Genomic DNA, 113359 nt, shown 5'->3' with positions numbered 1-113359 from the left:
TCTTCGGCGCGTCGCTGTTCTTCGGCGATGGCGTGATCACCCCGGCCATTTCCGTGCTGGGTGCGGTGGAAGGCCTGGAGGTGGCCGCGCCGGGGCTGCATGCCTTCATCGTGCCGATCACCGTGGTGGTGCTGCTGGCGGTGTTCGCCGCGCAGCGCTTCGGTACCGAGAAGATCGGCAAGCTGTTCGGCCCGATCACCTCGATCTGGTTCATCTCGCTGGCGGCGATCGGCATCTACAACATCGTCGACGCGCCGGAAGTGCTGAAGGCGTTCAACCCGTGGTGGGCGATCCGCTTCTTCATGGAGCACGGCTGGCACGGCATCTTCATCCTGGGCGCGGTGGTGCTGGCGGTGACCGGCGGCGAGGCGCTGTACGCCGACATGGGCCATTTCGGCGCCAAGCCGATCCGCCATGCCTGGTACTTCTTCGTGCTGCCGTGCCTGGTGCTGAACTACCTGGGGCAGGGCGCGCTGGTGCTCAACCACCCCGAGGCGCTGAAGAATCCGTTCTTCGAAGCGGTGCCGTCATGGGCGCTGTACCCGATGATCATCCTGGCCACGATGGCGGCGGTGATCGCCTCGCAGTCGGTCATCACCGGAGCGTTCTCGGTCTCGCGCCAGGCCATGCAGCTGGGCTACATCCCGCGCATGCGCATCAAGCACACCTCGCACGACACCATCGGCCAGATCTACATCCCGGGTATCAACTGGGGCATCGCGGTGATGGTGATCGGCCTGGTGCTGGCCTTCCGCAGTTCGTCCAACCTGGCCGTGGCCTACGGCATCTCGGTGTCGGCCACCATGCTGATCGATACCCTGCTGCTGGCCCTGGTGGCGCGCTCGCTGTGGCCCAAGGCCCGCAACTGGATCCTGCCGCTGTGCGTGGTGTTCTTCATCATCGACCTGGGCTTTGTCATCGCCAACGGCGCCAAGCTGCTGCAGGGCGCCTGGTTCCCGGTGGTGCTGGGCATCTTCCTGTTCACCATGATGCGTACCTGGCGGCGTGGGCGTGAGCTGCTGCGCGACGAGATCCGCAAGGACGGCATCCGCATCGACACCTTCCTGCCGGGCCTGATGCTGGCCCCGCCGGTGCGCGTGCCAGGCACCGCGGTGTTCCTCACTGCCGACCCGACCGTGGCCCCGCATGCGCTGATGCACAACCTCAAGCACAACAAGGTGCTGCACGAGCGCAACGTCTTCCTGCATGTGGAGACCCTGCCGATCCCGTATGCGATGGAAGGCCAGCGGTTGAAGATCGAATCGGTGGGCGACGAGTTCTACCGGGTCTACGTGCGCTTCGGCTTCATGGAGACCCCGGACGTGCCGCTGGCGCTGATGCGCTCGTGCGACCACGGTGGCATCTACTTCGACCCGATGGACACCACCTTCTTCGCCAGCCGCGAGACCATCGTCGCCACCGCCAACCGTGGCATGCCGATCTGGCGCGACAAGCTGTTCGCGCTGATGCACAGGAATGCGGCCCCGGCCACCGGCTTCTTCCGGATTCCGGGCAACCGCCTGGTGGAACTGGGCGCTCAAGTGGAGATCTGACGCGTCAGATCTCCCCTTGAGCTTCGTCCCACGGTTTGCGGTACAAACCGCGGGCCCCGCGCGCATTCCACCTTGTCCCCCCGCCTGTCGGCGCGCCCCCTTGAATAACAAGGGGGCTCAACTTGCGGAGACTACCCGACTCCTCAGGCACCCGCCATCAGCAGCAGGTTCCAACAGATCGCGGCCAACCGTCGAAGGCGGGGTGGGTCCGGCGGCGGGGGCGTGAGCCGCATGGATGCGGCGACCGAGCTTACATGGACGTACTTGCAGCGTCCCCCGCTGCCGGACCCACCCCGCCATTCCTCAGTAGCCGGCCTTTGACGTTGCTTCGGCCTCTGCGGGTGCCGGGCGCAGCCCGGCCGAAGCCCGCACTTTTGCCGCATAATCAGCACATGACCGACGACCGCATCATCGGCGCCGGCGCCACCCGCGAGGATGACGCCGCCGACGCCAGCATCCGCCCCAAGCGTCTTGCCGACTACCTCGGCCAGGTGCCGGTGCGCGAGCAGATGGAGATCTACATCCAGGCGGCCAAGGGTCGGGGTGACGCGCTGGACCACGTGCTGATCTTCGGGCCGCCGGGCCTGGGCAAGACCACCCTGAGCCACGTGATCGCCAACGAACTGGGCGTGGCGCTGCGCGTCACCTCCGGTCCGGTGATCGAGAAGGCCGGAGACCTGGCCGCGCTGCTCACCAACCTGCAGCCGCACGATGTGCTGTTCATCGATGAGATCCATCGCCTGTCACCGGTGGTGGAGGAAGTGCTGTACCCGGCGATGGAGGACTTCCAGATCGACATCATGATCGGCGAGGGCCCCGCCGCGCGCTCGATCAAGATCGACCTGCCGCCGTTCACCCTGATCGGTGCCACCACCCGGGCCGGCCTGCTGACCGCGCCGCTGCGCGACCGCTTCGGCATCGTCCAGCGCCTGGAGTTCTACAGTGTCGAAGAGCTGACCCGCATCGTGCGCCGCTCGGCCTCGATCCTGGCCATCGACTGCACCGCCGACGGGGCAGGGGAGATCGCGCGCCGCGCGCGCGGCACCCCGCGTATCGCCAACCGCCTGCTGCGCCGCGTGCGCGATTACGCCCAGGTCAAGGCCGGCGGCCATATCGACGAAGCCGTCGCCCAGGCCGCGATGCAGATGCTCAAGGTGGACCCGGAAGGCTTCGATGAGCTTGACCGGCGGCTGCTCCGGACCCTGGTCGACTACTTCGATGGCGGTCCGGTGGGTATCGAATCGTTGGCCGCGGCCCTGTCCGAAGAGCGCGGCACGCTGGAAGACGTGGTCGAGCCCTATCTGATCCAGCAGGGCTTCCTGGTGCGCACCGCGCGCGGCCGCATGGCCACCCACAAGGCTTACCGGCACATGGGCCTGAAGCCGAAGAACCCGCCGCAGGACCTGTTCGCCGAGGTTCCCGATGTCGGTTGAGCCCCGATTCAGTTGGCCGACACGCATTTACTGGGAAGATACGGACGCTGGCGGGGTGGTCTACCACGCCCGCTACGTGGCCTTCATGGAACGGGCCCGGACCGAATGGATGCGCGCGCTCGGCTACGGCCAGGAGCGCATGCGCAGCGAGCACGGCATGGTGTTCGCGGTGCGTTCCATGCAGATGGACTTCATCAGGCCGGCCCGGCTGGATGATGCCCTGCAGGTGAGCGCCACCCTGGTCCAGCTGAAGAAGGCCAGCATGGTCTTCGACCAGCGGGTCGAGCGCGACGGCGAACTGCTGCTGTCGGCCCAGGTCCGCATCGCCGCACTGGATGCGGCCAGTTTCCGCCCGCGTGGCATGGACGACCTCGTCCTGGCCGCGCTGCAACCCCACCTCCACCCCGAATCCGAACACTGAGGAACAACGGATGATCGCAACGCTCCTGGCCCTGCAGGCCACGGTCACCGAGGCACTGCCGGCCGATGTCAGCAACGCCGCGACCCAGACCCTTGCCCAGGCCACCACCGGCGGCGGCATCAACTACCTCGAACTGATGGCCAAGGCCAGCCTGCCGGTGAAGATCATCGTGCTGCTGCTGCTGATCGGCTCGTTCGTCAGCTGGGTGATCATTTTCCGCAAGGCCCGCGTGTTCAAGCAGGCCACCCGCGAGGCCGACGAGTTCGAGAACCGCTTCTGGTCCGGCGCCGACCTGGGCAAGCTGTACAGCTCGGCCACCGACCGCAGCCGCAATGTCGGCGGCCTGGAGGCGATCTTCGAAGCCGGTTTCCGCGAATACACCCGCCTGCGCGACAAGCGCCGGCTGGATGGCCGCGCGCAGCTGGAAGGTGCCCAGCGCGCGATGCGCACCACCTATACCCGCGAGGTCGACCAGCTCGAGCGCAATCTGGAACTGCTGGCCAACATCGGTTCGACCGCCCCGTACGTGGGTCTGGTCGGCACCGTGTTCGGCATCATGGTGACCATGCACGACATGATCAGCAGCGGTGCCCAGGCAGGTATCGCGGCCGTGGCGCCGGGCATCTCCGAAGCGCTGTTCGCCACCGCCATCGGCCTGTTCGTGGCAATCCCGGCGGTGTGGGCCTACAACCGCTTCACCACCCGCGTGGAGCGCATGTCGGTCCGTTTCGAGACCTTCGCCGAAGAGTTCAGCTCCATCCTGCAGCGCCAGAGCGCTGGCGACGAGTAAGCGCCTGACCCGGGAGTCCAAGCCATGTCCGCTGCCATCGGTCGCCGCAAGCGCCGCAAGCTGAAATCGGAAATCAACGTCGTTCCCTATATCGACGTCATGCTGGTGCTGTTGATCATCTTCATGGTCACCGCGCCGCTGCTTACCCTGAGTTTCGACGTCGATCTGCCGCAGTCCAACGCCAAGGCGCTGGAGAGCAAGCAGGACCCGGTGATCGTCTCGGTGCGCCAGGACGGACAGCTGAGCCTGAAGCTGCCCGACGCCAAGGAACCGACCGCCGTGTCGGCCGAGGAACTGGAAGGCCGCCTGGCCGGCATCGCCGCCCAGGACAAGGGCGTGCGCGTGATCGTTGCCGCCGACCGTGCCGTGGCCTACGAAAAGGTCATCGCCGCGATGGATGTGATCAAGCGCGCCAAGGTAGACAAGGTAGGCCTGGCCACCGATGCACGCTGACGCCCTGCCACCTTCGCAGCAGCGCGAGCCGGGCTGGGGCCTGCCCCTGGCGCTGGCGTTGCTGGTGCACCTGCTGGTCGCGCTGGTCTTCATCGTGGCCTGGTTCTGGTCGCCCGAGCGCAACACCGATGCCGCCGCCGGCGACCCGTCGGTCGAGGCCAGCCTGGCGCTGTCCGCGTCCGAGGCGTCCGCCGCGCGCCAGGCCCTGCGCCAGTCGGAAAAACTGGAAGACCTGCCGCCGCCGGTCGCCGAGCCGATTCCGGTGCCCGAAGACACCATCCCGCCGCCGCAGCCGATTCTCGAGCCGCGCCCGCAGGACGCCCCCACGCCGCAGCAGCAACAGGCGCAGGAGCGTGTCGCGCAGCCGGACAGCAAGGACCAGGAAGCGGTGAGCGCGCTGGCCATCTCGCAGGAGAAGGCCAAGCAGGAACAGGAAGCCAAGCGCCGCCAGGAGCAGATCGACCTGACCGAACGCAAACGCCAGGAAGAAGCCGAGCAGAAGCTGCGCCTGGCCAAGCAGCAGGAAGCGGACGCAAAGAAGAAGCAGGCCGAGCAGGAGCGCGTGGCCGCCGACAAGGCCGAGGCCGAGAAGCAGAAGAAGATCGCCGAGATCCGGGCCCGCCGCGAGCAGGCGGAGAAGGAAGCCAAGCTGGCCGAACAGAAGCTGCGCCAGGTCGCCGCCGCGCGCAATGCCGCCGGCAGTGCGGCCGCCGGCGCCAGCGGTGCGTCGCAGCCGGCGGCCGGAGGTGGGGGCAACAGCGATGATCTTTCGGCCAAGTACGCCGCTGCGATCCAGGCCAAGGTGCTGTCGCAATGGGTGCGCCCGGATACGGTGCCGCTGGGCCAGCGCTGCCAGATCACCATCACCCAGATCCCGGGTGGCACGGTGATGCAGGCCAAGGTCAGCCCGAACTGCCCGTACGACGAGGCCGGCAGGCGGTCGATCGAGGCCGCCGTGCTCAACGCGCAGCCGCTGCCGTACCGCGGGTTCGAATCGGTGTTCGCGCGCACGCTCAACTTCACCTTCACCGCCCAGGATCGCTGAGGCGGGACAGGGCGGGGCAGGTGGACCGTGCTGGTCCACCTGCGCCTGCAGATGACGCACTTGCCTCTGGCAGGCCCGGTTTCGGCCGGGCAGGCTGTCGGCAGCTGCCCAACACCGCCCTGCGGGGCGGCGTGACCCCGGGCAGGCGGATGCGAAGTTGGCCACGACGTTAACGATGCGTGAGAGGACGGGCTGGCACTGACCCGGAATTCACGTACCCTTGGTTCATGATTGCGAAGCGGTTCACTCCCGTTTTGTTATCCCTCGTTCCGGTTCCCCCTATTGAGCGCTCCATGAAGAAGATGCCTCGCTGGCTTGCCGTATTTGCGGCCCTCCTGTTGCCTTTCGCTGCCGCCGCGCAGCAGAAGGGACTGGATATCGACATCATCGGCGGCAATGCCTCCGCCCTGCCGATCACCATCGTGCCGATGCCCTACCAGGGCGCGGCTGGCGCCCCGCAGACCGACGTGGCCAGCGTGGTCCGCGCCGACCTTGAGCGCTCGGGCCAGTTCCGCACGCTGCCAGAAGCGCAGATCGTGGAGAAGCCGACCCGCGGCGGCGACATCCAGTTCGCTACCTGGCGGGCGCTGAAGCAGAACTACATCGTCGTCGGGCGGGTGATGGACGCCGGCGCCGGGGCCTACCGCGTCGAGTACGAACTGTTCGACGTGCCCAAGGGCGAGCGCCTGCTCGGCCTGGCGATGACCGCCCGTGGCAATGCCATGCGCGATGTCGCCCACCAGATGGCCGATGCCATCTACGAAAAGATCACCGGCGTGCGCGGCGCGTTCTGGACCCGCATCGCCTACGTCACCGCCAGCGGCAAGGGCGACGCCATGCGCTATGCGCTGATGGTCGCCGATTCGGACGGCTTCAACCCGCAGACCATCGTGCGTTCGGCCGAGCCGCTGCTGTCGCCGTCGTGGAGCCCCGATGGCAGCAAGCTGGCCTACGTCAGCTTCGAGCGTGGCAATTCCGCCATCTACATCCAGAACATCGGCACCGGTGCCCGTGAACTGGTCACCAGCTTCCGCGGCATCAACAGCGCCCCGGCGTTCTCGCCGGACGGCCGCAAGCTGGCCCTGACCCTGTCGCGTTCGGGCAACCCGGAAATCTACGTGATGGACCTGGGCAGCAAGCAGCTGACCCAGCTGACCAACCACTTCGCCATCGATACCGAGCCGACCTGGGCCGCCGATGGCAGCGCGGTGTACTTCACCTCCGACCGCGGCGGCCGGCCGCAGGTCTACAAGGTCGGTGCCGGCGGCGGCAGCGCCGAGCGCGTCACCTTCCAGGGTAACTACAACGCCAAGCCCTCGGTGTCCTACGATGGCAAGAAGATCGCCGTTGCGCAGGGGTCGGGCAACAGCTACAAGATCGCGATGATGGACAGCTCGCTGGGCTCGCCGCGCTGGAGCACGCTGTCGCCGGGGTCGCTGGACGAGTCGCCGAGCTTCGCGCCCAACGCGAGCATGGTGTTGTATGCCGCCCGCGAGGGTGGTCGTGGTGTGCTGTATGCCGTCTCGGCCGACGCGCGCGTGCGCCAGCGCCTGGTCCTGGCAGACGGTGACGTGCGCGAGCCGGCATGGTCGCCCTACCGTACCCAGCGCTAAAAGAGTGTTAATATTTCCGCTGTTTTGAACCCCTCATCGGCTTAGGAGCCACAAAGGTATTGCCATGAACAAGTCCACCCGCGTTCTGCTTGTTTCCCTGCTGTCCGTGGCCGTCCTGGCCGGTTGCTCGAAGAAGGTCAAGGAAGAAGCCCCGGCTCCGGTCGATACCGGCACCTCGACCACCACCCCGACCGGCCCGTCCACCTCGGGTCTGTACGGCCCGGGCGATCTGGACACCGACGCCTGCCTGCGTCAGCGCGTTGTCTACTTCGACCTGGACAAGGAAGACGTGAAGCCGGAGTTCCAGGCCATCATGGCCTGCCACGCCAAGTACCTGCGTGACCGTCCGTCCTCGCGCATCACCCTGCAGGGTCACACCGACGAGCGCGGTTCGCGCGCGTACAACCAGGCCCTGGGCGAGCGTCGTGGCAACGGCGTCAACTCGGCCCTGCAGGCCAACGGTGGTTCGGCTTCGCAGCTGACCGTCGTGTCCTACGGTGAAGAGCGTCCGGTCTGCACCGAGTCGAACGAGTCCTGCTGGTCGCAGAACCGTCGCGTCGAAATCGTCTACACCGCGCAGTAATCCATGCGCATTGGCATCACACTGATGCTGGTCGTTGCGGCAGCCCTCGTGGCTGCCGCACCGGCGCATGCACAACGTCAGAGCCTGGCCGACCGTGTCGGTTCGCTCGAGCAGCAGATGTACAACAACAGTGCCAACCAGGACCTGTTGAACCAGATCAACCAGCTGCGGCAGCAGGTGACCAGCCTGCAGGCCTCGATCGAGCAGTTGCAGCACGACAACGCCCAGCTCAAGCAGTCCGCCCAGGACCAGTACCTGGATCTGGACAGCCGCCTGAACCGGTTGGAAGGGGGCAATGCCGCCCCGGCCCTGCCGCCCGTTCCGGCGAGCGCGCCGAAGGCCGCTCCGGCCCCGGCACTTCCCGCAGCGGCGGCCACTTCCGAGCGGCCGCCCTCTGTCCATGGTGACCCGGGCAGCCTTGCCGCCACCGGCGACGAGCGGACGACCTACAACGTTGCCTTCGATTCGCTGAAGGCCGGCAAGTACGATGATTCGGCGCAGCTGTTCCTGAGTTTCCTGGAGCTGTACCCGAATGGCGTCTACGCCCCCAATGCGCTGTACTGGCTGGGCGAGAGCTATTACGCCACCCGCAATTTCCCGATGGCCGAATCCCGGTTCCGTGAACTGATCTCGCGCTATCCCACCCACGACAAGGCCGCTGGCGGCCTGCTCAAGGTCGGCCTCTCGCAGTATGGCGAGGGCAAGATCGACCAGGCCCAGCAGACGCTGGAGACCGTCGTGGCGCAATACCCGGGCTCGGACGCCGCGCGTACCGCGCAGGACCGTCTGCAGTCGATCCGTCTCGGCCGGCAGATCCGCTGATCCGCTGACCCGGCGTACAATAGGTACCCCGTAGAGCCGAGCCCATGCTCGGCTGCTTTCGTTTCCGGATCCGGCTGGGACATACCCGCTCGGTTGCTGTTGTAGAGCCGAGCCCTGCCCGGCTGCTTCCGTTACCGGCCACGGTAGCCCACCCGCCACGTGCCCCCAAGAAGTACCCGTCATGACCGCCGTTTCCCCGTCCAGCGCCGCCGCCACCCCCAGTGAGATCGTGCAGTCGCCCCTGCCACGCCTGAAGATCACCGAGATCTTCACCTCGCTGCAGGGCGAAGCCGATACCGCCGGCTGGCCGACCGTGTTCGTACGCCTGACCGGCTGCCCGCTGCGCTGCCAGTACTGCGACACCGCCTACGCCTTCCACGGCGGCACCTGGTGGGACATCGACGATATCGTGGCCGAGGTGCTGGCCCAGGGCGTGCGCCACGTCTGCGTGACCGGTGGCGAGCCGCTGGCACAGAAGCGCTGCCTGGTCCTGCTGCAGAAGCTGTGCGATGCCGGCATGGACGTGTCTCTGGAAACCTCCGGCGCGCTGGACGTCAGCGCGGTGGATCCGCGCGTGTCGCGCGTGGTCGACATCAAGACCCCGGGTTCGGCCGAAGTGGCGCGCAACCGCTGGGAGAACCTGCCGTTGCTGACCGCGCGCGACCAGATCAAGTTCGTCATCTGCAGCCGCGAGGATTACGACTGGGCCAAGGCCCTGCTGGCCGAGCAGCAGCTGGTGAACCGCTGCACGGTGTTCTTCTCGCCCAGCAAGGGCGAGATCACCGCGCGCCAGCTGGCCGACTGGATCGTCGAAGACCGCCTGCCGGTGCGCTTCCAGATGCAGTTGCATAAAATCCTGTGGAACGACGAGCCGGGCCGATGAGCCGCTGCCGCGTTCCCTGATGTAGCTCCGGCGCGGGACAGCGTGCTGGCTTTCCCCTCCCAACCGGAAGATTTCCCATGAAGAAGGCAGTCGTGCTTCTCTCCGGCGGCATGGATTCAGCCGCCGTCATCGCCATGGCCCAGGAGCAGGGCTTCGCCGTGCACGCGCTGAGCGTGCGCTACGGCCAGCGCCACACCTCCGAACTGGATGCCGCCGCCCGGGTGGCCAAGGCCCAGGGCGTGGTCGCGCACAAGACCGTGGACGTGGACCTGCGCGCCATCGGCGGCTCGGCGCTGACCGACGACATCGACGTGCCCGACGCCGGCGGCGAGGGCATCCCGGTCACCTACGTGCCGGCGCGCAACACCATCATGCTGTCGCTGGCGCTGGGCTGGGCCGAAGTGCTCGGCGCCAACGACATCTTCTGCGGCGTCAATGCCGTGGACTACTCCGGCTACCCCGACTGCCGCCCCGAGTTCGTGGCTGCGTTCCAGGCGCTGGCCAACCTGGCTACCAAGTCGGGCGTGGAGGGCGCAGGCATCCAGGTGCACGCCCCGCTGCAGTTCCTCAGCAAGGGCCAGATCGTCAGCGAAGGCGTGCGCCTGGGCGTGGACTTCGGCCTGACCGTGTCCTGCTACAACGCCGATGCCAACGGCGCCGCCTGCGGCCACTGCGATGCCTGCCGACTGCGTGCGCAGGGCTTCGCCGACGCTGGCGTGGCCGACCCGACGCTGTACGCCTGATCGCGCCTGGTGGGTGCGAACCGTTGGTTCGCACTCTCTGTCCCGGCACTACCGCTGCTGCAACCACCCCGACGCCTCGATGAAGGCCCGCACCGCGTCCGGATCGTGGTAGTCCAGCTCGATCATCCGCGCGATGCCCGCCTGCGCATCCGCCTGCCGGCGCATGTACTCCTGGGCGATGCGGTAGCCGGCGTAGTAGCCCACATCACTCACCCCGAACGGATTGCGGGCACTGTTGTACAGCCAGTTGTCGAGGATGTCTCCGTCCATCTCGGCAACGAAGCGCCTGCGGATCTCGGCTTCGTGCGCGGGCCCGTAGGTATACAGCGGCAGCGCTGGGCGGCGGCCGCTGAGCCGTTCCGCCACGTACTCGGCCACGCCTTCGCGCACCGCGTACTGGGCCAAGCTGCCGGTGGTCTCGCGCTGCTGGGTATGTACGTACTCGTGCAGGTTGTTCTGTGCGTTGTTCGCGCCAGGATGGCTGTCGTAGAAGGTCCGCAGGCGGCTGCGCAGCGGTTCGGGCAGCTCGCTCACATCCACGCTCGCGTCGCCCAACGCCATCTCGGCGCCGATCAGCACCTGGTGGCCGAGCGTCGTGCCGCCGGTGCGCAGCACACCGACGGCATAAGTGATGCTGGCCGGGCGCAGCGCCGGGTAAAGCCTGCGGAAGGCAGCCAGGTCCTGCTCCAGCGTGGCACTGGCCTGCCGCGCGTTGGCGGTCAGCGGCCGCACCGACGTCCAGAAACGCGGCCAGGCCTGCATGGCCTCGGCGTACTCGCGGGCGGTGTAGTGGCGCACCTGCATCAGCGCATGCAGGCCGGGGCTGCCCGGATCGATATAGCGCTGCTGCACCAGCGCCACGCGGCGTTCGGCATCGGGCTCGGCGCGCACCGCATCGTAAGTGGTCCAGAAGCGGGCGATGTCTTCGGTCATGACCTGTGATGGGGTGGCCAGGGCGGTGCAGGGCAGCAGCAGGGCGGTGATCAGGCAGCAGAAGCGGCGCATCGATGGCTCCGGGTGGGAATCACCGATGGGATGCGACGGTGGTCAGGAAGGTTTAAGGCGGGCGGCAGCGCGTGCTCACGCGCCTGCACTGCACATGTCGAACACACACCGGGAGTTTCGCGTGGTCCGGCAAAGTAGGGTAGAATGCGGACCCCGCCGAAAGGCAGGTGTTGCATGGGCCGTTAGCTCAGTCGGTAGAGCAGAAGACTTTTAATCTTTTGGTCGAAGGTTCGAATCCTTCACGGCCCACCAATGCAATCAATGACTTAGGCGCCCGCTGGGCGCCTTTTTCATGCCGACGGGAGAATTGGCGGGAACGTTGCGTGGTTCCACGCTCACGTGCGTTGCGCTTCCGGGGTGGTTGAACCACGCGTACTTCCTGGTCATGGCGGCGCTGCATCGAGTCCGCCCTGTGTCCACCGGCGGCCTTGTTGTCGATGCCGCGATGCGTGAGGCCGTGCCGCGCGAATCGATCCTCCTCGGCGATGACACCTACGCGGATCGCTTCGGTGATGAAGTGCCGAGGGTGAGCGTGGTGTCCGGCTCGCTGCCTCGCTCCACCAGCAAGAATCTGTTGCTGGCCCGTGAGGCGCCGGGACTTCGCTATGGCCAAGGGCCGTCTGGGCTCTGCGCAATCGTGCCATCCGCCCGCACCACGAGCCGCCTGCGGGCGGCTTACCTGTGACGGGTCTCGCCGCGCGGTTAGTCGGAGATCGGCTGGCGGCTGGCTCGCCAGCGACGGGGCAGAGCCAGCAGAGGCCGCTCGAGGCGGACATGCACGATGTAGCCGACCAGGCAGCACGCGAGGGTTGTTCCCATCACGAAGGCCAGGTGCGCGGGCCACCCGGTCGATGGAACCAGCATCGCCCACAGGCGCCCAGCGGCAGATATCACGAAGATGTGGGTCAAGTAGAGGGAGTAGGACGAGTCACCAAGGCGCATCAGCCAGAGAGGCGCGCGCAGGCGATTCAACGCTTCCATTCGAACACTACCTGCCAGCAGCAGTACCGACGCACTACCGAACAGTGCCACGCGTGTATGCACGTTCATGCTTGCTGGCCCCTCTTCAGGGAGCAGCGCAGCAGCCGTCATCGCCCCTGCGATACCCGTGGAGAACAACGGCAGTGCAAACCATGAGGGGATGCGTCGCCAGTACAGGCCGAGCAGGGCCCCGGCGATGAATTCGTAGGTTAGCGGGTTTGTGACCAAGTGATGGGCTGGCATGGCCGGTCCATCCGGAGACCAGTGCGCCGCGCCAACCGCAGCGGCCCACGCCAGCAGGAAGGCCGGCACGAAGCGCTCGGGTACCAATGCAATCGCACTGGCGAACACGAGATAGAAGTAGGCTTCGTGCACCAGCGTCCACCCTACGGTAAGTACGGGCAGCTGTGCATGTGGAATCAGCAGGTAGGACGCCAGCACGCTCTGGTTCTCGTACGAGGTGTTCACCATGCCCGGCGCCAGCGCCATCAGCACGACAACCAGTGTGGTGAAGATCCAGTACATCGGCAGCACCCGCCATGCGCGCTTGGCCAGGAACTGTGAACTTGCCCCGTCCTTACCGTAACGTCCCACTGACACGGTGGTCATTACAAACCCGGACAGCACGAAGAACAGGTCAACGCCTGCATCTGCATACCTTGCAACAGCGTCCAGAATCGCGGGCCCTTGCAGGTACTTGATCTCCACGCCGCGCAGGTGGAAGAGAACGACCGCAAGCGCGGCAACGCCGCGCAGGCACTGTAGTGACTCCATTCGGTGCTGTGTGCCCATGCCCTTGCCTTCCATGTGGGGGCCGAATGCTAGCACCGCGCACCCTCACATGCATCGCCAGGGGGTTGAAAGCACACGACCGCGTCGTGGCGATGGACGCGCTGCAGGCGATACCTGGACTATCGCGCCATCGCAGAGTCAACGCTCCTCTGATCCGGCGCGCGCACTCGTCGCCCCACCACGCCTGCGCACTTCATGGCGTGCTCTTTCTGCATCCTCCGCGCCACCGGCCAAGACCGCCAGCTATGGCTGCACACGCCGTCCGTAGGGCGCCGGCCCATACACGCTGCAGCAACTACGAAGAAGGGCGGATCGGTGCCGAGACGCCAGCGCCCAGCCGCAGGTTCCCGCTGTCACCGCGCAGGCAAGGGCATTATTACCTTATGGGTAATTTTTCAGGCATAACGGGTAATGAATGCGTGGCCCCGGGCCGGCCGTTACCGACCGGCCCCGGCCGGTTTCAGCCGTAGTGGGCGCGCAGCAGCCCGGCGTCATGGAAGGAAATACCCTCGCGGATGCACTCTTCAGCGCGTTCCATGTCCTTGTGCAGCTGGATCAGCGCGTCGTCGGCGAGATGCTCGATGTCTACCACGCCGCAGCACGCCTGATCGATCACATGCTGCATGGGCTCACCCCAGCGCCGGCGCACGTTGCGGATCATGCGGCAGTGCCACTCGCGCATGATCGCGTCCATGCGCCTCTCCCCGCGGAGTGCCTGTGCGTCTCCCGCCACCACCCGCAATGCCGGGGCCGGGTTGCGCCCGCCGCGCAGTTCCTGGGTCCTAGCGGCCAACCGCTGTGCGAGCTCCTCGAGTCGCGTGTGAGTCATCCTTCGCCTCCCTGATCCGTTTTGCCAGAAGCTTTGTCAGGTCGAGCACGTTGTCCGGCGCCGAAGGCTGACCGAACTCGTCCACGACCAGGAATGCGGTCTCCAGCAGCACGGGATCGTAGATCCATTCCGGTGGATCGCCGACCAGCTCCAGGTAGTGCGAAAGCACCTTGACCGCAGCGCTCATCTTCTCGAAATCCAGTCCCGTAGATTGAGACTGAAGCGACATCTCACCGTCTTGATCGGCACGATCCAGCGTTCCGTGTGGGAGCTGCATCACTGTCTCGAGATCGCGTGCAAGCCGGTGTCCGATGCTCTTCGGATTGCTCTCCGAGATCCATTGGCTGACCTGCGGCTGTGCCCAGCGGGTGCCGCCGAACAGACGGGCCCATTCGGCCGGGCCGCCGGCCGCGGCCACGCGGAGGCGCATGTTGAGGGTGCGAGCGGTACTGGCGTCCATCTGTAGATGGTGCGCTGCATTACCAATCCAGCAAATGACCAAAACGGTATTGACTATCCATTACCTTGACGGTAATGTATGCCCCATGGACCTCATCGACTACGCCATCTCCCAAGGGGGCTACGGCACCCCCAGCTGCCCCGTGATGCGCCGCCTGGCCCACCAGACCGGTTGCGCGCTGCGGACCCTCTACATGATCGCCCGCGGACACAAGCTGCCCGGCGCACGCCTGTGCCGGCGGATCGAACTGGCGACGGCCGGTGCCGTCCGCCGTGAATCCCTGCGCCCGGACGTGTTCGGTCCAGGTCCCTCGTCCCGCCAAGGAGAAGCCCCCCATGCAGCTTGATACGTTCGGTGAGTACGTCCGCGGTCGCCTGGAACACTGGGGTGGCGAATTCGCCCTGCATCGCGACTGCGAATACCTCGGCTTCCAGTCGCGCAACCTGCTGGCGGTGCTGATCGAGCATCGGGGCGACATGCCCGGGCGCGCGCAGGGCTACAAGCCGCTGGAAACCGACCAGCTGGCGCAGCAGATCGAGGACATCGTCACTGCCGTCGCGCGCGACAACGTGGCGATGGCCTGCGCATTGCGCGGTTACTACTGCGGACGCGGCCGGCGCAAGGTCGAGCGCTTCGAGACCGCCAACCTGCTGCTGGCCAACTGCGGTCAGCGGCCGGTGTCCAACCGCCATTACCTCACCCTGGTCGAACTCGGCTTCCAGCGCATACGTGGCTGGATGGAGGGCATCGCCCAGGCCGCCTGAGCGGCGGACCGACTCTTTCGCCCGCCTCTCGACCGGATGAACCCTCGTGCCCCGCCGGCAACGAGGCGGGCCCCTCTCCTGTCCACCGTTGCAAGCGGTGGTCGCTATCCAATCCTGGACTTCCCATGAAAGAAGAACTCTTCAGCGCGGTGGGCGCAGCGGCGGCCAAATCGGCGCCGCCGGTCACCGTCGCCGGTGCGCTCGCCGCCGGCATTACCCTGGACCGCCTGGTGGTGGTCCTGACCATCATCTATCTGGCAGCGCAGATCGCCTATCTGGGCTGGCGCTGGCTGCGTGAGTGGCGGCGGAAGGGGCGCGAGTGAGCGCGCCTGCCCCGGCACTGCCGATACGACGCCTGGTGGCTGCGCTGGTGCTGAGCGCGGCAGGGCTGATCGCCATCGTTGACCACGAAGGCTACACCGAGACGGCGGTGGTGCCGACCCGCAACGATCGGCCGACCTATGGATTTGGCTCGACCCTGCGCGACGATGGCGCACCGGTGCGGTTGGGTGATCGCACCACGCCGGTGCGTGCATTGCACACGGTGCAGGCCCACCTGGCGCGGGAAGAGGCGCAGTTCCGCGCATCACTGCCCGCCGTTGCCTTGACCCAGGGGGAATACGACGTCTACGTCGATTTCCTCTATCAGTACGGCATCGGCAACTGGCAGGGATCGTCGATGCGCCGCCATCTGCTGCGTGGTGAATACCGCCAGGCCTGCGATGCGTTGCTGCTGTGGAAGCGGGCAGGGGGCTATGACTGTTCCACGCGGGTGGACGGTCGCCCCAACACCATCTGCTGGGGTGTATGGCAGCGGCAGCAGCAGCGGCACGCACGCTGCGTGGCGGAGCAGTAGCTCATGCCGCGCGTGATGGTTGCGATGGCGCTGCTGCTGGCGTGGTCGCTTGCGATGTTCGCAGCGGGCTGGTCCTGGCGCGGCGACCGCAGTGATTCGGTCATGGCGGGCGCGGCCTCGGTCCAGCACGCGCAGGCCCTGCAGGCAGAGCGTGGATTGCGCGGACAACTGGAAAATCAGACCGGGGCGATGGCCCTGGTGGGAGAAAAGCATGAACAGGATCGGGAACGTGCGGCCGAGGTTGATGCCGATGTGGTGGCTGCCCTGCGTGCTGGCAGTCTCCGCCTGCGCGACGACCTCGCCGCCTGCCATACCGGTCGCCTGTCCGCGGCCGCCGCCGGCGCCCTCGAACGTGATGCGGGCGCCCAACTACGAGCAGAGGTTGCGGCAGCGCTTGTTCGAATCGGACGCGATGCCGACGACCAGCTCCGCGCCTGCCAGGCAGTGATCGAACTGGATCGGCGTTGAGGCGATGCGGCTTGCGCGTGGCCGGACGCACGCTGATGGGGGTCGCCGATCCAGATCGAGCGCCCGGCAGCGGTGCCCGGGCATCCTGGCCGGGATGAAGCCTCCGGCACGGCCCGCGTGGCGCTATCCTCGGCCTCCTCTCCAGGATGGGTCCAACCATGCGCTTGATCGTGCTGTCGCTGCTTCTGTCTGCTGCATCCGCCGCGCCGCTGCTGGCGGCCGAACCGGTAGCGTCCGCGCAGGCTGCGCCGGCGGCCCCGCTGGTGATCGGTGAGAGCTTCACCGTGCAGTCGAAGGCACTTGGCGAAACCCGCCGCATCAACGTGTATCGCCCGCAGCCCTGGGGCCTGGACCCGAAGACGCCGCTGCCGGTGCTCTACATGCCCGACGGCGGTATCGGCGAAGATTTCCTGCACGTGGCCGGTCTGGTGCAGGTGCTGAGCGGCAACGGCCGTATGCGTCCGTTCCTGCTGGTCGGCATCGAAAACACCGAGCGCCGTCGCGACATGACCGGTCCCAGCAACGACCCGCAGGACCAGAAGATTGCGCCGCGTATTGGCGGATCGGCGGCCTACCGCAGCTTCCTGCGCGACGAACTGATGCCGCAGGTGCGCCAGCGCTACGCCACCACCGACGAACGCGCGCTGATCGGCGAGTCGCTGGCCGGGCTGTTCGTGGTCGAGACACTGCTGCAGGAACCGAACCTGTTCAACAGTTATATCGCCCTGGATCCCAGCCTGTGGTGGAACCAGGGTGCGCTGCTGGCGACCGCGCCGAAGCGCTTGCCGGCCGTCGCCAAGGCTGGGCCGCGCGTGTTCCTTGCCAGCAGTGGCCAGCCGGAACTGGCCGAGGCCAGCGCGAAGCTTGCGGCGCAGCTGCAGCAGGCCGCGCCGGCAACGCTGGTGAAGTACCAGCCGCTGCCGGAAGAAACCCACGCCACGATCTACCACCCCGCGGCGTTGCAGGCGCTGCGCACGCTGTTCCCGGCACCGCCGGAGGCGGCGCCGTGATCCCGCGTGGCGCGCAGCGGCGCGGCATGTGAGGATGCAGCAGCGGCGCCGCCCCGGTGCGCCGCCCGCAACAGGAGAGCGCGGATGCAGCGTGTGCGTGGATGGAGTGTGGCGGCCTGCCTGGCCGTGAGTGGCTGTGCGATGTCGGTGGCGCCACCGGCAACGCGGCATGAAGCGAAGCAAAGCGCGGCCACGGTCGTGACGGGCGTGGTGCTTCCGGATACCGAAACCCAGCGCGTGCACGATCCGGCGGGCCGCGACTATCCGATCTGGGTGGCGTTGCCGGCCGGCTATGCCGAACACCCGCAGAAGCGCTACCCGGTGCTGTACGTGACCGATGCGCTGTACAGCTTCCCGCTGGTGCGCAGCGTGCGCAACCTGGTGGGGCAGCAGGGGCAGAACATTGAAGACTTCATCCTGGTCGGGCTGCCGCCACAGGAAGGCCTGACATCCAAGCAGAGCCGCTCGCGCGACTACACCCCCAGCACCCCGGTTCGCACTGCCGATGACGACTACAGTGATGACGTCATCTACGGCGGTGCCGCGCACTACCGCGACCTGCTGGCCACGCAGGTGCTGCCGATGATCGATGCGCGCTACCGCACCGACCCGGCCCGGCGCGCTTTCGCGGGCCATTCCTATGGCGCATTGTTTGGCGCCTACGTGCTGACCACCCGGCCGGACATGTTCAGCACCTACATCCTGTCGAGTCCTTCGCTGTGGTTCGACCAGCTGCTGCTGCCGCGCATGCAGGACGACGCCGTCGTGCCGACCCGGCCCACCCGTGTGCTGCTGTCGGTGGGCAGCTATGAAACCGACAAGCCGGGGCCGCGCTATTCCACCGGCAACGACATGCTGCGGCAGACCGCTGACTTCACTGCACAGCTCGAGCGCAGCGGCCGCATGCTGCAGGTGGACAACGTGGTGATTGACGGCGAGGACCATCTCACGGTGTATCCACGGGTGATTACCCGTGCGCTGCTGGAGGTGCTGCCAGGCAAAGGGCCGTACACCGGCGGCTGACGGTGGGTGGGGCCTCAGGCGGCCTGTACATCCACCAGCACGCCTGCATCGGCATGGCGGAAGCACAGCCGGATGGCATCGAGCAGGTCGCTCATGTTGTACGGCTTGGGCAGGAAGTGGATGCCATCGCGCAGCTGCGGCAGCACCGTGTGCTGGTCCATGCCGGAGGTCACCAGGATCGGCAGGTTGGGATACAGGCCGCGTACCTGGTTGGCGGCGTCGATGCCACTGACCGCACCCAGGTTGACGTCGGTGAACAGCAGGTCGAAGCGTTCACCGGCCGCCAGCAGACCCAGCGCGGCTTCGGCCGAGCTCACGCCCACCACGTGGCAGGCCTGGCTTTCCAGCGCCAGGCGGCTCAACTCGCGGGTTTCCTCCGCGTCCTCGATCAGCAGGACGCGGGGTTCAACGTGGCGCTTGGACAGCAACATGACGCGACAACTCCGGACAGCAACGGTGAAAAGGCGCGCAAGTATGCGCAAGCCTTGGGTGATACCGGCGTGCAGGGGCAGCTAACGCGCCGTTACAGCGCGCCGGCGGCGCACCTGCCAGGCCAGTACGCCCACCGCCAGCACCGCCGTGCCGATGCGCAGGCTGGTGGCCTGCCAGCCCAGCGCGACGGCGTCATCGAGGCTGAACACGTTCCAGGCCAGGTTCATCGACACGTGCAGCGCCAGGCCGCACCACAGGGTGTCGCCGTCCAGGTGATCGAGCCAGGCGAAGATGAAACCGCCCAGCGCGATGACCGCGCCGACCCACAGGGCGACGCCGCCGCCGTCGAAGCCGCCGAAGCCCAGCCAGTGCACGCCACCGAACAACAGCGCCTGCGGCAGGGCCAGCAGGGGCCAGGGGCCGCGCACGATCTTCACCAGCAGCACGAAGCCCAGGCCGCGGAACAGCGCTTCCTCGGCCAGCGGGAACAGCACGGCGAGCATCGCCGCATCCAGTGCGGTCAGTGCGGCATTGGGCGTGCCGAGCAACGCCAGCCCCAGCCAGCACGGCAGGCTGGCCAGCAGCACCCACGCCGGCCCGCGGGCGCCGTTCCAGTGCAGGCCGAGGCTGTCCGTCACGCCCCGGCCACGGGGCCGCAGCAGGGCGGTGAGCAGTACGGCCACCAGCACGGCCAGGGCGTTGTCGAGCAGGCTGCCGCCATACGGGATGGGCAAGGCGGGTATCGGCAGGCCCGCTGCGGCGCTGATGTCGCGCAGGTTCAGGCCGAGGCCGACGCCAAGCAGCACCAGCAGCAGGCGAACGCCGGTGGACAGGCGGAAGGGGGTGGGCATGCGCGCGTTCCTTGCCGGATGAACCCGCAGTGTGTGCGGCCGCCAGCGTGCGGGCACGCGCCGTAAGTCTCTGTGCCATCGGTCATGTTGCCGAACAGTCATCGACGTACAGGTAGAGTCGAAGGCTGACCAACAGGAGCGACGCCCATGCAGTGCCCCGTGTGCACCACCCAGACCCTGCAGATGGCCGAACGCCACGGCATCGAGATCGACTACTGCCCCGGCTGCCGCGGTGTGTGGCTGGACCGTGGTGAACTGGACAAGATCATCGAACGCGCCGGTGCCGGTGCTGCAGTGCCGCCGCCCGCACCGGTACACGCGCAGCCGGCCGCTGCGCCACCGCCGGTGATGCACCGCGACACCCGCCACCTTGGCCAGCGCTATGAGGACAACCGCGGCCAGCAGTACGGCCACGGCTACAAGAAAAAGAAGAAGGAAAGCTTCCTCTCCGAGCTGTTCGATTTCTGAAGCCGGTCAGGGCCGGCGCAGGATGAACTCGCGGTCGCGGCTGTCGCCGACGATGAAATCGTACTCGCCGGCCTTGAGGCAGCCGTATCGCGCGTAGAAGCGCTGCGCGCCGAAGTTCTCTTCCCAGACGCCGACCCACAGGGTGCGGCGCACGGGCTGGTCCAGCCAGCGCAGGAACGCCTCCATCAGGCGCGCGCCATGGCCACCGTTCTGGTGCGCGGCCAGGATGTACAGCCGCTTCAGTTCGACGTCGCCCTGGCGTGCCTCGGCATGCGGCAAGGTGTTGGCGCCGGCGGCGAGGTAGCCGACCACGGTAGCGCCGTCCACCAGCAGCCAGATCGCACTGCGCGGATCGGACAGTTCCGCTCGCTGCGGCGCGATGCCGTAGTGGTCCTGCAGGAAGCGGTGCAGGTCCTGCGGCGGATAGGAATCGCCCCAGGTTTCGGTATAGGTCGCAATGGCGATCGCCGACAACGCGTCGACGTCGGCGAGGGTGGCGCGGCGGATCTGCAGCGACATGGGCGGGTCTGTCGTGGAACGTGCCGCAGTGTAGCCGGCCCCGGCGGTTGCCGGGGCTGGCCAGTGCTCAGGCTCCGTTGCTCAGAACCACATGCGCACGCCCGCCACCCAGCGCGTGTCGCGCGCGTGGCCACCGGCGTAGTCGGCGCTGTCGCCGAAACTGCGTTCGTGGCTGATGCCGATGTAGGGCGCGAAGCGGCGGCTGAACTCGTAGCGCAGGCGCAGCCCGGCTTCGACCTTGTTGAGGCCGCGGCCGATGCCGTACTCCGGTTCGTCCTTGGCTGCCACCGTGGCTTCCAGCAGCGGTTGCAGGATCAGCCGGTTGGTCAGCAGTACGTCGTACTCGACTTCGGCGGTGGCCAGCACCTGGCCACCGGAGCCCAGGTACAGCGTGGCCGAACTTTCGAATTTGTACGGCGCCAGGCCCTGGATGCCGACCGCCGCCCAGGTGCGCGAGTCGGCCGGCCGGAAGTCCTGGCGCACGCCGACCAGCACGTCCCACCATGCCGACACGCTGCGGCCATACAGAGCTTCGATCGCCGATGATTCGGTGCGGCCATTGCTGCGTTCGCCCTCGCTGCGCAGCCACAGGCGGTTGATGTTGCCGCCGACCCAGCCGCTGGCCTCCCAGGCCTGGCCGTTGCTGTCCTTGCCGTCCCAGTGTTCGAGGCGGTCGATCAGCAGCAGGCTGTTGATCTCCGGCGCGTGCTCCATGGCGCCATGGGCGATCGGCGGGAAGGCGGCGGCGCGGTCGGCATCGGTGGGCACCGGGATCGGTTCGCGCGGTTCGGTGGGCGCGGGCGCACGGTGACCCATCGCGGCGTGGTCCATCGTGGAATGATCCATCGTGGAAGGGTCCATCGCCGCCGGTGGCACCGTGCCATGGTCCATCGTCGAGTGATCCATCTTCGAATGGTCCATCTTTGAGTGGTCCATCTTTGAATGGTCCATCTTTGAATGGTCCGCCGGTACGGCCGCGGACGTCGCAGTCTTCGCCGGCGGAGCCATCGTGGCCATGCCGTGCCCGGCGTGCGATTGCGCGAACACCGGCAGTGCGGCGGCCAGGCCCAGCGCCAGCAGGCTGGGGGAAAGCAGTGACCGGCTCATTCTTCGATCCTCACTTCGCGCATCATGCCCGCTTCCATGTGGTACAGCAGATGGCAGTGGTAGGCCCAGCGGCCGAGTGCATCGGCGCGCACGCGGTAGCTGCGGCGGGTGCCGGGCGGCATGTCGATGGTGTGCTTGCGCACCTGGAATTCGCCCTGCGCGTTCTCCAGGTCGCTCCACACGCCGTGCAGATGGATCGGGTGCTGCATCATGGTGTCGTTGACCAGCACGATGCGCATGCGCTCGCCGTAGTTCAGCCGCAGTGGTTCGGCGCTGGCAAAGGGAATGCCATCGAACGACCAGGAGAATTTCTCCATGTGCCCGGTCAAGTGCAGCTCGATCTCGCGGCTGGGCTCGCGGCCATCCGGATCTTCGAACAGGCTGTGCATCGCACCGTAGGTCAGGACCTGGCGGCCGTTGTCGCGCAGGCCGATGCCAGGGTCGTCCAGCTTCGGTGCGGTGGCCGAACTCTGCATGTCCACCAGCGGGTTGCTGCGTTCGCTGGCCGGGTGCCTTGGCGCCTTGCCGGCGCCATCGCCGCCGCCATGCGCAGCGTGGCCCATGCTGGCGCCGCAACCGCCTTCCATGCCCTTCATCGCGGTCATGTCGTGGCCACCATGGCCGCCACCGCCCATGTCATGACCCATGTCGCTCATCGTCAACAGCGGGCGCGGGTCGCGCGCGGGAATCGGCGCCTGCAGGCCATGGCGTACCGCCAGCGTACCGGCGGCAAAGCCGGTGCGGCCCATGTCCTGGCAGAAGATCGTGTAGGCATCCTGCCCGCTCGGTTCCACCAGCACGTCGTAGGTCTCGGCCGGTGCGATGCGGAATTCGTCGATGCTGACCGGATGGATGTACTGGCCGTCGGCGGCGACCACGGTCATCTTCAGGCCGGGGATGCGCACGTCGAAGTAGGTCATCGAGGCGCCGTTGATGAAGCGCAGCAGCACCTTCTCGCCGCTGCGGAACAGCCCGGTCCAGTTGCCGGCCGGCGCAGTACCGTTGATCAGGTAGGTGTAGGTGTGCGCGTTGATGTCGGAGATGTCGGTGGGCGTCATCCGCATCCGTCCCCACATGCCACGGTCGGCCAGTGCGGCCGACCAGCCGTCGCGCTTCACGTCACGCAGGAAGTCGGGCAGGGTGCGCTTGTAGTAGTTGTCGTGCTCGGCGAGCTTCTTCATGCGCCGGAACAGTGCGCCCGGGTCCATGTCGGTCCAGTCCGAGAGCATGATCACGTGTTCGCGGTCGTACCGGTACGGCGCCGGTTCGGCCGGGTCGATGATCAGTGCGCCGTACAGGCCGGCCTGCTCCTGGAACATCGAGTGGCTGTGGTACCAGTAGGTCCCCGACTGCCTGAGCTGGAAGTGGTAGTGGTAGGTCTCGCCCGGGCCGATGCCGTTGAAGCTCAGGCCAGGCACGCCGTCCATGTTGGCCGGCAGCAGGATGCCGTGCCAGTGGATCGAGGTGGGGTGGTGTTCGAGCGTGTTGCGCACGAACAGGTCCACGGTCTGGCCCTCGCGCCAGCGCAGGATCGGCGCGGGCAGTGAACCGTTGACGGTGATCGCCGGGCGCGTGCGGCCGGTGAAGTTGGCCAGCGATTCGCCGATGGCCAGTTCAATGCGGCTGTCGCGGAGGACGGCGGGGGAGGCGGCCAGGCGCGGCGCGGCGCTGGCAGCGGCCAGCGCGCGCTGCGGCACGCCGACGGCGGCAACGCCGGCAACCACGCCGCCGGCGGCCAGTCCCTGAACGAACAGGCGGCGTGACGGCTTGGGCAGCTCGCCCAGGCCGGGGGGAATGCGGGTACTCATGGTGATGACTCCAGACACGGAAAGACGCCGGCAGGCAGCCGGCTTCGGTGCGCAGGGCGCACGGTGCGTGTGGAATCAGCCGATGGGAGGGCGTGAGATCGGCGGCAGCGGCGGCGCCGGACGGCCAGTGGCCGGCATCGGTTGCGGGGCCAGCGACAAGCCCGGGCCGGCCAGGAACGGCAGTGGCTGCACCACCAGCAGCGGATGCTGGGCGCAGCTGCGCACGCAGTCCTTGATCTGGCAGTGGGCGTCGTGGGCCGGTGGCTGGGCCTGCGCTGGCGCCTCGGCCTGCATGGCCGCGTGGTGATGGCAGTCGGGATCGCCGTCATCGGCAGCGGTGGCATGCGCCATCTCGCCCATCGCCTCGTGGCCGCTGGCCATGGCCGCGTTCAGCCCGTTGAGCAACAGGCTGAGCATGAGCACGACACGGAGCAGGGTCGAGGCGAGGGACATGGCGTCAATTTAGCCGCAAGCGGGCGCGGATGCACTTCCGGCTGAACGGTTGGTTCAAGGTTGGAGCCGCACCAATGTCCCGGCGCACGGGGTGCGGCAGCGCCGGGCCATGCCCGGCGAGCGTGTAGCGCGGGACGGCAGAACGGTCAGCCTTCCTCGCGCACGATCTCCACCAGGCGCGGGCCGTAGCGGCTCAGCTTGGTGCCGCCGATGCCACCGACCCGGGCCAGTTCGTCCAGCGAGGTCGGGCGCTGTTCGGCGATGTTGCGCAGCGTGCTGTCGTGGAAGATCACGAAGGCCGGTACGTTCTGCTCGCGCGCCAGTTCGGCGCGCAGGCCGCGCAGGGCATTGAACAGCGCCAGGTCCTGCGGCAGCACCGACAGGCCGGTGCGCTGGGCACTGCGCTCGCGGCCGGCGCTGGCGCCGACGGCGTCGCGGCGCATGCTGATCTGGCGGCGACCGGTCAGCACGTCGCGGCTGGCGTCGGTCAGGCGCAGGCCGCCATGGCCCTCGCTGTCCACCTCCAGGAGGCTGGCCGCCACCAGTTGCCGGAACACGCTGCGCCAGGTGCGGGCGTCGAGGTCGCGGCCGATCGCATAGGTGCTGAGCTTGTCGTGGCCCTGCTGCCTGACCTTCTCGTTCTCGCTGCCGCGCAGGATGTCGATCAGGTGGCCGACGCCGAAGCGCTGGCCGCTGCGGTACACGCAGCTGAGTGCCTTCTGGGCGGGGATCGTCGCGTCCCAGGCCGCAGGCGGGGCAAGGCAGTTGTCGCAGTTGCCGCAGGGCTTGGGATAGGTTTCACCGAAGCCGGCCAGCAGGACCTGGCGCCGGCATTGCATCGACTCGCAGTAGCCCAGCAGGTGGTCCAGTTTCGAACGCTCCAGCTGCTTGCGCTCCTCGCTGGCCTCGGACTGCTCGATCATCTGCTTGAGCAGCACCACGTCGCCCAGTCCGTAGCACAGCCAGGCTTCGGCGGCTTCGCCATCACGGCCGGCGCGGCCGGTTTCCTGGTAATAGCCTTCCATCGACTTGGGCAGGTCGGTGTGGGCGACGAAGCGCACATCGGGCTTGTCGATGCCCATGCCGAAGGCGATGGTGGCGCACATGACGATGCCGTCCTCGCGCAGGAAGCGGCGCTGGTTGTTGGCGCGCACCTCCGCGGGCAGGCCGGCATGGTAGGGCAGGGCATTGAAGCCCTGGCCGCACAGGAATTCGGCGGTTTCCTCGACCTTGCGCCGTGACAGGCAGTAGACGATGCCGGCCTCGCTGCGGTGGCCGCGCAGGAAATCGGTCAGCTGCCTGCGGGCGTTGTCCTTCTGCACCACGGTGTAGCGGATGTTGGGGCGGTCGAACGAGCTGACGAAGTGGCGGGCCTCGGCCAGGTCCAGGCGCTCGGCGATCTCGCGCTGGGTGGGCGGATCGGCGGTGGCGGTGAGGGCAATCCGCGGGATGTCCGGCCAGCGTTCGTGCAGCACGGTCAGCTGGCGGTACTCGGGGCGGAAATCGTGGCCCCACTGCGATACGCAGTGCGCCTCGTCGATCGCGAACAGGGCGATCCGGCTGCGCGCCAGCAGCGACAGGAAGCGGCCGGTCAGCAGGCGCTCGGGCGCGACATAGAGCATGTCCAGCTCGCCGGCCAGCAGTTCGCGCTCGACCCGGCCGGCGGTTTCGGCGTCCAGCGTCGAATTGAGGTACTCGGCGCGCACGCCAAGCTGGCGCAGGGCTTCGACCTGGTCCTGCATCAAGGCGATCAGCGGCGAGATGACGATGCCGACCCCGTCACGCAGCAGGGCGGGGACCTGGTAGCACAGTGATTTGCCGCCGCCGGTGGGCATCAGCACCAGGGCATCGTGACCGGCAGCCACGTGCTCCACGATGTCCTGCTGGGGACCACGGAAATCGTCGTAACCAAAGACGCGTTGGAGCAGGTCGTGCGCGGGACGGGAAGCCATCCGGCTAGTTTACCCCGGCGGGGGTGGTAGGGGTTCGGCAGGGCTGCGCCCGCACCTGCTAGCAGCCAGAGCAACTGCTGGTTGGGCGGGGCGGTGTGGACTTGCAGGACACGCCGTAAACCCATCCATGGCGCCAACGGTCCTGCCAGCCCACCCCGCCAACCCTCAGCAAACCCGCCTTTGACGTTGACCTTGACGTTGCCTTGGATTGAAGCAGGTGCAGGGCTGCAAGCCCTGCCGAGCCCCCAAACCCTTACTGGAGGAGCGAGCGCAGCATCCAGGCGTACTTCTCGTGGGTCTGCAGGCGCTGGGTCATCAGATCCTCGGTCGGGGCGTCGTCGCCCTTGGCCGCCACGTCCAGCACTTCACGCGCCGTACGGCAGACCGCTTCGTTGGCGACCACCAACTGGCGTACCATTTCACGCCAGTCCGCACTGTCGGTCAGGCCCGGTTCCTCGGCGATCGAGGTCAGCGCAGCGAATTCCCGGTAGGAGCCCGGGGCATTGAAGCCCAGTGCGCGGATGCGCTCGGCCACGTCGTCCAGTGCCGCCCACTGCTCGGTGTACTGCGTCTCGAACATGGTGTGCAGCGAGTTGAACATCGACCCGGTCACGTTCCAGTGGAAGTTGTGCGTCTTCAGGTAGAGCGTGAACGCATCGGCCTGGAAACGGGACAGACCGTCGGCGATCTTCTTGCGGTCGCCCTGGGTGATCCCGATATCGATGTTGGGGGCCGACGGCGCCGCCGCTGCAAGCTTCTGCTTGCCGGTCCTGGCCTTGGTCGTGCTCTTCGTCTTCGCCATGGGGTTCCTCCTTGTGGAATCGTTGGCCTTCACAATAAATCAGTCGTGATGACTGGTCGCTTTCAAAGATTTGAACGAACCGATTGATGAACTCTATCGATAAAAATCCGCCGCCCCGCCTGCGCCAGCAGCGCGCCGCCATCGACGGTGCCATGAGCCGCGACCGGGGCCGTTTGCTGGGGATGCTCTCGCGTTGCCAGGCCAAGCCACAGGATGCGGCGCTGGCCGCCACCTTCGAGCAGGCCCTGCAGGCGTCGGTGCAGCGCCGGCAGGTCCGGGCGCAGCAGCAGCCATCCATTACTCTGGACCCGCAGCTGCCGATTGCGCGTGAAGCCGAGGCGATCATCGAACTGATCCGCGACCACCAGGTGGTCGTGATCGCCGGTGAAACCGGCTCGGGCAAGACCACCCAGCTGCCGAAACTGTGCCTGGCTGCGGGCCGTGGCCAGGCCGGCATGATCGGCTGCACCCAGCCGCGACGGATTGCCGCACGCGCGGTGGCCAGCCGCGTGGCGCAGGAACTGCAGAGCGAGCTGGGCCAGCTGGTCGGCTACCAGGTGCGCTTCAACGACAAGGTCAGCGACGACAGCCGCATCAAGTTCATGACCGACGGCATCCTGCTGGCGGAGATCGCCAGTGACCGCTGGCTGTCGAACTACGACACGATCATCGTCGACGAGGCGCACGAGCGCAGCCTCAACATCGATTTCCTGCTGGGCTACCTGAAGCAGCTGCTGCGCAAGCGCCCGGACCTGAAGCTGATCGTCACCTCGGCCACCATCGACACCGAACGCTTCGCCCAGCATTTCGACGATGCGCCGGTGATCAGCGTGGAAGGCCGCACGTTCCCGGTGGAAGTGCGTTATCGCGCGCTGGAAGGCGAGGGCGAAGCGCAGGGCGAACGCACCGTCAACGATGCCATCGTGTCGGCCATCGACGAGATCACCCGACTGGATGCGCGCGGCGACGTGCTGATCTTCCTGCCCGGCGAGCGCGAGATCCGCGATGCGCACCAGTCGCTGGAGCGGCGCAAGTACCGCAACACCGAGGTGCTGCCGCTGTACGCGCGGCTGTCCAACCAGGACCAGGACCGGGTGTTCAACCCGGGCCCGAACCGGCGCATCGTGCTGGCCACCAACGTGGCGGAAACCTCGCTGACGGTGCCGCGCATCCGCTACGTGGTCGACCCGGGTTTCGCCCGCGTCAAGCGCTACAGCCCGCGCAACAAGCTGGACCGCCTGCACATCGAGCCGATCTCGCAGGCCAGCGCCAACCAGCGCAAGGGCCGCTGTGGGCGTATCGCCGAGGGCATCTGCTATCGCCTGTACGCCGAAGCCGATTTCCAGGCCCGGCCGGAGTTCACCGATCCGGAAATCCGTCGCTCCAGCCTGGCCGGGGTGATCCTGCGCATGCTGCAGCTGGGTCTGGGGCGCATCGAGGACTTCCCGTTCCTGGAGGCGCCGGATGAACGCGCGGTGGCCGACGGCTGGCAGCAGCTGACCGAACTGGGCGCGATCGATGCCGAGCGGCGCATGACTGCCATCGGCAAGCAGATGGCGCGCCTGCCGGTGGACGTGAAGCTGGCGCGCATGCTGGTGGCTGCGCAGGCCGCCGGCTGCCTGCGGCCGATGCTGGTGATCGCCTCGTTCCTGGGCATCCAGGATCCGCGCGAGCGCCCGCCCGAAGCCCGCGGTGCGGCCGACAGCGCGCATGCGCAGTTCGCCGATGGCCGTTCCGAGTTCGTCGGTGTGCTGCGCCTGTGGGACGCCTACCGGCAGGCCCACGAAGATCTGACCCAGTCCAAGCTGCGCGACTGGTGCGGCCGGCACTTCCTCGGCTTCCTGCGCATGCGCGAATGGCGCGAGCTGCACCGCCAGCTGCGCCTGCTGTGCGAGGAACTGGGCTGGAAGGAAGAAGCCAGCGAGGCGTCGATGGCACCGTTGCTGGCCGGCAGCAGTGCGCCGGCCCCGGTGCGTGACGATGCCGCTGCAGTGAAGGCCACCCGCGGCCAGCTGCATCGCGCCGCGCGGCTGGCCCGCGAAGGCAAGGCCGAGGCCGCACCGGCCCCGGTGGCCGTGCGCGCGCAGAAGGAACAGGCACCGGCCGGCGGCGGCTACAGCGAGCGCGTGCGTGCGGCAGCCTACCAGACCCTGCACCGGGCGCTGGTGGCCGGGCTGCCGACGCAGATCGGCCACCGCACCGAGAAGGGCGATTTCCAGGCGCCACGCCAGCGTCGCTTCCTGCCGTTCCCGGGGTCCACGCTGTCCAAGCGCCCGCCGCCGTGGCTGCTCGCCGCCAACCTGCTGGATACGCAGAAGGTGTGGGGCATGACGTTGGCGTCGATCGAACCGGACTGGGTGATTGCCGAGCTGCCGCACCTGCTGCTGCGCAAGCACTTCGACCCGCACTGGTCGCGTGCGCAGGGCCAGGTGCTGGCGTCGGAGCAGATCAGCCTGTTCGGGCTGGTGCTGGCGCCGAAGAAGCCGGTGCATTACGGCCGCATCGCACCGGGCGAGGCGCATGACATCTTCGTGCGCCAGGCACTGGTGACCGGCGAGATCAACACCCGCGCCAGCTTCGTGGCCGACAACCAGAAGGTGCTGGAGCAGGCGCGCGAGGAAGAGGCCAAGCTGCGCCGCGCTGGCATCGTCGCCGACGAGGACTGGCAGGCCCGCTGGTACCTGGACCGGGTGCCGCCGCAGATCCATTCGGCAGCCGGCCTGGACACCTGGTGGAAGGCGCTGCCGCCGGAACAGCGCAAGACCCTGCACTGGTCGCTGGTCGATCTGCTGCCGGGCGAGGGCAGCGAACAGGAGCGCTATCCGAAGTACCTGGCGCTGGGCCAGGCGCGGTTGCCGCTGCACTACCGCTTCGAGCCGGGCGCCGCTGACGACGGCGTGACCCTGGAGGTGCCGCTGCACCTGCTCAATGCGCTGGATCCGGTGCAGCTGGGCTGGCTGGCGCCGGGCTTCGTGGCCGACAAGGCCGCCGCGCTGATCCGCAGCCTGCCCAAGGCGATGCGGCGCAACTACGTACCCGCACCGGATTTCGCACGCGCGTTCTTCGAAGCATTCCCGCAGCCCAGCGCCGATGCCATCACCGGCGAACTGGCGCGCTTCCTGTCGCGCGCGACCGGCGCCACCGTGGCGGCGACCGACTTCGAGCCGGATTCGATCGAGCCGCACCTGCACATGAACCTGCGCCTGCGCGACGAGCACGGCAAGGTGCTGGCGACCTCGCGCGACCTGGAGGCACTGCGCGCGACGTTCGGTGGCCGAGCCGGCGATGCCTTCGCCGCACGTGCCGGCCGCGAGATGGCGGCCGATGGGCTGCGCAGCTTCCCGGCCACGCCGATTCCGTTGCAGGTGCCTGGCGAAGCAGGGGTGCCGGCCTATCCGGCGCTGCTGGACGAGGGCGACAGCGTGGCGCTGCGCATCTTCGCCGACCGCCAGCAGGCGCAGGAGGCCCATCCGCTCGGCGTGCGCCGCCTGCTGGAGATCGCGCTGGCCGAGAAGGTCAAGCAGGCGCGCAAGCAGTTGCCGGTGGGCGCCAAGACCGGCCTGTTGTACGCGGCGATCGAATCGCAGGAGCGCCTGCGCGGTGATCTGGTCGATGCGGCAATGAACGCGGTGCTGGCCGAGGGACTGGAAGACATCCGCGATGCGGCGGCGTTCGAGCAGCGTCGCGAGCATGCCGCCAAGGCCCTGTTCGGTGAGGCGATGACGCGGCTGAAGCTGGCCGAGAACATCCTGGCGCTGGTGGCCGAACTGAAGCCGATGCTGGAAGCGCCGCTGATGGGCTGGGCACGCGGCAACCTGGATGACATGGAAGCGCAGCTGGCGGGGCTGATCCACCCCGGCTTCCTGCGCGACACCCCGGCCGACGCGCTGGCGCAGTACCCGCGTTACCTGAAGGCGATGATCCTGCGTACTGAGCGGGCCAAGCGCGACCCACCGCGCGACCAGGCGCGCATGCTCGAACTGCATCCGTTCCTGGAGGCGTTGCAGGTGGGCGAGCAGCAGGGCCTGCGCGAGCGTCCGCAGTGGCAGGCGTTGCGCTGGGACCTGGAAGAGCTGCGGGTCTCGCTGTTCGCCCAGGAACTGGGGGCGCGCACCGGCATCTCGGCGAAGAAGCTGGCGCAGCGGGTCACCGCCCTGCGCCAGGCATGACCCGCGTAACGGCCGCCCCAGCCGGCGGCCGTTGCCGGCTGGGCACTACTTGGTGCGGCGCACCTTGGGCTGGGTGTTCACGCCTTCCACCTTCAGGTACCACACGCCCATCACCCCCGGGCTGATGCTGACCTTCGGCGATTGCTTGCGTACCCCGGAAATGGACGTGGTATCGGTCTGCTCCCACTGCTGGCCGTTGTCCAGCACGTAGACGCGGCCCTGGCCGAAGCCGCGGAACTCGCCCTGCAGCACCGCCTTGATCGGTTCGTTGCTGCCGAAGTCGAAGAAGCCGCGGTTCTTCACGATCACTTCCTGGCGGCCTTCCTCGCGCGCTTCTTCGCGCACCGCAGCCACGGCCTGGGTGGTGGCTGCCTCCACCTTGCCCTGCAGCCAGCGGTTGAGCGTGGCCAGCTCGGCGGCATCGAGCTTGTCCAGGCCGGCGGCCTTGAACTCGGCGGGCGACATCTGCTGCTGCAGATCGCCCTGCACCACGCGCTGGGCCAGCGCCGGCGCCGACAGGGACAGCAGCACGGCAGCGCAGGCCAGCAGCCGTGGACGGAACGAATGCGCGGGGCTCGAGGGCATGGAAGGTCTCTCTGCTTGGATTGCGGCGAGTGTAGCGGCATGAGCTCATGCCCGGCGATGGCCGCGCGGCGATTGTTCCTGAACGGCTGCGGCGCTAGTGTAGGGACCTCTGTCTTGCCTGCTCGATGCTGTGAACCGCGCTTCCGTCCCCGGCCTGGATGCCTTGTTGAATCGTCCCTCGGCAGCGGTGCTGCCTGCCCCGCTGCGCCAGGCCCTGCGCGTGCAATGGGAGGCCCCGGGGTGTGATCCGCAGATGCGGGCCAGCTGGTCGGTGCTGGGCGACACCCTGGATGCGCTGTCGATGCTGTCGGCCGACGAGGGCGCGGTGGTCGCCGCGCTGTTGTTCGATCTGCCCGGCCTGCGCGCGCATCTGGAGGCGCTGCCGCTGGGCAGCCACAAGGCAGCGGTGGTCGGGCTGCTCGATGGCCAGGATGCGGCCGATCCGGTCTGGGCCCTGCACGCCGGTCGCGAGGCCGGGCGCAACAGCGAAGGCCTGCGCCGGTTGCTGCTGGCGATCATCCGCGACCTGCGCGTGGTACCGATCCTGCTGGCCCGGCAGCTGGCGCGCATGCGTGCGGCCGACAAGCTGGATGACGAACAGCGCCGTGCGCTGGCCCAGCTGACCCGCGACATCCACGCACCGCTGGCCAACCGGCTGGGCATCTGGCAGCTGAAGTGGGAGCTGGAAGACCTGGCGTTCCGCCACCTGGAGCCGGACACCTATCGGCGCATCGCGCGCGAAGTCGACGAAACCCGCGTCGCCCGCGAGCGCTACGTCGAGAACGTCAAGAAGGTGCTGTCGCGCGAACTGGCCGCGCAGGGCATCAGCGCCGATGTCAGCGGCCGGCCCAAGCACATCTACAGCATCTGGCGGAAGATGCAGAAGAAGCGGCTGGCGTTCGACCAGCTGTACGACATCCGCGCGGTGCGGGTGATGGTCGACGATGTGGCCGCGTGCTACGCCGCGCTCGGCGTGGTGCATGCGCTGTGGGCGCCGGTGCCGAGCGAATTCGACGACTACATCGCCCGGCCCAAGGCCAATGACTACCGCTCGCTGCATACCGCCGTGGTCGGCCCGGAAGGGCGCACCATCGAAGTGCAGATCCGTACCCACGAGATGCATGCGCAGGCCGAGCTGGGCGTGGCCGCGCACTGGAAGTACAAGGAAGGGGGCAAGGGTGCCGAGAAGTCCTTCGACCGCAAGATCACCTGGATGCGCCAGCTGCTGGAGCAGGCGCAGGACGGGCAGGGCAATGAACTGGCCGGTGCGCTGGACGCGGAGCTGACCGAGGACCGGGTCTATGCGCTGAGCCCGAAGGACGAGGTGCTGGATCTGCCGCAGGGCGCCACGCCGCTGGATTTCGCCTACCAGGTGCACACCATGGTCGGGCACCGCTGCCGCGGCGCCAAGGTCAATGGCCGCATCGTGCCACTGACCTACCGGCTGCGCAGTGGCGACCGGGTCGAGATCCTCACCGGCAAGGAGGCCGATCCGCGCCGCGACTGGCTGATGCCGGCCAACGGCTTCCTGGCCAGCAACCGCTCGCGGGAGAAGGTGCGCAGCTGGTTCCACAAGCTGGACCGCGCGCGCAACGTGCATGCCGGGCGCGAACTGCTGGAACGCGAGCTCAAGCGGCTGGGCCTGCAGCATTCGGACCTGGCCGCGGCGGCGAAGAAGTTCCACGCCGACAGTGTCGATGACCTGTACATCCAGGTGGCGCTGGGCGATACCGGGCCGAACCAGGTAAGCCGGATGCTGCTGGAAGCCGAGCGCGCGGCCAGCCAGCCGGCACCACCGCCGTCGCTGCCGCGACCGACCGCGCGCCGCGAGAACCTGGGCAAGTCCAAGTTCACCGTGCAGGGCGTGGGCAACCTGCTGGTGCAGCTGGCGCGGTGCTGCCAGCCGGTGGCCGGCGAACCCATCGTCGGTTACCTGACCCGTAGCCGGGGTGTCACCGTGCATCGCGCAGACTGTGTGGCGCTGGCCCGCCTGGCCGCAACCAGCCCGCAGCGGATCCTGCCGGTGGAATGGGGCCAGGCCGGTGGCGGCTACGAAGTGGACGTGGTGGTCGATGCCGTTGACCGTCGCTGGCTGCTGAAGGACATCACCAACCTGATCGCACAGGAAGACGCCTACGTGCTCGACATCCACAGCGACAACGTGCGCAACAGCGGCCGCGCCCATCTGCGGCTGCGACTGAAGGTGAACGGCTACGAGCAGCTGTCCAATCTGCTTGGCAAGCTGGACGCCTTGCCGGGTGTCAGCGAGGCCCGTCGTCTGGGCTGAGCTTCACGCTGCCCCGGCTACCCTGAACGCATGGAACGCGAGCCTCCGCATCGCTCACACGGCGCCGCCCATCCGGCGCTCGACCGCGTTCGCCGCGAGGGCCGCTGGTGGTGGTTGCAGGCGCGTCATGCACGCCGCGTGTGGCGCTGGGCGCTGTTGGTGGCAGCGGCGGTGTTCGTGCTGCTGGTGCTGCTGCGCAAGCCGCTGGCGGACTGGTTCTGGGATGAGCCCCGGATCGAACAGCTGCTGACCGAGGGTGACCGTGCGCTGGCCGCCGGGCAGCTGAGCGTGGCCGACGGCAGTGGTGCGCGCGAGCGCTACCAGGCGGTGCTGGCGCTGGATGGTGATCGGCCGCAGGCGCGCCAGGGGCTGGCGCGCACCGGCGCCGCAGCGCTGCAGCAGGCACGCGAGCGTCTGCAGGCCGGCGACCTGGACGGGGCCGCGCAGCGGCTGGCGCTGGCCCGCGAGCTGCAGGTGCCGCGGGCCGAGACCGAAGCGATGGCGCGCCAGCTGCAGGCACACCGTCGCGCCGGTGCCGGCATCGGCGCGCTGATCGCGCAGGCCCGTAATGCGTTGGCTGCCGGGCGCCTGGATGATGGCGACAGCAGCGCGCTGCCGCTGTTCCAGCGCGTGCTGGCGCTGCAGCCTGACAATCTGCCCGCGCTGGAAGGCCGCGAGGACGCACTGAGCGACCTGCTGCAGCAGGCACGGACCCTGTCCGGGCGCGGTGAGCTGTCGCGGGCGGACACGCTGCTGCAGCGCGCACACCAGTTCGATGCGGGCCATCCGGATCTTCCGGCCAGCCGCGAAGCACTGGCACAGGCGGTGGATCGACGGCAGCAGCAGGGCCAGCGTGCGCTCAGGCGCCAGCAGCTGGAGGCCGCCGCCGGGAGTTTCCAGGCCGTTCTGGCGGTGGCGGCCGATGACCCCGGCGCCCTGCGTGGGCGCGAGCAGACGATGCAGGCGCTGCTGGCACGCAGCCAGACGCGTGCCGACGACTTCCAGTTTGAAGCGGCCGGGAAGGATGCTGCACTGGCAGCGGCGTTGGGGGCTCCGCAGGCGGCCCAGCAGCAACTGGCCCAGCGTCTGCAGCGGGCACGGCAGGCACGGCAGGCATTGCAGCAGCCAGGGCTCGGTGGCGCCCAGCGTGAGCGTCAGCTGCAGCAGCACCTGCTGCGGATCGACCGTGCCGAACGCGCCGGTCAGTGGATCAGCCCGCCGGGGCACAGCGCGTTCGACGCGCTGCGCGAGGCGCAGGCACTGGCGCCCCGCGACGCGCGGGTCAAGGCCGCCGCAGCGCGGCTGTTGCCGGCGAGCCGGCGCTGCTTCGACGACAACCTGCGGCAGAACCGGGTGCAGGCCGCGGGGGCCTGCCTGCAGGCGTGGCAGACGCTGGCGCCGACCGCGCCGGCGCTGCCGGACGCGCGCGCGCGCCTGGCACAGCGCTGGCTGGCGATCGGCAGTGAACGCCTTGGCCAGGGCGACGTGGCCTTCGCGGTGTCGGCGGTGGAGCAGGTCCGCCGGCTGCAGCCGGACCTGGCCGAGCTGCCCGCGTTCGAGGAGCGCCTGCGGCAGGCAGGCGCTCGTCTCGACTAGTCAGTCGAGGAACACCCGCCGCACGGTTGCTTCGGCGGCCTGCAGGGAAAAATGCCGGGCCACGTTGGCAAGCCCTGCATCGGCCAGCTGCTGCCACAGCTGCGGGTCCTGGTACAGGCGCACCACCGCGTCGGCGAAACCTGCAGCATCGTCGGCAACCAGGACGTCCTCGCCTGCCTGCAGGTGCATGCCTTCCACCGCGCAGGTCGTACCGACCACCGGCTGGCCATGGGCCATGCTCAGGTTGATCTTGCCCTTGACCCCGGCACCGAAGCGCAGCGGCGCGATGGCGATGCGTGCACCGTCCATGTACGGCACGATGTCCTCGACGAAGCCATGCATCTCCACGCCCGGCTGTGCGGCAGCCCGCGCCAGCAGCGCATCCGGTGCGTTGGCTCCGATGCAGTGCAGGCGTACCTGGGGAAGCCGGGCACGGATGATCGGGAACACCTCGGCGATGAACCACTCCATGGCATCCAGGTTCGGGGGATGGCGGAAGCCGCCCACGAACACCAGATCGTGGCGCTGCGCGAAGGGGGCGCCCGCGCCGGCCACGTCGTGCAGGTTGGAGATCAGTTCCACCCGCACCTGCGGTGCATCGGCCAGCAGCTGCTCGCGCTCGGCAGCGCTGACCAGCACGGTGATGTCGCACTGGCCCATCACCGCCAGCTCGCTGGCGCGGGTATGTTCGGCGTTGCGCAGCAGACCCGCGTCGCCCGCTACCTGCGCGCCACGGCGCTCACGCAGGTAGTGCAGGTCGACCGTATCGAACACGGTACGGGCCTGCGGTGCGTACCGCTTGAGCAGCGGCAGGCACGCGTGGGCAACGTGGTGACGGACCAGCATCGCCACGTCGAACCGTGCGCCGTGCGTGCGCAGCCAACCGGCCACGCCCTCCAGGAACGGGGCGTACCAGACTTCCACGCCCATGCGCTGCAGCGCCTCGGTGGCCGCCCCACCGTGCTCGCGCCGGGTCGGTACGAACACCACGTGCGCGCCGCCCTGCAGCAGCAGGCGGATCAGGTTGACCTGCCGCAGCGAGCCGGAGTCGCGTTCCGGGCGCGGTACTTCTTCATCCAGGATCAGCACCTGGCGCCGGCCGCGCAGCAGCAGCGCGGGCGAAGGCACCGCGCCGGGAGCGGGGTGGCCGGCCAGTTCCGCCGCCCATCGGGCCGCGAAAATGCCCTGGTTGCGGACCTGGTAGGCCTTCACGCCGCTGCGGGTGTCGGTGCCGTTGCTGGTTCCTTCGTCGTGGACCACCCGGCTGGCCGGCTGCACCAGCACCCGCAGGCCCTGCGCACGCACGCGGAAGGCCAGGTCGGTGTCCTCGTAGTAGGCCGGCTTGTAGCGGGTATCGAAGCCACCCAGCTGCTGCCACAGCGCGCGCGGCAGCATCAGCGCGGCGCCGGAGCAGTAGTCGACATCGCGCAGGCTGGCGAAACGCGGATCGTCGGCTGCCTCGAAGCGGCCGTAGCTCCAGCCGCTGCCATCGCTGAAGATGACCCCGCCCGATTCCTGCAGGCGGCCGTCGGGGTACAGCAGCTGGCTGCCGACCAGGCCGGCGCCGGGCACGCTCGAGAACGTCTCCAGCAGTGCGTCCAGCCAGCCTGGCTGCGGCACCGTATCGTTGTTCAGCAGCACCACGTACCGTCCGCGCGCGCGCGACACGCCATCGTTGCACGCCTCGATGAAGCCGCCGTTGTGGGCGCGCACCTCGTAGCGCAGGCCGCTGATCTGCGGCATCCACTGCGCGGTGGCGTCACTGCTGCCGTCGTCCACCACCAGGATCTCGCAGGGCGCTGCCGGCGGGTGCGCGGCGAGGGCGCGCAGGCAGGCCAGGGTGTGGTCGACGTGGTTGTAGACCGGAATGATGATGCTCACCACCGGGTCGGCGCTGGCCGGCACCGCGAAGGCCGCGAAGGCCTGTGCGGGTGGCAGGTACAGCGGCGTGCGCGGCGCCGGCACGGCGCGCTGGGCATGCACCCGGATCCGTTGCCAGGTTGCCCGCCAGCCGCGCGTGCGCAGGCTGGCCAGACTGCGACGGGCCAGGCCGGTCAGGCGGTTCAGCAGGTAGCGGATTTCGGCCAGGGACATCGCCATCCGGTTGCAACTCCAGCTTAAGCAGGGGGACCGGGAGAATTCGCCTGCCGCAGTGGCTGGGGTAGACTCGCCAGACCCTACATTGTCGCATTCCCGTGCCCCGACGCTACGATTCCGACGACATCGACGATTTCGACGACGACGCCCCGCAGGACGGCAGCCCGCTCTGGCGGCGCCGGCTGATCACCTGGAGCATGGCGGCGGTCGCGCTGGGATTGGGCTTCCTGATTCCTTATACGCTGTACCTCAACCAGCAGGTCACGCAGCGCTTCGGCGAACTGCGCTGGCAGATCCCGACGCGTGTCTACGCCCGTCCGCTGGTGCTGGCGCCCGGCAAGGCGATGGACGCGGCGACCCTGAAGACCGAGCTGGCCGCCTCGGCCTATCGCGATGACGGCCAGGGCAAGGAACCGGCCACCTATGCGGTGCAGGGCGGCCGCTTCACCATCTCCAGCCGTGGCTACAACGATGTCGACGGCCGGGTGGCGCCGCGCCGGGTCGAAGTGTCGCTGTCCGGCGGCAGCATCGCCTCGCTGCGCGACGCCGACGCGCGCAAGGGCCTGAAGGCTGCGCGGCTGGATCCGGCACGCATCGCCACGTTGTATGGCCAGAAGCAGGAAGAGCGGCGCCTGATCCGCATGGATGAGGCACCGGACCTGCTGGTGACCGGCCTGCAGGCGGTGGAGGACAAGGATTTCAACCGCCACCACGGCATCGATCTGTCCGGTATCGCGCGTGCGGTATGGGTGACGGTACGCTCCGGTGGACAGAGCCGGCAGGGCGCATCCACCCTGACCCAGCAGCTGGCGCGCAGCGGCCTGCTCGGCATCGGCAAGGAGCAGACGTTCACCCGCAAGTTCAATGAAGTGCTGTACGCGCTGATCATGGAAGCGCGCTACGACAAGCGCACCATCTTCGAGGCCTACCTCAACCAGGTGTACCTGGGCCAGCGCGGCAGCCAGGCGATCCACGGCATGTCGTCGGGCGCAGAATTCTGGTTCGGCCGCGACCTGTCGTCGCTGGAGCCGGAGCAGATCGCGCTGCTGATCGGCCTGGTCAAGGGCCCGTCGTACTACGATCCGCGGCGCAATCCCGAGCGCGCGCTGGACCGGCGCAACTTCGTGCTGGGCAAGCTGCACGAGGCACGCCTGATCGACGATGCCGAATACCAGCGTGCGCTGAAGGCACCGCTGGGTGTGCCGAAGACTCCTGGCCTGGTGGCCGCCAACCGGTTCCCGGCCTACGTCGATCTGGTCCGGCGCCAGCTTGGCCACGACTATCCCGAATCGGCGCTGCAGGGCGCGGGGTTGAGCGTGATGAGCGGCATGTCGCCGTCCGCGCAGGCCTATGCCGAGGGCGCGGTGACGCGCACCATCACGTCGCTGGAGAGCAAGCGACGTCCCGAACTGCAGGCCGGCCTGGTGATGACCGACGTGCACAACGGCGACGTGGTCGCGGTGATCGGCAGCCGTGAGGTGTCCGAGGTCGGCTTCAACCGCGCGATCGAAGCACAGCGCCCGGTTGGTTCGCTGCTGAAGCCGTTCGTGTACCTGCTGGCCCTGGCCCAGCCGGACCGCTACTCGCTGGCCAGCTGGGTCGACGATTCACCGGTGACCGTGCAGCTCAGTCGTGGCCGCAACTGGAGCCCGGGCAATGCGGACAACCGCAGCCACGGCACCGTGCGGCTGATGGATGCACTGGCCCATTCCTACAACCAGGCCACGGTGCGGGTCGGCATGCAGGTCGGCCCGGAGCGGGTGACCCAGCTGATCCATGTGCTGGCCGGCATCAAGGCCGAGGCCAACCCGGCGGTGATCCTGGGCTCGACCGACCAGAGCCCGTATGCGATGGCGCAGCTGTACCAGTTCCTCGCATCCGGCGGTGAGATCCAGCCGCTGCACGCGGTGCGGGGCGTGCTCGATCCGCAGGGCAAGCTGCTCAAGCGCTACGACAAGACCCCGGCGCCGGCGCAGGAAGGCGATTCGATTGCCGCCAACCTGATCAGCATCGGCCTGCAGCAGGTGGTCGCCAGCGGCACCGCGCAGCGCCTGAATGCCGACGGCCTGGGCCGTCTGCAGCCGGCCGGCAAGACCGGTACCACCAACGATGGCCGCGACAGCTGGTATGCCGGCTACACCGGCGATCATCTGGCCGTGATCTGGATGGGCAACGACCAGAACGAGCAGGCCGGCCTGTACGGCGCCACCGGCGCGATGCGGGTCTGGTCGGGCATTTTCCAGCGCCTGCCGACGGCGCCGCTGAAGGTCAGCAACAAGGGGCTGGACTGGCAGCCGGTTGCGGCCACCGGCACCAACAGCACCGATGAAGGCTGCCCGGGGGCGCGGCGCTTCCCGTTCGTGGTCGGCTATGCGCCGTCGTACGAACCGTGCGCGCCGGCCACGATGCCGGACCAACAGGGCGGTGCGGAGGGCGAGGGCGGTGGCTGGCGCAGCTGGTTCGGCCTGGACCGCAAGCCTGAACCTGCCGCTGAACCTGCTGCAGCGCCTGCTGCGGCATCTCCTCCCCCGAGCCGATGAAGCCGATGACCGTGCGAACCCTGATTCAGCCCCTGGCCCTGAGCGGCCTCTGTCTGGCCCTGGCGGCCTGCGTGAGCAGTGCGCCGCCGGTGGCCACGCCGGTGGACACCACCACGCCGGCGCAGCGCCTGGCGGCGGTGGAAGCCGCCGCCGGCCCGGACGACAAGGAATTGTCGGTGCAGCCGCTGCGTGATTCGCAGGTCGAGGATCTGCGCCAGACCGCGGTGCGGCAGCGCCAGGCCCATGACCTGGCCGGCGCGGCCAGCAGCCTGGACCAGGCGCTGCAGATCGTCGCCGGCGATCCGTCGGTCCTGCAGGAACGTGCCGAACTTTCGCTGCTGCAGGGCCGCTGGGCCGAGGCGGAAACCTTCGCGCGCAAGGCGGTCGACCTGGGTTCGAAGACCGGGCCGCTGTGCCGCCGGCACTGGGCGACGATCGAGCAGGCACGGCTGGCGCGGGGCGAGAAGGAAAACGCGGTGTCCGCGCATGCGCAGATTGAAGGGTGCACGGTGCCGGGGATCAAGCGGTACTGAGGTGTTCCCCTCCAACGGGCGCAGCCCCCTCTGCGGCACGCGCTCGCACTGATGGATGGTTTGGATGGGCCGGGTGGGTGGGGCGTGCAGGACACGCCGTAAACCCGTCCATGGGGGCTCGATGGCGCCTTGCTCGTGTGCGCTGTCCTGCGCACACGGCAAGACCGGGGTTGGGCGTCCTGCCCAACCCGCCCGAGGCATGCCTCGGGCCCATGGCGCCAACGGTCCTGCACGCCCCACCCACCCGGCCCGCCCAACGCCGCGCGGGCCGCAGGCAAAAACAAAATCAAATCAAAAGCGGGTCGCGCGCTGCGCGCACTCGCCTTGGGGTCGGATCCGTTTTCCGCAGGAAAACGGCTCCGACCCTTCTTGTTTCCGTTCGACCCACCGCTTCTGAATCCAATCGAGCAAGCGCGACGCCACGAAGCATGTCCATCCGTCAACGGGAAACTGTCAAAGGAGGGGCGGGAGGGGCAGGCAGGACCGTTGGCGCCATGGATGGCGCCATCGAGCCCCCATGGACGGGTTTACGGCGTGTCCGGCCTGCCCCTCCCGCCCCGCCCAACACGCAGCAACCCAGAGCCATGAACCACGCTGTTGCTGTTGTCTTTGCCTACGCCCTGGCTTGAAACGGGTGCCGGGCAGCGCCCGGCCGGGTATCCTTCCTGTCTGATGTCCGACCTCGTTCATGCCAGCCGCGAAGCCCTCAGCGAAGGCGGCGCGCTCGCCTCGCACCTGGATGCCTTCGTCCCGCGTCCGGCGCAGCTGCGCCTGACCGAGGCCATCGCCGCCTCGATGCAGCAGCGCGACCTGCTGCTCGCGGAAGCCGGCACCGGGACCGGCAAGACCTTCGCCTATCTGGTGCCGGTGCTGCTGTCCGGTTTGCGCACCATCATCTCCACCGGCACCCGCGCGTTGCAGGACCAGCTCTATCATCGCGACCTGCCACGGGTACGCCAGGCGCTGGGCGTCGGCCTGCGCAGCGCGCTGCTGAAGGGGCGCGCCAACTACCTGTGCCGCTACCGGTTGCAGCAGGCGCGCGGCGAGCCGCGTTTCTCCAGTCCCGAACAGGCCGCGCAGTTCCAGCGCATCCTGGCCTGGTCCGGCCGTTCCGAGTTCGGCGACATGGCCGAACTGGACGGGCTGTCCGACGACTCGCCGCTGCTGCCGATGGTCACGTCCACCGTCGACAACTGCCTGGGTACCGAGTGCCCGTTCTGGGACGACTGCTTCGTCGTGCGCGCACGGCAGCGTGCGCAGGCGGCCGATCTGGTGGTGGTCAATCATCACCTGCTGCTGGCCGATCTGGCCCTCAAGCAGGAAGGCTTCGGCGAACTGCTGCCCGGCGCGCAGGCCTTCGTCATCGACGAGGCGCACCAGCTGCCCGAACTGGCTGCACAGTTCTTCGGAGAAGGCTTCGGCATGCGGCCGTGGCAGGAACTGGGGCGTGACTGCCTGGCCGAAGCACGCGGTGTGGGCGGTGCGCAGTCGGCCCTGCAGGCACCGGTCGACAGCCTGCAGCAGGCGCTGGTGGCACTGCGCGCGGCGATGGAGGGGCTGCCGGCGCGGGGTACGCAATGGCGCGCGCTGGCGATGCCGCTGGTGCGCGAGGGTTTCGACACGGTGATGACCTGCCTGGTCGGCCTGGAACAGGCGCTGCTGCCTCTGCGCGAAGCGGCCGCCGGGCTCGACGCGTGCCATGCGCGGGCGCGCGAAGCAGTATCGCGGCTGGGGCGCTGGCTCGGCGATGAGGCGCCGGACCTGGACTTCGATGCCGAGCCGGCCGAGGCGCCCGTCGGTGGCGACGTGCTCTGGTATGAACTGACCGCGCGCGGCTTCCGCTGCCAGCGCACGCCGATGGATGTGTCCGGCCCGCTGCGTGAGCATCGCGAGCGCAGCCGCGCGGCCTGGATCTTCACCTCGGCGACGCTGACCGTCGGCGGCGGCTTCGCGCATATCGCCACGCGTCTGGGCCTGGATGATCCGCAGACGCTGGTCCAGCCCAGCCCGTTCAACTGGCCCGAGCAGGCGTTGTGCTATCTGCCCGAAGGCCTGCCCGATCCGGCCGCACGTGGCTTCGGTACCGCCCTGATCCAGGCGCTGCAGCCGGTGCTGCAGGCCTCGCACGGCCGCGCATTCCTGCTGTTTGCCTCGCACCGTGCACTGCGCGAAGCCGCCGAAGCGCTGCGCGGCGGTCCATGGCCCCTGTTCGTGCAGGGCGAAGCGCCACGCGCGACCCTGCTGCAGCGCTTCCGCGAATCCGGCAACGGCGTGCTGCTCGGCTCGGCCAGCTTCCGTGAAGGGGTGGATGTGGTCGGCGAAGCGTTGAGCGTGGTGGTGATCGACAAGCTGCCGTTCGCGGCCCCGGACGACCCGGTGTACGAAGCGCGGCTGGAGGCGATCCGCAGCCAGGGCGGCAATCCGTTCCGCGACGAGCAGCTGCCCCAGGCGGTGATCGCGCTGAAACAGGGGGTGGGCCGCCTGATCCGCAGCGAGACCGATCGCGGCGTGCTGGTGCTGTGCGATCCGCGCCTGCTGAACCGGGGCTATGGCCGGGTGTTCCTGGATTCGTTGCCGCCGTTCCGGCGCACGCGTGCGCTGGCCGATGTGCAGGCCTTCTTTGCGCCACAATGGCCCCCCGTGGCCGATGCTGCAGCCCCGGCCGCCGCCGCGGCAGGCACGCCGCCCGCCGCGGGCGCCACGCTCCCTCTGTTCTGATCCGACCCGATGAAACTGCTCGCCTTTGAAACCGCCACCGAAGCCTGTTCCGTTGCCCTGCATGTCGATGGGCAGGTGCTGGAGCGCTTCGAGATCGCGCCGCGCCGGCACGCCGAACTGAGCCTGCCGTGGGCGGAGGAACTGCTGGCCGAGGCCGGCATCAGCCGCCGCCAGCTCGATGCCATCGCCCTCAGCCGGGGCCCCGGCGCGTTCACCGGTGTGCGCCTGGCCATCGCGCTGGCACAGGGCATCGCACTGGCGCTGGATCGACCGCTGCTGCCGGTATCGACGTTGCAGGCGCTGGCACTGCGCGCACCGGCCGAAGAGATCCAGATCCTGTCGGCGATCGATGCGCGGATGGGCGAGCTGTATGTCGCGCGCTTCGAGCGCGTGGACGGCCTGCCGGTCGCCCGCGATGCCGAACGCGTGTGCGCACCCGATGCGGTGGCTTTGCCGGAAGGACTGGCTGCCTACGGTGTCGGCACCGGTTTCGCTGCGGCCGAGGGCGCACTGGTGGCGCAGCTCGGTGCTGGCCTGCGCCGATTCGATGCCACGGCGCTGCCGCGCGCGTCGGATCTGCTGACGCTGGCGGTGCCGGCCTTCGCGCGCGGCGAAGGCATCGCACCCGAGAAGGTCGAGCCGGCCTACCTGCGCGACAACGTGGCGCTGACCCTGCTCGAGCAGCAGGCCGCGCGCGAGGCGAAGGCGAAGGCCAACGGCTGAGCCCCTCGTGGCGGGGTGGTTGATCGCGTAAATCAAAAGCCGCGCTTGGCCGGGCGGGGTGGGTCCGCGGGGGACGCCGTGAACCCGTCCCTGGGGCCTTAGCCGCGCCATCCATGGCGCGGATACCCCCGCGAATCCACCCCGCCCCGCCAAACCCACAGCCCAACCGCCGCTTTGGCTGTTGCCGTTGCTCTAGCCTTGCAGCGGGCCCCGGGCCGCAGGCCCGGGAAGAAAACCTACCGGTCGTCGCGCAGCTCGCCACCGGGCAGGAACACCCACGTCCGCGTGACCTGCAGGATGTCGATCTCATCCTCGCTGTGCGGCAACGGCGGGAACGGCTGCGCGAGCTGGATCACCCGCAGTGCCGCTTCATCCAGCAGCGGCGTGCCGCTGGAGCGCAGGATCCGGCTGCTTTCCACGCTGCCATCGCGGCGCACACCCACGCTGATCACCACCTGGCCGCCGAGTCGGCGCTGGCGCGCTTCGTCCGGATAATTCAGGTTGCCGACCTGCTCGGCGCGGTCGACCCAGGCCCGCAGGTAGTTGGCGTAGGCATATTCGCGCGTGCTGGCCGACACGAACTTGCGGTTCGGGCGCTTGGCGTACTGTGCCGAACGCAGGTGGACTTCCGCGGCCAGCCGCGCCATTTCCGCGTCGCGCTGTTCGCGCGCGGTCAGCGGCGCATCGGGCGTCGGCTCCAGCGGGGTGGGGCGCGCCTGTGCCTGGGCGACAGTGTCTTCGCCATTGCGGCTGCTGACCACGCGGGCCTGCGGGGGCGGCGCCGGCGCGGCCGACTGCTGCTGTTGTGGCACCGGGCTGAGGCCCTGCCGGGCCTGTGGCACGATGCCGGCCTGGTTGTCGCGCGGACGTTGCGCGCGGTCGTGCTCGCCGCCGCCCTGCTGGCTGGCAGCGGCCAGGAAGTCGGCCTGCTGCGGGGTCAGCGCGGTGCGGGTCTGGCTGAAGATCACCTCCAGCGTCGGCACCAGCGGCGCCTCGCCCTTCACCGCAAAGCCGACGCCCAGGATCAGCAGGGCATGGACCAGCACCGACAGGGCGAGGGTGGCACCCAGCCGCTGCGCTTCGCGCGGCGGCGGGGCAAGCACGGCGGAGGGGGCATCCATCAGCGCAGATCGGCCTCGATCGCGTCGAACAGCGTGCCGGCGATGTTCAGCCCGTACTGCGCATCCAGTTCGCGCACGCAGGTCGGGCTGGTCACGTTCACTTCGGTCAGGTAGTCGCCGATCACGTCCAGGCCGACGAAGCGCATGCCGCGGCGCTTCATTTCCGGACCCACCTGGGCGGCGATCCATCGGTCGCGTTCGCTCAGCGGGCGGCCTTCGCCACGGCCGCCGGCAGCCAGGTTGCCGCGGAACTCGTCACCCTGCGGAATGCGGGCCAGGCAGTAGTCGACCGGCTCGCCATCGACCAGCAGGATGCGCTTGTCGCCGGCGCTGATGTCCGGGATGAATTTCTGCGCCAGCGCCAGCTTGCGGCCGCCGTCGGTCAGCGTTTCCAGGATCACGTTCAGGTTGGGGTCGCCCTGGCCGCTGCGGAAGATCGAGCGGCCGCCCATGCCGTCCAGCGGCTTCAGCACCGCCTGGCCGTGTTCCAGGGCAAAGGCCTTCAGCGCCTTGGCATCGCGGCTGACCAGGGTCGGCGGGCAGCACTGCGGGAACAGCAGCGCGGCCAGCTTCTCGTTGTAGTCGCGCAGGCCCTGCGGATTGTTGACCACACAGGCACCGGCGGCCGCGGCCACGTCCAGCACCTGGGTGTCGTACACGTACTCGGCATCGACCGGCGGGTCCTTGCGCATCAGCACCACCTGGCCGGGGCCGAACTCGGTGCGGCTGAATGCGCCCAGTTCGTACCAGCCGGCCGGGTCGTCGCGCACCTGCAGCGGTGCCGTCTGGGCCACGGCCACCCCACCTTCCAGGGCCAGCCCGCCGGGCCGCACATAGTGCAGGGCATGGCCGCGGCGCTGGGCTTCCAGCAGCATGGCGAAGGTGGTGTCCTTGGCGATCTTGATGTGGGCGATGGGATCCATCACCACGATGACGTTCAACGGCATGGGCGCACCTGTCAGGCAAGGCGCTGATGGTAGCGGCAACGCCCGCCGCGCGCCTCCCCACCGGGGCGCAACGCTGCGTCCCCCCTGGACCGGCGGCGCAGTCATTGCGAAACCGGTCACGTTCAGCTGGCCGCCACGCCCCGCGCCACGGACCGGCCTTGAAGCGGGCGCGGGAAGTGCGATATAGATACGCTTTCGCAGCGGCTCCCGCCAAAGATTGGGCCGTGCGCTTGGGGAATGGCAATGACTGAAAACACGACTGCGGGCGGGGAGCTCGCAGGACTCCGGGTGATGGTCATCGATGATTCGAAGACCATCCGCAGGACTGCGGAAACGCTGTTGAAGCGCGAGGGCTGCGAAGTCGTGACCGCGACCGATGGCTTCGAAGCGCTGGCCAAGATCGCCGACCAGCAGCCGCAGATCATCTTTGTGGACATCATGATGCCGCGCCTGGATGGCTACCAGACCTGCGCACTGATCAAGGGTAACCAGCTGTTCAAGGCGACCCCGGTGATCATGCTGTCGTCCAAGGACGGCCTGTTCGACAAGGCGCGGGGGCGCATCGTCGGCTCGGAGCAGTACCTGACCAAGCCTTTCACGCGGGAAGAACTGCTGGGTGCCATCCGCACATACGTCAACGCCTGACCAGGGGGGAAAGGCACAATGGCTCGTATCGTCCTGATCGAGGATTCACCGACCGACCGCGCGGTGTTCACCCAATGGCTGCGCCGTGCCGGCCATGAGGTGCTGGAAGCGGACAACGCCGAGGAGGGCCTGCAGCTGGTCCGCGACCAGGTGCCGCAGCTGGTGCTGATGGACGTGGTGCTGCCGGGCATGAGCGGTTTCCAGGCGACCCGGGCGATGGCCCGTGACGCAGCGATCAAGCACATCCCGGTGATCATCGTCAGCACCAAGGCGATGGAGACCGACAAGGCCTGGGGCCTGCGCCAGGGCGCTGCCGACTACATCGTCAAGCCGCCGCGCGAGGACGAGCTGATCGCGCGCATCAACGAGCTGGTGGCCTGATGCGCTCGCCCTTCGACATCCTTGAAGCCTACGAACGGCGCAGCCTGGCCCATGCGGTGCAGCTGCCGGAGCGGCAGTTCGCGCAGGACCTGTGGCGTGGCGTCGGTTTCCGCGTCGGCCAGCGCCGGCTGGTGTCCGATTTCCGCGAAGTCGTCGAAATCGTGCCGATGCCGCCGGTCACCCCGGTGCCTTGCGCGCAGCCGTGGCTGCTGGGCGTGGGCAACCTGCGCGGCAACCTGTTCCCGGTGGTCGACCTGAAGTACTTCCTGGAAGGCGCACGTACCGTGCAGCAGGAAGGCCAGCGCGTGCTGATCATGCGTCAGGCCGGCGGCGACGTCGCCTTGACCATCGATGAGCTGTTCGGCCAGCGCAGCTTCGAACTGGGCCAGCAGATCGAGGCCGGGTCGTTGGCCGAGGGCCGCTATGGCCACTTCGTCGATCGCGCATTCCATGCCGATGGCAACGACTGGGGCGTGTTCTCGCTCTCGCTGCTGTCGCGTACCCCTGAATTCCGGCAAGCCGCGGCCTGAGGCCGGGCGTCGCCCCCTGCATTGAAAATCGAGGTTGAACGATGAGTACTGCTTCGGATGCCACCAAGTCCGGCAAGCTGCGGCTGGGCGGCAGCAACCTCTGGCTGGCGCTGCTGGCGCTGTCGATGATCGTGTTCGGCGTGAACACCGGCGTATCCACCTGGCAGGGCAGTCGCCTGGCCGATGCCGGTTCCAAGGCCGCAGACCTGCAGGTGCTGTCGCAGCAGCTGGCCAACCAGGGCCGTGACGCGGTGGGCGGCAACGCGCAGGCATTCACGGCCTTCAAGGCCACCCGCAACGCGATCGAGCAGAATGTCTCGACGCTGCAGGGCCGCTACGGCAACGAACCGGGTGTGTCGCGGTCGATTTCGACCCTGGCCGACACCTGGGCGCCGCTCGGCAAGCAGGCTGGGCAGCTGGTGGCCAGCGAACCGGCGGTGCTGGCGCTGGCCGGCAACGCCAACAACTTCACCGGCGCGGTCCCCGGCCTGCAGGCGCAGCTGAACGAACTGGTGCGCGCGATGTCCGCTTCCGGTGCACCGTCCTCGCAGGTGTACAGCGCCCTGCAGCAGGTGGTGGTGGCCGGCTCGATGGCACGCCGCGTCACTGAAATGCGTGCCGGTGGTTCCGGTGCCGCCACCGCCGGTGACGCGCTGGCGCGCGACATCACGGTGTTCTCGCAGGTGCTCGATGCGCTGCGCAACGGCAACGAGGATCTGGGCATCACCGCCGTGCGCGGTGGCGCCGCGGTGGCCGCACTGGAGCAGTCGCAGCAGAAGTGGGAAGCGATGAAGCAGGACGCTGACGCGATCCTGGCCAGCTCGCGCCAGCTGTTCGCCGCGCAGTCGGCAGCGACCGCGCTGGGCCAGGGCTCGGCGAAGATGCTGACCGACAGCCGCAAGCTGTTCGAAGCGTTCTCCTCGTTCGGCTCGGTGTCCGACACCCGCCTGTTCCCGAACTTCTGGATCGGCGTGGTCTCCGGTGCGCTGTCGCTGATCGCGATCATCGGCTTCGTCTCCACCAGCGTGCGCAGCCGCTCGCGCGAGCAGGAACTGCGCTACCAGACCCAGGTGGAGTTCAACAGCCGCAACCAGCAGGCGATCATGCGGCTGCTGGATGAAATCAGCTCGCTCGGTGAGGGTGACCTGACCGTGAAGGCCTCGGTGACCGAGGACATGACCGGCGCCATCGCCGACGCGATCAACTACGCCGTGGACGAACTGCGCCACCTGGTGACCACCATCAACGACACCTCGGCCAAGGTCGCGCTGTCGACCCAGGAAACGCAGGCCACGGCCATGCAGCTGGCCGAAGCGGCTGGCCACCAGGCCAACCAGATCACCTCGGCGTCGGACCGCATCGGCGAAATCGCCGCCAGCATCGAACAGGTGTCGCGCAACTCGGCCGAGTCGGCCGACGTGGCACAGCGCTCGGTGGTGATCGCCGCCGAGGGTGCCGGCGTGGTCCGCGAAACGATCCAGGGCATGGACCAGATCCGTGACCAGATCCAGGAAACCTCCAAGCGCATCAAGCGCCTGGGCGAATCCTCGCAGGAAATCGGCTCCATCGTGGAACTGATCAACGACATTTCCGAGCAGACCAACATCCTGGCGCTGAACGCCGCGGTGCAGGCCGCTTCGGCCGGTGAGGCCGGCCGCGGTTTCGCCGTGGTGGCCGACGAAGTGCAGCGCCTGGCAGAGCGCACCTCGGGTGCGACCCGACGCATCGAGAACCTGGTGCAGGCCATCCAGGCCGACACCAACGAAGCGGTCACCTCGATGGAGCAGACCACCGCCGAGGTGGTCTCCGGCGCGCGCCTGGCCGAAGACGCCGGTACCGCGCTGACCGAGATCGAGCGCGTGTCCAACGCACTCAACACCCTCATCAAGAACATCTCCATCGCCGCCCAGCAGCAGTCGTCGGCCGCCTCGGACATCACCCGCACGATGGGCGTGATCCGCCAGATCACCGGCCAGACCTCGCAGGGTGCCGGGCAGACCGCCGAGTCGATCGGCCACCTGGCGCAGCTGGCGGCCGACCTGCGTCGTTCGGTCGCCGACTTCAAGCTGCCGGCGTGACACGGGCAGGGCGGCGAGCAAGGAACCAACCGATGAAGCACTTCCATTCCCCACGCCAGTACCTGCGCGGCAACCGCGCGGCGGCGACCGGAGCGCATCCATGAGCAGCCTGCGCGATGCGATGAGCCACGCAGCCCTGGGCTGGGTCAAGCCCGAGCTGGACGAGACCCTGCGCCAGGTGCGCAACGAGGTCGAGTACTTCGCCGAAGACCCCACCGACAGCAGCCGCATGCGCATCTGCGCCGGCTACCTGCACCAGGTGCAGGGCACGCTGCGCATGGTCGAACTCTACGCGCCGGCGATGGTGGCCGAAGAACTGGAACAGCTGGCCATCGCCGTCGGCAATGGCCAGGTGGCCGAGCGCGACGAAGCCTGCGCCACGCTGATGCGTGGCAGCGTGCTGCTGCCCGATTACCTGGAGCGGCTGCAGAACGGGCACCGTGACATTCCCATCGTGCTGCAGCCGCTGCTCAACGAGATCCGTGCCGCGCGCGGCGAAGCGCTGATCAACGACAGCGTGCTGGTCGCCTTTGCGCCGGATTCGGTGACCGCCACCGAGGCGGAACTGGACCATGCCCGCGGCAGCCTCAGCGGCCGCAACCGCGAACTGCTCGATACGGTGGGCAGTGCGGTCAAGGAAGAACTGCTGCAGGTCAAGGACGCGCTGGATCTGCACCTGCGCACCGACGGCGCGCCGCAGCAGCTGCAGGAACAGGTGACCAAGCTCGGCTCGGTGGCCGATACGCTGGGCATGCTGGGCCTGGGCGCGGCCCGCGGCGTGGTGGTGCAGCAGCGCGACGCGCTGCGCGGGGTAGTCGAAGGCCGCCATCAGATCGACGAGGACATGCTGCTGGATATCGCCGGCGCGCTGCTCTATGTCGATGCCTCGCTGGACGACCAGGTCGCGCACCTGGGGGCCGGTGGCAGCGGCGAGGATGACCCCAGCGCGGTGGAGAACCGGCGCACGGTGGAGGTGCTGGCGCATGAGGCGATCGCCAATTTCGCCGCTGCCCGCGAGCACTTCGTCGCGTTCATCGAAACCAGCTGGAACCATGCGGAACTGCAGGATGTGCCGCGTCTGCTGGGCGATGTGTCCGGCGCGCTGCGCATGCTGGATCTCGGCACGGCTGCCGACTACCTGCGTGGCGTGCAGCAGTACATCGAGGCCGAGCTGATCGGCCGCCAGCGCGTGCCCAGCGGGCGCCAGCTGGACACCCTGGCCGATGCCATGGCCAGCCTGGAGTACTACCTGGAGGCACTGCGCGACCGCCGTCCGGGCCGCGAAGACATTCTCGACATCACCCGCAGCAGCCTGGAAGCGCTGCGCTACTGGCCGCTGCCCGAGCGTGGCGACGGCGACGCGGCGACGCCGGAACCGGTGCAGCCGGTGGCACGTGAAGCCGTGACCGCGCTGGCCCCGCCGCTGCAGATCGAGCCGCTTGCGTTCGATGTGCAGGCCGCCGCGCCGGCGCCGGGCGAGGTGCCGGTGCCGCTGCCGGACTTCACCTTCGACCCGCTGCCCGAGCCCGCGGTCACCGACACCGGCCTGATGTTCGGCTCGCTGGCGGCGCCGGTCGCCGAAGCCGAACCGGAGCGTTCGCCCGCACCGCTGTTGTTCGCCGCCTCCAGCGCGCCTGCGCCGGAAGTACCGCAATGGGAACTTGGCGGATACGAGGCGCCCGCGCAGGTGGCCGGGTCGGCCGACGACGAACGGGTGCCGACCTTCAACCACTTCGATCCGGTCAGCTTCGACGCCGCTGCCACGCCGGGCCACAGCGCCGGATGGACATTGTCCGACGCGCCGCAGCAGGACCTGCCTGACGCCTCGCAGGCGATCGCCGCCGACGATGCGGCCGTCGCCGCATCGCTGGACCTGTCGGCGGTCGATGCTCCGCTGGACGCGATCGCACTGCCGGTGTTCGATCCGGTGGCCGCCGAACAGGATGAGCAGGCCGTTCCGGCGGACGAGGTGGTGTTCCACTTCGACAGTGGCCTGCTGGACAACGCCGACGACGTGCTGTCGCTGCAGGCGATGGAGACGCTTGCGCTAGATGATGGGCAGGAGCCGTTGCCGACGCTGGAGCTGATCGACGCCACGGCGCCGGCAGCGGCCGATGAAACGGGGGCGGCCGACGTCGTCGAGGCTGCGCACGCCGCTGCCGATGCCACGCGGCCTGTCCCCGAAGACGGCGCCGCTCCGGTGGCTGCTGCGGGCGTGGCGCTGGTCGATGTGGATACGATCGCGCCGATCGACTTCAGCGAAGCCGATGCGCAGTTCTTCGCCGAGCTCAGTGCGGCGGCCGCCGATTTCAATCCGCAGGCGGCTGCGTCTGCGACGACGGCAACGGCAACGCTGGAAGACGCGCCGCCGGTCGCGGCTGCGACCGGCTTCGATGCCGGGTTCGACGACGATGCCGAGAACATCGACCAGGACATCCGCGAGGTGTTCCTGGAGGAATTCGACGACGAACTGGGCAATCTGGGCACGCTGCTGCCGGCCTGGCGGATGCAGCCGGACAACATGGATCGGCTGCGTCCGATCCGTCGCATCTTCCACACGCTGAAGGGCAGTGGCCGCCTGGTCGGTGCGCGCACCCTGGGCGAGTTCGCGTGGAAGATCGAAGGCATGCTCAACCGCGTGCTCGATGGCAGCCGTGCGCCCACGCCGGCCGTGCTGGGGATGGTCGATCATGCGCATGCCGCGCTGCCGCAGCTGAACGCCGCGCTGCGTCATGGCCGGCGCGTGAGCGTCGACCTGCAGGCGATGCAGGCCATCGCAGACCGCGTGGGGGCCGGCGAGGAAACCTTCTACGTGCCGTTGCCGACCGCGCCTACCGCCGCCGCGCCGGACGCGCCGGCGGACGAGGCCGCGCAGGCGGTTGCCAGCGCGGCCTCGGATGCAGCGCCCGGCGCAGTCGACGTGGCCGGTACGCCGGCCAACATCGACAGCGTGCTGCGCGAGATCCTTGAGGCCGAGGTGGAAGTGCACCAGGCGACCCTGCAGGGCTGGTTGCGCTCGGCGCAGCAGGCGCCGCAGCCGGTCAACGATGCGCTGCTGCGTGCGGTGCACACGATGAATGGCGCCTTCGCGATGACCGAGGTGCCCGAGATCACCGCGGTCACCGGCGGCGCCGAGTCCTACATCAAGCGTGCGCTGGCAGCTGATGTGGTGCCGGGCGACGAAGCCGTGGCGGCACTGCAGCAGACCGCGCAGGCGATCAGCGCGACGATGGATGCGCTGCAGGCCGAACAGCCCCGCATTGCGCCGCAGGCCGAACTGGCGCAGCGCCTGCTCGCGCTGGCCGGGGAACTGCCGGAAGCACGCTGGCCGATGGCCGGGCTGGAGGTCGAGGACGACATCGAGGACGACATCGAGGACGACGTGCCGGTGGTGCTGGCCGACGATGCGGCGCTGTCCGCACCGGCGTGGGCCGCCGACAGTGACGCCGAAGCCGAGCGCGCGGACGCCGGTCCGGCGCTGGCACCGCAGACAGTCGCCGCCGCTGCGGACGAGAGCGGCCTGGAGGCTGCCGAATTGACCGGCAGCGATGATCTGTCGCGCTACTTCGACGCTGGCTGGCCCGCAGCACCGTCGGACCCGCTGGCGCACGATGACGTATCGCCGCCGCCGGTGGCGGACGCCCCCCTGGCCGATGCCGGGCTCGATGGCACCGCGCAGGAGGTGCTCGAAGACGCTGGGGCCGTGCCGGACGCGGTCATCGCCGAAGACGCCGTGCTGACCGCTGCCGACGATCTGTCCCCCTATCTGGATGCCAGTGCGCTTCCGGTCGATGACCGCGACCTGGACGATCCGATCCCGGCGAGTGCTGTCGCAGATGACCTGAATGGGGGCGCCTTCGCGCTGTCGGAAGCGGCCGCCGATGACGATGGTGCTGCATTGCCGCTCGACAGCGGGCTGGCGAGCCTGCAGGATGAAATGGCTGTGCCGGGCTTCGCCGAACCGGTCACGCTGGAGGCCGCGCTCGAGGCCGGCCTGCACGTGATCGACGAGGAGCAGGGCCAGGACGACGACGGGCACTGGCCCGTGCTCGGCCTGCAGGCCAGCGAACTCGCGCCGGGCGAGGCGGAAGCCTTTGCCGAGGATGCGGACGTCGGCGGGGAGGCGGCGGTCGGTGAAGGAGAGAGCGCCGACCAGCCGTCCCCGGCGACGGTGGAAGCCCGCGAGGCCGTCGTGGCTGCGCCGGACGCCGGCTCGCCTTCGCGCTTCTTCGAACTGGAAGAGGCCCCGGGGCACGGTACGGCGCCCGACATGGGCAGGATCGTGGTGCCGGCGGCAGCGCCGGTCGCTGCCGCAGCCTTCGACCTCATCGACGCACCGGGTGCCGCCTCGCAGGCGCACGACGCCGCTGCGATGGCGGCAGACGCCGATGCGGTCGAGGCCGCTCCCGAAGCCCTGGCCCCGGCCGAAGACGGGGTACCGGACGCGGGTGAAGCGGAGGACATCTCCGACCTGCTCGACTTCAGCATCTACGACCGCGAACTGGTCGATATCTTCGTCGAGGAAGGCAAGGACCTGCTGGACCATTGCGACGGCCTGATCAGCGAACTGCGCGAAGCGCCGGAGGATCGCGAAGCATTGGCCGGCCTGCAGCGCGACCTGCACACGCTGAAGGGTGGCGCGCGCATGGCCGGCATCAATGCCATCGGCGACCTGGGCCACAGCATCGAATCGCTGCTCGAGGCCGTTGCCGCCGGTCGCACCGAGATTGAACGGCGTGACGTGCAGCTGCTCGAGCGCGGTTTCGATCGCCTGCACCAGCTGCTGACCCGCACCGGCGACCACCGCGTGGTGGAGCCGGCACAGGACCTGGTCGACGCGTTCGAGACGCGTACCCGCAACGATGCGGCGGCCACTGCCAGCGACGTTGCCGTCACCGTCGAGGCGGGCACTGCGTCCGCCGCACCGGTGGCCCTGGTCGACACCCCGCTTTCGGCGCCGCTGCCGGCCGAAGGCGCGGCCGAGGAAGACCCGCTGGCGCGTCCGCAGCAGGAACAGGTGCGCGTGCGCGCCGACCTGCTCGACCGCCTGGTCAACCACGCCGGTGAAGTGGCGATCTACCGTTCGCGCCTGGAACAGCAGCTCGGCGCCTTCCGCGGCGCGATGGGCGAACTGGAGCGCACCAATGCGCGTCTGCGCGACCAGTTGCGTCGCCTGGACCTGGAGACCGAAGCGCAGATCGTGGCCCGTTACCAGCGCGAGCAGGACCAGGCCGACCAGAAGTTCGATCCGCTGGAACTGGACCGCTTCTCCACCCTGCAGCAGCTCAGCCGTGCGCTGAACGAATCGGCGGCCGATCTGGGTGGCCTGCAGGGCGTGCTCGACGATCTGTCGCGCCAGTACGATTCGCTGCTGCAGCAGCAGTCGCGGGTCAGCTCGGAGCTGCAGGACGGCCTGATGCGCGCGCGCATGGTGCCGTTCGATGGCCTGGTGCCGCGCCTGCGCCGGGTGGTCCGCCAGTCCGGCATGGATACCGGCAAGCAGGTGCACCTGACCCTGGAAGGCACCCACGGCGAACTCGACCGCAACGTGCTCGACCGCATGGTCGCGCCGCTCGAACACATGCTGCGCAACTCGGTGGCCCATGGCCTGGAAGCGCCGGAACAGCGTCGCGCCGCCGGCAAGCCGGAAGAGGGCGAGATCGCCATCCGCCTGCACCGCGAAGGCTCGGAAATCGTGCTGGAAGTGGCCGATGACGGCGCCGGCCTGGACCGCGAAGCGATCCGCCGCCGTGGCATCGACCGTGGCCTGCTGGCCGCCGATGCACAGCCCAGCGAGCAGGAACTGGACAACCTGATCTTCGCATCGGGCTTCTCCACCGCCGACCAGGTCAGCCAGCTGGCGGGCCGTGGCGTGGGCATGGACGTGGTGCGCAACGAAGTGCGCCAGCTCGGCGGCTCGGTCGACATCCAGTCGGTGCGTGGCCAGGGCGTGCGCTTCACCCTGCGCCTGCCGCAGACCCTGGCCGTCACCCAGGCGGTGTTCGTGCAGATCGGCGAAACCACCTTCGCGGTGCCGGTGGCCTCGGTCAGCGGTATCGGCCGACTGTCGCGCGAGCGCTTCGAAGCCGCCGACAGCAGCTACCGCTACAGCGGCGAGGACTATCCGCTGTACGACCTCGGCAGCCTGGTCGGGCAGGCGCCGGCGCGCGCCGATGGCCAGGCCCAGGTGCCGCTGCTGCTGGTCCGCGCCGGCGACCTGCGCGCTGCGGTGGCGATCGACCAGGTGCTGGGCAACCGCGAAATCGTGGTCAAGCCGGTCGGCCTGCAGATCGCCTCGGTCCCGGGCATCTACGGCGCCACCATCACCGGCGATGGCCGTGTGGTGGTGATCCTGGACGTGGCGCCGCTGGTGCGCCGCTTCCTGGCCAACCCGACCGCGCCGGTGCTGGTCAATGCCCCGCGCCAGGAACGGCAGGTGCCGCTGGTGATGGTGGTGGACGACTCGCTGACTATGCGCAAGGTCACCGGCCGCATCCTGGAACGCCACAACTTCGAAGTGAGCGTTGCCCGCGACGGCGTCGAGGCGCTGGAACTGCTGGAAGAGCGCGTCCCCGACCTGATGCTGCTGGACATCGAGATGCCGCGCATGGACGGCTATGAGCTGGCCACGGCGATGCGTGCCGATCCCCGCTACAAGGACGTGCCGATCGTGATGATCACCTCGCGCAGCGGCGACAAGCACCGCCAGCGCGCCTTCGAGATCGGCGTGCAGCGCTACCTGGGCAAGCCGTACCAGGAGCTGGACCTGATGCGTAACGTGTATGACCTGCTGGGGATCGCCCGTGTCCGTGAGTGACGTCAATCCGGTTCCGGCCGTTGCCCTCCTGGCGCGGCCGGGCGCGGCGCGCGAGCGCCTGCGCGAGGCGCTGGCCCACGCCGATGTGCAGATCGTGCTGGAAGACGATCCGGTCGCGCTGGAGCCGCAGGCGCTGCGTGATGCCCATCCGCAGTTCGTGGTGATCGCACTGGAGGCCGCCATCGAAGATGCGCTGGAACGGCTCGAAGCGGCCTTGTCCGCGCCGGGCCTGACCCTGGTGTTCGACGAGGCCGAACTGGCCGCGCGCCGCGACGGTTGGGAAGCGCAGCGCTGGGGCCGCCACCTCGCCGCCAAGCTGCACGGCCACCAGCAGGTGCTGCCGCCCGGGGCCGAGGACGAACCCGGCCTGCAGCTGGAGCCCGGCCTGCCCAGCGCACCGCCGTCGCCGCCGGAGGCTGCCCTGCAGCCGCACCTGGACCAGGCCCTGTCGTGGGCCGATGACGTGCCCGCTGACGGGCTCTATTCGGCGCCCGCCCACCTGCATGAACCGGTCGCGCTGGAGCAGGCGCTCGCCACGCTGCTGCCGCAGCCGCCTGCGCCATCCGACGCCGAAGCGGTGCCCAGCAAGGCCACGCCGTCGCCTGCAGCGTTCACCGACCACACGGCGTGGTCGCTGGTCGACGATGCCGGCGCTGTTCCCTCCGGCGCCAGCGGCGCGTCAACGGCGGCCGAACCGGTGCCGACGTTCGATACCACCCATCTGTCGCTGGTTGATCTGGATGCCGCTGCGCCTGCCGGCGCCCGTGCCGGCGCACTGCTGGTGCTGGCCGGCATCGGTGGCCCGGATGCGCTGCGCCGGCTGCTGGCCGCGCTGCCGGCCGGGCTGGCCGTGCCGGTGCTGGTGCACATGCGGCTGGACGGCGGACGCTACGGCAACCTGGTCAAACAGATGGCCCGCGTCTCGCCACTGCCGGTGCAGCTGGCCGAAGCCGGCCAGCCCGCGGTAGCGGGCCAGGTGCATGTTCTGGCCGACGACATCGGCGTGCGTGCAGCCGCCGACGGCCTGTACTTCCAGACCGAGGCGCAGGGCATCTCGATCGGTGACCTGCCGGCCGAGCACAGCGCGCTGGTGCTGCTGAGCGGCGCGGACCTGGCCCACGTCGGCCCGGCGCTGGACCTGGCTGCCGCTGGCGCCTGGGTTGCTGGCCAGGTCGGCGAAGGCTGTTACGACCCGGCTGCGGCTACCGCCGTGGTCGCCGCCGGCATGGTGGCCGGCGAACCGCAGGAACTGGCGCAGGTGATCGCCGCGCGCTGGGGACGGGATGATGACGACGGAGACGCCGCATGAGCTACGCCAGCAATGATGAGATCCGGGGTGTCCTGATCCAGGCCGGTGCCGAACGGGTGCTGCTGCCCAATGCCACGGTGGCTGAAATGATGTCGCGCGTGCCGGTGCACGCCGTGGCCGACGCGCCGCGCTGGCTGGTCGGCGAGATCGGCTGGCATGGCTGGCAGGTGCCGCTGGTGTCGTTCGCGCGGCTGTCCGGGCTGGGCGAAGAACCGGTGGCCGGGCACAACAAGGTGGTGGTGCTCAAGGCGCTCAACGGCAATGCGCAGCGGCCCTACTACGCGCTGCTGACCCAGAACTTCCCGCAGCTGATCTCGGTGCCGCGCGATGGCCTGCTGGCCGACGCCTCCGAAGAATCGCTGCCGGACACAGTGCACATGCGCGTCCTGCTGGGCGAGCAGAGCGCGCTGTTGCCGAACCTGGACGCGCTGGAAGCTGCGCTGGATTCGCTGGCAGCCTGAGCGGTTCCCGCCGGGCATGGCCCGGCGCTACCACCACATGGCAACGTCAGGCATGCCCAGCGAACGCATTCCCGACAACACCGGCCCATGCCCGCAGTCCCGGTAGCGCCGGGCCATGCCCGGCGAACGCAATCCCGGCAACACCGATCCATGCCCGGCGAACGCAATCCCCGCAACACCGGCCCATGCCCGGCGAACGCATTCCCGGTAGCGCCGGGCCATGCCCGGCGAACGCAATCCCGGCAACACCGATCCATGCCCGGCGAACGCATTCCCGGCAACACCGGCCCATGCCCGCAATCCCGGTAGCGCCGGGCCATGCCCGGCGAGCGCAGCGGCCACGGGGTCCCGCTACCCCAGATCCCCCAGCCGCGCCTGCAATGCCGCGATCGCGGCCAGGCCGGCGGTTTCGGTGCGCAGAATGCGCGGGCCCAGCTGCAGCCCCTGGAAGCCAGCGGCCGCCAGCTGCTCGCGGTCGCGCGGCGACCAGCCTCCTTCCGGGCCGATGGCGATCACCACCCCGCCGGCGGGGGCGGCATCGAGCGTGGACAGCCGATGCGCGCCCTGCGGATCCAGGGTCAGCCGCAACGTGTCGGCCGGCAGGGCCGAGGCCGCCTGCGCCAGCGACAGCGGCGAACCCACCGTGGGAATCCGCGCACGCCCGGACTGGCCACAGGCCGACTGCACGACATTGTTCCAGTGCGCCACGCGCTTCTCGGCGCGTGCGGCATCCAGCTTCACCTCGGTACGCTCGGCATTGACCGGCACGATCCCGCTCACCCCCAGTTCGGTGGCTTTCTGCAGGATCAGATCCATCTTCTCGCCACGGGCGATGCCCTGCAGCAGAGTGATCGGCAGCGGTGATTCATTGTCGATGACCTGCGCCGCGTCGATGCGGGCCTGCACCTCGCGCTTGCCGGCCACGGTCAGCGTCGCGCTGTAGTCGTGGCCATCGCCGTTGAACAGTACGCAGCTGTCACCTTCGCGCAGGCGCAGCACCCGCACCAGGTGGTTGGCGGTCTCTTCCGGCAGGGTCACGGTCTGGCCGCTGTGCAGCGCCAGGTCGATGGGGCAGCGGGTCACGCGCATGCAATCGCCTCGTCAATGGCTGCCAGGGTGGTGTGTGCCAGCAGCTCCAGTTGTGGGTCATCCACGCAGTACGGTGGCATCCAGTACAGCACATTGCCCAGCGGCCGCAGCACCACGCCACGTTTCAGCGCGGCGTTGTAGGCATGCAGTCCCAGGCGCAGCGCCGGGTCGAACGGCGTGCGCTTGTTGCCGTCGCGCGACAGCTCGAAGGCCACCACCATGCCGGCCTGGCGCACATCGGCCACATGCGGATGGTCGGCGAAGGGGGCTGCCAGCGTGCCCATCACCGAGGCGATGCCGCGGTTGCGGGCGATCACATCGTCGTTGCTGAAGATGTCCAGCGTGGCCAGCGCCGCTGCGCAGGCCAGGGGATTGCCGGTATAGCTGTGCGAATGCAGGAACGCGCGCTCGCGCGAATCGTCGAGGAACGCGTCATACAGGGTCTGCGTGGCCAGCACCGCTGCCAGCGGCAGGAAGCCACCGGTCAGGCCCTTGGACAGGCACAGCAGGTCGGGCATCACCCCGGCCTGTTCGCAGGCGAACATCGTGCCGGTGCGGCCGAAGCCGGTGGCGATCTCGTCGGCGATCATGAACGCGCCATGCGCATCGCACAGTTCACGCACGCGCTGCAGGTACACCGGGTCATGCATGCGCATGCCACCGGCGCACTGCAGGCGTGGCTCCAGGATCACTGCGCAGATCTCGCCCGGATGCTGGTCGAAGAGGGTGGCCAGGCCATCGGCGGCCTGGCGCGCGCGGTCGGCCGCGCTCTGCCCGGGCTCGGCCAGATACGCATCGGGGGAGGGCGCGAACAGGCCTTCGGCCAGCAACGGTGCATACACCCGTCGGTACAGCGGGATGTCACCCAGCGCCAGTGCACCCAGGGTCTCGCCGTGGTAGCCGTTCTCCAGCGCGATGAAGCGCGTGCGCCGGGTCTCGCCGCGGTTGTGGAAGTAGTGGAAGGCCATCTTCAGCGCCACCTCCACGCCCGCCGACCCGTTGTCGGCATAGAACACCTTGGCCAGCGGATCGCGGCCGGGCTGGCGCGGCGCCAGCGCCAGCAGGCGCTCGGCCAGCGTGATGGCCGGTTCGTGGCCGAAGCCGGCCAGCATCACCTGCTCCAGCTGCCCGGCCTGGGCAGCGATGGCAGCGCCGATGCGTGGCTCGGCGTGGCCGAACAGGTTGGTCCACCAGCTGCTGACCGCGTCCAGGTAGCGGTTGCCGTCGTGATCGAACAGCCAGGCGCCCTGGCCACGCGCGATCGGTACCAGCGGCAGGGTGTGGGGATGCTCGCGCATCTGCGTGCACGGGTGCCACAGCACCTGCAGGTCGCGCTGCCGCCAGTGCTCGATCAGCGGGGAGGGGGTTGGGTCTGCTAGCATTTCGGGCTCATGAACATGTTGCTGCCTGCACATTCTATCGGCCCCGGCGCGCGCACCGGTTGCCACGGAGATTCCGCATGACCGATGACCGCGCCAGGCGCCCGCTGCCGATCATCCATCGGATCACCGATGAGGAGAACGGGCCGTTCCAGCGCCAGCACCTGGACCTGGAGTTCTCCAACGGCGAGCATCGGCGCTTCGAACGGCTGGTCAGCCGTGGTCATGGCGCGGTGGTGGTGGTGCCGATGCTGGACGAGGAAACGGTCCTGCTGGTGCGTGAATACGCCGCCGGCATGCACCGCTACGAGCTGGGCCTGGTCAAGGGCCGCATCGATGCCGGTGAAACGCCTGAACAGGCCGCCGACCGCGAGCTGAAGGAAGAGGCCGGCTATGGCGCGCGGCGGCTGGACGTGCTGCGCGCGATGACGCTGGCGCCGACCTACATGAGTCACCAGTCCTGGCTGGTGGTGGCGCGCGGGCTGTACCCGGAGAAGCTGCCCGGCGACGAGCCGGAGGAGCTGGAAGTGGTGCCCTGGAAACTGGCCGAGCTGGACCGGCTGATGCTGCGTGAGGACTTCTCCGAGGGACGTTCACTGGCGGCGCTGTTCATCGCCCGGCAGTGGCTGCAGGGAACACGATGATCAAGCTGACCACGGAACTGCGTGAAACCACGATCGCCATCGCCCAGGAAGCCGGGCAGGCGATCATGCAGGTCTACAGGCAGGGCTTCGATGTCACCCTCAAGGCCGACGACAGTCCGGTCACCGCCGCCGACCTGGCCGCTGACCGGGTGATCCAGCAGGGCCTGCGCCAGCTGACGCCGGACCTGCCGATCCTGTCCGAGGAATCGGCGGTGGTGCCGTGGGAGCAGCGCCAGCACTGGAGTGCGTACTGGCTGGTCGATCCGCTCGACGGCACGCGTGATTTCGTCAAGCGCAACGGCGAGTTCAGCGTCAACATCGCGCTGATCTATCAGGGCGCGCCGGCGTTCGGCGTGGTCCAGTCGCCGGTGACCGGCATCGTCTGGCATGCCATGCGCGGCGAGCTGGCCTATCGCCGGCAGGGGGTGCATGACACCGTGCTGCGCACCCGTACGCCGGCCACCGTACCGTTGCGGGTGGCGGCCAGCCGTTCGCATCGTTCGCCGCAGACCACCGCCCTGCTGGAGCGGATGGGCGAGATCGAGACCGTGGTGCAGGGATCCTCGCTGAAGTTCTGCCGCATCGCCGAAGGCGGCCTGGACGTCTACCCGCGGCTGGGGCCGACCTCCGAATGGGATACCGCCGCGGGCCAGTGCGTGCTGCACGCGGCCGGCGGCGCGGTGCTCTCGGCGGCGACCGGCAAGCCGTTCCGCTACAACCGCCGGCCGACGCTGCTGAACGGCGATTTCATCGCGCTGGGGGATACCAGCCTGCCGTGGCGCGACTGGCTGTCCGATTGATCCTGGAGGATCCATGACCCTGCATGACACCCCCGCAACCGACAGCGCTGCCAGTGACCAGCTGCAGCGCCTGCTGGCCATCATGGCGCGCCTGCGCGATCCGCAGGGCGGCTGCCCCTGGGACCTGGAGCAGAACTTCGCGACGATCGCGCCGTACACGATCGAAGAGGCCTATGAAGTGGCCGATGCGATCGATCGCGGCGACCTGGATGATCTGTGCGACGAGCTGGGCGATCTGCTGCTGCAGGTGGTGTTCCATGCACGCATGGCCGAAGAGCAGGGCGCCTTCGCCTTTGCCGATGTGGCGCGCGCGATCAGCGACAAGATGCAGCGCCGCCATCCGCACGTGTTCGCCGATGTCCGTGTCGACGATGCCGACGGCGTGATGCGCAACTGGGACGCGATCAAGCGGGCCGAGCGTGTGGCCAAGGGCGAACAGGACACGTCCGCGCTGGCCGGGGTTTCGCGTGGCCTGCCGGAATGGCAGCGGGCGGTGAAACTGCAGTCGCGCGCGGCCAAGGTCGGCTTCGACTGGCCGGGGCCGCTGCCGGTGCTGGACAAGGCGGCCGAGGAACTGCAGGAACTGCGCGAGGAGTTCGAGCGTGGCGACGTGGCCGGCAACAGGGCGCGCCTGCAGGAAGAACTGGGTGACCTGCTGTTCGTGTGCGCGAACCTGGCGCGCCACGCCGACATCGACCTCGGTGCCGCCCTGCGCGGGGCCAACCACAAGTTCGAACGGCGCTTCCGCGCGATGGAAGCGCAGGCCGCAACGCAGGGCGATACGCTGGCCGCGCTGGACCTGGATGCGCAGGAAGCGCTGTGGCAGCACGCCAAGGCGGCGGAGAAGGCGTGAAGACGCTGGGGCTGTTCCTGCTGACCGCACTGGCCGAGATCGTCGGCTGCTACCTGCCGTGGCTCTGGCTGCGCAAGGGCGGCAGCGCCTGGCTGCTGGTGCCGGCGGCGGCCAGCCTGGCGCTGTTCGCCTGGCTGCTGACCCTGCACCCCACCGCCAGCGGCCGGGTCTACGCGGCCTACGGCGGCGTCTACATCGGCACCGCGTTGTTCTGGCTGTGGCTGGTCGATGGCATCCGTCCCAGCCGCTGGGACCTGCTGGGGGCCGCACTGTGCCTGGCCGGCATGGCGGTGATCATGTTCGGGCCGCGCCAGCCGGGCTGACGCCGACGGTGCCGGCGCATGCCCGGCACGGCGATGGCAGAAGGTGCATGATGGCGCTGGCGATCGCCCCGGAGTACGCGCATGTCCCGTTTCGCCAGCTTCCGCGAGTTCTACCCGTTCTACCTCAGTGAGCACCGCAACCCGGTGTCGCGCCGGCTGCATTTCATCGGCAGCTGTGGGGTGCTGCTGCTGGTCGCCGCGGCGCTGCTGCGTGGCCAGCCGATGCTGCTGCTGGCCGCTCTGGCCTGCGGCTATGGTTTCGCCTGGGTCGGCCACCTCTTCTTCGAGAAGAACCGCCCGGCAACGTTCCGCTACCCGCTGTACTCGTTCATCGGCGACTGGGTGATGTTCGCCGACATCCTGCGCGGGCGGGTCAAGTGGTGACCGGGGTTCTGTAGCGTCGAGCCATGCTCGACCGCTTCCGGCAACAGCAGCCGAGCATGGCTCGTTTCTACAGGACCGCGTCAGCGTGGGGCCTTGCACCCCAGCATCTCCAGATCGATCGCTTCGGCCATGCGCCGGTAGCCTTCATCGTTCGGATGCAGATGATCGCGGGTGATGCTGGCCGGCAGCGCTTCCGGCTGCAGCGGATCACGCAGCGCCGCATCGAAGTCGACCACGCCATCGAAGCCGCTGTCCGTGCTGCGCGCCCACTGGTTGATCGAGGTACGGGTCGCGGCCGAGACCGGTTCGTAGCGCTCGGAGCCGCCGAACGGCGTCAGCGTGCCGAGGTAGGCCCGGATGCCATGCGCGTGCAGGCGTGCGGCCACCTGCCGGTAACCCAACAGCATGTCTGGTGCGTTGCGCCCCGGCAGCGGCGATGCGCCGCCACCGTGGCGGATGTCATTGATGCCTTCGAACAGGATCACCTGGTCGGCGTCGGCCACCGCGATCGCGTCGCGGTCCAGGCGTGACAGTGCACTGTGGCTGCGGCCGTGGTCGAGCAGCTTGTTGCCGCTGATGCCCTGGTTGAGCACCACGAAGCGGTCCGGGCAGGCCTGCTGCAGGCGTTCGCCCAGCCGCTCCGGCCACTGGTTGAACGAGCCACGCGTGGCCGTGGCGCCCTCGGTGATCGAATCACCCAGCGCCACGATCACCTGCGGGCGGTCCGCGCGCTGCACCAGCACCGCCGAGAACACGTTCTGCTGGTAGCCCACGCGGACGCTGTCGGCCACGTCCTGCTGTTTTCCCTCGACCACCCGCACCACGGTACGGCGCACCGCCGGCCGGGTCGGCTGCGGGAAGTAGGCGGTCACGCTGATCTCCTGCAACGCCGCCACCGGCAGTGCCAGCGGATCACTCAGCAGCGCGGCACCCACCGGCACGTCGATGGCACGACGGCCATCGACGGTGACCGGCAGCGCCGCAGCCCTGCCATCCTTCAGGCGCACGCGGATGTCCTCCACATGCAGCGGAGCATCCCCCAGTTCGTTGCTGATGCGCAGCCGCAACGCCTCGCCACGGCTGCCGACCCGGATGTCCTGGCGCACGGTCTGCGCGGCGAACTGCACCGGCAGGTCCCCCTTGTTGTCCTTGCGGTCCGGTGCCGGTGAAGCGGTCCAGGCAGTCACCCAGACCGGTGCGGCCTGGGCGACGGGGGCGGCCACGGCAGCGCCGAGGGCCAGCGAAAGCAGGGGAATCCAACGCTGCATGGCAGGTGTCCGCTCAGGTCAGGAGAAGTAGGTGCCGCCGTTGACGTCCAGGTTCGCACCGGTGATGAACGCCGCTGCCTCCGAGGCCAGGAACACCGCCGCATCGGCGGCTTCGTCAGGCACGCCCTGGCGGCGCAGCGGGGTGTTGCCGGCGACGGCGGTGCGCACTTCCGGCTTGGTGAATTCGTCATGGAAGCGGGTGGCGATCATGCCGCAGCACAGCGCGTTCACCCGGATGCCCTTCGGCCCCAGTTCCTTGGCCATGGCGCGGGTGAAGGTCATCACCGCGGCCTTGGCGGTCGCATAGATCGACGCGCCCGGGCCGCCGCCATCACGGCCGGCCTGCGAAGCTAAATTGACGATGGCCGCGCCTTCGCCCATGTGCGGCACCACCGCGTGGGTGGTCAGGTAGGTGGAGGTCAGGTTGAGGTCCATCACCGTGTGGAAGAACGCCGGATCGATCTCGGCCAATGGACGGCGCTGCACCATGCCGCCGGCCACGTTCACCAGCAGGTCGATGCGCTCGCCGAACGCGGCCTGGGTAGCGGCGACGAGGCCGGCCACGGCGGCCGCGTCGGTCACATCGGCGCGATGCACGATGGCCTGGCCACCGGCGGCCTGGATCTGTGCCAGCGTGTCCTGCGCACTGGCTTCATCGTTGGCGTAGTTGATGCAGACGCGTGCGCCGGCGGCGGCCAGCTTGATCGAGACGGCACGGCCGATGTCACGGCCACCACCGGTGACGATGGCCACCTTGTCCTGGAACGACATGCGGGAAACTCCTTGGTTTGCGGGGGAATGAACAGGAAGGGCAGGGCTCAGCCGGAGGGCCGGTCGAGTTTGTGGATCGGGCCGGTCCACCACCACAGCGCGGCCAGCGACAGTGGCACCAGCGCGGCGACCAGGATGAAGATCGGTGCGTAGGAGTGGCGGGTCAGCACCGGTACCAGCCAGGTGGTGATCAGCGTCCCGGCCACGGCGGCCAGGCCGCCGAGACCGGCGAGGGTGCCGACCGAGCGACCGCCGAACAGGTCGCCGGGCAGGGTCTGGATGTTGCCGATGGCCACCTGGAAACCGAACAGCACGGCGGCAATCGCCAGCACCGCAAACAAGGGCTGGTTGGCCAGCACCGCGCCCAGCAGGGCTGGGGCCATGATCACGCAGCCCAGGGTGATGGACAGCTTGCGTGCGCGGTCCACACTCTGCCCGGCACGGATCAGGCGCCCGGACAGCCAGCCGCCACTGAGGCTGCCGAGCATCGCGCCAACGAACGGCACCCAGGCGAACAGGCCGATCTGCTTGATGTCGAAGCCGAACGTCTCGGCCAGGTAGATCGGCAGCCAGGACACGAACAACCACCAGATCGGGTCCAGCAGGAAACGGCAGGCCAGCATGCCCCAGCTCTGCCGGTGCGCCAGCAGCGAACGCACGCTCACCTTGGGCGTCGTGGCGGCCTGCTGGCCGGCCTGGTCTTCCAGGATCAGGCGGCGTTCGGCATCGCTCACCCACGGGTGCCTGTCGGGGCCGGCGCGGTAGACGAACAGCCACGGCAGCAGCCACAGGAAGCCGATCGCCCCGACCAGCACGAAGGTGCCGCGCCAGCCCAGCCACAGGTACAGGGCGGCGATGGCAGGCGCCGACACGATCGCACCGATCGAGGCGCCTGCGTTGAAAATGCCCTGCGCCAGTGCACGTTCGCGCGCCGGGAACCATTCCGCGTTGGCCTTCACCGCGCCCGGCCAGGCACCGGCCTCGCTGATGCCGAGCATCGCCCGCACCAGGCTGAAAGACAGCATCGAATGGGTGACCGAATGCAGCGCGATGGAGATCGACCACACGCTGATCGACAGCGCAAAGCCCAGGCGCGTGCCGATCATGTCGAACAGGCGCCCGAACAGGAACTGGCCGGCGGCGTAGAACAGCATGAACACCGTCACCAGCAGCGCGTAGTCATCCTTGGTCGCGCCCACTTCCCTGGCGATCTCCGGCCACATCACCGCCAGCGCATTGCGGTCAATGTAGTTGATGACCGTGGCCACGGCGATCAGGCCGACGATCAGCCAGCGTACGGCCGATCGTACCGGCACCTTGCGCAGCTGGCTCACCAGCGCAGGGCCGTTCATTTCGCGTCACCCTTGCTGCGGTCCATGCGCGCATGGCTGCCGCTCCAGCGGTAGGCGTGGCCATCGACGTTCACGCTGTGCTCGCCCTTGGCGCTGCTGTCATCGGCCACGCCGAGGGCGATGCGTGCACCGCTGGCCAGCCGCAGTTCGATCACCTCGGCATCGCTGCCGCGGCTGCGCACGATGTCCTTGATGCGGCTGTCGGCGCCGTGCACGTACTCGGCGGTGCCGTTGTACTCGCCATGCGGTTCCAGCACGCTGAAGAAGGTCACGTCCTTCTGGCCTTCCACGCGCTGCAGCAGGGCCGGTTCGCGGCGCAGGTTGAATTCCGGGTCGTTGGCACCGCTTTCCACCAGCAGCGCCTGTGCGGGTGCGCTGCTGCCGAAGCGATAGGTGTAGAAGCGGCCATCCAGCAGCCAGGCCAGCGTGCGCGGCTCGCTGCCGGGCGTGCTGCGCGCGTCCAGCCACAGGTGCTGGTAGCCGTTGTCCTTGCCCAGCACCGGGCGTTGCGCGGGGAAGTGTTCGGCCTCGAAACCGGTGGTGACGATGTGGCCGTTGAAATGCAGCGGCAGGTCGTAGCGCGCGGCCCTGTCGCCGTGCACCTGCAGCAGGTCCAGCACCACCGGCAGGCCCAGATCGGGGTGGCGCAGCAGCGCCTGGGTACGGGTGAACACCACGCCGGGGTAGGCATTGCGCATCGTGGCCGAGGCGATCTGGGTATCGGCGTCCGCCTGGAAGAAGCGCACCTGCGGCGCATGGTGCTCACCACGCTTCCAGTCGCCACCGAAGTGGCTCTGCTCGTCCACCACCAGCGTGTTGTGGGCCACGGTCTGCTTGGCCCAGCTGCGGTTCTCGGCCAGGTAGATGCCGCCGCGCTTGGCTTCCACATTGAGGAAGCGCGCCGCGCCGTAGTCGGTCACCACCGGGTTGCCGTTGTCGTAGAACAACCAGTTGAGCTTGTCGAAATGGCCGTGGCCCATGCCCTGCAGGGTGTCCTTCTGCACCAGCGCCTGGCCGCGTTCGCCGCCCATGCGCAGGATCGCCAGGCCACCGCGATCGCCGTCGGGGCCGTCACGCAGCAGCATCGGCCGGTAATCGAAGGGCCGGGCCTTGTTGGCGGCCAGTGCCTGCGCCACCTGCAGGCCTTCGGGTGACAGCAGCAACCGCTTCTGCTGCTGGGCCACCGACAGCAGGCGGTCATCGCCGGTGCGCGCATAGGCGATGCCGATGCCTGCCACCAGCTCCTCGGTATCCAGCCCCTTGTCCAGGATGGCATCGTTGATCGGGAAGAACAGACCGCCGTAACTGGTCTGCACCAGCACATCCACGGCCTTCAGCAGGACACCGTCGCGGCGCTGGAAGATCTTCCGCTGCGGTTCGTTGCGTTCGATCGCATTGGCGAACAGCAGGAACGGGGCCAGCGCATAGCGCTGGTAGTACGGGCCTTCCTCGTAATAGCCATCGGGCGAGAACAGCAGGTCGATCTGCCGCAGGAAGCCGAACGTGTCGTCCTTCTGGCTGCCGCGCAGCGATTTCTCCACCAGGTCCGGGTCGCGCAGCACGTAGCCGGTCATGCCGGTGGCCGCCACCGCCCAGGTGGCGTGGTTGTGGATCTGATCGTAGTTCTTCGGTTCGCTCACCAGGAATTCGGCCATCGGCCGGAACACCTTCGACTCGATGGTGTCGCGGTCTTCGGCCGACAACGCGTCGCGGATCGCGTCGTAGCCCTGGATGGCGTTGACCAGCCACACCGAATCATTCAACACCTGCCAGAACACGCGGCCGGGAATCTGCCCGCGGCCTTCCGGGTGCGGCCCCAGCGTCGGATAGAGCTTGGCGTACTGCAGCAGCATGTCGCGCGCGTACGTCACATAGGTCCTGTCGCCGGTCAGCCGGTACAGCGTGCCGGCCGCCAGCAGCGCCTGGTAATTGCGCTTGTGCTGCTCATGGGTGCGGCCGCCGCCCTTGTCCTTGGGCACCGGCACGTCGATGCCGGCCTTCATCATCTTCTTCAGCGACGTTTCCGTGCGTGCCTGTTCCTTGGCGAACCACGGGTAGCGGGTGCCTTCACTGGCCATCTGCTGCCACTGCGCGCGGGTCACCAGCACCGGGGCGGCGTCGCTCTGGCGCGCCGCAGCGGTCGGGGCCGCCAGCAGCGGCGCCGCCGGCAGCAGGGCAAGCGGCGCGGCCAGGGCCAGTGCCAGGGCCAGGCGGTGCGACGAAACGTACAACGGCTGCAACCTCATCGATCCACTCCGGTGCTGATGCGGGACGAGGCAACCTCGCCCACCTTGGGATACCAGTCCACCCCGGTCTGTTCGCGCGGGATCATCGCCAGCGCCGGGTCGGCACCCACCGCCGGCAGGGCGGTGGCGGCCACCCACAGGCCGCTGGCTGCCTGCTGCAGGGTGACGCTGGCGCTGTCCACGCCGCCGGGGAACACGGTGCTTGCCTGTGGCGACTGCAGGTTGCCGCTGAAGGCGATGCCGGCCAGCGAACTGGCGGCCGTCGGTGGATTCCTGCTGGTGCGGTTGACGATCAGGTTGCCGCTGAAGCGGCTGTTGCTGGCGGCCACCACCATGCCCTTGTCCGCATCATGACCGACGCCGAAGCTGATCTTCGCCACGTCCACGAAGGTGTTGCGGCTGATGGTGGCGTTGACCACCGGCGCGTAGCCCGACAGCGGCGGGGCGGCCTGCGCATCCATCACCGCCAGCGCCGAACGGTTGCTGGAGCCGGCGAGGCGCTCGAAGTAGTTGTTGCTGACCGTCTGGTCAGCATTGATGATGCGCACGCCACCGGTGCCGGCCTTGTCATCGCCGAGGAACACGTTGTCGATCACCCGGTTGCCGTTGCCATGGCGCAGGGTCAGCGCACCGGCCGATCGGTAGAACACGTTGCCACGGAAGGTGTTGCCGCCGGACTTGTTGGAGACGACTCCGGTTTCGCCATCGCAGCCTTCGAACCAGTTGTTCTCGACAGTGCTGTTGGAATCGCTCAGCGAGGTGTCGCTGGTGCCGACACGGAGCGTCTCGCCGCCGTTGACACCCAGCGCGGGACGCGGGCCGAACCAGTTGTGGTCGATGCGATGCTGGTTGTCCAGGCCCTGGGTGGCGTCGCGCACCACCACCACGGTCGGCCCGGCGTTGCCCTTGCCACGCAACTGGCTGTGGTCGAGCCGGTTGTGGCTGCCGTACAGCGATACCCAGTAGTCCTGATCGGCGGCGTCCGGGTGGGTGTAGTCGTCGATCACCAGGCCGGTCACGCGGCTGTGGCTGGCCACGGCCTTGCTCGATTCGCGGAAGGCCACCACCGCATCGCCCGGGGTGTAGCCGTTGCGGAACACCAGGTTGGAGACCTGCAGGTAGCTGCCGGCCAGGCGCAGGTCCGACCGCCCGCTGAGGATCACCTTGCCCGGCGTCTGCGCGCGCAGGGTGATCGGTGCGGCCGCGGTGCCCTGGCCCTTCAGCAGCAGGCGGGTGTCATTCCAGGTCCCATCGGCCAGCACGATTTCGTCGCCGGGCTGCAGCGCGGCGCTGGCAGTGGCGAACTCGGCGGCGTCGTGGACCAACCAGCTGGCAGCCAGTGCCGGCTGCGTGGTCAGGCACAGTGCCAGACCAGTTGTGATGAGGAATCCAGGGGAACGGCTGGGCAGGCGGTGCGAAGTCGATTCGGTACGCATGAGGTCCTTCCAGGCACGGCCGAGCCGCGGTTTCGGGATGGGTTTGTATACCACTTGCAGGAGGTGTTGTAAGCCAGGAATCGCGCAAAGTCATGCTGCATGAGCACATTAAATTGCGACCAAGTGGTATGAAACAAAGGTATTGAGAAAAATCCAGTCCAGTTGGTTGACATTTGTGTGTCGGCGTGTCGAAGCTGCGTCCCACGCCTGCCATCCAGGCGATCCTTTGGGAGGAGGAAACCATGCGGCGAACTGCCGGAGCTGTACGCAGCATCACGTTGTCACCCACGCCCCTGATCGTGGCCCTGCTGGCCACGCTGTCCGCGGCCCCGGTGCAGGCGCAGTCCAGCGCCGGCAACAGCGGGCAGGACGCCACCACGCTGGACCAGGTGCAGGTGACCGGCATCCGCGAGTCGATGCAGAGTTCGATCAACAAGAAGCGCGATGACACCGTCATCGCTGACGTGCTGTCGGCCGACGACATCGGCGACCTGCCGGCGCCGTCGCTGGCCGATGCCATCGAAACCCTCACCGGCGCGGCCTCCACCCGCGACAAGACCGGCGCCTCGGAAATCTCCATCCGGGGCCTCGGCGCGTTCCTCAGCAGCACCAATTTCAATGGCCGCGAGATCACCAACGGCAGCGGCGACCGCTCGGTGAACTTCAACATGTTCCCGGCCGAGCTGATCAATACCGTGGCGATCTACAAGACCCAGCGCGCCGACATCATCGAAGGCGGCGTGGCCGGCACCATCGGCCTGGAGACGGTGCGGCCGCTGGAGTACGGCAAACGTTCGGTGCAGTTCGACCTGCGCGGCAGCTGGGCCGAGTACGACAGGAAGTACCGCGACGACGATGGCATCGGCTACCGTGGCACCGCCAGCTACATCGACCAGTTCGAATTCGGCGACGGCCAGAAACTCGGGATCTCGCTGGGCATCCAGCGGCTGGAAGGCACCGACCCGGAAGAGAGCATCACCAGCGGTTCCACCTGGTATGCCTGTGATGGCAACCAGAATGTGGCCAATGCCAACTGCGGCGAACTCAGCGCCCAGGCCATCGCCAATGGCGCGCCGTACTATCTGGTGCCCAGCAGCCGCATCTATCGGCTGAAGCAGGAGCGCAATGATCGCCAGAGCGAATTCGCGGCCCTGCAGTGGCGGCCCAACGACGTGGTCGAGGTCAACCTCGATTTCGAGCACACCGACCGCAACTGGCACGAGAACCGCAGCGACCTCAGCCTGTCCAATGCGCGCCGTGGCGTCACCCAGCGCGAGGTGGACGAGGACGGCATCGTCCGCCACCTGCACGGCAGCACCTCCATCGATTCCACCTCCAACCGCTACTGGCGGGGCGAGGAGTACACCGGCGGCGGCCTGAACCTGATCGTGCGGCCGAGCCCGGCCTGGGAACTGTCCACCGACCTGTCCTATTCGCACACCAACCGCCTGGACAGCGAGCGCATGACCCGGCTGCGCGCCAACCAGCGTGATGTGGACAACGCCATCGTGCCGGGTATCAGCAGCGGTGCCACCGGCTATGTCGACTACGACTGGGACTGGCAGGGCGAAGTGCCGAGCATCGCGCTGGCGCCCAACTTCGACGCGGGCAACTGGGATGCCTACACCGGCGCGGCGCGGGTAACCTCCAGCGCCACCGAGAACGACCACAAGATCAAGGCCGGCCGCTTCGATGCCAGCTTCATGCCCGAATCCGGCTTCTTCACCCGCATCAAGGGCGGCGTGCGCGCCAGCCAGGCCGACTACCGCCTGCGCGACAACACCCTGGTAACCGATTACGACCAGCGCATCGCCGCCGACAAGGCCAGGATCATCGCGGCCAACCGGGCCTGCCGCGCGCCGTTCCCGCAGGACGACTTCATGGATGCCGCCAGCGGCAACACCCTTTCCTCGTGGGCGTACTTCGACCCGGACTGCCTCTACCAGTCGTTCCGCGGCAGCCTCGACAGCGGCCTGGACCCGGATCAGCCGGACCCCAACAACGTCGATGTCACCGAGAAGACCCGCGCGCTGTACCTGATGGGCGAGTTCAGCAGCACGCTGTTCGGCCTGCCGGTCACCGGCAACCTGGGCCTGCGCTGGGTCAAGACCGATGTGCGCTCGGAGGGCGTGCGCACCGGCCTGACCATCGTCGACAACGGCGATGGCAGCCTCCGCCTGCAGCCCACCGGTGACTACACCACCCAGGTGTTCAAGGCCGGCAATGACAAGCTGCTGCCCAGCCTGAACGCGGCCTTCGAGCTGCGCCCGGACCTGCTGCTGCGGGTGGGCGCATACCGCGCGATGTCGCGCCCGGACATCGCGGCGCTGGGTGCCGGCCGCACCATCAATGTCAGCAGCGATGCCACCTACGGCAACCTTGCCGACGCGCTCGACGACATCAGTGCCAGCGGCAACCCGGCGGCGCAGCCGCTGATGTCCTGGAACGGCGACCTGTCGCTGGAGTGGTACCCCAATCCGGACACGATGCTGGCTGGCGCGGTGTACTGGAAGCAGTTCAACGGCGGCACCGCCACCGCGCTGGTGCCGGAAACCTACACCATCGACGGGCAGACGGTGACCGTGCCGGTGCGCCAGCAGGTGACCACCGACGAGAACAGTACCCTGACCGGCGTCGAACTGAGTGCGACCCATCGCCTGTCGTACCTGCCGGCGCCGTTCGACGGGCTGGGCTTCAAGGTCAGCTACAACTACGCCGATGCCGACTACCAGACCCAGGATTCGCGGCTGGGTGAGCAGCTGGCGGCAGACGGCACGATCATTCCCGCCATCGTCCCGCCGGCCGGCCTGAGCGGATTCTCCCGGCACGTGCTGTCCGGCTCGATCTACTGGGACGTGGGGCGCTTCAACATCCAGGCGATCGGCAAGTTCCGCTCGCACTACTACCAGGACTTCACCGGCAACACCGCGCAGCAGAACCGCTACTACGATGACAACACCAGCGTCGACCTGCGCCTGCGCTATCGGGTGAGCCGGCAGCTGTCGCTGTCGCTGGAACTGATGAACCTGACCGACGAACCCCGCGTGGCATACCAGCCGCTTTACGGGAATTTCCGCGAAGTGGTGAGCTACGGGCGACGCGCGTATTTCGGTGTACGATACAAGTTCTGAACAGGGCGGCGCGGCCACAGGTCGCGCCGTCGCTCCAACCGGACCCGCACCGCGCACGGTGGCCCGGGACGGGCCCGGAGGGAACCGCCAAGGGTCAGCCGCATGTCCGCCAACCGTCTCTACCAGACCATCGCCGCCAAGCTCCGCAAGCTGATCGAGGACGGCGAGTTCCCGCCGGGTGCGCGCCTGCCGGGCGAGCGCGAACTGGCTGAACGCTTCGGTGTCAGCCGGGTCACCATCCGCGAAGCCGAGATCGCCCTGGAAGCGCAGGGCTGGATCGCGATCCGCATCGGCTCGGGCGTCTATGTGAAGCCGCGGCCTGCCCACGCCTCCGGTGGCCTGCCCGATATCAGCGCCTTTGACCTGACCGCCGCGCGCGCGGTGTTCGAGGCCGAGGCGGCGGCGCTGACCGCCAGCAACATCGATGATGCCGGTATCGCCGAACTGCAGGTGCTGGCGCAGGCACTGTGCCGGCGTGACCTCACCGACGAGGAGGCCGGCGACTACGACCGCCGCTTCCACCTGGCCATCGCCCGGCTGTCGGGCAACCCGGTGGTGGAGTACTTCGTACAGCAGATCTGGCGCATGCGCAGCGAACTGCCGCGGGTCACCGAGGTCTATGCACGGGTCTGCCACGATGATGGCGCCAGCCGTGCCGACGAGCACATGGCGATCTTCGAAGCACTGCGCGCGCGCGATCCGGTCGCGGCGCGCAATGCGATGCGGCACCACTTCCAGCGCCTGTTCGAGGCGATGCTGGAGGCCACCGAGAACCAGGCCCTGGCGGAGATCCGTCGGCAGACCCAGCAGGATCGCGAGCGCTTCCTGGCCACCACCCGGATCTGACCGGCGCGCGCGTTCCCGGCCGGATCCGCGTGCACCTGCGGTAGCGCGGCAGCATGACCCGGCGGCGACGGGCCGGACGCCGTGGCGGCCACACCCCGCGCATCCGCGCGCTATGCTGGGGGCCGGACGTCTCAGATAAGGAAAGCCTGATGTTCCCGACCATGTTCTTTACCGTGGTGCTGGCCTTCGTGGCCGTGGTCATCCTGTTCAAGGCCGTGCGGATGGTGCCGCAGGGGTATGAATGGACCGTCGAACGGTTCGGCCGCTATACCCACACGATGTCGCCGGGCCTGCACTTCCTGATTCCGATCGTGTACGGGGTGGGGCGCAAGGTGAACATGATGGAGCAGGTGCTGGACGTGCCTGGCCAGGAAGTGATCACCAAGGACAACGCGGCCGTGCGCGTGGATGGGGTGGTGTTCTTCCAGGTGCTGGACGCGGCCAAGGCCGCCTACGAGGTGGCGGTGCTGGAAGTGGCGATGATCGCGCTGGTGCAGACCAACATCCGTACCGTGATCGGCTCGATGGACCTGGATGAATCGCTCAGCCAGCGCGAGGTGATCAATGCCAAGCTGCTCAGCGTGGTCGACCACGCGACCAATCCCTGGGGCGTGAAGGTCAACCGCATCGAGATCCGCGACATCCAGCCGCCGCGCGATCTGCTCGATGCGATGGCGCGGCAGATGAAGGCCGAGCGCGAGAAGCGCGCGCAGATCCTGGAAGCTGAAGGCTCGCGGCAGTCGGAGATCCTGCGCGCCGAGGGCGAGAAGCAGGCCACGGTACTGGAGGCCGAGGGCCGTCGCGAGGCGGCGTTCCGCGATGCCGAGGCGCGTGAGCGCCTGGCCGAGGCCGAAGCCAAGGCGACCCAGGTCGTGTCCGCCGCGATCGCCGACGGAGACGTGCAGGCCATCAACTACTTCATCGCACAGAAATATGTGGAAGCCTTCAGGGAGCTGGCCAGTTCACCGAACCAGAAACTGGTGCTGATGCCGATGGAGGCCAGTGGCGTGATCGGGTCGATCGCCGGCGTGGCGGAACTGGCCAAGCAGGCGCTGGCCGGTCAGGACAGCAAGCCGGCGGCAACGCGCCCACCGCCGATCGGAGGCTGACATGCGTTGGGAAGTCGTGGTCTGGGGGGCGCTGGCATTGCTGCTGTTCGCGGCCGAAGCGCTGGCGCCCGGCGCCTTCATGCTGTGGATCGGCATCGGTGCGGCGGCGGTGTTCGCGCTGGTGGCGGTGTTTGCCGATATCCCGGTGCTGTGGCAGGTGGTCGCGTTCGTGGTGCTCAGCGTGTTGTCGATCCAGTGCTACCGGCACTGGGGCCGGCCGCGCGCGCGGCAGAGCGATGCGCCCCTGTTGAACCGCCGCGCCGAACAGCTGGTCGGCCGGGTGGTACCGCTGCAGCAGGGCATCGATGGCGGGCAGGGCAGGGTCAGCATCGACGATGCGTCGTGGCAGGTGAGCGGACCGGCACTGCCGGCCGGCACCCTGGTGCGGGTGGTGGCGGTGCAGGGCAGCGTGCTGGTGGTCGAGGCGGCCGCGTAGCTCGGAGTTTCCAGCCAACGGCGCAGCCCCTCGTGGGGTGGTCGCGTAGAGCGGGTCATGTGTTGGGTGGGGCCGGTGGGCCGCTTTTGTTTTTGCTCTTGATCTTCTTTTTCTTCTGCGTGGGTGGACACCGCAGAGATCTGTCAGAGGTCGGTGGGGTGGGGCCGGGCGGGGTATCCGCGCCATGGATGGCGCGGCTAAGCCTTATCTGATTGGAATCTGGCAGCGTAGGCGTCGAGAGCCGGCGTGGGCCGACGTGCTTCGGCCTCGGCTCTGGCTCTGGCGTGTAGAAAGCGCTGCCGGCCGCAGGCCGGCCACACCCCCCCGCTGCGCTGCGGCACGACCAGCGGCCGGCCGATCTGGGATAATGCGCGTTCTTGTTTCCTCTGCTGCCGGACCCGGTCATGACCCAGAAGACGCTGCTCAACGATACCCACCGCGCCCTCGGCGCCAAGATGGTCGATTTCGGGGGTTGGGACATGCCCATCCACTACGGCTCGCAGCTGGATGAACACCACCTGGTGCGTCGCGAAGCGGGTGTGTTCGACGTCAGCCACATGACCGTGGTCGATCTGCGCGGTGACCAGGTCAAGCCCTTCCTGCGCCGCCTGTTGGCCAACTCGGTCGACAAGCTCAAGGCCACCGGCAAGGCACTGTACTCGTGCATGCTGAATCCGCAGGGCGGCGTCATCGACGATCTGATCGTCTACTACCTCGCCGACGACTTCTTCCGCATGGTGGTCAATGCCTCCACCCGCGAGAAGGACCTGGCCTGGCTGCGCGAGCAGGCTGCCCCGTTCAATGTGTCGGTCGAACAGCGCCCGGACCTGGCCATCCTCGCCGTGCAGGGTCCGCAGGCGCGCGACATCGTCATCGGCCTGGCCCGTGAGGCCGACCGCGAGGCGCTGACCCGGCTCGGCCGTTTCGCTGCCCTGCAGGCGCAGACCGACGACGGCGTCGAGCTGTTCGTCGCCCGCACCGGCTACACCGGCGAGGACGGTTTCGAGATCCTGCTGCCGCAGGATGCGGTGGTCGCGTTCTGGAACCGCCTGCTTGCCGCTGGCGTGAAGCCGGCCGGCCTCGGCGCGCGCGACACCCTGCGTCTGGAAGCGGGCATGAACCTGTATGGCCAGGACATGGACGAAGCGATCAGCCCGTACGAAGCGGCGCTGGCCTGGACCGTGTCGCTGGACGAAGGCCGTGACTTCATCGGTCGCGACGTGCTGGAGGCGCAGAAGGCCGCCGGCACCGCGCGCCAGATGATCGGCCTGGTGATGGACGAGAAGGGCGTGCTGCGTCACGGTCAGGCCGTCACCACTGCCAGCGGCCAGGGCGAGATCCTGTCCGGCACCTTCTCGCCGACCCTGGCCAAGGGCATTGCCTTCGCCCGCGTGCCGGCTGGCGAACTCGGCCAGGTCAGCGTCGACATCCGCGGCCGGCTGGTGCCGGTGCGCGTGGTCAAGTTCCCGTTCGTGCGCGAAGGCCAGGCCCAGCCCGGCGTGCTCACCGACGCGTGATCCGAACGTGCCGGTCGTCACTGACAGCAGTGGCGGCCGGTTGGTTACACTAGCCCCGCTTTTTCCACCCCTGCATATCTCTGGAGCAGTCCCATGAGCGAGATCCCCGGCGACCTCAAGTTCCTCAAGTCCCATGAGTGGGCCCGTGTCGAAGGCAATGGCCGCGTCACCGTCGGTATTTCCGACCACGCCCAGGGCCTGCTGGGTGACCTGGTCTACGTCGAACTGCCGGAAGTCGGCGCCGAGGCCAAGGCCGGCGAACAGATCGCCGTCGTCGAGTCGGTCAAGGCCGCCTCGGACGTCTACAGCCCGATCAGCGGCACCATCGTCGAGGTCAACTCGGCGCTGTCCGACAAGCCGGAAACCATCAACGAAGATGCCTACGGCGAAGGCTGGATGTTCGTGGTCGAACTGACCAACGCCGAAGAGCTCAACGAGCTGCTGGACCCGGACGCCTACGCCGAAGCCCTGGAAAACGACGACCACTGAGTCGTCCTTTGCAGGTTCGAACGCGGCCACCTTCGGGTGGCCGTTTTCGTTTTGGCCGATGCCCCGGACATATGCCGGCGGGTTGGATGCATGCCGCCGCACGGGCATCAGCCGGTGCCGAACGCCGCCGAACCGCGTGCGCAGTTTTGCGCAAATCCGCGTTTCCACCCCCGCGATGGCGCGTCGGGATGTGAAAACTTTTCGACCCCGTTGCGGACCCGTTGTGGTGGCGCCGGCATGCGCGCGGCGGCATGTCGGCGCATCCGTGGCGCGCGCGCGCGTGCACTCACCGCCATCAAGCAGAGTGCTTATTTCAAGTGTTTTTTCTTCAGTGGCTGCGCATGCACGTCGTCCGCAGGCTGGCGCACAGCACGGTCTGCGGGCGGCTATCGGGACGCGCCGACGGCAACAGCAGGGGTGTCGGAAACGCGGCGGATGTGAAAATTTTTCGCGGGGGTTGTTGACAGTAAAAAAAACCGTGATTAGGTTTCGCCTCAGCAGACCTTGCCTGCCAAACCGAGTGCGCAGAATCAATCGTCCGATGCGAAGCAGCCCCTCGAAGACCACCGCGATCCTCAAGACGGTGGACATGGCCCCGCTTCCCCCGGAGAAATGCAAGGTCCCCCCGGTTCCGATGCCTGCTCCGCCGATCGTGGCGGGCATCGCCGCATCCGTAACGGCGCGCTTGACGCGCCGGCGGTCCCCGCAAGCAGCATGGGCGGGTTTGATCCACCTGGGCGTTTCAACTCCCTATCACTGACGAGGAGCCATCCCATGGCAACCAAGAAAGCTGCGAAGAAGAAGCCCGCCGCCAAGAAGGCGGTGAAGAAGGTCGCTAAGAAGGCCGCTGCCAAGAAGGCAGTGAAGAAGGTCGCGAAGAAGGCGACCGCCAAGAAGGCAGTGAAGAAGGCTGCCAAGAAGGTCGCACGCAAGAGCGCGGCGAAGAAGACAGTGAAGAAGGCGGCAAAGAAGGTCGCCAAGAAGTCCACTGCCAAGAAGGCTGCGAAGAAGGCCGTCAAGAAGGTAGCCAAGAAGGCCACCAGGAAGACGGCCAAGAAGGCCGCCAAGAAGACCACTGCCCGCAAGCCGGCCAAGAAGGTCGCCAAGAAGGCAGTGAAGAAGGCGGCAAAGAAGACGGCGAAGAAGGCGGTAAAGAAGACCGCGAAGAAGGCGACCAAGAAGGCTGCCCCGAAGAAGGCTGCCAAGAAGGTTGCCAAGCGCAAGCCGGCCGCCCGCAAGAAGAAGGCCGCTCCGGTGGCCCTTCCGGCAACCCCGGCGCCGCTGATCTAAGTACTTCCCGATAGCCGTACCCTGAAACCCCTTCCCCGACTGCCCAGCGGGGAGGGGGTTTTTTTATGGACGATGGGTGCCGCTGCGGCAGCTGCGGCGCGCACGCTTCATGGCGTCGGCTGCCATGCCGGAACGGTCGAGCTCGGCACGGCGCTGCAGGCGCCGGTCAGCCCATCAACAGAAAGGGCGGCCCTGAGGCCGCCCCTGTGCATGCGATCAGGCCGCGCCGATCAGCGCGGCGAGGCGACGGCGCGGTTGCTCGAGGCGCCCTTGCCCTTGCGCTTGTCCTGCTGTGCCGGGGCGGTGCCCTCGGCCATCAGGTTGTCGCTGCCGAAGTCGGTGTCGATATCCAGCCAGCGCTGCGAGGGCAGGCCCAGCGCGGAATCCAGCACGGTCGGCAGCAGGCCGCTGGGCAGGCCGCTTTCGCCGTTCCACATGATGGCGATGCCGAGGTCGCGTTCGGGCACCAGGGCGACCAGGCCACGGTAACCCTGCACGGCACCGGCATGGAACACCACGTCGTGGCCGGCATAGTCGAAGGTACGCCAGCCCAGTGCGTAACCGGCCGAGTGCAGGCGTTCGCGGCGCCAGCCCGAGCGCATCTCGCCGGGAGTGTTGATCAGGCTGGAATGCAGTGTGGCCAGCAGCGGCGCCGGCAGCACGTCCGGACGATGGCCGGTGTGGGCCAGCAGCCACTGCGCCATGTCGCTGGCGCTGGCGTTGACGCCCGCTGCCGGGGCGACACGGTAATAGGTGGGCTTGGGGGTCAGCGAGACCCAGCCGTTGCGGCTGCGCACGTGCGGCCGTGCCCAGCGCGAACTGGCCTGGATGCCTGCCAGGCCGAGGCTGGCATCGTTCATGCCCAGCGGCTTGAAGATGCGGCGCTCCACCGACTGCTCGTAGAAGCTGCCCGAGGCGGCATAGACGACGTCGCCGATCAGGCTGAAGGCCACGTTCTGGTAGGCGTAGCAGTCGCCCGGCAGGCACTTCAGGCTGGTGTTGGCCAGCTTCTGGGTCAGCGCGTAGTACTCGGCATTGCCTTCGATGTCGCGGTCGTAGGCGTTGTAGGGCAGGCCGACTCGATGGCTGAGCACGTCGGCCACGGTCAGACGGTCGGTCGCCTCCGGCGAGTTCAGGCGGAAGCCGGGCACGTAGTCGGTGACCTTGCTGTCCCAGCGCAGGGTGCCGTCGTTGACCAGCAGGCCGGCCATGGTGCCGGCAAAGGCCTTGGACAGCGACGCCAGGCGGAACACGGTATGCGCGTCGACCGGCAGCGGGTTGTTGACGTCGGTGACGCCGTAGCCGCGCGCGCTGAGCACGCGGCCGCCCTGCACGATCGCCACCGCCATGCCCGGCACGCGCTCGCCATAGGTGAGCTGCTGCGCCATCGATTCGATGTGGGCGACGTTGAAGCCGGCGGCGGGCAGCTGCACCTGCGGCACCAGGCCGGTGCGGTAGGCTGCGGGCTGGGTGTGGGCGACCGTCGCGCCGGCGGGGGATTCGATGTTGGCCGGCATCGGCGGCAGGGCCGGCGGGGTCTGCGCGGTGGTGGACAAGGCAACGGGCATCAACATGCCCAGCAAACCGGTGGCCGCCGAACGGATCGGACGACGCAGGCTGTTCTTTTTCATCGGTTGGACCCCGTGCGCGACTGCTGGCGTCGATTCTAGCGCCGCTTTTCGCCTGTGCACAAACAAAGCGAAGATGAATGCGCATCTCGTTGAAAAAGTTGGGATTTTGACGCCAGAAAACATGTGTCGGCAGGTATCGGCCGCGGTGCGCCGCGATGGGCTGTGGCAGTCGTCAGCGCGTGCTGCGCTGGCGATGTTGCAGTGCATTGGCTAACGTACGCGCTCCCCAGCCCCGGAGCCTGCGATGACGCTGTCCAACCGCCACCTACGGGCGAGGGGAGCCGCGTGAGCGCGGCCGCCGGGCGCGGCCCGCTGCGCGGCCTGGTCGCGGCGCTGCGTGAGTCGCCGGCCCTGTGGTGGTCGTTCCTGTATTTCTTCTGCCTGCTCAGTGGCTATTACGTGCTGCGCCCGGTCCGCGAGGCGATGGCTGCCTCGGCTGACCTGGACACGGTGTTCCCGCCGCTGCTGATCGCCTGGTTCAACGACCATGGCATCGCGCTGAAGGATTTCGTACTGCAGTTCCTGTTCTCCTGCGTGTTCGTGATCATGCTGGTGCTGCAGCCGGTCTATGGCTGGCTGGTCAGCCGCTTCCCGCGCCGGGTGTTCCTGCCAGCGGTGTATGGCTTCTTCATCGTCACGCTGCTCGGTTTCTACGCGCTGTTCGACAGCGGCGTGCCGGGGCGGGGCATGGCGTTCTTCTTCTGGGTCATGGTCTTCAACCTGTTCGCGGTGGCAGTGTTCTGGAGCTTCATGGCCGACGTGTTCTCCAACGCGCAGGCACGGGCGTACTACGGTTACATCGGCGCTGCCGGCACGCTCGGTGCGTTCCTGGGCCCGCTGATCACCAGCGCGCTGGTGCAGCGGGTCGGCATCGCCCATCTGATGCTGGTCTCGGCCGGGTTCCTGTGCATCTGCCTGCTGTGCATCTGGCGGCTGCGGCACTGGGCGGTGCTGCGCGAGCGCGAACAGCAGCTGGTCTCCGGTGAGCGGCCGATGGGCGGCAGCGTGCTGGATGGGCTGAAGCTGATCGCCCGCGAACCGCTGCTGCGCTGGCTGGCGATCATGGTGGTGTTCGGCGTGGGTGTCGGCACCCTGCTGTACAACCAGCAGGCCAGCATCGTGCGCGCGGCGTTCACCGACCCGGCAGCCAGCACCGCGTTCTTCTCGCGCATCGACCTGGCGGTGAACGCGCTGGCGCTGTTGATGCAGCTGGCACTGACCCGCTGGCTGCTGTCACGCCACGGCATCGCACCGGCGTTGTTGATTCCCGGCTTCGCGATCCTGATCGGCTTCTCGGTGCTGGCCGCTTCGCCGATGCCGCTGATGGTGGCGGTGGTGCAGGTGATGACCCGCGCCAGCGAGTTCGCGCTGGCCAAACCGGCCCGCGAGACCATTTACACCCGCGTGGACCGGCAGTGGCGCTACAAGGCCGGTGCGGCGATCGACACGGTGGTCTACCGTGGCGCGGACCTGGGCTTCACCTGGCTGCACAAGGGGCTGTCGCTGTTCGGTTCGCACGTGGTGTTCATCGGTGGCATCGCCGTTGCCGGGCTGATGACGCTGGCCGCGTTCGGCGTGCTGCGCGAAGAAAAGAAGCTGCCGCGCGACCGCTGAGGTCGCGACCCATTCCGAGGAGAGAAACGATGTCGCTGATCGCGCTGCTGCTGACCGTGCTGGTCGCGGTCCTGCACCTGTACTTCCTGGTGCTGGAGATGTTCCTGTGGACCCGGCCGCTGGGCCTGAAGACGTTCCGCAACACGCCGCAGAAGGCAGAGATCACGCGGGTGCTGGCGGCCAACCAGGGCCTGTACAACGGTTTCCTGGCGGCGGGCATCGTGGTGGGGCTGCTGCTGGCGCAGCCGTTGCTGGTGACGTTCTCGCTGGCGTGCGTGGTGGTGGCAGGGTGCTACGGCGCGTACAGCGTGAGCCGGCGCATTTTCATGATCCAGGCGCTGCCGGCGATCCTGGCGCTGGTTCTTCGCGCGGTGGCGTGAGTTTCCAGCCAACGGCGCAGCCCCTCGTGGGTGGTCGCTAGGAGCGTTTCATCGGTTGGGCCGGTGGGGTGGGGCCAGGCGGGGACGCCGCAAGTACGTCCTTGTAGGCTTAGCCGCGCCATCCATGGCGCGGATACCCCGCCCGGCCCCACCCCACCGACCTCTGACAGATCTCTGCGGCGTCCACCCACGCAGAAGAATAAGAAGATCAAGAGCAAAAGCAAAAGCGGCCCACCGGCCGCTTTTTGCTTTGCGCTGTTGTTGTTGCTTTTGCTTTTGATCTTCTTTTTCTTCTCCGTGGGCTGGTCGCGCACGGAAACTGTCGGGGTGGGGCGGGTGGGCCGTGCAGGGGCGTTGGCGCCATGGATGGCGCCATCGAGCTTACAGGGACGTACTTGCAGCGTCCCCTGCACGGCCCACCCGCCCCACCCAACACATGAACAGCTCTACGCGACCACCCACGAGGGGCTGCGCCGTTGGCGGGAACACTACTTCGCCGGCGACATCCACATGTCGATGACCGCGCTGAACACCTCCGTCCCCGCGCGATCGCGCACGCTCACCGTCACCGGCAGCGCGTAACCTGCCGTCGCTGCCACGATCGGCTGCGCCGGCAGCGCCACCGCCTGCAGCGTGCCGCGCGCCTTGGCCAGGTACTGCACCTGCATGCCCCTGGGGATCCAGCGCATGCCCTTGGGCAGCGAGGCATCGACCATCAACCCGGCGGTCAGCTCGGCCAGGTTGCACATCGCGATCGCGTGCACCGTGCCGATGTGGTTGCGCACCTTGCGGCGGTCGGCCAGCGTGCCTTCGCAGCGGCCGTGCTCAAGGCGGGTGATGCGCGGGGCGATGCTGGCGAAGTAGGGCGCCTTGAAGCACACCGCGCGCGAGAACAGCCAGTTGCCGGCAGGCCATCGCTGCAGACGCTGGTAGAGGGACAGCAGGGGCGTGGACATGGTTGGAATTCCGGTCGGCAGATGAAACAACGGCGGGCCGAAGCCCGCCGTCGAAGGCAACACATGTCGCGGGCGATCAGGCTGCCTGCGAGTGCGGGTCCTTGTGCTGGCGGTCGTAGTAGCTGGCCGCGCGCAGTTCGTGGGTGTCGAAGTCGTCCACGGTGATGGTGTCCAGGGTCAGCGTGCGCAGTTCTTCCAGCAGGCTGCGCTCGTCCTGGGTGATCACGCCCTCGGCCACGGCTTCGTCCAGCTGGCTGTTGAAGTCCAGCGCTTCGATGCCCTTGCTCTTCAGCGCCTTCAGGAACTTGCGCTCCACCGGCTCGGCCATGATCGCCTTGCTCAGGTAGCTGTTGATGCGGCCACCCGGGTTGTTCTCGCACGGGGTCAGGAACACGCCGCTGGCCAGACGATCACGCGCTTCGTTCGGGGCCATCAGCAGGGCGGCAACACGGCGGCTCAGGCGGTCGCCCGGAGCCTCGGCACGACGGCCCAGCGGGAAGATCAGCGCCCACATCAGCCAGCCGATCGGACGGATCGGGAAGTTGCGCAGGGCGGCCGACAGCGATTCCTCGATCTTGTGCACGCTGTCATGGAAGGCCCAGGCCAGCAGCGGCTGGTCGGCCTGCGGCGCGCCCTCGTCGTGGTAGCGCTTGAGCATGGCGCTGGTCATGTAGACGTGGCTCAGCACGTCGCCCAGGCGGCCGGACAGCGATTCCTTGAACTTCAGCTTGCCGCCGAGGGTCATCATCGAGATGTCGGCCATCAGCGCCAGATTGGCCGAATAGCGGTCCAGCTTGCGGAAGTAGCGGCGGGTGTAGGCATCACCCGGGGCAGCACCGAAGCGGGCACCGGTCAGGCCGAACCAGAACGAACGCACGGCGTTGGAAATGCCGTAGCGGATGTGGCCGAACAGGCTGCGGTCGAAGTCCTGCAGGCCGGCACGGGTATCGGGGTCCTGCGCGGCCTTCATTTCCTTCAGCACCCACGGGTGGCAGAGGATCGCGCCCTGGCCGAAGATCAGCAGGCTGCGGGTCATGATGTTGGCGCCTTCCACGGTGATCGCGATCGGCGCGGCCTGCCAGCTGCGGCCGGCGAAGTTGCGCGGGCCGAGGATGATGCCCTTGCCGCCGATCACATCCATCATGTCCGAGATCACTTCACGGCTCATGCTGGTGCAGTGGTACTTGGCGATGGCCGACGGCACCGACGGCACGTCGCCACGGTCGACCGCGGCAGCGGTGGCCTGCGACAGCGCGCTGATCTTGTACGCCTTGCCGCCGATGCGGGCCAGCGCTTCTTCCACGCCTTCGAAGCGACCGACCGACAAGCCGAACTGCTTGCGGATGCGCGCATACGCACCGGTGACGGCGGCACCGGCCTTGGCACCGCCGCTGGCGGTGGACGGCAGGGTGATCGAGCGGCCCACGGCCAGGCACTCGTTGAGCATGTTCCAGCCCTTGCCGGCCATGGCCGCGCCACCGATCAGCTGGGTCAGCGGAATGAACACGTCCTTGCCGCGGATCGGACCGTTCTGGAACGTCGAGTTCAGCGGGAAGTGGCGACGGCCGATTTCCACGCCGGCGGTGTCGCGCGGCAGCAGGCCCAGGGTGATGCCGATGTCGCGGGTGTCACCGATCAGGCCATCCGGGTCGTACATGCGGAAGGCCAGGCCGATCAGCGAAGCAACCGGGGCCAGGGTGATGTAGCGCTTGTCGAAGGTCAGCTTGACGCCGAGCACCTGCTCGCCGTTCCACTCGCCCTTGCAGACGATGCCGTAGTCGGGGATCGAGGTGGCGTCGGAACCGGCGAACGGGCCGGTCAGGCCGAAGCACGGAACCTCGCGGCCATCGGCCAGGCGCGGCAGGTACTGGTCCTTCTGTTCCTGGGTGCCGTAATGCACCAGCAGTTCACCCGGGCCCAGCGAGTTCGGCACGCCGACGGTGGAGCTGACCACCGAGGACACCGAGGCCAGCTTCTGGATCACCTTGTGGTGGGCCAGCGCGGAGAAGCCGAGGCCGCCGTACTCCTTCGGAATGATCATGCCGAAGAACTTGTTCTTCTTGATGAAGGCCCACAGTTCCGGCGGCAGGTCGGCGTGGACGTGGGTGATTTCCCAATCGTTGACCATCCTGCACAGCTCTTCGACCGGGCCATCGAGGAAGGCCTGCTCTTCAGCGGTCAGCTGCGGCTTGGGGTAGTTCAGCAGGATGTTCCAGTCCGGGTCACCGGTGAACAGCTCGCCTTCGAAACCGACCGAACCGGTTTCCAGCGCGATGCGTTCGGTCTGCGACAGCGGCGGCAGCACCTTGCGGAACACCTTCATCATCGGGCCGGTCAGCAGCGGCTTGCGGATGAACGGCAGCAGCAGCGGCACCGCGATCACCGCCAGCACGGCGGCGGCCACGATCGTGGCGGTCTGGTTGACATAGGGGATGAACCAGCACGCGACGAGCAGCGCCACGCTGATCAGCGTCCAGGTCAGCAGCCGCATGCGGTGGTAGGCGACGAACGCGCCTGCCAGCAGCAGGGCGAGGAAGGGAAGAACGATGCTCATGAGCGTGCTCCGGTGACGTGCTCGTTTGTGGCGGACGAAGCCGCGGCGTCCGCCGCAGGCAACACGTCCAGATAGTCCAACACAGTAGCGGTAAAGGCGTCGTTGTCATCACCGGCGACCATGTGCGTGGCCTGCGGCAACTGTACGTGGCGCGCGTGCGGCGCCAATGCCAGGAATTCGGCGACGGTCTGCGGGGTCACCAGATCGCTGCGGCCGCCGCTGACCAGCAGCAGCGGGCACTTCACCCGGCGCGCGGCGTCGGCCAGCGCATCCTGGTGCTGTTCGCTGTCGCGGGCCAGTTCGGCCACCAGGCGGGGGTCCCAGTGCCAGCGCCAGCGGCCCTGGCCGTCCTCGCGCAGCAGGGCGCGCAGCGACTGCTCGGATTTGCGCGGGCGATGCGGCAGATAGGCCGAGATCACGTCCGCGGCCTGCGCCAGCGAGGCGAATCCGTCCGGGTGGGCGGTCATGAAGGCGAGGATGCGCTCGACACCGGCGGTGTCCCAGCGCGGGGTGATATCGACCAGTACCATCGCCGAGAACAGGCCCGGCCAGCGCGATTCGGCCAGCAGGCCGAACAGGCCGCCCATCGACGCAGCGACCAGTACCGGCGGGCGTGGCTGCTCGCCGGCCAGCACGATCAGGTCATCAGCGAACTGCTCGCCGTGATAGGGCAGGTCGGCCGCATTCCAGTCGGAGTCGCCGTGGCCGCGTGCGTCATAGGCGAGGGTCTGCAGACCTGCCGCGGACAGCGCCCTGGCCGTGGCCGTCCATGCATGACGGGTCTGGCCGAATCCATGCGCGAACAACACGCGCCCCCGCCGGCCGTGGGCATTGACCGTTGCTGCCAGCGACGCGCCGTGGGCCGCCTCAAGGTGCAGGTCATGGAACGCAGCGGGAGTAGGGGACATAACCATACTCGCTAGTATGGAGCGCTTCGGGCGGAAGTCAATACTGTCCGGTATGGTGCGCCGCAGAATGGGCGGCCGCCGTGTGGGCGACGGTTTCGCGCGCAACCGCGTACTGCAACGAACCCCGGCGTATGGTTAAATCAGCGCATGAATCAACCTGACGCTTCCGCCGGCGAATCCCGCGCCGGCCGCAACAGCCGCCTGAGCGCCGAAGACTGGGCCCAGGCGGCCCTCGATCTGATTGCCGAGCAAGGGGTGGGTGCCGTCGCGGTGGAGCCGCTGGCGCGCCGCCTCGGCGTGACCAAAGGCAGCTTCTACTGGCACTTCCCTTCACGCGACGCGCTGCTGCAGGCCGCGCTTGAGCGCTGGGAGCTGTTCGAGCAGGAGCAGGTGTTCGGCAGTCTGGAAGATGTGCCCGATCCGCGCGTGCGCTTGCGTCAGCTGTTCCAGATGGTGGCGCACGAAGTGCAGCCGCACATCATCTACAGCGAGCTGCTGAAAGCACTGGACCACCCGATGGTGCGTCCGGTGATCGATCGCGTGTCGCAACGTCGCCTGGACTACCTGGTCGCCTCGTTCCGCCAGGCGGGGCTGAGCTCGACCGATGCGCGCCATCGCGCGCGGTTGGCCTACGCGGCCTATGTCGGCTTCCTGCAGCTGTCGTTGCAGCTGCAGCAGCCCAAGCAGGCGCGCGAGGATTTCGAGGCCTATGTCGAGCACCTGATCGACACGCTGATTCCGAACGGCTGAGCGGTTCTCCGCCGCTGAATGCAGAAAGGCCGCGGCATTGCCGCGGCCTTTTTCGTGAGCGGTGCCACATGCAGGGCCACCCGCAAAAAACAACGGCCCCTTGCGGGGCCGTTGCTGCATCAGCCGATCAGTGCATCGATCAGAACTTCTGCTTGTACTGCAGGTACATGTAGCGGCCCGGCAGGTCGTACTGCGGGTCGAACATGTTGTACGAGGTCGAGTACGAGACCGGCGGATCCTTGTCCCACACGTTGTTCAGGCCGACCATGATGGTGCCCTTCCACGGGGTGTTGTAACGGAACTGGATGTCGTGGTAGGTGGTGGCGCCCATGTGGTTCTTGCCGTTCTGGCCATCGGAGCAGTAGCCCACCAGGTCGGCGTCACCCACCGGATCGAACGGGCAGTCTTCGGTCATGCCCGACTTGTAACGCAGGCCGTAGTTGACGCCGAAATCGCCGTAGGACCAATCGACGTACAGGTTGGAACGGATACGCCAGTACGGATCCTGATCCAGGTAACGACCGGCGCGGCCATCCAGCGGTGCATCCGAGGTCGACTTCGTATCCCACGTGGACAGGTAGGTGCCGTCCAGGCTGACGGTGAACTGACCGATCGAGGTTTCCGGCAGCTTGTACAGGATGCCCAGATCCCAGCCTTCCACCTTGTACGACGACAGGTTCTGCAGCGGCATGTCGACGTTGGTGATGGTGTAGCGCTGGGTGGCAGTGCCGTAGTTCGGATCACGGGTGATCAGGCCGCAGTAGGCCGCCTGTTCCTGCGCCGAACCACCGTAGCAGCGATCCATGATGTCCTGGATGGCCGGGCGGGTGATCGCGTCTTCGATCTCGATCTGCCACCAGTCCAGGGTCACGTTCAGGCCCTGCACGAAGCTCGGGCTCCACACCAGGCCCAGCGTCTTGCTGGTCGAGGTTTCCGGCTTCAGATCCGGGTTCGACTTCCAGGTGAACGCTTCCGGCGTCTGCTTGTTGGCGCCGCTGCCGGCACCCGGCTGCTGGAAGTTGGCCGGCACACCTTCGGCGGCACACTGTGCAGCCACCGCACCGGTGCGACGACCGCTGGAGGCCGAGCACGGATCGGCATAGGTTTCGAACGAATCGGCGTCGCCGCGGTACAGGTTGTTGATGCTCGGCGCGCGGAAGCCTTCGGAGTAGTTACCACGCACCATCAGGTCATCGATCGGCTTCCAGCGGAAACCGAACTTGTTGTTGGTGGTGTTGCCGAAGTTGCTGTACTTCGAGTAGCGGGAAGCCACGCTGAAGTCGAGCAGCTTGGCGCCCGGCAGGTCAGCCAGGACCGGAATCGACAGTTCCAGGAAGAACTCGTCCAGGTCGTAGGAACCCTTGGTCGGTGCCGCGCCGTTGCCGGTGCTCAGGCCAGCCGCGATGAACGCGTCCGGATCGAACTGGCCGCTCTCCTTGCGTCCTTCATAACCGGCTGCGAAGCCCAGCGCGCCGGCCGGCAGCTGGACGATTTCACCTGAGATGTTGGCGTAGTAGCTCTTGGAAACCAGGCTGGCCGAGTCATGCGCGGTGAACGAGGCGTAGTCCAGTGCTTCCTGCGAGATCGCGCCCAGCCCGCCCAGCGGATTCATCGGCACGCAGCCCGGGATGACCGCGCCGCCGGCGGTCAGACAGACGGCCTGGCCACCCTGAATGGCCGACGGACCGTAGGCTTCGTTCAAGCGCTGGACGTTGAACAGGCCGTAGGTCAGGTCGTTCTGGTCGGTCTTGTCGTAACGGTAGCCGACGTCCCAGTCGAAGTTGCGGTCGGCGAATTCGAAGAAGCCCTCGAAACCACCGTAGAAGTGCCAGTTCTTGACGTTCTGGTTGAACGAACGGCCGCCGGTTTCATTGAAGCGGCGGTTGACGCCGGTCAGATCCTCGCCGTACGGGTTGTAGATGCTGCTGGCGCTCAGGCGACGGCCGGTCACCGGCATCGCCGCGAGCAGCTGCTCGGACTTGCGCTCGTTGTACATCGCCTCGGTGCGGAAGGTGACGTTGTCGGTGATGTTGTAGGAGCCGGTGGCGAACAGCGAGGTACGCTCGTTCGGGGTCAGCAGGTAGTTGTCCGGCGAAGTGTTGTAGCCGTGGACATTGGAGTCGAACAGAGTTTCAACGCCATTGATGATGACGTAGCGCTCGTCATTGCGGATGTAGGAGCCCGGGATACCGGTGGCGCTCTGGCCGCTGAAGAACGGCGGGCCGCCGGCGGAGATCTTGCGATCGCCTGCCATGACTTCCTTTTCGTTCACATACGACACGCCCAGCACCAGCGATGCGCGATCGGTGGTGGTGCCGATGGTGAAGTCATAGGCTTCACGCTCGCCGTCGCCAGCGCTGTACTGGCCCTTGTAGAAGTTCGCTTCGGCGCCGTCGAAGTTCTGCTTGGTGATGATGTTCACCACGCCGGCGATCGCGTCCGAACCGTAGATGGTCGAAGCGCCGTCCTTCAGGACGTCGATGCGCTCGATCATCGCGGTCGGGATGGTGTTGAGGTCGACGCTGCCGTCCAGACCGGTGGTCCAGCGGCGGCCGTTGACCAGCACCAGGGTGCGCTCGGCGCCCAGGTTGCGCAGGCTGACGCCGGCCGAACCGTCACCACCGTTGTTGTAGGTGCGGTTCAGCGCTGCACCGTTGGCCGAGACGCGCTGCAGGATGTCGGCGACCGAGGTCACGCCCTGCTTTTCGATGTCGGCGCGGGTCAGGCTCAGGACCGGCTGCGAGGTTTCGATGTCGGTGCTCTTGATGCGCGAACCGGTTACCGAAATACGATCCAGGTTGGTCGTTTCCTGCGCCTGGGCGGTGACGGACGTCGCCGCGCCTGCGATCAGCGCGACAACGACAGCGTCACGCAGCTTGTTGGACTGGAAATTCATTGGCTCTCTCTCTCCAAGAAATCTTGGCTGGGGTAGTGCCTTCGCGGCGGGGCCAAAAGGAGGCTCCAAAATCGCGAGGCTGAATCGATAGTAACGGCCCCCCGGCAAAAATTAAAGCTGCGTTAATTCACGCTGTGGTTACAGATGAATGCGCGACCATTCCTTATATTTCAACGGGTTGGATTGGATGAGCTGGCCTGGAACCGTTGCCGGCCCGCGCGCGACCCGAAAAAAAGTTTCAATTGATGGATGTCGCGGTGTATCAGCGTGTAACAAATGAGGCCGATTCGCACTTGACAGCCCGGCCCGCAAACGCAACGGGCGCCCCTGGGGCGCCCGTTGTTGACTGCTGCAGTGTCGGTTACTTCCCGCCGTGCCCGATCACAGGTCCTGCTCGTAGCGCACGTACGGCACCGTGCCGTCATCGTTGCTTTCATTGCGCGGGGAGAACGGGTTCTTGCCGCGGCTGATCACGTTCTCGGCGCCCACGGTGAGCTGCCCGGACCACGGCGTGCGCCAGGTCAGGCCGATGCCCAGGCCTTCCCATTTGCCGGGCTTGCCTGGCACGTCGACCACGCGACCGATGATGCTGCCGCTGAAATTGCCATAGCCGGCGCCCAAGCTCAGGCTCTTGCTGTCCCAGCGGTCGACGATGGCCGGAGACGCATCGGCCAGCGGTACCAGGCGTGCCTTGGCATAGGTGCCGGCAATGGAGACGAAGCCTTCGCGACCGATGTTCTTCTGCGCGAACACGGTCAGGTCGTTCTGCTCGGCGCGCAGCGAGGGCGTCTTGTTGGGGGCGGCCAGCCAGGCCGGCAGGGTCTCGCGGCCGGTGCCGGCGGTGATGCCGAGGCGGCCGGTCCCGCGGTTGAGCGCGGCGGTGCCGGTCAGGCGTCGGTTGGAGCTGATCGCGTCGTCGTCATCACCGAGGCTGGCGAGCATGCAATGGCTGGCCAGCCCGCTGATGCTGGTGCCGCTGCTGCTGTTGCACAGCAGGCCCAGCGAGTCACCGGAGGACAGGCCGAACGCGGCATCGAGCGAGTTGCGGCCAAAATGCCAGCGGGCACCGACCGCCTGTTCGCCGGTCGGCTCCAGGTACAGCAGGGCTTCGACCTTGCCGCTGCCCTTGTTCCAGACCGGCAGCACGGTGCGGGTGTCCTTGCTCTGCGCATGCACGCCCGTGATCGCGCCTAGGGCGATCAGCAGCGCCAGCGGTAGACGCAGGAAGGTACGCATCGGACCAGTTCAGACAGGGACGGGCAATGAAAGTTCCCGCTGGGGCGGGAACTCGATCCTAGGGTGTTTATGAATTCTTAACAAGCCTTGTTCCTCCCCAGATACAAGACCCATCGGTTTACTGAAGGCGTTCAGGTGCCGGTACAGCCCCCTCGGCACCGTGGAACAGTATGCCGAACTCCGTCAACGGGAAGTGATACTCCTGTCCGCAGAATTCGCAACGCACATGGACCGAGCCGGTGTCCTCGGCGGCCGCACGGGCCTCCTGCTCGCCCAGCGAGTAGAGCATCGAGGCGACCCGTTCACGCGAGCAGGAGCAGGCGAAGGCCAGGGCCTTGTCGCCGACCCGCTCGGCCTTCTCTTCGTGGAACAGGCGGTGCAGCAGTTCCTCGGCCGGGGTGGCCAGCAGCTCGGCCTTGCCCAGGGTGTCGAACAGTGCGCTGGCGCGCGACCAGCCGTCATCATCGCCTTCATCGCCCGGCAGCTTCTGCAGCAGCAGACCGGCCGCTCCGTCGCGGTCCGCGGCCAGCAGCAGGCGGGTGGGCAGCTGTTCGGACTGGCGGAAATAGTCCTCGAACGCCTCATCCAGCTCCGCTGCGGTCAGCGCCACCAGGCTCTGGTAGCGCTGCGGCTCGCGCGGATCCAGTCCGGGGTTCTCGATGGTGATGGCCAGCAGCGCATCCCGGCCCAGCGTGGTCAGGTCGCGCGGGGCATCACCGCCCTCGGCCAGCTGCGCGATGCCGCGCAGGGTGCCGGCGGCGGTGCATTCGGCGAACAGGGTGCGCAGTGCGGTGTTGCTGCGCAGCTGGATCGACAGGCGGCCGTCGACCTTGGTGTGGCCGGTGAACAGCGCCGATGCCACGCAGGCCTGGCCCAGCAGTTCGGTGGCACTGTCGGGGTAGTGGCCATGGGACTGGATGTCCTGCCAGGTGGAGTGCAGGCGCACGTGCACGCCACGCACGCCGGCGTCGGGAAGCAGGAAGCGGATCAGGGAATCGGATTGGGCGGTCATCGGCTCGGGTCACGCGGAAACGGGGACGGTTGCCGGATAATGCGCCGACAACCAGGCATGAGAAGGATGCACCAGTAATGGGGGCAGGGGGAGAGCAGTACAAGGTGGATACCGACGCGGTCCCGGCACCGCGCCGGCGCTGGCGCTGGAAGCGGCTGCTGTGGCTGCCGGTGCTGCTGGTGGGGTTCAGCTGCCTGCAGGTGCTGGTGCTGCGCTTCGTCGATCCGCCGCTGTCGATGGTGATGGTCTGGCGCTATGGCGAGGCGCTGGGGCAGGGTGACGGCTCCTACCGCCTGCACTACCAATGGCGTGACCTGCAGCAGATGGCGCCGAGCCTGCCGATCTCGCTGGTGGCCGCCGAGGACCAGCGCTTTCCCGACCACCGCGGTTTCGACCTGCAGGCCATTGAAAAGGCCCGCGACCACAATGCCCGCGGCGGTCGCCTGCGCGGGGCCAGCACGATCAGCCAGCAGGTCGCCAAGAACCTGTTCCTGTGGCAGGGCCGCAGCTGGATCCGCAAGGGTCTGGAGGTCTGGTATACGGTGCTGATCGAGGCGTTCTGGCCCAAACAGCGGATCCTGGAGATGTACGCCAACATCGCCGAGTTCGGCGATGGCGTGTATGGCGCGCAGGCGGCGGCGCAGACGTTCTGGGGCAAGGATGCCGCGCGGCTGAGCCCGGCCGAGAGCGCGCGCCTGGCCGCCGTGCTGCCGGCACCGCGCCGTTACAACGCGGCGCGGCCGGGGCCGTACGTGCAGCGGCGTGCCGCGTGGATCCAGCGCCAGGCACGGCAGCTGGGCGGCGCGGGCTACCTGCAGGACGACTGAGTACAATCCGGCGATGACCCCGCAACGCCTCACCATCGTCATTGCCGCCCACAACGAGGAGCGCGCGCTGCCCCTGCTGCATCCGCGGCTGTGCTCGGTGCTCGATGGCCTGGATGGAATCGATGGACACATCCTGTACGTGGACGATGGCAGCACCGATGCCACCTGGGCGACGATCGAGGCGCTGGCCCAGGCCGAGCCGCGGGTGTCGGCGCTGAAGCTGTCGCGCAACTTCGGCAAGGAGGCCGCGCTGACCGCGGGGCTGGACCAGGTGCGCGAAGGCGCTGCGATGATCCTCGATGCCGATGGGCAGGACCCGCCGGAGCTGGTGCCGCAGTTCGTCCAACGCTGGCGCGAGGGGTATGACAATGTGTATGGCACCCGACTGGTGCGCGACGGCGAAAGCTGGAGCAAGCGCGCCACCGCGGCGATGTTCTACCGGGTGATCGGGCGCCTGTCGCGGACGCCGATTCCGGCCGATACCGGGGACTTCCGCCTGCTGTCGGCGCGTGCACTGAGCGCGTTGCGTGAAATGCGTGAGCGTCACCGGTTCATGAAAGGACTTTTCAGCTGGGTGGGGTTCCGCCGCATCGCGGTGCCCTACCAGCGGCACGCACGGCTGGCCGGCAACAGCAAGTTCAGCCTGTGGCGCCTGTGGAATTTCGCCCTGGAAGGGATCACCGGATTCTCGACGGTGCCGCTGCGGGCGGCCACCTACCTGGGCCTGGCCACGGCGGCGGTGGCTTTCCTGTTCGGGGTCTGGGTGATCGTGAAGGCGGCGCTGTACGGCGACCGCGTCGCCGGCTGGCCGACGATGATGGCGGTGATCCTGTTCCTGGGCGGGGTGCAGCTGATCGCGCTGGGCCTGATCGGCGAGTACCTGGGGCGGCTGTACGAGGAGTCCAAGCAGCGGCCGTTGTATCTGGTTGACGCGTGGCTCGCGCCTTCCGTGGCAGACTCGGGGCTGCAACCCACCCTGGGAGGGCAGGCAGATGACGTCGGTACGGCAACTGTTGGACGGCAAGTCCCCTGAAGTACATGCGGTCGCGCCCGGTGCGGCAGTGATCGATGCGATCCGGCTGATGGCCGAGAAGGGCATTGGCGCGGTGCTGGTGATGGAGGGGCCGCGACTGGTCGGCATCCTGTCCGAACGCGATTACGCCCGCAAGATCGTGCTGCATGACCGTTCCTCGCGCGATACGGCGGTCTCGGAAATCATGACAGCCCGGGTGGTGACGGTGTCGCCGGGTGAACAGGTCGAGCACTGCCTGCAGCTGGTGACCGATTACCGCATCCGGCACCTGCCGGTGGTCGAGGGCGGCCAGGTACTGGGGGTGATCTCCATCGGTGACCTGGTGAAGGCGGTGATCGATGCACAGCGGCGTGAGCTGGATCAGCTGCAGCAGTACATCGTGGCGGGGTGAGATTCCCGCGCTGGCGGGCGTGCAGCCCGCCGGCCCGCTTTCCCGGCAGGCGCCATGCGTGCGGATGCCCATGGCTGGCGCCGCGGGCCGCGCGGCTACTTCGCGTAGTGCCCACCGCAGTTGGCATCCTTGCCCGGGCCCAGCTCGATGGTGGCCAGCAGGGCTGCCGGCGGCGCGATGCTGCCCAGCGTCAAGGCCACTGCGCCGCGCAGACCCAGTGCCTTGAAGTCCGGCCGGAACGAGGGATCCTTGAAGCTGCCGCCGATGCGCAGCGGTGAGCGCAGCACCAGGATGCTCTTGTCCTTCGGCCGCGGCCTGAGCAGCAGATCCAGGGTCTCGTCGCGCAGGCTGACATCGCCTTCGCCGATGACCAGGGTATCGGTGGTGTCCACCGCCAGGGCCCGGCTGCTCATCAGGCCGTCGCGCACGCTGAAGTCGGCGAAGGCGCAGCGCAGCGGAATCTGCCTGTCACCGGTGACCAGGAATTTCAGCGATTCGGTGATGTCCAGGCCGGCCAGTTCCATCACCAGGTTGCCCACGTGGCCGCGGCCCATGCCCACCGCCACGTTGCCGCTGCTGCCGCCGAGCATGGCGGCGATGGAGTTGCCGTGGCCGCTCAGGTCGATGTCTCCACTGATGCCGCCCTTGGCCTGCTCGGCCAGCTTCGCATCGGGGAACAACTGGCCCAGCTGCACGCCGCGCACGCGGGCCTTGAGCGAGGTGGCGATCTGCGGGCGCCGCGCATCCATGCGGATCGTGCTGCGGATATCGCCACCGGCCACGCCGAAGTTCAGCGGGTCCAGCCGCAGCACGCCATCGTCCAGCAGCAGGTGCGCATCCATATCGTCCAGCGGCAGCTTCGGCGCGTTGATGCGCTGGGCCTTCCAGCGCACGTCGGCATCCATCGCACGCAGCTTGGCCAGGTTGTACGGCGTGGCGGGCAGCACCTTCGTGCTGGCGGCCACGCGTGCCGCGTCGGCCTTCTGCTCGGCGTTGGCGGTTTCGCCGCCCCCGGTCTTCGGCGGGGCCCCCACGAAACCGGCCAGGTCGTCGAAATCGAGGCGGCGGGATACCAGGTTGGCGGTCATGCGCGGGCGCTCGCGGCCGACCTCGAACTGCACGTCGCCTCCCAGATCGCTGTCGCCGACCTTGCCGGTGAAGTTCTCGTAGCGCCAGACCTGGTGATCGCGTTTCAGGCGGCCCTCCAGCGCATAGGGCGGCGACGGCGGGATGGCGATGCCCAGCAACGGGTAGAGGTCGGCCATGTCCTTGCCGCTGAGGGCGAACTGCAGGTCGAACACCTGCAGCTGGAACGGGTTGGTCAGGGTGCCTCGCGCGATTGCACGGGTGGCGCCGGCGCGGCCATCCAGATGGATGCGGAAGGGATGGGCGCTGTCGGTCAGTTCCAGCGGTGACTCGGTACCGCCGTTCAGGGTGAACGGATTGCCCTGCCAGCGTCCCTTGCCGTCCACCCGCAGCGGCGGCGCGGCGTCGGCCTGCCGCGGCTGCCCGCTGCGGACGTTGACGCGGATGTCGGTGCGGCCGAGCGCGTCGAGGAACTGCAGGCGGCCGTCGTCGATGCGCAGGCGCTTGAGCTGCGGGGTGCTGCCGCCCTTGCTGTCGCCCAGGAAATCCCAGTTGCCCGGATCGCCCTTGCGCGGCGCGGTTTCCAGCAGCACATCCGGGCGGGTCAGGCGGATTTCCGGCAGCTGCACGCTGCCGCGCAGCAGCGGCCAGACGCGGATGTCGATCTCCACACGGTCTGCGCTGGCCATCTGCGGCTGCCTGGCCCAGGGTGCATTGGCGAAGGTGATCGTGTCGGCGCGGATCGTGCTGGTGCGGCCGAGGTCGACATCGAGGTTGCCGATCTGCAGGCTGCGCCCGGTGCGCGCCTGCACGGCGCGCTCGACCGGGCCCTTGAACCAGTTCCAGTCCCACAGCGCGATCAGCACCAGCAGGGCTGCCAGCAGCAGGATCAGGACAGCCAACCAGCGCTGGCCGCGGCGGCCAGGGCGGCGAAGACGCCAGCGGGAGGCGTGTGGCGCAGTCTGTGGAGCGGTGTCATTCACGCTGCCATGGTTGCCCCGTCGGGGTGGACGGGGCGCGAAGCGTTCATGTGCGTGGCGTGCACAACCGCCCCGGCTGGCCGGGCGGGCCCCGGCCGTCGTCGCCGAGCGGCGGCGCTCAGAGCACCTGCATGGTGACGGCGACGAAGTGGCAGACGCTGCCGCCGATCACGAACAGGTGCCAGATGGCGTGCGAATAGGGGATCGACTCGCGGTGGTAGAAGTAGGTGCCCAGCGTGTAGGACAGGCCGCCGCCGAACAGCCAGGCCAGGGTGCTGCCGTCGATGGACGCCCACATCGGCTTGATCGCCACCACCACCAGCCAGCCCATGGCGATGTAGATCACCGTGGACAGCACCTTGAACCGGCCGGTATAGAACAGCTTGAACACCACGCCGCCCAGTGCCAGCGCCCAGATCGCGGTGAACAGGCCCCAGCCCCAGGGGCCGCGCAGGCCGATCAGGGTGAACGGGGTATAGGTGCCGGCGATCAGCACGTAGATCGCGCAGTGGTCGAAGACCTTCAGCCTGCCCTTGGCCAGCGGATGCTGGATGGCGTGGTACAGGGTGGAGGCGGTGTACAGCAGCAGCAGGGCGATGCCGAACACGATCGCGCTGGCCAGCTGCCAGCCGTCGCCGTAGATGGCGGCAAGGGTGATCAGCACCGCGCTGGCGGCGAGGGCGAACACAGCGCCCAACCCGTGGGTCAGGGCGCTGGCGATTTCTTCACGGATCGAGGCAACGGAAGTCGTGGACATGGCGTAGGCATCGTTCGCAGGGAGGGGGACCTGCACCCCGCTATCATCGCCGCGATGGCGGGCGCGTGCACCCCTGCCACCGTATGGTTGCCCGCTGCCGTTGGCCCGCGCGGTGCGTGGCGCAACGGCCAGGACCGGCCGGGGTCAGCCGGCCGCCACGGTGTGGGCGGCTTCGCGGGTGGCCGAGAAGCGCACGTCGGGCGCGCGTTCCTGGGCCAGCTGCAGATTGACCCGGGTCGGCGCCAGGTAGACCAGGTGACCGGCCGCATCCAGTGCCAGGTTCAGCGCATTCTTCTCGCGGAACTCCTCCAGCTTCTTCTCGTTGCTGCAGTGGACCCAGCGCGCGGTCGTGACGCTGACCGGCTCGAAGGTGGCTTCCACGCCGTACTCGTCCTTCAGGCGGTAGGCGGCCACGTCGAACTGCAGCACACCCACCGCGCCGAGGATCAGATCATTGCTGGTCAGCGGGCGGAAGAACTGGGTGGCGCCTTCTTCGGACAGCTGGGCCAGGCCCTTCTGCAGCTGCTTGAGCTTGAGCGGATCGCGTAGGCGGGCACGACGGAACAATTCCGGGGCGAAGTTCGGGATGCCGGTGAAGGTGATCGCCTCGCCCTCGGTGAAGGTATCGCCGATGGAGATGGTGCCGTGGTTGTGGATGCCGATCACATCACCCGGCCACGCCTCGGCGGCGATTTCGCGGTCGCTGGCCATGAAGGTCAGCGCGTTGGCCAGCTTCATGTCCTTGCCGGTGCGCACGTGGAAGGTCTTCATGCCGGCGCTGAAGCGGCCCGAGCAGACGCGCATGAACGCCACACGGTCGCGGTGCTGCGGGTCCATGTTGGCCTGGATCTTGAACACGAAGCCGGTCAGCTTGTTTTCCTGCGGATCGATCTGGCGGCCGGTGCTGGCGCGCGCCTGCGGCGGCGGTGCGTGTTCGACGAAGAAATCCAGCAGCGGCTGCACGCCGAAGTTGTTCACGCCGGAGCCGAAGAACACCGGGGTCTGCTTGCCGTCGCGGTAGGCCTGCAGGTCGAACGGATGGCTGGCGCCCTGCACCAGTTCCAGCTCGTCGCGAAGCTCGGCCAGCATCTGCGCACCGATCTTCTCGGCCAGGCCGGGGGCATCGATGGACGGGAAGATGGTCGAATCCTGGCGGGTGAAGTTGCGGCCGGGTTCGTACAGGTGCACTTCGCCGGTCAGCAGGTGGACCACGCCCTTCAGCCGCTGGCCCATGCCGATCGGCCAGGTGACCGGCGCGCACTGGATGCCGAGCACCGTTTCCACTTCATCCAGCAGCTCGATCGGGTCCTTGCCCTCGCGGTCGAGCTTGTTGATGAAGGTCATGATCGGGGTGTCGCGCAGGCGGCAGACCTCCATCAGCTTGATGGTGCGTTCTTCCACGCCCTTGGCCACGTCGATCACCATCAGCGCCGAGTCCACCGCGGTCAGCACGCGGTAGGTGTCCTCGCCGAAGTCGGCGTGGCCGGGGGTATCGAGCAGGTTGACGATCTTGCCTTCGTACGGGAACTGCATCACCGAGGAGGTGACGGAGATGCCGCGTTCCTTTTCCAGCGCCATCCAGTCGGAGGTGGCGTGACGGGCGGCCTTGCGGCCTTTTACCGAGCCGGCCATCTGGATCGCGCCCCCGAACAGCAGCAGCTTTTCGGTCAGCGTGGTCTTGCCGGCGTCAGGGTGGGAAATGATGGCGAACGTGCGGCGACGCGACGCTTCGGTGGCGACTTCGGACATGGCGGTGGCGCCCGCATGGGGCGCTTTTCAAAGAGATAAGCGCCCGATTATACCGGCCGGGGCCGGTCAGCGCCCGATGCCGCCCTCGGCGCTGCCCGGGCGGGCGAACTGGAGCTGGCCCTGCGCGGTGAAGATGCGCACCGGCACCGAGCGCAGGCCCATGCCGCGATTGACCTGGACGACGAAATGCAGGTGCGGCGCGGTGCTGTAGCCGCTGTTGCCGGACAGGGCGATCGGCTGGCCGGCCTGCACCGCCTGGCCCGGGCGCACGCGCATGCCGCCGGCCTGCAGGTGGGCGTACATCGCCATGCTGCCGTCGCTGTGCAGGATGCGGATGAAGTTGGCGCGGCCGCCATCGCGTTCACGGTCCAGGCCATGGCCGCGGTATCCATCCTGCACCTGCATCACCGTGCCTTCGCGTGCGGCCTGGACCAGCGTGGCTTCGGGCAGGGCGAAGTCGATGGCGTCGCGGTTCTCTTCGTCATCGTGGCTGAACTGTCCCTGCGGGGCCTGGTCCACGCGCAGGCGCACGGCATCGAAGGGCAGGCGGTAGGCCACGTCCTCGGCCCGCGCGGCGGGACTGCCCGGCACCGACTGCAGGCGCAGGTCCAGTGCGCGGCCTGCGTCGGGTGCGGGCAGATGGCCGACCACCAGGCTGCCCGCACCCTGCACCAGCGACTGCACCGGCAGACCGTCGATCCGGCTGCCGGGGGCCGGGCGCAGTTCGATCTGCACCGGGCCGTACAGCGGGTTGTCGATCCGTGCCTGCCATTGCTCGCCAACCGCCTGCAGGCGCAGCCGCACCCCGGCCGGGGCCGGTTGCCCGGCCGCGCTGGCCGCTGCGGTGTTGCCGGGCAGCAGGCCCCAGCCCTGGCGCCAGTCGCTGGCGTGGGCTGCGTTGGCCAGCAGGAACAGCGGGATCAGCAGGCAGGTCAGGGGGCGCGGCATCGGTGGATCCAGGGCAGAACACCGCCGGGACTGTACCCGATCCTGAACGAGGCAGTGCCGGGCCGGTCCGCCGGCGCTCGCGGTTCCCCCGGAAGGTGATGCGAAAAATATTCATCGCTTTATCCGCATGAAGGGATTGACATGCCCGGCAGAGGCTGGCATCGTGGCTCCACCATCGAGACCGGCAGAGGGACAGGCCCTTTGAAGCCGGGGCAGCCCGCAGACGCGAAAGCGCCTGCGTAGGTGCCAAATCCTGCGGGGACCGTGGCGTCCACCGAAAGATGGTTCGAACCATGCACGCGCCGTGCATCTCGAACGCGAGCCCCGCGAAGGCTCGATGGCCGATTCCCCTACCGGATCCTGCCATGAGCTTCGCCACCTGCACCGCGCTTCGCCCCGAACCCTTTGTCCCCGTCAGCGTGCCGGTCGATGACCGCGTGCATGCCGAGCGCGGCGAGTTCGCCGCTGTGCTGTCGATGCGTCATGCCGGTCCCGCTCCGGTACGCCTGCGCTACGAATGGGTCGGCCCGGCCAGCGCGCCGGTGGTGGTGCTGGCCGGCGGCATTTCCGCACATCGCCACGTGGCGTCCAATGCGCAGTTCACGGAGAAGGGCTGGGCCGAAGGGCTGGTCGGCAGCGGTCGCGCCCTGGATCCGCAGCACCTGCGCGTGCTGGCGTTCGACTTCATCGGTGCCGACGGTGCGCTGGATGTACCGATCGATACCGCCGACCAGGCGGATGCGCTGGCCCTGCTGCTCGACCATCTCGGCATCCGCGCGCTGAAGGCGTTCGTGGGCTACTCCTACGGCGCGCTGGTCGGCCAGCAGTTCGCGATCCGCCACCGCGCCCGCGTGCGCCAGCTGGTCCTGGCCAGTGGTGCGCATCGTCCGCATCCCTACGCCGCGGCCTGGCGTGCGCTGCAGCGCCGCGCCGTGGCCCTGGGCCAGCTGCAGTGCGGCGAAGACCACGGGCTGGCACTGGCCCGGCAGTTCGCGATGCTCAGCTATCGCACGCCGGAGGAATTCGGCGAGCGTTTCGACGCAGCGCCTGAAGTGATCAACGGCCGGGTGCGCGTCGCTGCCGAGGACTACCTGGATGCCGCAGGCGCGCAGTACGTCGCCCGCACGCCGGTGACCGCCTACCTGCGCCTGTCCGAATCGATCGACCTGCACCGCGTGGACCCGCGCGCGATCCTGCCGCCCACGGTGGTGATCGCAGTGGAGGGCGACCGCCTGGTGCCGCTGGCCGATCTGGTCGGCCTGGTGGAAGGGCTGGGTCCGCGCGGCAGCCTGCGCGTGCTGCGCTCGCCCTATGGTCACGACGCCTTCCTCAAGGAAACCGATCGCATCGACGCGATCCTCGCCACCGCCTTCCGCACTTCTGGAGAGTCCGCATGAGCCTGCACGCCGCCGAGTCGTCCTGTTGTCGCACCACTGCCGCCGTCCGCGCCGGCATCGATCGTGATACCGCCCACGGGGCGGTCACGCCGCCGATCGTGCTGTCCTCGAACTTCAGCTTCGATGGTTTCGGCAACAAGCGGCAGTACGATTACACGCGCAGTGGCAACCCGACGCGCGATCTGCTGGGGGAGGCCCTGGCCGAACTGGAAGGCGGTGCGGGCGGGGTGGTCACTGCGACCGGCATGGGGGCGATCAACCTGGTGCTGAACGCCCTGTTGCAGCCCGGCGACACCCTGGTGGTGCCGCATGATGCGTATGGTGGCAGCTGGCGCCTGTTCAACGCGCTGGCGAAAAAGGGCCACTTCCAGCTGGTGACCGCCGACCTGACCGACCCGCGCGCACTGGCGCAGGCACTGGCGACCCAGCCGAAGCTGGTGCTGGTGGAAACCCCGTCCAATCCGCTGCTGCGCATCACCGACCTGCGCTTCGTCATCGATGCCGCGCACAAGGCCGGGGCGCTGGTGGTGGTGGACAACACCTTCCTGTCGCCGGCGCTGCAGCAGCCGCTGTCGTTTGGCGCGGACGTGGTCCTGCATTCGACCACCAAGTACATCAACGGCCACAGCGATGTGGTCGGCGGTGCGGTGATCGCGCGTGACCCGGCAGTGCATGAGCAGCTGGTGTGGTGGGGCAATGCGCTGGGCCTGACCGGTTCGCCGTTCGATGCGTTCCTGACCCTGCGCGGCCTGCGCACGCTGGACGCCCGGCTGCGCGCGCACCAGGAGAACACCGCCGCGATCGTCGCCCTGCTCGACGCGCATCCGGCCGTTGCCCGGGTGTACTACCCGGGGCTGGCCGATCACCCCGGCCATGCCATCGCCGCCCGCCAGCAGAGCGGATTCGGCGCGATGCTGTCCTTCGAGCTGACCGGCTGCGCGGGCGAGGATCCGCACGCGGGCGTGCGCGCGTTCGTCGATGGTCTGCGCTACTTCACCCTGGCCGAATCGCTGGGCGGTGTGGAGAGCCTGGTCGCGCATCCGGCCACCATGACCCATGCGGCCATGAGCGCCGAAGCCCGCGCGGCTGCCGGCATCAGTGAAGGCCTGCTGCGCCTGTCGGTCGGCATCGAAGGCGAGCGTGACCTGCTGGCCGACCTGGCGGCGGCGCTGGAGCGCGCCGCTGTGGTGGTCGATGCGCCGGCACGCCACAAACAGGTGGTGGACGCATGAGCGCGCTGGCCGCGGAGGTTCCCGCGCTGGCGGTGGGGCGACTGGCGCTGCTGGGCACGGGTACGGTCGGCTCGGCCTTCGTGCAGCGCTACCAGGCGCTGCAGGCGCGCGGGCTGGCCTTGCCCAGCGTGCAGTGGCTGGCCAACTCGCGCACCGCACTGGCGATCGACCGTGATCTGGCGCTGCCGCTGGAACTGGCGCGGCGCGCGCCGCGGGATGGCAAGAACGCGCCGCCGTGGGCCAGCGCCGAAGGCCTGGAGCGTGGCGACGTGGTGGTCGATGCCACCGCCAGCGAAGACGTGGCCGCGCGCCACGCGCAGTGGCTGGCGCGCGGCGTACATGTGGTGACCGCCAACAAGCTGGGCCGTGGCGCGCAGCTGGCACGGGCACAGGCCATCGCCGAACACAGCGCCGATACCGGCGCGCGCTACGGCGACAGCGCCACCGTCGGCGCGGGCCTGCCACTGCTCAGCAGCCTGCGCGCCCTGCTGGCGGGCGGCGACCACATCCACGCCATCGAGGGTGTGCTGTCCGGTTCCCTGGCATGGCTGTTCCACCGATACGATGGCCGCACGCCGTTTTCGGCAGCGGTGCGCGAAGCACGCGCCGCCGGTTACACCGAGCCGGATCCGCGGCTGGATCTGTCCGGCGAGGACGTGCGGCGCAAGTTGCTGATCCTGGCCCGCAGCAGTGGGCTGGCGCTGGACGCTTCGCAGGTGCAGGTGGAGTCGCTGGTGCCGCCGGCGCTGGCGGCCCTGCCGCTGGACGAGGCGGTGGCGGCGCTGGAGCAGCTGGATGCCCCGCTGCAGGCGCGCTGGCAGCAGGCACGCGAGAACGGACGGGTGCTGCGGTTTGTGGGCCGTGTCGACACCGACGGCGCGCAGGTTGGCCTGCGTGAACTGGCGGCCGACCATCCGTTGGCACAGGGCGCGGGCACCGACAACCGCGTTGCGATCCACAGTGACCGCTACCGTGTGCAGCCGCTGCTGATCCAGGGGCCGGGCGCGGGTGCGGAAGTGACCGCTGCGGCGCTGCTGGATGATGTGCTGCGTATTGCCGGTTGAACGGATGCCGCTGTGCCGCCGGGCATGGCCCGGCGCTAGCGTTCACGTCCGCCGGGCGACGCCGCGCCTGCCCAGCGCCTCAACGTGTCTTCAACACCTTCAACAGCGCTGCGTTGAACTGCTTGGGATCCTGCACCTGCGGGGAATGCCCAAGCTCAGCGAACTCGACCAGCGTCGCGCCGGGAATGGCCGCGGTGGCGGCCCTGCCCAGCACCGGATAGTTGCCCAGCGTGGCCTTCAGTCCGGGCGCTGCCAGGTCGCGGCCGATCGCCGTGCGGTCCTTCTGGCCGATGAACAGCGTGGTCGGAACCTGCAGGTGCTTGAGTTCGTAGACCACCGGCTGGTTGAACACCATGTCCGAGGCCAGTGCCTGGCTCCAGGCGACGGCATCCCGGCCCGGGCCCGCGTACATGCCGGACTGCATGCGTGCCCAGGGTTCGTAGGCCGGCTTCCATCTGCCGTCGTAGTACACCTCCAGCTGGTAGCGGCGGATGCTGTCATAGGTGATCTTCAGCTCGCCCGCATACCAGGCATCGACGCTGCGCCACGGCACGCCCAAGGCCTTCCAGTCCTCCAGGCCGATCGGGTTGACCAGTGACAGGCTGCGCAGGTCCTGCGGATACATCAGCGCGTAGCGCACAGCCAGCATGCCCCCCATCGAATGGCCCACCAGGTGCACCGGCTGGCCGCCGAGCTGCAGCTGCTGCAGCAGGGCGTGGGTATTGGCCGCCAGCTGCGCGAAGGAGTACTGGTAGCGCTCGGGCTTGCTGGATTTGCAGAAACCCACCTGGTCCGGTGCGATCACCCGGTAACCGGCGGCCAGCAGCGGCCTGATCGTTTCCTTCCAGGTGGCCGCACAGAAGTTCTTGCCGTGAAGCAGTACCACCACGCCGATCGCCGCTTTCTTCGGTGCGATGTCCAGGTAGGCCATTTCCAGCGGTTGGCGCTGCGAGTCCAGCGCGAATGTCTTTACCGGATAGCCGTAGTCGAAGCCTTCCAGCCGCGGCCCGTAGGTGGGTGCGGCGGGTGCGGCCAGGGCGCTCAGCGGGAGGCAGGCGAGCAGGGCGGTGGCGATCACGCGCATGGGGCAGTCCGGGGCAGGGGAGCCCCGAGCCTAACCGGAACGCAGTGACGATGTCGCGTTGCGCAGCGTCGCGCTGCGCGCGCTGGTCGACCCACGGCCGACTCTGCCAAGGGCCCGGATGCAGGCCGTCATGCGGCGCCGAGCATGGGCCCGGCGCTACGCCTCAGCACTCGATGACGTTCACCGCCAGGCCGCCACGGCTGGTTTCCTTGTACTTGTCCTGCATGTCGCGACCGGTATCGCGCATGGTCTTGATCACCTTGTCCAGCGACACCTTGTGCTTGCCGTCGCCGCGCATGGCCATGCGCGAGGCATTGATCGCCTTCACCGCACCCATGGCATTGCGTTCGATGCACGGAATCTGCACCAGGCCGCCGATCGGATCGCAGGTCAGGCCGAGGTTGTGCTCCATGCCGATTTCCGCAGCGTTCTCGATCTGGCTCGGGTTGCCACCGAGCGCGGCCACCAGGCCACCGGCGGCCATCGAGCAGGCCACGCCCACTTCGCCCTGGCAGCCCACTTCGGCACCGGAGATCGACGCGTTTTCCTTGTACAGGATGCCGATCGCCGCCGAGGTCAGCAGGAAATCGAACACACGCTGTTCGTTCGCACCGGGGCAGAAGCGGTCGAAGTAGTGCAGCACCGCGGGCAGCACGCCGGCCGCGCCGTTGGTCGGCGCGGTGACCACGCGGCCGCCGGCGGCGTTCTCCTCGTTCACGGCCAGCGCGTACAGGTTGACCCAGTCCAGCGTGGTCAGCGGATCGCGCATCGCCGCTTCCGGTTTGGAGGACAGTTCGCGGTACAGCGCCGGTGCGCGGCGACCCACCTTCAGCCCACCCGGCAGCACGCCTTCCTCGCGGATGCCGCGCGCCACGCATGACTGCATCGCGCTCCAGATCTCACGCAGGTTGGCGCGGATCTCGTCTTCGCTGCGCCAGCACTTCTCGTTCTCGAACATCAGCTGGGCGATGCTCAGGCCGCTGCGTGCGGTCTGCGCCAGCAGCTCGTCGCCGCTCCTGAACGGGTAGGGCAGCGGCGTTTCATCGGGCACGATGCGGTCATCGGCGGCATCGTCCTGGTTGACCACGAAGCCGCCGCCCACCGAGTAGTAGTCGCGGGTGGCGATCACTTCGTCATCGGCGTTGTACGCGGTGAAGCGCATGCCATTGGTGTGGTAAGGCAGCTTCTGCCGCTTGTTCATGCCGAGGTCGCGCTTCTCGTCGAAGGCGATCTCGTGCTGGCCCATCAGCTGGATGCGCTTGCTGCTGCGGATGCGTTCCAGCGTGGCCGGAATGATGTCCGGGTCGATCAGGTTCGGGCGCTGGCCTTCCAGGCCGAGCAGGATCGCCTTGTCGGTGCCATGGCCGCGGCCGGTCAACGCCAGCGAGCCGTAGACATCGGCGCGGATGCGTACGACCTCCTGCAGGCGGCCCGGGTCGAGCAGCCAGCGGTGGATGAAGCGCTCGGCGGCCTTCATCGGCCCGACGGTGTGCGAGGAGCTCGGGCCAATGCCGATCTTGAAAACGTCGAACGTGCTGACAGCCATGGTTGCCGTACTGCGGGTACCGGGAGAGAACGCTATTCTAGCGGTTCACGCCGCCGTTCCATGACTGCGGCGCAGCATTCCGCCGAAGGGAGCGAACGCCGGTGTTGATCCTGTTCCAGCGCGACGACTGCCACCTGTGCGACATGGCGCTGGCCGAACTGGCGCGGGCGCGTGCGCCGGAGTTCGAGTCGGTGTTCCTGGACGACCAGCCGGGGCTGGAGGCGCGCTATGGCGCGCGGGTACCGGTGCTGCGCGATGAGCGCGGCGACCGCGAGCTGGACTGGCCGTTCGACGCGGCCAGGGTGCAGGCCTGGCTGGCCGCAGGTTGAATCCGCCGGGCATGGCCCGGCGCTACCCTGTTCCAGGGGGCTTCGGTCGCGCCGGGCCATGCCCGGCGGCGGTGACGGCGTGGGACGCGTCTTATTTCGGGTTGAACTTCACGATCGTGCTGATCGCGGTTTCGTCGGGGATGGTCTTGGTATCGGCCCAGTCGCCGCCGCCCACGCCGAAGTCCAGGCGCTTGACCGTGGCCTTGCCGGTCAGCACCGGCTGCGCACCCGGCTTCCAGCTGAAGGTGAAGGTGACCGGCTTGCTGACACCCCGCAGTTCCAGCGTGCCGTCGGCAGCGAACTGGTCGTTGCCGATCGCGCGGAAGCCCTTGGCGGTGTAGCGCGCGGTGGCGAACTTGCCGACATTGAAGAAGTCCGCGCCCTGCAGGGTCGAGTCACGGTCGCTGTTGCCGCTCTTGGCGCCGGCCAGCGGAATCACCACGTCCAGCGATCCGGCGGCCGGGTTGGCCGGGTCGAAGCTGAGCCGGGTCGCAAAACCGGGGAAGCTGCCGGTGAACACTTCGCCGTCGTACTTGCTGGCGAAGGCCAGGAACGAACCGGCGCCCGGCGCCTGCGCGTAGTCGGCGGCAAACACCGGAGCGGCGGCCAGCATGCCGGCCAGGGCGGCGGCCACGGCGGCCGGGGTGGTCAGTTTCAGGGTCATCGTTCAGTCCTTCTGGGGAGAGGCGAGCCAGCCGCGCGGCAACATCCGGGACAGCGTGGCGTCGCGCTGGAACAGGTGGTGGTAGAAGGCGGCGCCGGCGTGGGCCAGCACCACCGCGATCAACAGCCAGAATCCATACTCGTGGATGGCGTGGGAGACCGCCACGACCTGCGGGTCGGGGCCGCTCAGCTTGGGCACATCGACCAGGCCGAACCAGCGGAACGGACGCAGGCCGCTGGCCGAGTCGTACAGCCAGCCCGACAGCGGAATGGCGAACATCAGCACATACAGCAGCACGTGGGTGGCACTGGCGATGCGCTCCTGCCAGCTGGGCACGCCCGGCACCGGCCTGGGCGCGCCGGCATACAGGCGCCAGCCCAGGCGCAGCAGCACCAGTGCCAGCACGGTGATGCCGATCGATTTGTGCGCGGTGTAGACCCAGAAGTACTTCGGGGTCTTGGGCAGCTCGCCCATGGTCAGGCCGACCACGCCGAGGGTGAGGATCAGCAGGGCGATCAACCAGTGCAGGGTCTGGCTGACGCTGCCCCAGGCGGCGGGGGTGTTCTTGGCGGTCATGAAGGATCCTTGGGGGCCGTCTGGCTGTCGGAGTGTGCGTCCGGGGCGGGAGTTCCCGGCCTGTCGCTGCGGTCGAGGGTGGCTTCAGCCTCGATCCTGACCTGCACGGTGTCGCCGATTACGCCCGGCCAGGCGGTAATGCCGAATGCGCTCCGGCTCAACGTGGTGGTCGCCGAGAAGCCGGCGGTGCGCCGGAACGGGGGCAGCGGGTAGCGCTTGACCGCATTGCGGGTCACGTCCAGCGTGACCTCCTGGCTGACCCCGCGCAGGGTCAGGGTGCCGACCACCCGCGCACGCTGGTCATCGATCGGTTCGACCCGGCTGGACACGAAGCGCGCGGTGGGGAAGCGTTCGCCATCCAGCAGGCTGCGGGCCAGGGTGGCCTGGTTCCATTTGGCATCCCCGAGGTCCAATCGCGACACCGGGATCTCGACCTCCAGGGTCGCGTCCTGCCAGTTGTCGCTATCGAACTGCAGATGGCCCTGGCTTCCGGAGATCGTGCCCAGCGCCTGCGAGTACCCGGCGTGGTCGATCGCAAACAGCACGCGGGTATGCACCGGATCGATGCGGTAGGCCTCGGTGCCGGCCCAGGCGGGGGCGGTGGCAAGCAGCATCGGCAGCAGGGCCAGGCAGAAGCGCATGGGCGAAGGGCTCTGGAAAAGGTCGTTCGATCATACCCACAGGCTCCCGGCAACGCTGTGTGCACGGCTGCAACAGTTCGTGGTGGCGATGCGGCTGGAAACAGGCTGTTGCAGCGATGGCCCCGACCGTGTGTGACAATCGGGACAGGACAGGGGGTTCAGGATGACGAACGGCTGGCGCCGGTGGTGCCAAGGCATCGCAGGAGCAGGTCTGGTGCTGTGGACGCTTTCGGCGTTGGCCACGACCTTGGACATGGCGGGAGAAACACCGCGCATGCGGCGCTTCGGTGCGGCCGAAGGGTTGCCGTCGCGCATGGTGCTGGCGTTGGCCGAAGACCGCCAGGGCCATGTCTGGGCCGCCACCGATGGCGGCCTGGTCCGCTACGACGGCGGCGAGCTGCGGGTCTGGGAACACGACCCCACGCAGCGCGATTCCCTGCCGGGCAACGAAATCGAGACCCTGCTGGTGGATCCGCTCGACCGAGTCTGGGTCGGCATCAACGGCAAGGGCCTGGCCCGGCTGGATGCGGACCGCGAGCGTTTCAGGACCTTCGAGGCCATCAGCGAGGGCTGCCAGGGGCAGTTCTGGACGCTGGCCTACGCCGAGGGCGCGCTGTGGATCGGCAGCAGCAGCCACGGCGTGTGCCGCGTCGGCGAGGACGGCAGCCTGCGCCACTTCCGCCACGACCGCGCGCATCCCGGGGGGTTGCCCAGCGATACCGTCTACAGCAGTCTTGTCGATGCGCAGGGCCGGCTGTGGGTCGGCACCGAGGCCGGTCTGGCGCGCTGGAACGGGCAGGCCTTCGAGGCCATCGCGCCGCGCGAACTGGGCACGGTCAGCGTGCTGCGGCTGAGCCGCGACAGCGACGGCGCGATCTGGGTGGGAACCCAGGGCGACGGCCTGTTCCGCGTCGACGTGCACGACCAGGTCAGCCGCCCCGCATGGGCCGGCAGCGCCCAGCTGCGTTCGGCGCTGGTCCTGCCCGATCGGCAGGGCGGCTACTGGGCGGGCACCTCCGATGGGCTGCTGCGCGGGGATGCACAGCAGCTGCGCCGGCTGGAAGGCGACCGTGGCAGTGGCTTCCTGACCGGTCACAGTGGCGTGCTGGATCTGCTGCAGGATCATGAGGGGGGGCTGTGGGTGGCGCTGCTGACCCAGGGCCTGGCCTACCTGCCGCCGGACTGGCGCCGCTTTTCCACCTGGTACCAGGTCGATGGCAAACCGCTGGACAGCCAGTATCTGCTGAGCGCGGCCAGCGATGGCCGGAACTATTACGTCGGTTCGGCCCACGGCGTCTACCGGTTGGATGCGCAGGGCACGTTGAGCCTGCTGGCCAGCGATCGCGAACTGGGCAGCGGCGCGGTGTGGTCGGTATTGCCGCGCCCGGACGGGCGGCTGTGGCTGGGCCGTGCCGGGCGCATCAGCGAGTACGATCCGACCACCCGCGCGCTGCGCGACTGGCGCATCGAAGGCGGGGCCGACCTGCGCCAGCGCATCGACCTGATGCGGCAGGCACCGGATGGCACGGTCTGGGTGTCGGTGATGAATCTGGGGCTGCAGCAGCGCAGTGCCGATGGACGGCTGCTGCGCAGTTTCAGCCTGGGCGCCCTGCACGGCGCCACCGACGCACCGATCGAACAGATCCGCTTCGACCCGCGCGGGCGGGCCTGGGTGATGGGCGAACTCGGCATCTGGCGCGAGCAGGCCGATCGTTTCGAAGCGGTGCCGGGGGTGTCCGCGGGCAGCATCTACGATCTGCTGTGGATCGATCCGAACCAGGTCTGGGTGGCGCGCCTGGGCGCGTTCGAGCGCTACCAGTGGGACGGGTTGAGCCTGCGCCTGATCCAGCGCGTGGATGCCACCGCCGGGATGCCACCGGTCAGCATGGGCGGCCTGGCGCTGGCCCGCGACGGGCGGCTGTGGGCGACCACGCCACGCGGGCTGCTGCGCTGGGATCCCAGACTGCGGCGCGTGCAGCTGTTCAACGAACGCGATGGCCTGCTCGACGCCGAGTTCACCCAGCGCCCGCCGGCCATCGGTGCCGATGGGCGGGTGCTGGCCGTCACCCAGACCGGCCTGGTCGGGTTCGATCCCGATGCAGCCGACCTGGCGCTGCCGCCCTCGCAGCTGGTGATCGCGCAGGTGCGGGTGCGCCGTGATGACGCCCGCGGCTGGCAGCCGCTGCCGACCACCGGGCCGCTGCTGCTGGGACCGGATGACCGCGATCTGCAGATCGACGCGCGCCTGCTGTCCTACGCCAACCCGGCAGGCAACCGTTACCGGTTCCGGGTACAGGGCTACGACCAGAACTGGGTGGAGCAGGGTGGCGATGGCCAGCGGACCTTGTCGCGGCTGCCCCCCGGGGTGTATGCGATCGACGTGCAGGCGGCATCGGCCAGCGGCCCGTGGACGCCCTCGCAGCAGCTGCACGTCAAGGTGCTGCCGCCGTGGTGGCGCAGTGGCATGGCGATCTTCGGCTACGTGATGCTCGGCTCGTTGCTGCTGCTGGCGTTGGTGTGGTCGATCCGGCGGCGCCTGCGCCGCCGCCAGCAGTGGCAGCTGACCGTGCACAAGCAGCAGATCGCCGAGCAGGCCTCGCAGGCCAAGAGCCGCTTCCTGGCCACCCTCGGCCACGAGGTGCGCACGCCGATGACCGGCGTGCTGGGCATGAGCGAACTGCTGCTGGCCACCGAACTGGATCCGGAACAGCGTGGCTACGCCGGGTCGATCCAGCAGGCAGGCAGCCATCTGCTGCGGCTGGTCAATGATGCGCTGGACCTGGCACGGATCGAGGCCGGGCGGCTGGAACTGGACATCCGCCCGTTCGACCTGAACGGCCTGCTCGACCAGGTGCAGGCGCTGATGCAGCCGATGGCGAGCCAGCGCCAGCTGGCGTTCCGACGCGAGGATGCGCTGCCCGGCCCGATCAGCGTCAGTGGCGATGAAATGCGGGTCCGCCAGATCCTGCTCAACCTGCTCGGCAACGCCATCAAGTTCACAGAACGCGGCCATGTCGGGCTGGGGGCGCGGCTGGAGGCCGACGGCGGCGCAGTGACGTTCGAAGTCAGCGACAGCGGGCCGGGCATCAACGCCGAACAGCAGCATCGCCTGTTCCACCGCTTCGAACAGGCCGACGGCCCGCGTACCGCGTCGCGCTATGGCGGCAGCGGGCTGGGCCTGGCGATCTGCCAGGAACTGGCGGTGGCGATGGGTGGCCGCATCGACGTGGACAGCCAGCCGGGCCGCGGCGCGCGTTTCGCGGTGCGCCTGCCGTTGCCGTGGACGCCGCAGCAGGCCA

Annotated in this window: 96 protein-coding genes, 1 tRNA gene and 1 riboswitch (2 of these 98 only partly in view); of the genes, 58 read left to right on the top strand and 39 right to left on the bottom strand. The window is 68.3% G+C overall.

The annotated features are described in order from the left end of the window. The 11 genes from Q5Z10_RS16800 to queC all read left to right on the top strand — a co-directional run. Positions 1 to 1553 carry the 3' portion of a potassium transporter Kup gene (locus Q5Z10_RS16800; protein ID WP_303636514.1) on the top strand. It extends 367 nt beyond the left edge of the window, so 1553 of the gene's 1920 nt are visible here — the last part of the coding sequence; the start codon falls outside the window, past its left edge; its stop codon occupies positions 1551 to 1553. 392 nt (positions 1554 to 1945) lie between these two features. Beyond that, positions 1946 to 2986 (top strand): Holliday junction branch migration DNA helicase RuvB, encoded by a 1041-nt coding sequence (ruvB, locus tag Q5Z10_RS16795; RefSeq protein ID WP_303636513.1) that lies wholly within the window; start codon positions 1946 to 1948, stop codon positions 2984 to 2986. After that, a complete protein-coding gene (gene ybgC, locus Q5Z10_RS16790) occupies positions 2976 to 3407 on the top strand; it encodes a tol-pal system-associated acyl-CoA thioesterase (protein ID WP_303636512.1) in 432 nt (143 codons plus the stop codon). The genes ruvB and ybgC overlap by 11 nt, the downstream gene beginning before the upstream one ends. A gap of 10 nt (positions 3408 to 3417) precedes the next feature. Continuing rightward, complete coding sequence (gene tolQ / locus Q5Z10_RS16785; protein ID WP_154353219.1) at positions 3418 to 4197, top strand: protein TolQ; 780 nt, start codon at positions 3418 to 3420, stop codon at positions 4195 to 4197. 24 nt (positions 4198 to 4221) lie between these two features. Then, on the top strand, positions 4222 to 4650 hold the full coding sequence (gene tolR, locus Q5Z10_RS16780; protein WP_005410751.1) for a protein TolR: 429 nt from the start codon (positions 4222 to 4224) through the stop codon (positions 4648 to 4650). Next, a complete protein-coding gene (gene tolA / locus Q5Z10_RS16775; protein ID WP_303636511.1) occupies positions 4640 to 5695 on the top strand; it encodes a cell envelope integrity protein TolA in 1056 nt (351 codons plus the stop codon). The genes tolR and tolA overlap by 11 nt, the downstream gene beginning before the upstream one ends. 293 nt (positions 5696 to 5988) lie before the next feature. Further along, complete coding sequence (gene tolB / locus Q5Z10_RS16770) at positions 5989 to 7308, top strand: Tol-Pal system beta propeller repeat protein TolB (RefSeq protein ID WP_303636510.1); 1320 nt, start codon at positions 5989 to 5991, stop codon at positions 7306 to 7308. A 64-nt stretch (positions 7309 to 7372) separates the two neighbouring features. Then, positions 7373 to 7891, top strand: coding sequence for a peptidoglycan-associated lipoprotein Pal (pal, locus tag Q5Z10_RS16765; RefSeq protein ID WP_025874668.1), 519 nt, complete (start codon positions 7373 to 7375; stop codon positions 7889 to 7891). A gap of 3 nt (positions 7892 to 7894) precedes the next feature. After that, positions 7895 to 8713 carry a tol-pal system protein YbgF gene (gene ybgF / locus Q5Z10_RS16760; RefSeq protein ID WP_303636509.1) on the top strand — a complete coding sequence of 273 codons (819 nt, stop codon included), beginning with the start codon at positions 7895 to 7897 and terminating at the stop codon, positions 8711 to 8713. Positions 8714 to 8894: 181 nt separating this feature from the next. After that, complete coding sequence (gene queE, locus Q5Z10_RS16755) at positions 8895 to 9596, top strand: 7-carboxy-7-deazaguanine synthase QueE (protein ID WP_303636508.1); 702 nt, start codon at positions 8895 to 8897, stop codon at positions 9594 to 9596. Between the two features lie 77 nt (positions 9597 to 9673). Next, the gene (queC, locus tag Q5Z10_RS16750; RefSeq protein ID WP_303636507.1) at positions 9674 to 10339 is read left to right on the top strand and encodes a 7-cyano-7-deazaguanine synthase QueC; all 666 of its coding nucleotides are present in this window, start codon (positions 9674 to 9676) and stop codon (positions 10337 to 10339) included. 48 nt (positions 10340 to 10387) lie between these two features. Here the strand turns inward: queC and Q5Z10_RS16745 are convergent, their stop codons facing one another. Continuing rightward, a complete protein-coding gene (locus Q5Z10_RS16745) occupies positions 10388 to 11344 on the bottom strand; it encodes a DUF2268 domain-containing putative Zn-dependent protease (RefSeq protein ID WP_303636506.1) in 957 nt (318 codons plus the stop codon). 176 nt (positions 11345 to 11520) lie between these two features. Between Q5Z10_RS16745 and Q5Z10_RS16740 the strand changes: the two genes are divergently transcribed. Both Q5Z10_RS16740 and Q5Z10_RS16735 read left to right on the top strand, forming a co-directional pair. Beyond that, positions 11521 to 11596: transfer RNA gene (locus Q5Z10_RS16740), tRNA-Lys, on the top strand. A 109-nt stretch (positions 11597 to 11705) separates the two neighbouring features. Then, on the top strand, positions 11706 to 12029 hold the full coding sequence (locus tag Q5Z10_RS16735) for a hypothetical protein (RefSeq protein WP_303636505.1): 324 nt from the start codon (positions 11706 to 11708) through the stop codon (positions 12027 to 12029). A gap of 17 nt (positions 12030 to 12046) precedes the next feature. Here the strand turns inward: Q5Z10_RS16735 and Q5Z10_RS16730 are convergent, their stop codons facing one another. From Q5Z10_RS16730 to Q5Z10_RS16720, 3 genes are all read right to left on the bottom strand, one after another. Then, a complete protein-coding gene (locus tag Q5Z10_RS16730) occupies positions 12047 to 13132 on the bottom strand; it encodes an acyltransferase family protein (RefSeq protein WP_303636504.1) in 1086 nt (361 codons plus the stop codon). A 445-nt stretch (positions 13133 to 13577) separates the two neighbouring features. Continuing rightward, positions 13578 to 13811, bottom strand: coding sequence for a hypothetical protein (locus Q5Z10_RS16725; RefSeq protein WP_303636503.1), 234 nt, complete (start codon positions 13809 to 13811; stop codon positions 13578 to 13580). Between the two features lie 88 nt (positions 13812 to 13899). Further along, positions 13900 to 14406: a hypothetical protein gene (locus tag Q5Z10_RS16720; RefSeq protein WP_303636502.1), complete on the bottom strand. Its 507-nt coding sequence runs from the start codon at positions 14404 to 14406 to the stop codon at positions 13900 to 13902. 85 nt (positions 14407 to 14491) lie between these two features. Here Q5Z10_RS16720 and Q5Z10_RS16715 point away from each other — a divergent pair, with 85 nt between their 5' ends. The 7 genes from Q5Z10_RS16715 to Q5Z10_RS16685 all read left to right on the top strand — a co-directional run bounded on the left by Q5Z10_RS16715 (position 14492) and on the right by Q5Z10_RS16685 (position 18527). Beyond that, positions 14492 to 14752, top strand: coding sequence for a helix-turn-helix domain-containing protein (locus Q5Z10_RS16715; protein WP_303636501.1), 261 nt, complete (start codon positions 14492 to 14494; stop codon positions 14750 to 14752). Continuing rightward, positions 14742 to 15170 carry a hypothetical protein gene (locus Q5Z10_RS16710; RefSeq protein WP_303636500.1) on the top strand — a complete coding sequence of 143 codons (429 nt, stop codon included), beginning with the start codon at positions 14742 to 14744 and terminating at the stop codon, positions 15168 to 15170. The genes Q5Z10_RS16715 and Q5Z10_RS16710 overlap by 11 nt, the downstream gene beginning before the upstream one ends. A gap of 125 nt (positions 15171 to 15295) precedes the next feature. Then, positions 15296 to 15493: a hypothetical protein gene (locus Q5Z10_RS16705; RefSeq protein WP_303636499.1), complete on the top strand. Its 198-nt coding sequence runs from the start codon at positions 15296 to 15298 to the stop codon at positions 15491 to 15493. Next, positions 15490 to 16026, top strand: a complete 537-nt coding sequence (locus Q5Z10_RS16700; RefSeq protein WP_303636498.1) for a glycoside hydrolase family protein — start codon at positions 15490 to 15492, stop codon at positions 16024 to 16026. Before Q5Z10_RS16705 ends, Q5Z10_RS16700 begins: the two co-directional genes overlap by 4 nt. Positions 16027 to 16029: 3 nt before the next feature. Further along, positions 16030 to 16494 carry a lysis system spanin subunit gene (locus Q5Z10_RS16695; RefSeq protein WP_303636497.1) on the top strand — a complete coding sequence of 155 codons (465 nt, stop codon included), beginning with the start codon at positions 16030 to 16032 and terminating at the stop codon, positions 16492 to 16494. A gap of 158 nt (positions 16495 to 16652) precedes the next feature. Beyond that, a complete protein-coding gene (locus Q5Z10_RS16690) occupies positions 16653 to 17504 on the top strand; it encodes an alpha/beta hydrolase (protein ID WP_303636496.1) in 852 nt (283 codons plus the stop codon). A gap of 84 nt (positions 17505 to 17588) precedes the next feature. Further along, the gene (locus Q5Z10_RS16685) at positions 17589 to 18527 is read left to right on the top strand and encodes an alpha/beta hydrolase (RefSeq protein WP_303636495.1); all 939 of its coding nucleotides are present in this window, start codon (positions 17589 to 17591) and stop codon (positions 18525 to 18527) included. A 14-nt stretch (positions 18528 to 18541) separates the two neighbouring features. On the opposite strand, the gene Q5Z10_RS16680 is transcribed toward Q5Z10_RS16685, so the two are convergent. Together Q5Z10_RS16680 and Q5Z10_RS16675 are read right to left on the bottom strand one after the other, a co-directional pair. After that, the gene (locus Q5Z10_RS16680) at positions 18542 to 18958 is read right to left on the bottom strand and encodes a response regulator (RefSeq protein WP_303636494.1); all 417 of its coding nucleotides are present in this window, start codon (positions 18956 to 18958) and stop codon (positions 18542 to 18544) included. An 81-nt stretch (positions 18959 to 19039) separates the two neighbouring features. Beyond that, positions 19040 to 19810 (bottom strand): CPBP family glutamic-type intramembrane protease, encoded by a 771-nt coding sequence (locus Q5Z10_RS16675; RefSeq protein WP_303636493.1) that lies wholly within the window; start codon positions 19808 to 19810, stop codon positions 19040 to 19042. A 147-nt stretch (positions 19811 to 19957) separates the two neighbouring features. On the opposite strand from Q5Z10_RS16675, the gene Q5Z10_RS16670 reads away from it, so the two are divergent. Next, positions 19958 to 20278 (top strand): TFIIB-type zinc ribbon-containing protein, encoded by a 321-nt coding sequence (locus tag Q5Z10_RS16670; RefSeq protein ID WP_303636492.1) that lies wholly within the window; start codon positions 19958 to 19960, stop codon positions 20276 to 20278. 6 nt (positions 20279 to 20284) lie between these two features. On the opposite strand, the gene Q5Z10_RS16665 is transcribed toward Q5Z10_RS16670, so the two are convergent. The 6 genes from Q5Z10_RS16665 to Q5Z10_RS16640 form a co-directional block, all read right to left on the bottom strand. Then, positions 20285 to 20797 (bottom strand): GNAT family N-acetyltransferase, encoded by a 513-nt coding sequence (locus Q5Z10_RS16665; protein WP_303636491.1) that lies wholly within the window; start codon positions 20795 to 20797, stop codon positions 20285 to 20287. Between the two features lie 81 nt (positions 20798 to 20878). Continuing rightward, a complete protein-coding gene (locus Q5Z10_RS16660; protein WP_303636490.1) occupies positions 20879 to 21904 on the bottom strand; it encodes a copper resistance protein B in 1026 nt (341 codons plus the stop codon). Next, positions 21901 to 23712, bottom strand: a complete 1812-nt coding sequence (locus Q5Z10_RS16655) for a copper resistance system multicopper oxidase (protein ID WP_303636489.1) — start codon at positions 23710 to 23712, stop codon at positions 21901 to 21903. Before Q5Z10_RS16655 ends, Q5Z10_RS16660 begins: the two co-directional genes overlap by 4 nt. 75 nt (positions 23713 to 23787) lie before the next feature. Further along, complete coding sequence (locus tag Q5Z10_RS16650; RefSeq protein WP_303636488.1) at positions 23788 to 24165, bottom strand: CopL family metal-binding regulatory protein; 378 nt, start codon at positions 24163 to 24165, stop codon at positions 23788 to 23790. Between the two features lie 146 nt (positions 24166 to 24311). After that, positions 24312 to 26117: a DNA helicase RecQ gene (gene recQ, locus Q5Z10_RS16645; protein WP_303636487.1), complete on the bottom strand. Its 1806-nt coding sequence runs from the start codon at positions 26115 to 26117 to the stop codon at positions 24312 to 24314. A 253-nt stretch (positions 26118 to 26370) separates the two neighbouring features. Next, a complete protein-coding gene (locus tag Q5Z10_RS16640) occupies positions 26371 to 26919 on the bottom strand; it encodes a Dps family protein (RefSeq protein WP_303636486.1) in 549 nt (182 codons plus the stop codon). A gap of 86 nt (positions 26920 to 27005) precedes the next feature. On the opposite strand from Q5Z10_RS16640, the gene hrpA reads away from it, so the two are divergent. Continuing rightward, on the top strand, positions 27006 to 31088 hold the full coding sequence (gene hrpA / locus Q5Z10_RS16635; protein WP_303636485.1) for an ATP-dependent RNA helicase HrpA: 4083 nt from the start codon (positions 27006 to 27008) through the stop codon (positions 31086 to 31088). 45 nt (positions 31089 to 31133) lie between these two features. Here hrpA and Q5Z10_RS16630 read toward each other — a convergent pair whose 3' ends face one another. Next, a complete protein-coding gene (locus tag Q5Z10_RS16630) occupies positions 31134 to 31673 on the bottom strand; it encodes a hypothetical protein (protein ID WP_303636484.1) in 540 nt (179 codons plus the stop codon). A gap of 130 nt (positions 31674 to 31803) precedes the next feature. Here Q5Z10_RS16630 and Q5Z10_RS16625 point away from each other — a divergent pair, with 130 nt between their 5' ends. Beyond that, on the top strand, positions 31804 to 33960 hold the full coding sequence (locus Q5Z10_RS16625) for a bifunctional (p)ppGpp synthetase/guanosine-3',5'-bis(diphosphate) 3'-pyrophosphohydrolase (protein WP_303636483.1): 2157 nt from the start codon (positions 31804 to 31806) through the stop codon (positions 33958 to 33960). 30 nt (positions 33961 to 33990) lie between these two features. Next, positions 33991 to 35556 carry an MATE family efflux transporter gene (locus tag Q5Z10_RS16620; RefSeq protein ID WP_303636482.1) on the top strand — a complete coding sequence of 522 codons (1566 nt, stop codon included), beginning with the start codon at positions 33991 to 33993 and terminating at the stop codon, positions 35554 to 35556. Here the strand turns inward: Q5Z10_RS16620 and Q5Z10_RS16615 are convergent, their stop codons facing one another. Continuing rightward, entirely contained in the window at positions 35557 to 37656 is a 2100-nt protein-coding gene (locus Q5Z10_RS16615; RefSeq protein WP_303636481.1) for a glycosyltransferase, read from the bottom strand. It abuts the gene before it with no gap. A gap of 95 nt (positions 37657 to 37751) precedes the next feature. Between Q5Z10_RS16615 and mrcB the strand changes: the two genes are divergently transcribed. The 4 genes from mrcB (at position 37752) to tsaB (ending at position 44167) form a co-directional block, all read left to right on the top strand. After that, positions 37752 to 40193, top strand: coding sequence for a penicillin-binding protein 1B (mrcB, locus tag Q5Z10_RS16610; protein ID WP_303636480.1), 2442 nt, complete (start codon positions 37752 to 37754; stop codon positions 40191 to 40193). Then, complete coding sequence (locus tag Q5Z10_RS16605; RefSeq protein WP_303636479.1) at positions 40190 to 40726, top strand: tetratricopeptide repeat protein; 537 nt, start codon at positions 40190 to 40192, stop codon at positions 40724 to 40726. The genes mrcB and Q5Z10_RS16605 overlap by 4 nt, the downstream gene beginning before the upstream one ends. Before the next feature lie 672 nt (positions 40727 to 41398). After that, positions 41399 to 43444 carry a DNA repair helicase YoaA gene (yoaA, locus tag Q5Z10_RS16600; RefSeq protein ID WP_303636478.1) on the top strand — a complete coding sequence of 682 codons (2046 nt, stop codon included), beginning with the start codon at positions 41399 to 41401 and terminating at the stop codon, positions 43442 to 43444. A gap of 9 nt (positions 43445 to 43453) precedes the next feature. Then, positions 43454 to 44167 (top strand): tRNA (adenosine(37)-N6)-threonylcarbamoyltransferase complex dimerization subunit type 1 TsaB, encoded by a 714-nt coding sequence (gene tsaB / locus Q5Z10_RS16595; protein WP_303636477.1) that lies wholly within the window; start codon positions 43454 to 43456, stop codon positions 44165 to 44167. Between the two features lie 236 nt (positions 44168 to 44403). On the opposite strand, the gene Q5Z10_RS16590 is transcribed toward tsaB, so the two are convergent. After that, complete coding sequence (locus Q5Z10_RS16590; protein ID WP_303636476.1) at positions 44404 to 45288, bottom strand: energy transducer TonB family protein; 885 nt, start codon at positions 45286 to 45288, stop codon at positions 44404 to 44406. Continuing rightward, positions 45288 to 46235 (bottom strand): glutathione synthase, encoded by a 948-nt coding sequence (gene gshB / locus Q5Z10_RS16585; RefSeq protein ID WP_303636475.1) that lies wholly within the window; start codon positions 46233 to 46235, stop codon positions 45288 to 45290. Before gshB ends, Q5Z10_RS16590 begins: the two co-directional genes overlap by 1 nt. A 243-nt stretch (positions 46236 to 46478) precedes the next feature. On the opposite strand from gshB, the gene pilG reads away from it, so the two are divergent. From pilG to Q5Z10_RS16550, 7 genes are all read left to right on the top strand, one after another. Then, on the top strand, positions 46479 to 46880 hold the full coding sequence (pilG, locus tag Q5Z10_RS16580; RefSeq protein WP_005418455.1) for a twitching motility response regulator PilG: 402 nt from the start codon (positions 46479 to 46481) through the stop codon (positions 46878 to 46880). 18 nt (positions 46881 to 46898) lie between these two features. Further along, complete coding sequence (locus tag Q5Z10_RS16575; RefSeq protein WP_303636474.1) at positions 46899 to 47261, top strand: response regulator; 363 nt, start codon at positions 46899 to 46901, stop codon at positions 47259 to 47261. After that, positions 47261 to 47791 (top strand): chemotaxis protein CheW, encoded by a 531-nt coding sequence (locus Q5Z10_RS16570; RefSeq protein ID WP_303636473.1) that lies wholly within the window; start codon positions 47261 to 47263, stop codon positions 47789 to 47791. Before Q5Z10_RS16575 ends, Q5Z10_RS16570 begins: the two co-directional genes overlap by 1 nt. A gap of 41 nt (positions 47792 to 47832) precedes the next feature. Beyond that, positions 47833 to 49869 carry a methyl-accepting chemotaxis protein gene (locus tag Q5Z10_RS16565; RefSeq protein WP_303636472.1) on the top strand — a complete coding sequence of 679 codons (2037 nt, stop codon included), beginning with the start codon at positions 47833 to 47835 and terminating at the stop codon, positions 49867 to 49869. A 100-nt stretch (positions 49870 to 49969) separates the two neighbouring features. Continuing rightward, positions 49970 to 56686, top strand: coding sequence for an Hpt domain-containing protein (locus Q5Z10_RS16560; protein WP_303636471.1), 6717 nt, complete (start codon positions 49970 to 49972; stop codon positions 56684 to 56686). Continuing rightward, a complete protein-coding gene (locus tag Q5Z10_RS16555; RefSeq protein WP_303636470.1) occupies positions 56673 to 57995 on the top strand; it encodes a chemotaxis protein CheB in 1323 nt (440 codons plus the stop codon). Before Q5Z10_RS16560 ends, Q5Z10_RS16555 begins: the two co-directional genes overlap by 14 nt. Further along, positions 57992 to 58456, top strand: coding sequence for a chemotaxis protein CheW (locus tag Q5Z10_RS16550; protein ID WP_303636469.1), 465 nt, complete (start codon positions 57992 to 57994; stop codon positions 58454 to 58456). The genes Q5Z10_RS16555 and Q5Z10_RS16550 overlap by 4 nt, the downstream gene beginning before the upstream one ends. A 351-nt stretch (positions 58457 to 58807) precedes the next feature. Here Q5Z10_RS16550 and Q5Z10_RS16545 read toward each other — a convergent pair whose 3' ends face one another. Together Q5Z10_RS16545 and bioA are read right to left on the bottom strand one after the other, a co-directional pair. Next, a complete protein-coding gene (locus Q5Z10_RS16545) occupies positions 58808 to 59545 on the bottom strand; it encodes a 16S rRNA (uracil(1498)-N(3))-methyltransferase (protein ID WP_303636468.1) in 738 nt (245 codons plus the stop codon). Further along, entirely contained in the window at positions 59536 to 60927 is a 1392-nt protein-coding gene (gene bioA / locus Q5Z10_RS16540; protein ID WP_303636467.1) for an adenosylmethionine--8-amino-7-oxononanoate transaminase, read from the bottom strand. The genes Q5Z10_RS16545 and bioA overlap by 10 nt, the downstream gene beginning before the upstream one ends. A gap of 77 nt (positions 60928 to 61004) precedes the next feature. On the opposite strand from bioA, the gene nudE reads away from it, so the two are divergent. The 5 genes from nudE (at position 61005) to Q5Z10_RS16515 (ending at position 63928) form a co-directional block, all read left to right on the top strand. Next, the gene (nudE, locus tag Q5Z10_RS16535; protein ID WP_303636466.1) at positions 61005 to 61568 is read left to right on the top strand and encodes an ADP compounds hydrolase NudE; all 564 of its coding nucleotides are present in this window, start codon (positions 61005 to 61007) and stop codon (positions 61566 to 61568) included. After that, on the top strand, positions 61565 to 62368 hold the full coding sequence (cysQ, locus tag Q5Z10_RS16530; RefSeq protein WP_303636465.1) for a 3'(2'),5'-bisphosphate nucleotidase CysQ: 804 nt from the start codon (positions 61565 to 61567) through the stop codon (positions 62366 to 62368). The genes nudE and cysQ overlap by 4 nt, the downstream gene beginning before the upstream one ends. Positions 62369 to 62381: 13 nt before the next feature. Further along, a complete protein-coding gene (mazG, locus tag Q5Z10_RS16525) occupies positions 62382 to 63221 on the top strand; it encodes a nucleoside triphosphate pyrophosphohydrolase (protein WP_303636464.1) in 840 nt (279 codons plus the stop codon). After that, positions 63218 to 63544 (top strand): YnfA family protein, encoded by a 327-nt coding sequence (locus Q5Z10_RS16520; protein ID WP_303636463.1) that lies wholly within the window; start codon positions 63218 to 63220, stop codon positions 63542 to 63544. The genes mazG and Q5Z10_RS16520 overlap by 4 nt, the downstream gene beginning before the upstream one ends. An 81-nt stretch (positions 63545 to 63625) precedes the next feature. Further along, positions 63626 to 63928, top strand: a complete 303-nt coding sequence (locus Q5Z10_RS16515; RefSeq protein ID WP_303636462.1) for an Mpo1-like protein — start codon at positions 63626 to 63628, stop codon at positions 63926 to 63928. Positions 63929 to 64008: 80 nt separating this feature from the next. On the opposite strand, the gene Q5Z10_RS16510 is transcribed toward Q5Z10_RS16515, so the two are convergent. Genes Q5Z10_RS16510 through Q5Z10_RS16490 form a run of 5 tightly spaced genes read right to left on the bottom strand, consistent with a single transcriptional unit; the run spans position 64009 to position 71001 of the window. Then, positions 64009 to 65196 (bottom strand): GDSL-type esterase/lipase family protein, encoded by a 1188-nt coding sequence (locus tag Q5Z10_RS16510; protein ID WP_303636461.1) that lies wholly within the window; start codon positions 65194 to 65196, stop codon positions 64009 to 64011. Positions 65197 to 65214: 18 nt separating this feature from the next. Further along, positions 65215 to 65967 (bottom strand): SDR family NAD(P)-dependent oxidoreductase, encoded by a 753-nt coding sequence (locus Q5Z10_RS16505; RefSeq protein ID WP_303636460.1) that lies wholly within the window; start codon positions 65965 to 65967, stop codon positions 65215 to 65217. Between the two features lie 47 nt (positions 65968 to 66014). After that, complete coding sequence (locus Q5Z10_RS16500; protein ID WP_303636459.1) at positions 66015 to 67319, bottom strand: MFS transporter; 1305 nt, start codon at positions 67317 to 67319, stop codon at positions 66015 to 66017. Then, a complete protein-coding gene (locus Q5Z10_RS16495) occupies positions 67316 to 69565 on the bottom strand; it encodes an oligoalginate lyase (protein ID WP_303636458.1) in 2250 nt (749 codons plus the stop codon). Before Q5Z10_RS16495 ends, Q5Z10_RS16500 begins: the two co-directional genes overlap by 4 nt. Further along, positions 69562 to 71001, bottom strand: coding sequence for a polysaccharide lyase 6 family protein (locus tag Q5Z10_RS16490; protein WP_303636457.1), 1440 nt, complete (start codon positions 70999 to 71001; stop codon positions 69562 to 69564). The genes Q5Z10_RS16495 and Q5Z10_RS16490 overlap by 4 nt, the downstream gene beginning before the upstream one ends. 242 nt (positions 71002 to 71243) lie before the next feature. Between Q5Z10_RS16490 and Q5Z10_RS16485 the strand changes: the two genes are divergently transcribed. The 7 genes from Q5Z10_RS16485 (at position 71244) to Q5Z10_RS16455 (ending at position 79819) form a co-directional block, all read left to right on the top strand. Further along, positions 71244 to 74132, top strand: a complete 2889-nt coding sequence (locus Q5Z10_RS16485; protein ID WP_303636456.1) for a TonB-dependent receptor — start codon at positions 71244 to 71246, stop codon at positions 74130 to 74132. A 102-nt stretch (positions 74133 to 74234) separates the two neighbouring features. Continuing rightward, complete coding sequence (locus tag Q5Z10_RS16480) at positions 74235 to 74978, top strand: FadR/GntR family transcriptional regulator (RefSeq protein WP_303636455.1); 744 nt, start codon at positions 74235 to 74237, stop codon at positions 74976 to 74978. 149 nt (positions 74979 to 75127) lie between these two features. After that, positions 75128 to 76087, top strand: a complete 960-nt coding sequence (locus Q5Z10_RS16475; protein ID WP_303636454.1) for an SPFH domain-containing protein — start codon at positions 75128 to 75130, stop codon at positions 76085 to 76087. Between the two features lies 1 nt (position 76088). Then, complete coding sequence (locus Q5Z10_RS16470) at positions 76089 to 76523, top strand: NfeD family protein (protein ID WP_303636453.1); 435 nt, start codon at positions 76089 to 76091, stop codon at positions 76521 to 76523. A 404-nt stretch (positions 76524 to 76927) separates the two neighbouring features. After that, the gene (gcvT, locus tag Q5Z10_RS16465) at positions 76928 to 78040 is read left to right on the top strand and encodes a glycine cleavage system aminomethyltransferase GcvT (protein ID WP_303636452.1); all 1113 of its coding nucleotides are present in this window, start codon (positions 76928 to 76930) and stop codon (positions 78038 to 78040) included. Between the two features lie 93 nt (positions 78041 to 78133). Next, positions 78134 to 78529, top strand: a complete 396-nt coding sequence (gcvH, locus tag Q5Z10_RS16460; protein WP_303636451.1) for a glycine cleavage system protein GcvH — start codon at positions 78134 to 78136, stop codon at positions 78527 to 78529. 612 nt (positions 78530 to 79141) lie between these two features. Beyond that, a complete protein-coding gene (locus tag Q5Z10_RS16455) occupies positions 79142 to 79819 on the top strand; it encodes a histone (protein ID WP_303636450.1) in 678 nt (225 codons plus the stop codon). Positions 79820 to 80049: 230 nt separating this feature from the next. Here Q5Z10_RS16455 and Q5Z10_RS16450 read toward each other — a convergent pair whose 3' ends face one another. Next, entirely contained in the window at positions 80050 to 81450 is a 1401-nt protein-coding gene (locus Q5Z10_RS16450; protein WP_303636449.1) for a serine hydrolase domain-containing protein, read from the bottom strand. Between the two features lie 285 nt (positions 81451 to 81735). Here Q5Z10_RS16450 and Q5Z10_RS16445 point away from each other — a divergent pair, with 285 nt between their 5' ends. After that, entirely contained in the window at positions 81736 to 83064 is a 1329-nt protein-coding gene (locus Q5Z10_RS16445) for an NTP/NDP exchange transporter (RefSeq protein WP_303636448.1), read from the top strand. 29 nt (positions 83065 to 83093) lie between these two features. Further along, complete coding sequence (locus Q5Z10_RS16440) at positions 83094 to 83444, top strand: DUF1304 domain-containing protein (protein ID WP_303636447.1); 351 nt, start codon at positions 83094 to 83096, stop codon at positions 83442 to 83444. 488 nt (positions 83445 to 83932) lie between these two features. Here Q5Z10_RS16440 and Q5Z10_RS16435 read toward each other — a convergent pair whose 3' ends face one another. From Q5Z10_RS16435 to Q5Z10_RS16425, 3 genes are all read right to left on the bottom strand, one after another. After that, the gene (locus Q5Z10_RS16435) at positions 83933 to 84400 is read right to left on the bottom strand and encodes a hotdog fold domain-containing protein (protein WP_303636446.1); all 468 of its coding nucleotides are present in this window, start codon (positions 84398 to 84400) and stop codon (positions 83933 to 83935) included. A 76-nt stretch (positions 84401 to 84476) separates the two neighbouring features. Further along, positions 84477 to 86954 carry an acyl-CoA dehydrogenase gene (locus Q5Z10_RS16430; protein ID WP_303636445.1) on the bottom strand — a complete coding sequence of 826 codons (2478 nt, stop codon included), beginning with the start codon at positions 86952 to 86954 and terminating at the stop codon, positions 84477 to 84479. After that, the gene (locus tag Q5Z10_RS16425) at positions 86951 to 87868 is read right to left on the bottom strand and encodes an alpha/beta fold hydrolase (protein WP_303636444.1); all 918 of its coding nucleotides are present in this window, start codon (positions 87866 to 87868) and stop codon (positions 86951 to 86953) included. Before Q5Z10_RS16425 ends, Q5Z10_RS16430 begins: the two co-directional genes overlap by 4 nt. Before the next feature lie 141 nt (positions 87869 to 88009). Between Q5Z10_RS16425 and Q5Z10_RS16420 the strand changes: the two genes are divergently transcribed. Further along, complete coding sequence (locus tag Q5Z10_RS16420; protein WP_303636443.1) at positions 88010 to 88612, top strand: TetR/AcrR family transcriptional regulator; 603 nt, start codon at positions 88010 to 88012, stop codon at positions 88610 to 88612. 139 nt (positions 88613 to 88751) lie between these two features. Here the strand turns inward: Q5Z10_RS16420 and Q5Z10_RS16415 are convergent, their stop codons facing one another. The 3 genes from Q5Z10_RS16415 to hslO all read right to left on the bottom strand — a co-directional run bounded on the left by Q5Z10_RS16415 (position 88752) and on the right by hslO (position 93756). Beyond that, positions 88752 to 91508: a TonB-dependent receptor plug domain-containing protein gene (locus tag Q5Z10_RS16415; RefSeq protein WP_303636442.1), complete on the bottom strand. Its 2757-nt coding sequence runs from the start codon at positions 91506 to 91508 to the stop codon at positions 88752 to 88754. 381 nt (positions 91509 to 91889) lie between these two features. Continuing rightward, the gene (locus Q5Z10_RS16410) at positions 91890 to 92744 is read right to left on the bottom strand and encodes an XOO1806 family protein (protein WP_303636441.1); all 855 of its coding nucleotides are present in this window, start codon (positions 92742 to 92744) and stop codon (positions 91890 to 91892) included. A 118-nt stretch (positions 92745 to 92862) separates the two neighbouring features. After that, positions 92863 to 93756, bottom strand: coding sequence for an Hsp33 family molecular chaperone HslO (gene hslO / locus Q5Z10_RS16405; RefSeq protein ID WP_303636440.1), 894 nt, complete (start codon positions 93754 to 93756; stop codon positions 92863 to 92865). Positions 93757 to 93833: 77 nt separating this feature from the next. Here hslO and mtgA point away from each other — a divergent pair, with 77 nt between their 5' ends. From mtgA to Q5Z10_RS16390, 3 genes are read left to right on the top strand one after another with little or no spacing between them, the layout of a single operon-like run. Further along, positions 93834 to 94583, top strand: a complete 750-nt coding sequence (mtgA, locus tag Q5Z10_RS16400) for a monofunctional biosynthetic peptidoglycan transglycosylase (protein WP_303636439.1) — start codon at positions 93834 to 93836, stop codon at positions 94581 to 94583. 13 nt (positions 94584 to 94596) lie between these two features. After that, complete coding sequence (locus tag Q5Z10_RS16395; RefSeq protein ID WP_303636438.1) at positions 94597 to 95616, top strand: glycosyltransferase family 2 protein; 1020 nt, start codon at positions 94597 to 94599, stop codon at positions 95614 to 95616. Further along, on the top strand, positions 95576 to 96007 hold the full coding sequence (locus Q5Z10_RS16390; RefSeq protein WP_303636437.1) for a CBS domain-containing protein: 432 nt from the start codon (positions 95576 to 95578) through the stop codon (positions 96005 to 96007). Before Q5Z10_RS16395 ends, Q5Z10_RS16390 begins: the two co-directional genes overlap by 41 nt. A gap of 95 nt (positions 96008 to 96102) precedes the next feature. On the opposite strand, the gene Q5Z10_RS16385 is transcribed toward Q5Z10_RS16390, so the two are convergent. The 4 genes from Q5Z10_RS16385 to Q5Z10_RS16370 all read right to left on the bottom strand — a co-directional run bounded on the left by Q5Z10_RS16385 (position 96103) and on the right by Q5Z10_RS16370 (position 101527). Then, entirely contained in the window at positions 96103 to 98076 is a 1974-nt protein-coding gene (locus tag Q5Z10_RS16385; RefSeq protein ID WP_442758923.1) for an AsmA family protein, read from the bottom strand. Positions 98077 to 98191: 115 nt separating this feature from the next. Beyond that, complete coding sequence (trhA, locus tag Q5Z10_RS16380) at positions 98192 to 98830, bottom strand: PAQR family membrane homeostasis protein TrhA (protein ID WP_303636435.1); 639 nt, start codon at positions 98828 to 98830, stop codon at positions 98192 to 98194. 144 nt (positions 98831 to 98974) lie between these two features. After that, positions 98975 to 100579 (bottom strand): peptide chain release factor 3, encoded by a 1605-nt coding sequence (locus Q5Z10_RS16375; protein ID WP_303636434.1) that lies wholly within the window; start codon positions 100577 to 100579, stop codon positions 98975 to 98977. 66 nt (positions 100580 to 100645) lie between these two features. After that, positions 100646 to 101527: a M23 family metallopeptidase gene (locus Q5Z10_RS16370; RefSeq protein WP_303636433.1), complete on the bottom strand. Its 882-nt coding sequence runs from the start codon at positions 101525 to 101527 to the stop codon at positions 100646 to 100648. 169 nt (positions 101528 to 101696) lie between these two features. Continuing rightward, a riboswitch (SAM riboswitch) is annotated at positions 101697 to 101815 on the top strand. Positions 101816 to 101892: 77 nt separating this feature from the next. Between Q5Z10_RS16370 and metX the strand changes: the two genes are divergently transcribed. From metX to Q5Z10_RS16355, 3 genes are read left to right on the top strand one after another with little or no spacing between them, the layout of a single operon-like run. Beyond that, positions 101893 to 102924: a homoserine O-succinyltransferase MetX gene (metX, locus tag Q5Z10_RS16365; RefSeq protein ID WP_303636432.1), complete on the top strand. Its 1032-nt coding sequence runs from the start codon at positions 101893 to 101895 to the stop codon at positions 102922 to 102924. After that, positions 102921 to 104156 (top strand): O-succinylhomoserine (thiol)-lyase, encoded by a 1236-nt coding sequence (locus Q5Z10_RS16360; RefSeq protein ID WP_303636431.1) that lies wholly within the window; start codon positions 102921 to 102923, stop codon positions 104154 to 104156. The genes metX and Q5Z10_RS16360 overlap by 4 nt, the downstream gene beginning before the upstream one ends. Continuing rightward, on the top strand, positions 104153 to 105220 hold the full coding sequence (locus Q5Z10_RS16355; RefSeq protein WP_303636430.1) for a homoserine dehydrogenase family protein: 1068 nt from the start codon (positions 104153 to 104155) through the stop codon (positions 105218 to 105220). The genes Q5Z10_RS16360 and Q5Z10_RS16355 overlap by 4 nt, the downstream gene beginning before the upstream one ends. 79 nt (positions 105221 to 105299) lie before the next feature. On the opposite strand, the gene Q5Z10_RS16350 is transcribed toward Q5Z10_RS16355, so the two are convergent. Then, positions 105300 to 106304, bottom strand: a complete 1005-nt coding sequence (locus tag Q5Z10_RS16350) for an alpha/beta fold hydrolase (RefSeq protein WP_303636429.1) — start codon at positions 106302 to 106304, stop codon at positions 105300 to 105302. 163 nt (positions 106305 to 106467) lie between these two features. Continuing rightward, positions 106468 to 107850: an L-serine ammonia-lyase gene (locus Q5Z10_RS16345; RefSeq protein ID WP_303636428.1), complete on the bottom strand. Its 1383-nt coding sequence runs from the start codon at positions 107848 to 107850 to the stop codon at positions 106468 to 106470. Positions 107851 to 107951: 101 nt separating this feature from the next. On the opposite strand from Q5Z10_RS16345, the gene Q5Z10_RS16340 reads away from it, so the two are divergent. Next, positions 107952 to 108179 carry a glutaredoxin family protein gene (locus tag Q5Z10_RS16340; RefSeq protein WP_303636427.1) on the top strand — a complete coding sequence of 76 codons (228 nt, stop codon included), beginning with the start codon at positions 107952 to 107954 and terminating at the stop codon, positions 108177 to 108179. A gap of 91 nt (positions 108180 to 108270) precedes the next feature. Here Q5Z10_RS16340 and Q5Z10_RS16335 read toward each other — a convergent pair whose 3' ends face one another. Genes Q5Z10_RS16335 through Q5Z10_RS16325 form a run of 3 tightly spaced genes read right to left on the bottom strand, consistent with a single transcriptional unit; the run spans position 108271 to position 110060 of the window. After that, positions 108271 to 108843 carry a YceI family protein gene (locus Q5Z10_RS16335; protein WP_303636426.1) on the bottom strand — a complete coding sequence of 191 codons (573 nt, stop codon included), beginning with the start codon at positions 108841 to 108843 and terminating at the stop codon, positions 108271 to 108273. Positions 108844 to 108846: 3 nt separating this feature from the next. Next, the gene (locus Q5Z10_RS16330) at positions 108847 to 109419 is read right to left on the bottom strand and encodes a cytochrome b (RefSeq protein WP_303636425.1); all 573 of its coding nucleotides are present in this window, start codon (positions 109417 to 109419) and stop codon (positions 108847 to 108849) included. After that, complete coding sequence (locus Q5Z10_RS16325; protein ID WP_303636424.1) at positions 109416 to 110060, bottom strand: YceI family protein; 645 nt, start codon at positions 110058 to 110060, stop codon at positions 109416 to 109418. Before Q5Z10_RS16325 ends, Q5Z10_RS16330 begins: the two co-directional genes overlap by 4 nt. Positions 110061 to 110223: 163 nt before the next feature. Between Q5Z10_RS16325 and Q5Z10_RS16320 the strand changes: the two genes are divergently transcribed. Beyond that, positions 110224 to 113359 carry the 5' portion of a hybrid sensor histidine kinase/response regulator gene (locus Q5Z10_RS16320; protein ID WP_303636423.1) on the top strand. The gene runs 413 nt beyond the window's last position, so the window shows 3136 of its 3549 coding nt (coding positions 1-3136); it begins with the start codon at positions 110224 to 110226; its stop codon lies beyond the right edge, outside the window.

The sequence above is a fragment of the Stenotrophomonas sp. 704A1 genome (assembly GCF_030549525.1).
GTDB classification, from domain to species: domain Bacteria; phylum Pseudomonadota; class Gammaproteobacteria; order Xanthomonadales; family Xanthomonadaceae; genus Stenotrophomonas; species Stenotrophomonas tuberculopleuritidis.
Note: the sequence above shows the minus strand (reverse complement) of the source record. Positions and strands in the feature narration are given on the sequence as shown.

Excerpts from the sequence above, each read along its gene's own strand:
- Q5Z10_RS16550 (WP_303636469.1), top strand. The coding sequence starts at position 57,992 with ATGAGCTACGCCAGCAATGATGAGATCCGGGGTGTCCTGATCCAGGCC.
- Q5Z10_RS16475 (WP_303636454.1), top strand. The coding sequence starts at position 75,128 with ATGTTCCCGACCATGTTCTTTACCGTGGTGCTGGCCTTCGTGGCCGTG.
- Q5Z10_RS16655 (WP_303636489.1), bottom strand. The coding sequence starts at position 23,712 with ATGAGTACCCGCATTCCCCCCGGCCTGGGCGAGCTGCCCAAGCCGTCA.
- Q5Z10_RS16410 (WP_303636441.1), bottom strand. The coding sequence starts at position 92,744 with ATGCGTACCTTCCTGCGTCTACCGCTGGCGCTGCTGATCGCCCTAGGC.
- pal (WP_025874668.1), top strand. The coding sequence starts at position 7,373 with ATGAACAAGTCCACCCGCGTTCTGCTTGTTTCCCTGCTGTCCGTGGCC.
- Q5Z10_RS16440 (WP_303636447.1), top strand. The coding sequence starts at position 83,094 with ATGTCGCTGATCGCGCTGCTGCTGACCGTGCTGGTCGCGGTCCTGCAC.
- Q5Z10_RS16415 (WP_303636442.1), bottom strand. The coding sequence starts at position 91,508 with ATGAATTTCCAGTCCAACAAGCTGCGTGACGCTGTCGTTGTCGCGCTG.
- Q5Z10_RS16545 (WP_303636468.1), bottom strand. The coding sequence starts at position 59,545 with ATGCGCGTGACCCGCTGCCCCATCGACCTGGCGCTGCACAGCGGCCAG.
- tolA (WP_303636511.1), top strand. The coding sequence starts at position 4,640 with ATGCACGCTGACGCCCTGCCACCTTCGCAGCAGCGCGAGCCGGGCTGG.
- Q5Z10_RS16660 (WP_303636490.1), bottom strand. The coding sequence starts at position 21,904 with ATGAGCCGGTCACTGCTTTCCCCCAGCCTGCTGGCGCTGGGCCTGGCC.
- Q5Z10_RS16675 (WP_303636493.1), bottom strand. The coding sequence starts at position 19,810 with ATGCCCACCCCCTTCCGCCTGTCCACCGGCGTTCGCCTGCTGCTGGTG.
- Q5Z10_RS16330 (WP_303636425.1), bottom strand. The coding sequence starts at position 109,419 with ATGACCGCCAAGAACACCCCCGCCGCCTGGGGCAGCGTCAGCCAGACC.
- tolQ (WP_154353219.1), top strand. The coding sequence starts at position 3,418 with ATGATCGCAACGCTCCTGGCCCTGCAGGCCACGGTCACCGAGGCACTG.
- ruvB (WP_303636513.1), top strand. The coding sequence starts at position 1,946 with ATGACCGACGACCGCATCATCGGCGCCGGCGCCACCCGCGAGGATGAC.
- Q5Z10_RS16435 (WP_303636446.1), bottom strand. The coding sequence starts at position 84,400 with ATGTCCACGCCCCTGCTGTCCCTCTACCAGCGTCTGCAGCGATGGCCT.
- Q5Z10_RS16425 (WP_303636444.1), bottom strand. The coding sequence starts at position 87,868 with ATGGTTATGTCCCCTACTCCCGCTGCGTTCCATGACCTGCACCTTGAG.
- Q5Z10_RS16515 (WP_303636462.1), top strand. The coding sequence starts at position 63,626 with ATGTCCCGTTTCGCCAGCTTCCGCGAGTTCTACCCGTTCTACCTCAGT.
- Q5Z10_RS16745 (WP_303636506.1), bottom strand. The coding sequence starts at position 11,344 with ATGCGCCGCTTCTGCTGCCTGATCACCGCCCTGCTGCTGCCCTGCACC.
- Q5Z10_RS16685 (WP_303636495.1), top strand. The coding sequence starts at position 17,589 with ATGCAGCGTGTGCGTGGATGGAGTGTGGCGGCCTGCCTGGCCGTGAGT.
- tolB (WP_303636510.1), top strand. The coding sequence starts at position 5,989 with ATGAAGAAGATGCCTCGCTGGCTTGCCGTATTTGCGGCCCTCCTGTTG.
- Q5Z10_RS16420 (WP_303636443.1), top strand. The coding sequence starts at position 88,010 with ATGAATCAACCTGACGCTTCCGCCGGCGAATCCCGCGCCGGCCGCAAC.
- Q5Z10_RS16395 (WP_303636438.1), top strand. The coding sequence starts at position 94,597 with ATGACCCCGCAACGCCTCACCATCGTCATTGCCGCCCACAACGAGGAG.
- Q5Z10_RS16680 (WP_303636494.1), bottom strand. The coding sequence starts at position 18,958 with ATGTTGCTGTCCAAGCGCCACGTTGAACCCCGCGTCCTGCTGATCGAG.
- Q5Z10_RS16670 (WP_303636492.1), top strand. The coding sequence starts at position 19,958 with ATGCAGTGCCCCGTGTGCACCACCCAGACCCTGCAGATGGCCGAACGC.
- Q5Z10_RS16605 (WP_303636479.1), top strand. The coding sequence starts at position 40,190 with ATGAAGCCGATGACCGTGCGAACCCTGATTCAGCCCCTGGCCCTGAGC.
- Q5Z10_RS16570 (WP_303636473.1), top strand. The coding sequence starts at position 47,261 with ATGCGCTCGCCCTTCGACATCCTTGAAGCCTACGAACGGCGCAGCCTG.
- Q5Z10_RS16715 (WP_303636501.1), top strand. The coding sequence starts at position 14,492 with ATGGACCTCATCGACTACGCCATCTCCCAAGGGGGCTACGGCACCCCC.
- Q5Z10_RS16375 (WP_303636434.1), bottom strand. The coding sequence starts at position 100,579 with ATGTCCGAAGTCGCCACCGAAGCGTCGCGTCGCCGCACGTTCGCCATC.
- Q5Z10_RS16495 (WP_303636458.1), bottom strand. The coding sequence starts at position 69,565 with ATGAGGTTGCAGCCGTTGTACGTTTCGTCGCACCGCCTGGCCCTGGCA.
- hslO (WP_303636440.1), bottom strand. The coding sequence starts at position 93,756 with ATGACCGCCCAATCCGATTCCCTGATCCGCTTCCTGCTTCCCGACGCC.
- Q5Z10_RS16565 (WP_303636472.1), top strand. The coding sequence starts at position 47,833 with ATGAGTACTGCTTCGGATGCCACCAAGTCCGGCAAGCTGCGGCTGGGC.
- tsaB (WP_303636477.1), top strand. The coding sequence starts at position 43,454 with ATGAAACTGCTCGCCTTTGAAACCGCCACCGAAGCCTGTTCCGTTGCC.
- Q5Z10_RS16690 (WP_303636496.1), top strand. The coding sequence starts at position 16,653 with ATGCGCTTGATCGTGCTGTCGCTGCTTCTGTCTGCTGCATCCGCCGCG.
- queC (WP_303636507.1), top strand. The coding sequence starts at position 9,674 with ATGAAGAAGGCAGTCGTGCTTCTCTCCGGCGGCATGGATTCAGCCGCC.
- Q5Z10_RS16575 (WP_303636474.1), top strand. The coding sequence starts at position 46,899 with ATGGCTCGTATCGTCCTGATCGAGGATTCACCGACCGACCGCGCGGTG.
- Q5Z10_RS16360 (WP_303636431.1), top strand. The coding sequence starts at position 102,921 with ATGAGCCTGCACGCCGCCGAGTCGTCCTGTTGTCGCACCACTGCCGCC.
- Q5Z10_RS16725 (WP_303636503.1), bottom strand. The coding sequence starts at position 13,811 with ATGGACGCGATCATGCGCGAGTGGCACTGCCGCATGATCCGCAACGTG.
- Q5Z10_RS16470 (WP_303636453.1), top strand. The coding sequence starts at position 76,089 with ATGCGTTGGGAAGTCGTGGTCTGGGGGGCGCTGGCATTGCTGCTGTTC.
- pilG (WP_005418455.1), top strand. The coding sequence starts at position 46,479 with ATGACTGAAAACACGACTGCGGGCGGGGAGCTCGCAGGACTCCGGGTG.
- gcvT (WP_303636452.1), top strand. The coding sequence starts at position 76,928 with ATGACCCAGAAGACGCTGCTCAACGATACCCACCGCGCCCTCGGCGCC.
- mtgA (WP_303636439.1), top strand. The coding sequence starts at position 93,834 with ATGGGGGCAGGGGGAGAGCAGTACAAGGTGGATACCGACGCGGTCCCG.
- Q5Z10_RS16490 (WP_303636457.1), bottom strand. The coding sequence starts at position 71,001 with ATGCGTACCGAATCGACTTCGCACCGCCTGCCCAGCCGTTCCCCTGGA.
- Q5Z10_RS16720 (WP_303636502.1), bottom strand. The coding sequence starts at position 14,406 with ATGGACGCCAGTACCGCTCGCACCCTCAACATGCGCCTCCGCGTGGCC.
- Q5Z10_RS16650 (WP_303636488.1), bottom strand. The coding sequence starts at position 24,165 with ATGTCCCTCGCCTCGACCCTGCTCCGTGTCGTGCTCATGCTCAGCCTG.
- Q5Z10_RS16345 (WP_303636428.1), bottom strand. The coding sequence starts at position 107,850 with ATGGCTGTCAGCACGTTCGACGTTTTCAAGATCGGCATTGGCCCGAGC.
- Q5Z10_RS16630 (WP_303636484.1), bottom strand. The coding sequence starts at position 31,673 with ATGCCCTCGAGCCCCGCGCATTCGTTCCGTCCACGGCTGCTGGCCTGC.
- Q5Z10_RS16485 (WP_303636456.1), top strand. The coding sequence starts at position 71,244 with ATGCGGCGAACTGCCGGAGCTGTACGCAGCATCACGTTGTCACCCACG.
- Q5Z10_RS16505 (WP_303636460.1), bottom strand. The coding sequence starts at position 65,967 with ATGTCGTTCCAGGACAAGGTGGCCATCGTCACCGGTGGTGGCCGTGAC.
- gcvH (WP_303636451.1), top strand. The coding sequence starts at position 78,134 with ATGAGCGAGATCCCCGGCGACCTCAAGTTCCTCAAGTCCCATGAGTGG.
- bioA (WP_303636467.1), bottom strand. The coding sequence starts at position 60,927 with ATGCTAGCAGACCCAACCCCCTCCCCGCTGATCGAGCACTGGCGGCAG.
- Q5Z10_RS16450 (WP_303636449.1), bottom strand. The coding sequence starts at position 81,450 with ATGAAAAAGAACAGCCTGCGTCGTCCGATCCGTTCGGCGGCCACCGGT.
- Q5Z10_RS16430 (WP_303636445.1), bottom strand. The coding sequence starts at position 86,954 with ATGAGCATCGTTCTTCCCTTCCTCGCCCTGCTGCTGGCAGGCGCGTTC.
- Q5Z10_RS16705 (WP_303636499.1), top strand. The coding sequence starts at position 15,296 with ATGAAAGAAGAACTCTTCAGCGCGGTGGGCGCAGCGGCGGCCAAATCG.
- Q5Z10_RS16730 (WP_303636504.1), bottom strand. The coding sequence starts at position 13,132 with ATGGAAGGCAAGGGCATGGGCACACAGCACCGAATGGAGTCACTACAG.
- Q5Z10_RS16455 (WP_303636450.1), top strand. The coding sequence starts at position 79,142 with ATGCAAGGTCCCCCCGGTTCCGATGCCTGCTCCGCCGATCGTGGCGGG.
- ybgC (WP_303636512.1), top strand. The coding sequence starts at position 2,976 with ATGTCGGTTGAGCCCCGATTCAGTTGGCCGACACGCATTTACTGGGAA.
- gshB (WP_303636475.1), bottom strand. The coding sequence starts at position 46,235 with ATGCCGTTGAACGTCATCGTGGTGATGGATCCCATCGCCCACATCAAG.
- nudE (WP_303636466.1), top strand. The coding sequence starts at position 61,005 with ATGACCGATGACCGCGCCAGGCGCCCGCTGCCGATCATCCATCGGATC.
- Q5Z10_RS16500 (WP_303636459.1), bottom strand. The coding sequence starts at position 67,319 with ATGAACGGCCCTGCGCTGGTGAGCCAGCTGCGCAAGGTGCCGGTACGA.
- Q5Z10_RS16560 (WP_303636471.1), top strand. The coding sequence starts at position 49,970 with ATGAGCAGCCTGCGCGATGCGATGAGCCACGCAGCCCTGGGCTGGGTC.
- Q5Z10_RS16510 (WP_303636461.1), bottom strand. The coding sequence starts at position 65,196 with ATGCAGCGTTGGATTCCCCTGCTTTCGCTGGCCCTCGGCGCTGCCGTG.
- Q5Z10_RS16665 (WP_303636491.1), bottom strand. The coding sequence starts at position 20,797 with ATGTCGCTGCAGATCCGCCGCGCCACCCTCGCCGACGTCGACGCGTTG.
- Q5Z10_RS16480 (WP_303636455.1), top strand. The coding sequence starts at position 74,235 with ATGTCCGCCAACCGTCTCTACCAGACCATCGCCGCCAAGCTCCGCAAG.
- recQ (WP_303636487.1), bottom strand. The coding sequence starts at position 26,117 with ATGGCTTCCCGTCCCGCGCACGACCTGCTCCAACGCGTCTTTGGTTAC.
- Q5Z10_RS16355 (WP_303636430.1), top strand. The coding sequence starts at position 104,153 with ATGAGCGCGCTGGCCGCGGAGGTTCCCGCGCTGGCGGTGGGGCGACTG.
- Q5Z10_RS16370 (WP_303636433.1), bottom strand. The coding sequence starts at position 101,527 with ATGCCGCGCCCCCTGACCTGCCTGCTGATCCCGCTGTTCCTGCTGGCC.
- Q5Z10_RS16615 (WP_303636481.1), bottom strand. The coding sequence starts at position 37,656 with ATGGCGATGTCCCTGGCCGAAATCCGCTACCTGCTGAACCGCCTGACC.
- Q5Z10_RS16335 (WP_303636426.1), bottom strand. The coding sequence starts at position 108,843 with ATGACCCTGAAACTGACCACCCCGGCCGCCGTGGCCGCCGCCCTGGCC.
- Q5Z10_RS16350 (WP_303636429.1), bottom strand. The coding sequence starts at position 106,304 with ATGCGCGTGATCGCCACCGCCCTGCTCGCCTGCCTCCCGCTGAGCGCC.
- queE (WP_303636508.1), top strand. The coding sequence starts at position 8,895 with ATGACCGCCGTTTCCCCGTCCAGCGCCGCCGCCACCCCCAGTGAGATC.
- Q5Z10_RS16620 (WP_303636482.1), top strand. The coding sequence starts at position 33,991 with ATGGAACGCGAGCCTCCGCATCGCTCACACGGCGCCGCCCATCCGGCG.
- Q5Z10_RS16325 (WP_303636424.1), bottom strand. The coding sequence starts at position 110,060 with ATGCGCTTCTGCCTGGCCCTGCTGCCGATGCTGCTTGCCACCGCCCCC.
- Q5Z10_RS16640 (WP_303636486.1), bottom strand. The coding sequence starts at position 26,919 with ATGGCGAAGACGAAGAGCACGACCAAGGCCAGGACCGGCAAGCAGAAG.
- Q5Z10_RS16710 (WP_303636500.1), top strand. The coding sequence starts at position 14,742 with ATGCAGCTTGATACGTTCGGTGAGTACGTCCGCGGTCGCCTGGAACAC.
- metX (WP_303636432.1), top strand. The coding sequence starts at position 101,893 with ATGAGCTTCGCCACCTGCACCGCGCTTCGCCCCGAACCCTTTGTCCCC.
- Q5Z10_RS16590 (WP_303636476.1), bottom strand. The coding sequence starts at position 45,288 with ATGGATGCCCCCTCCGCCGTGCTTGCCCCGCCGCCGCGCGAAGCGCAG.
- mazG (WP_303636464.1), top strand. The coding sequence starts at position 62,382 with ATGACCCTGCATGACACCCCCGCAACCGACAGCGCTGCCAGTGACCAG.
- cysQ (WP_303636465.1), top strand. The coding sequence starts at position 61,565 with ATGATCAAGCTGACCACGGAACTGCGTGAAACCACGATCGCCATCGCC.
- yoaA (WP_303636478.1), top strand. The coding sequence starts at position 41,399 with ATGTCCGACCTCGTTCATGCCAGCCGCGAAGCCCTCAGCGAAGGCGGC.
- Q5Z10_RS16390 (WP_303636437.1), top strand. The coding sequence starts at position 95,576 with ATGACGTCGGTACGGCAACTGTTGGACGGCAAGTCCCCTGAAGTACAT.
- trhA (WP_303636435.1), bottom strand. The coding sequence starts at position 98,830 with ATGTCCACGACTTCCGTTGCCTCGATCCGTGAAGAAATCGCCAGCGCC.
- hrpA (WP_303636485.1), top strand. The coding sequence starts at position 27,006 with ATGAACTCTATCGATAAAAATCCGCCGCCCCGCCTGCGCCAGCAGCGC.
- tolR (WP_005410751.1), top strand. The coding sequence starts at position 4,222 with ATGTCCGCTGCCATCGGTCGCCGCAAGCGCCGCAAGCTGAAATCGGAA.
- ybgF (WP_303636509.1), top strand. The coding sequence starts at position 7,895 with ATGCGCATTGGCATCACACTGATGCTGGTCGTTGCGGCAGCCCTCGTG.
- Q5Z10_RS16695 (WP_303636497.1), top strand. The coding sequence starts at position 16,030 with ATGCCGCGCGTGATGGTTGCGATGGCGCTGCTGCTGGCGTGGTCGCTT.